Annotated in this window: 101 protein-coding genes and 1 tRNA gene (2 of these 102 cut by a window edge); 70 read left to right on the plus strand and 32 right to left on the minus strand. The window is 52.8% G+C overall.

Features of this window, described 5'->3' with window-relative positions; translation table 11 throughout:
- A protein-coding gene (locus NHM04_RS00215) for an outer membrane protein assembly factor BamE (protein ID WP_254265047.1) crosses the window boundary here: on the minus strand, positions 1-2 show a 2-nt sliver of it. Its footprint begins 406 nt before the window's first position; just 2 of its 408 coding nucleotides fall inside the window; the start codon is cut by the window's left edge — 2 of its three bases fall inside, at positions 1-2; its stop codon lies off the left edge, out of view.
- Between the two features lie 79 nt (positions 3-81).
- On the opposite strand from NHM04_RS00215, the gene fur reads away from it, so the two are divergent.
- Positions 82-489: a ferric iron uptake transcriptional regulator gene (fur, locus tag NHM04_RS00220; protein WP_254265048.1), complete on the plus strand. Its 408-nt coding sequence runs from the start codon at positions 82-84 to the stop codon at positions 487-489.
- Between the two features lie 32 nt (positions 490-521).
- Here the strand turns inward: fur and recN are convergent, their stop codons facing one another.
- Positions 522-2,195, minus strand: coding sequence for a DNA repair protein RecN (recN, locus tag NHM04_RS00225; protein WP_254265049.1), 1,674 nt, complete (start codon positions 2,193-2,195; stop codon positions 522-524).
- 151 nt (positions 2,196-2,346) lie between these two features.
- On the opposite strand from recN, the gene grpE reads away from it, so the two are divergent.
- The 6 genes from grpE to NHM04_RS00255 all read left to right on the plus strand — a co-directional run bounded on the left by grpE (position 2,347) and on the right by NHM04_RS00255 (position 10,158).
- Positions 2,347-2,901 carry a nucleotide exchange factor GrpE gene (grpE, locus tag NHM04_RS00230; protein WP_254265050.1) on the plus strand — a complete coding sequence of 185 codons (555 nt, stop codon included), beginning with the start codon at positions 2,347-2,349 and terminating at the stop codon, positions 2,899-2,901.
- Between the two features lie 190 nt (positions 2,902-3,091).
- Positions 3,092-5,014, plus strand: coding sequence for a molecular chaperone DnaK (dnaK, locus tag NHM04_RS00235; protein ID WP_254265051.1), 1,923 nt, complete (start codon positions 3,092-3,094; stop codon positions 5,012-5,014).
- 142 nt (positions 5,015-5,156) lie between these two features.
- Complete coding sequence (gene dnaJ / locus NHM04_RS00240) at positions 5,157-6,299, plus strand: molecular chaperone DnaJ (RefSeq protein WP_254265052.1); 1,143 nt, start codon at positions 5,157-5,159, stop codon at positions 6,297-6,299.
- A 352-nt stretch (positions 6,300-6,651) separates the two neighbouring features.
- Positions 6,652-7,713 carry a sugar phosphate isomerase/epimerase gene (locus NHM04_RS00245; RefSeq protein ID WP_254265053.1) on the plus strand — a complete coding sequence of 354 codons (1,062 nt, stop codon included), beginning with the start codon at positions 6,652-6,654 and terminating at the stop codon, positions 7,711-7,713.
- A complete protein-coding gene (locus tag NHM04_RS00250) occupies positions 7,713-8,858 on the plus strand; it encodes a Gfo/Idh/MocA family protein (protein ID WP_254265054.1) in 1,146 nt (381 codons plus the stop codon). Before NHM04_RS00245 ends, NHM04_RS00250 begins: the two co-directional genes overlap by 1 nt.
- Positions 8,859-8,925: 67 nt before the next feature.
- Positions 8,926-10,158: a sugar MFS transporter gene (locus NHM04_RS00255; RefSeq protein ID WP_254265055.1), complete on the plus strand. Its 1,233-nt coding sequence runs from the start codon at positions 8,926-8,928 to the stop codon at positions 10,156-10,158.
- Between the two features lie 242 nt (positions 10,159-10,400).
- On the opposite strand, the gene crp is transcribed toward NHM04_RS00255, so the two are convergent.
- Positions 10,401-11,036, minus strand: a complete 636-nt coding sequence (gene crp / locus NHM04_RS00260) for a cAMP-activated global transcriptional regulator CRP (protein ID WP_254265056.1) — start codon at positions 11,034-11,036, stop codon at positions 10,401-10,403.
- 242 nt (positions 11,037-11,278) lie between these two features.
- Here crp and NHM04_RS00265 point away from each other — a divergent pair, with 242 nt between their 5' ends.
- Both NHM04_RS00265 and NHM04_RS00270 read left to right on the plus strand, forming a co-directional pair.
- Positions 11,279-11,707, plus strand: coding sequence for an OsmC family protein (locus NHM04_RS00265; protein WP_254265057.1), 429 nt, complete (start codon positions 11,279-11,281; stop codon positions 11,705-11,707).
- 233 nt (positions 11,708-11,940) lie between these two features.
- The gene (locus NHM04_RS00270; protein ID WP_254265058.1) at positions 11,941-13,779 is read left to right on the plus strand and encodes a glycoside hydrolase family 9 protein; all 1,839 of its coding nucleotides are present in this window, start codon (positions 11,941-11,943) and stop codon (positions 13,777-13,779) included.
- A gap of 342 nt (positions 13,780-14,121) precedes the next feature.
- On the opposite strand, the gene NHM04_RS00275 is transcribed toward NHM04_RS00270, so the two are convergent.
- The 4 genes from NHM04_RS00275 to NHM04_RS00290 are packed head-to-tail and all read right to left on the minus strand — an operon-like array spanning position 14,122 to position 16,506.
- Positions 14,122-14,811 carry an MBL fold metallo-hydrolase gene (locus tag NHM04_RS00275; protein ID WP_254265059.1) on the minus strand — a complete coding sequence of 230 codons (690 nt, stop codon included), beginning with the start codon at positions 14,809-14,811 and terminating at the stop codon, positions 14,122-14,124.
- 10 nt (positions 14,812-14,821) lie between these two features.
- Complete coding sequence (locus tag NHM04_RS00280; protein WP_254265060.1) at positions 14,822-15,640, minus strand: sulfite exporter TauE/SafE family protein; 819 nt, start codon at positions 15,638-15,640, stop codon at positions 14,822-14,824.
- A gap of 1 nt (position 15,641) precedes the next feature.
- On the minus strand, positions 15,642-16,178 hold the full coding sequence (locus tag NHM04_RS00285; protein ID WP_254265061.1) for a rhodanese-like domain-containing protein: 537 nt from the start codon (positions 16,176-16,178) through the stop codon (positions 15,642-15,644).
- Positions 16,179-16,200: 22 nt separating this feature from the next.
- Positions 16,201-16,506, minus strand: coding sequence for a metalloregulator ArsR/SmtB family transcription factor (locus NHM04_RS00290; RefSeq protein ID WP_254265062.1), 306 nt, complete (start codon positions 16,504-16,506; stop codon positions 16,201-16,203).
- Between the two features lie 126 nt (positions 16,507-16,632).
- Here NHM04_RS00290 and waaC point away from each other — a divergent pair, with 126 nt between their 5' ends.
- The 18 genes from waaC to NHM04_RS00375 all read left to right on the plus strand — a co-directional run bounded on the left by waaC (position 16,633) and on the right by NHM04_RS00375 (position 33,847).
- On the plus strand, positions 16,633-17,706 hold the full coding sequence (gene waaC / locus NHM04_RS00295) for a lipopolysaccharide heptosyltransferase I (RefSeq protein ID WP_254265063.1): 1,074 nt from the start codon (positions 16,633-16,635) through the stop codon (positions 17,704-17,706).
- Positions 17,707-17,720: 14 nt separating this feature from the next.
- Positions 17,721-19,217, plus strand: a complete 1,497-nt coding sequence (gene gltX, locus NHM04_RS00300) for a glutamate--tRNA ligase (RefSeq protein WP_254265064.1) — start codon at positions 17,721-17,723, stop codon at positions 19,215-19,217.
- Positions 19,218-20,394: 1,177 nt separating this feature from the next.
- Positions 20,395-20,470: transfer RNA gene (locus NHM04_RS00305), tRNA-Ala, on the plus strand.
- A 179-nt stretch (positions 20,471-20,649) separates the two neighbouring features.
- Positions 20,650-21,882, plus strand: a complete 1,233-nt coding sequence (locus NHM04_RS00310) for an integrase arm-type DNA-binding domain-containing protein (protein WP_254265065.1) — start codon at positions 20,650-20,652, stop codon at positions 21,880-21,882.
- A gap of 22 nt (positions 21,883-21,904) precedes the next feature.
- The gene (locus NHM04_RS00315) at positions 21,905-22,192 is read left to right on the plus strand and encodes a hypothetical protein (RefSeq protein ID WP_254265066.1); all 288 of its coding nucleotides are present in this window, start codon (positions 21,905-21,907) and stop codon (positions 22,190-22,192) included.
- Between the two features lie 2 nt (positions 22,193-22,194).
- Positions 22,195-22,467 carry a hypothetical protein gene (locus NHM04_RS00320; RefSeq protein ID WP_254265067.1) on the plus strand — a complete coding sequence of 91 codons (273 nt, stop codon included), beginning with the start codon at positions 22,195-22,197 and terminating at the stop codon, positions 22,465-22,467.
- Between the two features lie 35 nt (positions 22,468-22,502).
- Positions 22,503-22,730, plus strand: a complete 228-nt coding sequence (locus tag NHM04_RS00325; protein ID WP_254265068.1) for a hypothetical protein — start codon at positions 22,503-22,505, stop codon at positions 22,728-22,730.
- A gap of 94 nt (positions 22,731-22,824) precedes the next feature.
- Entirely contained in the window at positions 22,825-23,910 is a 1,086-nt protein-coding gene (locus NHM04_RS00330; RefSeq protein WP_254265069.1) for a hypothetical protein, read from the plus strand.
- Positions 23,911-24,036: 126 nt separating this feature from the next.
- Positions 24,037-24,255 (plus strand): helix-turn-helix domain-containing protein, encoded by a 219-nt coding sequence (locus NHM04_RS00335; RefSeq protein ID WP_254265070.1) that lies wholly within the window; start codon positions 24,037-24,039, stop codon positions 24,253-24,255.
- 66 nt (positions 24,256-24,321) lie between these two features.
- Positions 24,322-24,582, plus strand: a complete 261-nt coding sequence (locus tag NHM04_RS00340) for a helix-turn-helix domain-containing protein (RefSeq protein WP_254265071.1) — start codon at positions 24,322-24,324, stop codon at positions 24,580-24,582.
- Complete coding sequence (locus tag NHM04_RS00345; RefSeq protein WP_254265072.1) at positions 24,582-24,749, plus strand: hypothetical protein; 168 nt, start codon at positions 24,582-24,584, stop codon at positions 24,747-24,749. The genes NHM04_RS00340 and NHM04_RS00345 overlap by 1 nt, the downstream gene beginning before the upstream one ends.
- 2 nt (positions 24,750-24,751) lie before the next feature.
- The gene (locus NHM04_RS00350; protein ID WP_254265073.1) at positions 24,752-24,988 is read left to right on the plus strand and encodes a hypothetical protein; all 237 of its coding nucleotides are present in this window, start codon (positions 24,752-24,754) and stop codon (positions 24,986-24,988) included.
- 1,489 nt (positions 24,989-26,477) lie between these two features.
- Positions 26,478-26,840 carry a DUF4156 domain-containing protein gene (locus NHM04_RS00355; RefSeq protein ID WP_254265074.1) on the plus strand — a complete coding sequence of 121 codons (363 nt, stop codon included), beginning with the start codon at positions 26,478-26,480 and terminating at the stop codon, positions 26,838-26,840.
- 1,065 nt (positions 26,841-27,905) lie between these two features.
- Positions 27,906-28,160, plus strand: coding sequence for a type II toxin-antitoxin system HigB family toxin (locus tag NHM04_RS17390; protein WP_371872561.1), 255 nt, complete (start codon positions 27,906-27,908; stop codon positions 28,158-28,160).
- 11 nt (positions 28,161-28,171) lie between these two features.
- Entirely contained in the window at positions 28,172-29,374 is a 1,203-nt protein-coding gene (locus NHM04_RS00360; RefSeq protein ID WP_254265075.1) for an ImmA/IrrE family metallo-endopeptidase, read from the plus strand.
- Positions 29,375-29,389: 15 nt separating this feature from the next.
- Positions 29,390-30,541 carry a beta family protein gene (locus NHM04_RS00365; protein WP_254265076.1) on the plus strand — a complete coding sequence of 384 codons (1,152 nt, stop codon included), beginning with the start codon at positions 29,390-29,392 and terminating at the stop codon, positions 30,539-30,541.
- Between the two features lie 130 nt (positions 30,542-30,671).
- Positions 30,672-31,631: an AEC family transporter gene (locus tag NHM04_RS00370; RefSeq protein WP_254265077.1), complete on the plus strand. Its 960-nt coding sequence runs from the start codon at positions 30,672-30,674 to the stop codon at positions 31,629-31,631.
- A gap of 866 nt (positions 31,632-32,497) precedes the next feature.
- Positions 32,498-33,847 carry a GntP family permease gene (locus NHM04_RS00375; RefSeq protein ID WP_254265078.1) on the plus strand — a complete coding sequence of 450 codons (1,350 nt, stop codon included), beginning with the start codon at positions 32,498-32,500 and terminating at the stop codon, positions 33,845-33,847.
- 529 nt (positions 33,848-34,376) lie between these two features.
- On the opposite strand, the gene NHM04_RS00380 is transcribed toward NHM04_RS00375, so the two are convergent.
- The 3 genes from NHM04_RS00380 to NHM04_RS00390 form a co-directional block, all read right to left on the minus strand.
- Positions 34,377-35,120: an SDR family NAD(P)-dependent oxidoreductase gene (locus tag NHM04_RS00380; protein WP_254265079.1), complete on the minus strand. Its 744-nt coding sequence runs from the start codon at positions 35,118-35,120 to the stop codon at positions 34,377-34,379.
- 28 nt (positions 35,121-35,148) lie between these two features.
- The gene (locus NHM04_RS00385; RefSeq protein WP_254265080.1) at positions 35,149-35,490 is read right to left on the minus strand and encodes a MarR family winged helix-turn-helix transcriptional regulator; all 342 of its coding nucleotides are present in this window, start codon (positions 35,488-35,490) and stop codon (positions 35,149-35,151) included.
- A gap of 511 nt (positions 35,491-36,001) precedes the next feature.
- Positions 36,002-37,729, minus strand: a complete 1,728-nt coding sequence (locus NHM04_RS00390) for a glycoside hydrolase family 43 protein (protein ID WP_254265081.1) — start codon at positions 37,727-37,729, stop codon at positions 36,002-36,004.
- A 194-nt stretch (positions 37,730-37,923) separates the two neighbouring features.
- Here NHM04_RS00390 and NHM04_RS00395 point away from each other — a divergent pair, with 194 nt between their 5' ends.
- The 3 genes from NHM04_RS00395 (at position 37,924) to NHM04_RS00405 (ending at position 40,986) form a co-directional block, all read left to right on the plus strand.
- Positions 37,924-39,516 (plus strand): glycoside hydrolase 43 family protein, encoded by a 1,593-nt coding sequence (locus tag NHM04_RS00395; protein ID WP_254265082.1) that lies wholly within the window; start codon positions 37,924-37,926, stop codon positions 39,514-39,516.
- A 218-nt stretch (positions 39,517-39,734) separates the two neighbouring features.
- A complete protein-coding gene (locus tag NHM04_RS00400) occupies positions 39,735-40,385 on the plus strand; it encodes a glutathione S-transferase (RefSeq protein WP_254265083.1) in 651 nt (216 codons plus the stop codon).
- Positions 40,386-40,539: 154 nt separating this feature from the next.
- Positions 40,540-40,986, plus strand: a complete 447-nt coding sequence (locus NHM04_RS00405) for a hypothetical protein (protein WP_254265084.1) — start codon at positions 40,540-40,542, stop codon at positions 40,984-40,986.
- 64 nt (positions 40,987-41,050) lie between these two features.
- Here the strand turns inward: NHM04_RS00405 and NHM04_RS00410 are convergent, their stop codons facing one another.
- Together NHM04_RS00410 and NHM04_RS00415 are read right to left on the minus strand one after the other, a co-directional pair.
- Complete coding sequence (locus NHM04_RS00410) at positions 41,051-41,422, minus strand: glutathione S-transferase N-terminal domain-containing protein (RefSeq protein ID WP_254265085.1); 372 nt, start codon at positions 41,420-41,422, stop codon at positions 41,051-41,053.
- Positions 41,423-41,464: 42 nt separating this feature from the next.
- The gene (locus tag NHM04_RS00415; protein ID WP_254265086.1) at positions 41,465-42,670 is read right to left on the minus strand and encodes an MFS transporter; all 1,206 of its coding nucleotides are present in this window, start codon (positions 42,668-42,670) and stop codon (positions 41,465-41,467) included.
- Positions 42,671-43,217: 547 nt separating this feature from the next.
- Between NHM04_RS00415 and NHM04_RS00420 the strand changes: the two genes are divergently transcribed.
- The 13 genes from NHM04_RS00420 to NHM04_RS00480 all read left to right on the plus strand — a co-directional run bounded on the left by NHM04_RS00420 (position 43,218) and on the right by NHM04_RS00480 (position 66,558).
- Complete coding sequence (locus NHM04_RS00420; protein WP_254265087.1) at positions 43,218-44,312, plus strand: mechanosensitive ion channel family protein; 1,095 nt, start codon at positions 43,218-43,220, stop codon at positions 44,310-44,312.
- Positions 44,313-44,485: 173 nt separating this feature from the next.
- Positions 44,486-46,216 (plus strand): diguanylate cyclase, encoded by a 1,731-nt coding sequence (locus NHM04_RS00425; protein WP_254265088.1) that lies wholly within the window; start codon positions 44,486-44,488, stop codon positions 46,214-46,216.
- 163 nt (positions 46,217-46,379) lie between these two features.
- The gene (locus NHM04_RS00430) at positions 46,380-48,332 is read left to right on the plus strand and encodes a SpoIIE family protein phosphatase (RefSeq protein WP_254265089.1); all 1,953 of its coding nucleotides are present in this window, start codon (positions 46,380-46,382) and stop codon (positions 48,330-48,332) included.
- Between the two features lie 14 nt (positions 48,333-48,346).
- Positions 48,347-48,739, plus strand: coding sequence for an ATP-binding protein (locus NHM04_RS00435; protein ID WP_254265090.1), 393 nt, complete (start codon positions 48,347-48,349; stop codon positions 48,737-48,739).
- Between the two features lie 14 nt (positions 48,740-48,753).
- Positions 48,754-49,116: an STAS domain-containing protein gene (locus tag NHM04_RS00440; RefSeq protein ID WP_254265091.1), complete on the plus strand. Its 363-nt coding sequence runs from the start codon at positions 48,754-48,756 to the stop codon at positions 49,114-49,116.
- Positions 49,117-50,080: 964 nt separating this feature from the next.
- On the plus strand, positions 50,081-53,263 hold the full coding sequence (locus NHM04_RS00445; protein ID WP_254265092.1) for a TonB-dependent receptor: 3,183 nt from the start codon (positions 50,081-50,083) through the stop codon (positions 53,261-53,263).
- 103 nt (positions 53,264-53,366) lie between these two features.
- Positions 53,367-54,896, plus strand: coding sequence for a tryptophan halogenase family protein (locus NHM04_RS00450; RefSeq protein ID WP_254265093.1), 1,530 nt, complete (start codon positions 53,367-53,369; stop codon positions 54,894-54,896).
- 12 nt (positions 54,897-54,908) lie between these two features.
- The gene (locus NHM04_RS00455) at positions 54,909-56,393 is read left to right on the plus strand and encodes a tryptophan halogenase family protein (protein WP_254265094.1); all 1,485 of its coding nucleotides are present in this window, start codon (positions 54,909-54,911) and stop codon (positions 56,391-56,393) included.
- Positions 56,394-56,799: 406 nt separating this feature from the next.
- Complete coding sequence (locus NHM04_RS00460; RefSeq protein WP_254265095.1) at positions 56,800-59,856, plus strand: TonB-dependent receptor; 3,057 nt, start codon at positions 56,800-56,802, stop codon at positions 59,854-59,856.
- A gap of 211 nt (positions 59,857-60,067) precedes the next feature.
- A complete protein-coding gene (locus NHM04_RS00465) occupies positions 60,068-60,796 on the plus strand; it encodes a SapC family protein (protein WP_254265096.1) in 729 nt (242 codons plus the stop codon).
- 85 nt (positions 60,797-60,881) lie between these two features.
- Positions 60,882-61,913 (plus strand): cupin-like domain-containing protein, encoded by a 1,032-nt coding sequence (locus NHM04_RS00470; protein ID WP_254265097.1) that lies wholly within the window; start codon positions 60,882-60,884, stop codon positions 61,911-61,913.
- 10 nt (positions 61,914-61,923) lie between these two features.
- A complete protein-coding gene (locus tag NHM04_RS00475) occupies positions 61,924-63,411 on the plus strand; it encodes a tryptophan halogenase family protein (protein WP_254265098.1) in 1,488 nt (495 codons plus the stop codon).
- 555 nt (positions 63,412-63,966) lie between these two features.
- Positions 63,967-66,558: an exo 1,3/1,4-beta-D-glucan glucohydrolase gene (locus NHM04_RS00480; protein WP_254265099.1), complete on the plus strand. Its 2,592-nt coding sequence runs from the start codon at positions 63,967-63,969 to the stop codon at positions 66,556-66,558.
- Positions 66,559-66,608: 50 nt separating this feature from the next.
- Here NHM04_RS00480 and NHM04_RS00485 read toward each other — a convergent pair whose 3' ends face one another.
- Genes NHM04_RS00485 through NHM04_RS00495 form a run of 3 tightly spaced genes read right to left on the minus strand, consistent with a single transcriptional unit; the run spans position 66,609 to position 69,776 of the window.
- Entirely contained in the window at positions 66,609-67,460 is an 852-nt protein-coding gene (locus NHM04_RS00485) for a polysaccharide lyase (protein WP_254265100.1), read from the minus strand.
- Positions 67,461-67,465: 5 nt separating this feature from the next.
- Positions 67,466-68,065: a lytic transglycosylase domain-containing protein gene (locus NHM04_RS00490; RefSeq protein WP_371872562.1), complete on the minus strand. Its 600-nt coding sequence runs from the start codon at positions 68,063-68,065 to the stop codon at positions 67,466-67,468.
- The gene (locus NHM04_RS00495; RefSeq protein ID WP_254265101.1) at positions 68,046-69,776 is read right to left on the minus strand and encodes a proline--tRNA ligase; all 1,731 of its coding nucleotides are present in this window, start codon (positions 69,774-69,776) and stop codon (positions 68,046-68,048) included. Before NHM04_RS00495 ends, NHM04_RS00490 begins: the two co-directional genes overlap by 20 nt.
- Positions 69,777-69,921: 145 nt before the next feature.
- On the opposite strand from NHM04_RS00495, the gene NHM04_RS00500 reads away from it, so the two are divergent.
- Positions 69,922-70,398, plus strand: coding sequence for an HIT domain-containing protein (locus NHM04_RS00500; protein WP_254265102.1), 477 nt, complete (start codon positions 69,922-69,924; stop codon positions 70,396-70,398).
- A gap of 55 nt (positions 70,399-70,453) precedes the next feature.
- Here NHM04_RS00500 and NHM04_RS00505 read toward each other — a convergent pair whose 3' ends face one another.
- The 10 genes from NHM04_RS00505 to cspD form a co-directional block, all read right to left on the minus strand.
- Positions 70,454-70,861: an HU family DNA-binding protein gene (locus tag NHM04_RS00505; RefSeq protein ID WP_254265103.1), complete on the minus strand. Its 408-nt coding sequence runs from the start codon at positions 70,859-70,861 to the stop codon at positions 70,454-70,456.
- A gap of 233 nt (positions 70,862-71,094) precedes the next feature.
- On the minus strand, positions 71,095-71,598 hold the full coding sequence (locus NHM04_RS00510; protein WP_254265104.1) for a hypothetical protein: 504 nt from the start codon (positions 71,596-71,598) through the stop codon (positions 71,095-71,097).
- A 20-nt stretch (positions 71,599-71,618) separates the two neighbouring features.
- Positions 71,619-72,056, minus strand: coding sequence for a GNAT family N-acetyltransferase (locus NHM04_RS00515; protein WP_254265105.1), 438 nt, complete (start codon positions 72,054-72,056; stop codon positions 71,619-71,621).
- Complete coding sequence (locus tag NHM04_RS00520) at positions 72,046-73,200, minus strand: cupin domain-containing protein (RefSeq protein ID WP_254265106.1); 1,155 nt, start codon at positions 73,198-73,200, stop codon at positions 72,046-72,048. The genes NHM04_RS00515 and NHM04_RS00520 overlap by 11 nt, the downstream gene beginning before the upstream one ends.
- 34 nt (positions 73,201-73,234) lie before the next feature.
- The gene (gene purB / locus NHM04_RS00525) at positions 73,235-74,599 is read right to left on the minus strand and encodes an adenylosuccinate lyase (protein ID WP_254265107.1); all 1,365 of its coding nucleotides are present in this window, start codon (positions 74,597-74,599) and stop codon (positions 73,235-73,237) included.
- Positions 74,600-74,687: 88 nt separating this feature from the next.
- Complete coding sequence (gene hflD / locus NHM04_RS00530; protein ID WP_254265108.1) at positions 74,688-75,323, minus strand: high frequency lysogenization protein HflD; 636 nt, start codon at positions 75,321-75,323, stop codon at positions 74,688-74,690.
- A gap of 18 nt (positions 75,324-75,341) precedes the next feature.
- On the minus strand, positions 75,342-76,436 hold the full coding sequence (mnmA, locus tag NHM04_RS00535) for a tRNA 2-thiouridine(34) synthase MnmA (protein WP_254265109.1): 1,095 nt from the start codon (positions 76,434-76,436) through the stop codon (positions 75,342-75,344).
- Positions 76,437-76,472: 36 nt separating this feature from the next.
- Positions 76,473-76,919 carry an NUDIX hydrolase gene (locus NHM04_RS00540; RefSeq protein WP_254265110.1) on the minus strand — a complete coding sequence of 149 codons (447 nt, stop codon included), beginning with the start codon at positions 76,917-76,919 and terminating at the stop codon, positions 76,473-76,475.
- On the minus strand, positions 76,916-77,512 hold the full coding sequence (locus NHM04_RS00545) for a pseudouridine synthase (RefSeq protein ID WP_254265111.1): 597 nt from the start codon (positions 77,510-77,512) through the stop codon (positions 76,916-76,918). Before NHM04_RS00545 ends, NHM04_RS00540 begins: the two co-directional genes overlap by 4 nt.
- 102 nt (positions 77,513-77,614) lie before the next feature.
- The gene (gene cspD, locus NHM04_RS00550) at positions 77,615-77,830 is read right to left on the minus strand and encodes a cold shock domain-containing protein CspD (protein ID WP_254265112.1); all 216 of its coding nucleotides are present in this window, start codon (positions 77,828-77,830) and stop codon (positions 77,615-77,617) included.
- Positions 77,831-78,075: 245 nt separating this feature from the next.
- On the opposite strand from cspD, the gene clpS reads away from it, so the two are divergent.
- Both clpS and clpA read left to right on the plus strand, forming a co-directional pair.
- Positions 78,076-78,465: an ATP-dependent Clp protease adapter ClpS gene (clpS, locus tag NHM04_RS00555; protein WP_254265113.1), complete on the plus strand. Its 390-nt coding sequence runs from the start codon at positions 78,076-78,078 to the stop codon at positions 78,463-78,465.
- Positions 78,466-78,522: 57 nt separating this feature from the next.
- Entirely contained in the window at positions 78,523-80,802 is a 2,280-nt protein-coding gene (gene clpA / locus NHM04_RS00560) for an ATP-dependent Clp protease ATP-binding subunit ClpA (RefSeq protein ID WP_254265114.1), read from the plus strand.
- Between the two features lie 79 nt (positions 80,803-80,881).
- Here the strand turns inward: clpA and NHM04_RS00565 are convergent, their stop codons facing one another.
- The 5 genes from NHM04_RS00565 to trxB all read right to left on the minus strand — a co-directional run bounded on the left by NHM04_RS00565 (position 80,882) and on the right by trxB (position 84,229).
- Complete coding sequence (locus NHM04_RS00565; protein WP_254265115.1) at positions 80,882-81,277, minus strand: globin; 396 nt, start codon at positions 81,275-81,277, stop codon at positions 80,882-80,884.
- Positions 81,278-81,408: 131 nt separating this feature from the next.
- Positions 81,409-81,627 carry a translation initiation factor IF-1 gene (infA, locus tag NHM04_RS00570; protein ID WP_020209243.1) on the minus strand — a complete coding sequence of 73 codons (219 nt, stop codon included), beginning with the start codon at positions 81,625-81,627 and terminating at the stop codon, positions 81,409-81,411.
- Between the two features lie 105 nt (positions 81,628-81,732).
- Entirely contained in the window at positions 81,733-82,440 is a 708-nt protein-coding gene (locus NHM04_RS00575; protein WP_254265116.1) for an arginyltransferase, read from the minus strand.
- A 48-nt stretch (positions 82,441-82,488) separates the two neighbouring features.
- Positions 82,489-83,202 (minus strand): leucyl/phenylalanyl-tRNA--protein transferase, encoded by a 714-nt coding sequence (gene aat / locus NHM04_RS00580; protein ID WP_254265117.1) that lies wholly within the window; start codon positions 83,200-83,202, stop codon positions 82,489-82,491.
- A 91-nt stretch (positions 83,203-83,293) separates the two neighbouring features.
- Positions 83,294-84,229 (minus strand): thioredoxin-disulfide reductase, encoded by a 936-nt coding sequence (gene trxB / locus NHM04_RS00585; protein WP_254265118.1) that lies wholly within the window; start codon positions 84,227-84,229, stop codon positions 83,294-83,296.
- A gap of 217 nt (positions 84,230-84,446) precedes the next feature.
- On the opposite strand from trxB, the gene NHM04_RS00590 reads away from it, so the two are divergent.
- From NHM04_RS00590 to NHM04_RS00635, 10 genes are all read left to right on the plus strand, one after another.
- Positions 84,447-86,798, plus strand: a complete 2,352-nt coding sequence (locus NHM04_RS00590) for a DNA translocase FtsK 4TM domain-containing protein (protein WP_305881954.1) — start codon at positions 84,447-84,449, stop codon at positions 86,796-86,798.
- 31 nt (positions 86,799-86,829) lie between these two features.
- On the plus strand, positions 86,830-87,444 hold the full coding sequence (gene lolA / locus NHM04_RS00595) for an outer membrane lipoprotein chaperone LolA (protein WP_254265119.1): 615 nt from the start codon (positions 86,830-86,832) through the stop codon (positions 87,442-87,444).
- A gap of 1 nt (position 87,445) precedes the next feature.
- Positions 87,446-88,789 carry a replication-associated recombination protein A gene (locus NHM04_RS00600; RefSeq protein ID WP_254265120.1) on the plus strand — a complete coding sequence of 448 codons (1,344 nt, stop codon included), beginning with the start codon at positions 87,446-87,448 and terminating at the stop codon, positions 88,787-88,789.
- Positions 88,790-88,791: 2 nt separating this feature from the next.
- A complete protein-coding gene (gene crcB, locus NHM04_RS00605) occupies positions 88,792-89,169 on the plus strand; it encodes a fluoride efflux transporter CrcB (RefSeq protein WP_254265121.1) in 378 nt (125 codons plus the stop codon).
- Positions 89,170-89,223: 54 nt separating this feature from the next.
- Positions 89,224-90,510 carry a serine--tRNA ligase gene (gene serS / locus NHM04_RS00610; protein WP_254265122.1) on the plus strand — a complete coding sequence of 429 codons (1,287 nt, stop codon included), beginning with the start codon at positions 89,224-89,226 and terminating at the stop codon, positions 90,508-90,510.
- A gap of 8 nt (positions 90,511-90,518) precedes the next feature.
- Entirely contained in the window at positions 90,519-91,904 is a 1,386-nt protein-coding gene (gene cysG / locus NHM04_RS00615; RefSeq protein WP_254265123.1) for a siroheme synthase CysG, read from the plus strand.
- A gap of 41 nt (positions 91,905-91,945) precedes the next feature.
- Complete coding sequence (locus tag NHM04_RS00620; RefSeq protein ID WP_254265124.1) at positions 91,946-92,182, plus strand: hypothetical protein; 237 nt, start codon at positions 91,946-91,948, stop codon at positions 92,180-92,182.
- Between the two features lie 58 nt (positions 92,183-92,240).
- Entirely contained in the window at positions 92,241-93,602 is a 1,362-nt protein-coding gene (gorA, locus tag NHM04_RS00625) for a glutathione-disulfide reductase (protein ID WP_254265125.1), read from the plus strand.
- Between the two features lie 61 nt (positions 93,603-93,663).
- Positions 93,664-94,110 (plus strand): excinuclease ATPase subunit, encoded by a 447-nt coding sequence (locus NHM04_RS00630; protein WP_254265126.1) that lies wholly within the window; start codon positions 93,664-93,666, stop codon positions 94,108-94,110.
- A gap of 450 nt (positions 94,111-94,560) precedes the next feature.
- The gene (locus NHM04_RS00635; RefSeq protein ID WP_254265127.1) at positions 94,561-95,757 is read left to right on the plus strand and encodes an alginate export family protein; all 1,197 of its coding nucleotides are present in this window, start codon (positions 94,561-94,563) and stop codon (positions 95,755-95,757) included.
- 127 nt (positions 95,758-95,884) lie between these two features.
- Here NHM04_RS00635 and NHM04_RS00640 read toward each other — a convergent pair whose 3' ends face one another.
- A complete protein-coding gene (locus NHM04_RS00640; RefSeq protein ID WP_254265128.1) occupies positions 95,885-97,159 on the minus strand; it encodes a citrate synthase in 1,275 nt (424 codons plus the stop codon).
- Positions 97,160-97,901: 742 nt separating this feature from the next.
- Between NHM04_RS00640 and sdhC the strand changes: the two genes are divergently transcribed.
- The 12 genes from sdhC (at position 97,902) to nspC (ending at position 113,802) form a co-directional block, all read left to right on the plus strand.
- Positions 97,902-98,276 carry a succinate dehydrogenase, cytochrome b556 subunit gene (gene sdhC, locus NHM04_RS00645; protein ID WP_254265129.1) on the plus strand — a complete coding sequence of 125 codons (375 nt, stop codon included), beginning with the start codon at positions 97,902-97,904 and terminating at the stop codon, positions 98,274-98,276.
- Positions 98,270-98,638: a succinate dehydrogenase, hydrophobic membrane anchor protein gene (gene sdhD, locus NHM04_RS00650; protein ID WP_254265130.1), complete on the plus strand. Its 369-nt coding sequence runs from the start codon at positions 98,270-98,272 to the stop codon at positions 98,636-98,638. The genes sdhC and sdhD overlap by 7 nt, the downstream gene beginning before the upstream one ends.
- 3 nt (positions 98,639-98,641) lie before the next feature.
- The gene (gene sdhA, locus NHM04_RS00655) at positions 98,642-100,414 is read left to right on the plus strand and encodes a succinate dehydrogenase flavoprotein subunit (protein ID WP_254265131.1); all 1,773 of its coding nucleotides are present in this window, start codon (positions 98,642-98,644) and stop codon (positions 100,412-100,414) included.
- 14 nt (positions 100,415-100,428) lie between these two features.
- Positions 100,429-101,133, plus strand: a complete 705-nt coding sequence (locus NHM04_RS00660; RefSeq protein WP_254265132.1) for a succinate dehydrogenase iron-sulfur subunit — start codon at positions 100,429-100,431, stop codon at positions 101,131-101,133.
- A 223-nt stretch (positions 101,134-101,356) separates the two neighbouring features.
- The gene (locus tag NHM04_RS00665; protein WP_254265133.1) at positions 101,357-104,188 is read left to right on the plus strand and encodes a 2-oxoglutarate dehydrogenase E1 component; all 2,832 of its coding nucleotides are present in this window, start codon (positions 101,357-101,359) and stop codon (positions 104,186-104,188) included.
- Positions 104,189-104,231: 43 nt separating this feature from the next.
- Positions 104,232-105,464 carry a 2-oxoglutarate dehydrogenase complex dihydrolipoyllysine-residue succinyltransferase gene (gene odhB / locus NHM04_RS00670; protein ID WP_254265134.1) on the plus strand — a complete coding sequence of 411 codons (1,233 nt, stop codon included), beginning with the start codon at positions 104,232-104,234 and terminating at the stop codon, positions 105,462-105,464.
- A gap of 96 nt (positions 105,465-105,560) precedes the next feature.
- Entirely contained in the window at positions 105,561-107,015 is a 1,455-nt protein-coding gene (gene lpdA / locus NHM04_RS00675; RefSeq protein ID WP_254265135.1) for a dihydrolipoyl dehydrogenase, read from the plus strand.
- A gap of 191 nt (positions 107,016-107,206) precedes the next feature.
- Positions 107,207-108,373 carry an ADP-forming succinate--CoA ligase subunit beta gene (gene sucC, locus NHM04_RS00680; RefSeq protein WP_254265136.1) on the plus strand — a complete coding sequence of 389 codons (1,167 nt, stop codon included), beginning with the start codon at positions 107,207-107,209 and terminating at the stop codon, positions 108,371-108,373.
- Positions 108,374-109,246, plus strand: a complete 873-nt coding sequence (gene sucD, locus NHM04_RS00685; protein WP_254265137.1) for a succinate--CoA ligase subunit alpha — start codon at positions 108,374-108,376, stop codon at positions 109,244-109,246.
- Positions 109,247-109,426: 180 nt separating this feature from the next.
- Positions 109,427-111,343: a biosynthetic arginine decarboxylase gene (speA, locus tag NHM04_RS00690; RefSeq protein ID WP_254265138.1), complete on the plus strand. Its 1,917-nt coding sequence runs from the start codon at positions 109,427-109,429 to the stop codon at positions 111,341-111,343.
- 20 nt (positions 111,344-111,363) lie between these two features.
- On the plus strand, positions 111,364-112,566 hold the full coding sequence (locus NHM04_RS00695) for a saccharopine dehydrogenase family protein (protein WP_254265139.1): 1,203 nt from the start codon (positions 111,364-111,366) through the stop codon (positions 112,564-112,566).
- A 66-nt stretch (positions 112,567-112,632) separates the two neighbouring features.
- The gene (gene nspC, locus NHM04_RS00700; protein ID WP_254265140.1) at positions 112,633-113,802 is read left to right on the plus strand and encodes a carboxynorspermidine decarboxylase; all 1,170 of its coding nucleotides are present in this window, start codon (positions 112,633-112,635) and stop codon (positions 113,800-113,802) included.
- Positions 113,803-113,847: 45 nt separating this feature from the next.
- Here the strand turns inward: nspC and NHM04_RS00705 are convergent, their stop codons facing one another.
- Positions 113,848-114,435, minus strand: a complete 588-nt coding sequence (locus NHM04_RS00705; RefSeq protein ID WP_254265141.1) for a uracil-DNA glycosylase family protein — start codon at positions 114,433-114,435, stop codon at positions 113,848-113,850.
- A gap of 44 nt (positions 114,436-114,479) precedes the next feature.
- Between NHM04_RS00705 and NHM04_RS00710 the strand changes: the two genes are divergently transcribed.
- A complete protein-coding gene (locus NHM04_RS00710) occupies positions 114,480-115,103 on the plus strand; it encodes a uridine kinase (protein WP_254265142.1) in 624 nt (207 codons plus the stop codon).
- A protein-coding gene (locus NHM04_RS00715) for a NupC/NupG family nucleoside CNT transporter (RefSeq protein ID WP_254265143.1) crosses the window boundary here: on the plus strand, positions 115,091-115,343 show its 5' end (the start). The gene runs 968 nt beyond the window's last position; only the first 253 of its 1,221 coding nucleotides appear in the window; the start codon lies at positions 115,091-115,093; its stop codon lies off the right edge, out of view. The genes NHM04_RS00710 and NHM04_RS00715 overlap by 13 nt, the downstream gene beginning before the upstream one ends.

Below are 115,343 nucleotides of genomic sequence, written 5' to 3' on the forward strand. Positions count from 1 at the left end.
ATTACAGGGGTTCCACTTGCTAAAATGAATGGGCGATAATACCTGATCACGTTAAACACTGAGAAGAGTTTGGACGAAAAAATGGCCGACGAAAACCAAGAATTACGCAAGGCGGGCCTCAAAGTCACCTTGCCACGGGTGAAGATTTTGCAAATGCTGGAATCTTCAGAAGACCACCACATGAGCGCAGAAGATGTCTACAAAGCGCTGATGGAAGCCGGTGACGACGTAGGCCTGGCAACAGTGTACCGGGTTTTAACCCAGTTTGAGACCGCGGGCCTGGTGGTTCGTCACAATTTCGACGGTGGACACTCAGTCTTTGAAATTGCTCGCGGTGAGCATCATGATCACATGGTCTGCTTGGATACGGGCAAAGTGATTGAGTTCCACAACGAAGAAATCGAACAGCTGCAGAAGAAAATCGCCGCAGAGCATGGTTACTCACTGGAAGACCACTCGCTGGTACTTTACGTTAAACCTAAGGCGTAAAGCCCCAGCCCCAGTGAAACGAGCCGGTCAGCTTAGCCGGCTCGCTCCAGCATCTGCTCGGCGTGGGCGCGAGATTCTGCCGTAAGCTCGGCCCCGCCCAGCATTCTCGCTAACTCCTCTACTTTTTCGCCGCCGGACAACTCCACCAGGCTGGTCAGCACTTTTTGCTTGCTGCTGGCTTTTGCCACTTTCAAATGCTGGTGCCCCTTGCTGGCGACCTGCGCCAAATGAGTGACGCACAGAATTTGGCCTCGCGCGGCCAATTGCCGCAGCAGTCGGCCCACTGTGTCAGCGGTGGCGCCACCAATGCCCACATCCACCTCGTCGAACACCAGACTCGGTATGGCACTGTGTTCTGCGGCCACTACTTGAATGGCCAGGCTGACCCGGGATAACTCCCCTCCAGAGGCGACCTTGGCTAACGGGGCTGCTGGTTGGCCCGGATTGGTGCTGATGAGCAGCTCTACGTCTTCAAGTCCGTGGGGGGCAGGGCGTTCGTGCCGGTCGGTGAGTTGCACGGTGAGTACAGCGTGCTCCATGGCCAACTGTTTTAAGTGGCTATTGACCTTTTTGGACAGGCTAAGTCCCGCCTTGGTTCGCGCTTGAGTTAATTTCTTGCCCAGTTGGCGGTAGGTCTGTTCCAGCTCATTGACTTCGCGCTCCAGCTGCTCCAGCTGCTCGTCGCCGCCGCCTAGTTGCGCCGCTTCATCCGCCAGTGCCTGGTGCACACCGATCAGCTCCGCCGGGGTCACCCGGTGCTTACGGGCTATCTCGTAAATCGCCGATAGGCGTTGATCTACCTGGCTTAAGCGTTCCGGGTCCAGATTAAAACCGTCGGAAAATTGCTCGGCACTGCGCAGCGCTTCGTCAATCTGAATTTGTGCTTCGGCCAACATTTGTTCGGCTTCCTGGAGCAGCTTTGGCTTATCGCCAAGGTTGCGCAGCAGTTGCAGGGCGCGATAAATACCCTGTTGCAGGCCCATTTCTTCGTCGCTGCCTAGTTCGCACAATTGGCTCGCGGCCTGTAAAAGGTTTTCTGCATCGGCCAGAGTGCGCTGTTCTTGTTCCAGGTTTTCCAGCTCGCCGTCTTGCAAATTCAGTTGATCCAACTCCTCTACTTGATAAGAGATCAGTTGGTAGCGCTCAGTCAATTCGTCGGCATTGGCGCGGCGCTCATCCAGCCACTCGCGCTTTGCTTTCCATGCCTGAAAGGCCTCTTTTACCTCTCGCGCCAGTGCCGTGTGGGCCGCATATTCATCCAGCAGACGGCGATGGTTGTCTTTGACCAGCAGCGATTGATGCTCGTGCTGACTGTGAATGTCCATCAGCATTTCGCCCAGGTTTTTTAGCTGTGCCAGAGTGGCAGGGTGGCCGTTAATATAGGCCTTGGAGCGACCCTCAGCGGTCAGGGTGCGCCTTAGCAAACACTCGTTGGGAGCTTCGTCCTGCTCGAGGTCTTGTTTTTCCAGCCACTGTTGAGCGCGCTTGATGGCGCTGAGGTCGAAGGTGGCGCTGATATCGGCGCGCTTGGCTCCGTGGCGCACCCGGCTGGCATCGGCGCGATCGCCCAGGGTTTGCCCCAGCGCTTCCAGCAATACGGATTTACCTGCGCCGGTTTCACCGGTAATGACGGTCATGCCGGATTTAAAGTCTAAGTCCAGCCGTTCAACCAGGGTAAAGTTCTGCACGCTTAAGTGGGTCAGCATAAATTGCTCCGTTTGGGGCTCTTTTCTGGTTATTTATACAGTATTTTTGTGGTTGGTACTAGAGATTCGCGCAAAGGGCTTGAAAAGCCGAAGGTGATCCCCAACTCCCGCATATCCCTGATAATTTCCCAATTTGTAAGAGGCAGTCAAGGTGACAGAGCAAGAACACAACGAGCAAGTTGAAAACGAAGCCGAACAGGCGCAGCAGACCGAGCAAGAGGAAGCCGTAGAGGTGGATATCTCAGCTGAGAGCTCACAGGTTGAAGAGTTAACCCTGGCCTTGGCGGGGGCAAAAGAGCAAACCTTGCGCGTCCAGGCTGAACTACAAAATGTGCGCCGCCGCGCTGAGGCCGATGTAGAGAAAGCTCACAAGTTTGGCCAGGAAAAGCTGGTGGGAGATTTACTGCCGGTTGTCGACAACCTGGAGCGGGCGCTGGCCAGCATTAACGCCGAAGACGATGCCAATAAGGCGATCATCGAAGGCATTGAGCTGACTCTGAAGTCGTTTATCGACATCTTGGTCAAGCACAAGGTGGAGCCGGTTAACCCCGTGGGCGAGCCCTTTAATCCCGAGCTGCATCAGGCCATGTCCATGATTGAAAACCCGGACGTAGAGCCCAATACCGTGATCGATGTGTTCCAAAAGGGCTACACCCTGCACGGCCGTCTGGTGCGCCCGGCAATGGTGGTGGTAGCTAAGGCTTAAGCACACACTTTGTAAGGTTTTTTGCCTGGGTCGACCTTGAAAAGCACAGCTCGGTTCCCATATAGGCAGTAACGACTGAACAGCCCGCTTACGGGCATGATTTGAACATTGGCTGAGCGCCCGATAGGTCGCGGTTTTAGTAGAGCTAAAGCCAGTCGCGTTCGGCAGCAACAATTAGGAGACTTATTTTATGGGTAAGATTATCGGCATTGACTTGGGTACCACCAACTCATGCGTATCCGTTCTTGAAGGCGATAAAGCCAAGGTTATCGAAAACTCTGAAGGCGATCGCACCACCCCGTCCATCGTTGCGTTTACCAACGATGACGAAATTCTGGTGGGCCAGAGCGCTAAGCGTCAGGCGGTGACCAACCCCAACAACACCCTGTACGCGGTTAAGCGTTTGATCGGCCGTAAGTTTAAAGACGATGTGGTGCAAAAAGACATCAAGATGGTGCCTTACTCCATCGTTGAAGCCGACAACGGCGATGCTTGGGTAGAGGTGAAGGGCGACAAGAAAGCGCCGCCGCAGATCTCTGCCGAAGTGCTGAAGAAAATGAAGAAAACCGCCGAGGACTATCTGGGCGAGAAAGTGACCGAAGCGGTTATTACCGTACCGGCTTACTTTAACGATTCCCAGCGTCAGGCCACCAAAGACGCCGGTAAAATCGCGGGCCTGGATGTTAAGCGTATTATTAACGAGCCCACCGCGGCAGCACTGGCCTATGGTATGGACCAGAAAAAAGGCGACCGCACCATTGCCGTGTACGACTTAGGTGGTGGTACTTTCGATATCTCGATTATCGAAATCGCCGATGTCGATGGCGAGCACCAGTTTGAAGTGCTGTCTACCAACGGTGACACCTTCCTGGGCGGTGAAGACTTTGACCTGCGTCTAATTGACTACCTGGCCGATGAGTTCAAAAAAGAGCAGGGCATTGACCTGCACAATGATCCACTGGCCCTGCAGCGCTTAAAAGAAGCCGCAGAAAAAGCCAAGATCGAGCTGTCATCGAGCCAGCAGACCGAAGTGAATCTGCCGTACATTACTGCAGACAATACCGGTCCTAAACACTTGGTGGTGAAGCTGTCGCGCGCCAAGCTGGAGTCTCTGGTAGAAGAGCTGGTAACTCGCTCGCTGGAGCCTGTGAAAATGGCGATTAAAGACGCCGGGGTATCCGTTAACGACATCAGCGACGTGATTTTGGTGGGCGGTCAAACCCGTATGCCGATGGTGCAAAAAGCAGTTGCTGATTTCTTCGGTAAAGATCCGCGCAAAGATGTAAACCCGGATGAAGCCGTGGCCATGGGCGCAGCCATTCAGGGCGCGGTGCTGGCCGGTGACGTCAAAGACGTATTGCTGCTGGATGTGACCCCATTGACCCTGGGTATTGAAACCATGGGCGGTGTCGCCACTCCGCTGATTGAGAAAAACACCACCATTCCGACCAAGAAGTCACAGGTGTTCTCAACGGCCGAAGACAACCAGACCGCCGTTACCATTCACGTGGTGCAGGGCGAGCGCAAGCAGGCGACGCAGAACAAGTCGCTGGGCCGTTTCGATTTGGCCGATATTCCGCCCGCTCCGCGCGGTATGCCACAGATTGAAGTGACCTTTGACATCGACGCCAACGGTATTTTGAATGTGAGCGCGAAAGATAAGGCCACCGGTAAAGAGCAGTCCATTGTGATTAAGGCTTCTTCCGGTTTGTCGGACGACGAAATCGAGCAAATGGTGAAAGACGCCGAGGCCAACGCCGAAGCGGATAAGAAGTTTGAAAAGCTGGTGACAGCGCGCAACTCTTTGGACGGTTTAATTGCAGCAACGCAAAAAACCCTCAAAGAAGCGGGCGACAAAGCCACCGACGAAGAAAAGTCGGCCATCGAAGCGGCAATTGCCGAAGCAGAAGAAGCGGTTAAAGGTGACGACGTAGACGCCATGGAAGCGGCGACCACCAAGTTGACCGAAGCGTCTGGCTCGCTGGCGCAAAAAATGTACGCCGAGCAACAGCAGCAGGCGGGCGGCGAACAGCAGGCCGACGCCCAGCAAGAAGCTGATGACGGCGTTGTTGATGCCGAGTTTGAAGAAGTTAAAGACGACGAGAAGAAGTAAACGTCCCTTTAGCGACTGATGGCCGGCGCTTGTCGGCCGCAAACTCTCAGCGAATGCGGGCGGGGACAACCTTAGCCCGCATTTGTTGTTAGGGCCTGTCAACAGGCCCTGAGGCTTCCAATTTTTGAGGAAACACAAACACATGGCAAAACGCGATTATTACGAAGTACTGGGGGTGTCCAAAGACGCCTCGGCGCAAGAGCTGAAAAAGGCCTACCGCCGGGTCGCCATGAAGCACCACCCGGACCGCAACCCGGGCGACAAAGAATCGGAAGACAAATTTAAAGAGGCGAGCGAAGCCTACGAGGTATTGTCTGACGAGCAAAAACGCGCCGCTTACGATCAATTCGGCCACGCAGGGGTTGATGGTCAAGGCGGAATGGGCGGCGGCGCCGGCGCCGGTGGCTTTGGTAATTTCAGCGATATTTTCGGCGATGTGTTTGGCGATATATTTGGCGGCGCTGCAGGCGGTGGCCGTGGTCGACGCGGCGGCCCCTCGCGCGGCTCTGATTTACGCTACACCCTGGACTTATCGCTGGAAGATGCCGTGCGCGGCTCACAGGTGCAAATTAAAGTGCCCACTTTGGTGGCCTGTAAAACTTGTGATGGCTCTGGCGCCAAGCCTGGAAGTAAGCCTGTCACTTGTGCCACCTGTGGCGGTATCGGCCAGGTAAGAATGCAGCAGGGGTTTTTCTCGGTACAGCAAACTTGCCCCAGCTGTCATGGTCGCGGTACCACCATTTCCGACCCCTGTGGCAGCTGTCACGGACAGGGCCGGGTGGAAGAGACCAAAACTCTGTCGGTAAAAGTGCCGCCGGGCGTTGATACCGGTGACCGCATCCGTTTGTCCGGTGAGGGCGAAGCGGGTACAGAAGGTGGCCCGGCCGGTGATTTGTATGTCCAAATCAACGTTAAAGAGCACGAAATTTTTACCCGCGATGGACGCGATTTGTACTGCGAAGTGCCCATTGATTTTGTCCAGGCGACATTGGGCGGTGAAATTGAAGTGCCCACGCTGGATGGTCGCGTTAAGCTCAAAGTGCCGGCTGAAACCCAAACCGGCAAGCTGTTCCGTTTGCGCGGTAAAGGCGTCACGCCGGTGCGAGGTGGGGCGGCTGGTGATTTAATGTGCCGGGTGGTGTTGGAAACGCCGGTTAACCTTACCAGCAAGCAGAAAGACCTGCTGCAGCAATTTGCCGACACTATGAAAGAGGGTAAAAACTCGCCTCGGCAAAAAAGCTGGTTTGACGGTATGAAAAATTTCTTTGGGGATATGAAGATTTAATTCGTCATCTGTGCATTGTAAAAATACAAGCCTCGAAGCCGGTTTTAGGTTTCGGGGCTTTGTTTTAATGGGCTGGATGTCTGACGCCTGAAGTCGGACGCGAGCTGCATCAGACGTCAGACCTCGGGCGTCCAGCGTTCTATGTAAAGAAGTGCCAACTTCTGCCAAGTCTGGGCTAAAGGGGGATGGGGTTTATTTGACTACTTGCTATACTCCCTGCGTTTTCGCAAGCTTGGCTTCGCCTTCTAAACGCGTTACAGTAATTGCATATAAAAATACGATTAAATATAAAACCTTTCATTAGCACGCCGTTTCCCTCTGCGGATTCGGCCGGACCCAATGGAGAATAACAATGAAGATGATCAAAGGCCCAGCGCTGTTTCTGGCGCAATTTGCCGGAGATGAGCCACCGTTCAATTCCCTGGAAAACATTGCCAAGTGGGCCGGTAGTCTCGGCTTTAAAGGCATTCAAATGCCCTCGTGGGACAAGCGTTTGTTCGATCTTGAACGCGCTGCCAACGATTTAGATTACTGCAAAGAAGTAACCGACACTCTCGCCAAGTACGGTCTGGAATTGACCGAGCTGTCTACCCATTTACAGGGGCAGTTGGTGGCAGTGCATCCGGTTTACGATGAAATGTTCGACATTTTTGCTCCCGACCATCTGCACGGCAAACCTGATGAGCGCCAGCAATGGGCGGTAGAGCAGATGTACCTGGCGGCGAAAGCCAGTAAAAACTTTGGTTTGACCGCGCATGCAACCTTCTCGGGCGCACTGCTATGGCCGTTTGTTTATCCCTGGCCGCAGCGTCCGCAGGGCCTGGTGGAAACCGGGTTTGCCGAGCTTGCCAAGCGCTGGAAGCCGATTCTGGATGCGTTTGACGAGGCCGGTGTGGATGTTTGCTATGAACTGCACCCGGGCGAAGACCTGCACGATGGCGTAACCTTTGAGCGCTTCTTGAAAGAGGTCGATAATCACCCGCGCGCCAATATCCTCTACGATCCTAGCCACTTTATTTTGCAGCAGCTCGACTATCTGGCGTTTATCGATCGCTATCACGAGCGCATTAAAATGTTCCATGTTAAAGACGCCGAATTTAACCCCACCGCCCAACAGGGTGTGTACGGTGGTTACGAGGGCTGGGTCGAGCGTGCCGGGCGTTTCCGCTCGCTGGGCGACGGCCAGGTGGACTTTAAAGGAATCTTCTCCAAGCTCACCCAGTACGACTACGATGGTTGGGCTGTGATCGAGTGGGAGTGCTGCATGAAGCACCCCGAGGCGGGCGCCGAAGAGGGCTCGCGCTTCGTATCCGAGCATATTATTCGCATTACTGAAAAAGCTTTTGACGACTTTGCCGGCGGCGAAGCAGATGAAGCCAGCAACCGCCGTATTCTCGGCTTGGGAGGCAAATAATGGCCGCACCGCGTATTCGTTTAGGTATGGTCGGCGGTGGCCGCGGCGCGTTTATCGGCGCCGTGCATCGCATTGCCTCGCGCATTGATGACAAGTACGAGCTGGTGGCGGGGGCCTTGTCTTCCAACCCGGAAAACGCCAAGGCCTCGGCCGAGGACTTATTGATTGCCCCGGATCGCGCCTACAGCTCCTATGAAGAAATGTTTAAGGCCGAAGCGGCCCGCGACGATGGCATCGAGGCCGTCGCCATTGTAACGCCCAACCACATGCACTTTCCGGTGGCAAAGGCGGCGCTTGAGGCGGGCATTAACGTCATCTGCGACAAGCCTGTGACTCGCACCTTGGAAGAGGCGCTGGAGCTGGAGCAGTTGGTTAAAAAATCCGACGCTTTTTTTGCGCTTACCCATAACTACAGCGGCTACCCGCTGGTTCGCTATGCCCGCGAAATGGTCGAGCGCGGCGACTTGGGTAACATCCGTATTGTTCAGGTGGAGTACCCGCAAGAGTGGCTGACCGAGCAGCAGGATTCAGACAACAAGCAGGCTTCCTGGCGCACCGACCCGGCGCGCTCCGGTGCGGCTGGCTGTCTGGGCGACATTGGCACCCACGCATTTCAGCTGGCGCGTTTTATCAGCGGCCAGAAAGTGACCTCGGTATGCGCTGACTTAACTGCATTTGTCCCTGGTCGCCCGGTGGACGATAACGTTCATGTGATGTTGCGTTTTGAAGGTGGGGCCAAGGGTATGCTGTGGTCCAGCCAGGTAGCCCCGGGTTGTGAAAACGGCTTGCGCATTCGCCTTTATGGGGACAAAGCCGGCCTTTCCTGGTCGCAGGAGAACCCTAACGAAATGTGGTTTACCCCGCTCGGCGCTCCGCAGCAGCGCATCACCCGTCGCGACGACTACTGGGACAGCGAATTTGCCGTGCGCGGTATTCGTATTCCCTTCGGTCATCCCGAGGGTTATCTGGAAGCATTTGCCACCATCTATAACGATGTGGCGGATGTTTTACAGGCTAAGCGCGAAGGCAAAACCGTTGATATCGAAAGCTGGATTCCCGGTATTGATACCGGTGTTGAAGGCTTGAAATTTATTACGGCGGTACTGGCGTCGTCCGAGGCCGACAGTCGCTGGACTGAACTGTAATAACCATTAGATGATACAGCCGGGCGTAACGCCCGGTTTTGATAACAATAACCATAGGGCTAAAACTATGACCGAAGTCCATCGTTCCAGAATATTTACCGCCAGCTGTGTGGCACTGATCGTAACAGCCATGACCTTCGCGATTCGCGCCGGTATCCTCACTCAGCTCGGGGAAGATTTTCAGCTCAACAATACCCAGCTAGGCTGGATTAACGGAGTTGCCTTTTTAGGCTTTCCTGTCGCCATGATGTTTGGCGGCCTGATTTATAACTTTTTAGGCCCCAAAAAATTGTTGGCAATTGCGTTTATTTGCCATGCCATAGGGTTGGTCATGACCATGACCGCCACCGGCTTCTGGACGCTGATCTTGTCCAGCTTCTTTATCGGCTTTGCCAACGGCTCTGTTGAGGCGGCTTGTAATCCGCTCATTGCCGAGCTTTACCACGACAAGAAAACGGTAATGCTGAACAAATTTCACGTCTGGTTTCCCGGTGGTATTGTGATTGGCTCACTCACCTCTTTGCTGATGGGCGATGTGCTGGGCCTGGGTTGGCAGTGGCAAATTGGTATTATGCTGCTTCCCACTGCAATTTACGGTTACCTGGTATTTGTCGAGGCTTTCCCCTCGCTGGATCATACCGAGACATCCACACTTAATAACGTCAAAGCACTGGCCTCGCCACTGTTCATTTTTATGATGATCTGCATGACGGTAACCGCTATTTCTGAATTCGGTCCGCAGCAGTGGGTTGAGAAAACTCTGGGCAGCTCAGGTGTGCACCCCATGGTGATTCTGGCCATGGTGACCGGGTTGATGGCGGTAGGGCGCTACTTTGCTGGTCCTGTAGTCGAAGCGCTGAACCCGGCGGGCGTGCTTTTGGCATCCTCTGTAGTTGCCACGATTGGTGTTTACACCATGAGCTTTGCCACCGGTCCAATGATTTATGTGGCTGCGATTTTGTTTGCCCTGGGGGTAATGTACTTCTGGCCCACCATGATTGGTTTTGTCAGTGAGTACCTGCCCAAAACCGGCGCATTGGGTATGTCGCTAATGGGTGGGGCCGGAATGTTCTCGGTGAGTATCTGGAATCCGATTATCGGTGGCTGGCTCGACTCGGCCAAGGCCGACGCTTTGGCGGCCGGAAAAGTGGGCGCCGAGGCGGATTTGGCCGCGGGTGTAGCGACCTTGGAAAGCATGGCACTGTTTCCCGCTGCACTGATTGTGGCTTTCACCTTCCTGTTTATTATTCGCAAAAAGCTGGTACGCGGTGAAATTAAAGCCGAACCTCTGGCGGATTAAGTTGATGTCTGTCTGATGTCGGAGGCCTGACGTCAGACGCTCAACAGACAATACAAAAAGGGCGAACCTGTCGGTTCGCCCTTTTTTGTTGCGAAGCTCAAAGTTTACCAATTTGTTGCTTTTCCAATTAATAAGCGCAACATTATTCTCCGTTCTCCAAGCATAAAAAAGCCCCGCTTAAAAAGCAGGGCTCTTATTCGCGTCCAACATCAGACCTCCGACATCAGACGGTTTTATCTACCTCATCGAGTCCCGTAAACCACCATGGTCTTGCCTTTTACATCCACCAAACCCTGTTCTTCCAGGGTTTTAAGTACCCGGCCTACCATCTCGCGGGAGCAGCCCACAATGCGGCCGATTTCCTGGCGGGTGATTTTAATTTGCATGCCGTCCGGGTGGGTCATGGCGTCCGGCTCTTTGCACAAGTCGAGCAGGGTACGAGCGACGCGACCGGTGACATCCAAAAACGCAAGATCTCCCACCTTGCGCGTGGTTTTTCGCAGGCGGCGGGCCATTTGCGTGCTCAGGGCGAACAGGAACTCCGGATGGTCAGCCGCTAGCTCCTGAAACTTGCTATAGCTGATTTCAGCAACTTCGCACTCTGATTTGGCGCGAATCCAGGCACTGCGCGAATCCTGAGTATCAAACAGCCCCATTTCGCCAAAAAAGTCGCCGTCGTTCAGGTAGGCGACAATCATTTCGCGGCCTTCATCGTCCTCAATCAGCACGGTGACTGAACCTTTTACGATGTAATACAGCGAATCGCTTTTATCCCCGGCGTAAATTAATGTGCTTTTCGCGGGGTAGCGGCGGCGATGGCAGTGATTTAAAAATTCATCGACGTTGTTGATGTGCGGTGTTAGCGAGACTGCGACCAAAGTGCGGCTCCTAGCAAATTGTACGTTCAGAATAAGGTGGCTCATTATGCCGCGATTTGTTCTAAGTGCCAAATCAAGGCATAACAAGTCTGCCATCTTTGTGACTTGGTTATTACAGTGAAAGAAAAACCAATGTTTTCAGTGGTTTATCGTGTGAAGATAAATGCGCCAATATCCTGCGGATGCGCTTTTATGGTAGTCTTTGCGCCGCTTTAACGCGGGTTAATTATTGAGAGGCAAACATGCAAGCAACAGTTAAATGGGTAGATGGTGCACAGTTCTTAGGTGAGTCTGGTAGTGGTCACAGTGTGGTGATGGATGGCCCAGAGGATCACGGTGGTCGCAACACCGGTGTACGCCCCATGGAAATGCTGCTGCTGGGGCTCGGGGGCTGCTCCAACTTCGATGTGGTCAGCATCTTGAAAAAAACCCGCCAGAACGTCAGCGACTGTAAGGTAGAAATAATGGCGGAGCGCGCCGACGCGGTGCCCGCTGTTTTCACCAAAATTCACCTGCATTTTATAGTAAGCGGCACTGAACTCAAGGAAAAGCAGGTAGCCCGCGCGGTCGAGTTATCGGCGACTAAATATTGCTCCGCATCCATTATGCTGGAAGGGGCTGGTGTGGAAATTAGCCATGACTACGAAATTGTCGAAACTCCAGTCGCCTAGAGTCCGGTAAAAATTACGCTGTGGAATCTTAAGTGAGGTTCCACAGGTCTTGCTGGCGCGATTGTAAGCCCACCTTCGCGTAGCGCGGTTTTTCTAAAGCTCGCTACGCAGGCGCAATCGCTCGCCCCATTAACCATTCTTTGCTCTCCCTGATACAGCTCTTCGCTCAATCGCGCTACACTCGCTGGCTGCACCATTAAGTCAATATAACTATATAAAGATAGGAAGAGCCCATGAAAACTCTCAGCTTAAAAGCCGCTGTGGCTTTTTGCAGTGCCTGTGTGTTAACCGCCTGCGGCAGTAGCGGTGGCACCTCCAACCCGCCCAGTAATCAGTCCAGTAGCCAGAGCAGTGAGGCCGTATCTTCAAGTTCCAGCTCCAGCGCGGTTAGCAGCGCCAGCAGCTCGGCGGTAACCAGTGCCGGGCGCATTAAGCTAAACCAGCTGGGCTACGCCCCCCAGGCCAGCAAAGTGGCCGTGGTGCCCGAGGTGGCCGCCAGCCAGTTCAGCGTGATAGATACCGCCGATAACAGCGTGGTTTACACCGGTGACTTAAGCGCCGCCGCGCGCTGGGCACCGGCCAATCAAACCGTGGCCCTGGCCGATTTTAGCGAGCTGCAAACCCCCGGGACCTACCGTTTGCAGGTCGAGGGCGCAGAGTTATCCGACCCCTTCGAAGTCGGCGGCTCGCCCTACGCCGAGCTTAACGCCGCGGCGATTAAAGCCTACTACTACAACCGCGCCAGTACCGAGCTTTTACCCGAGCACGCCGGCACCTGGGCCCGCGCCGCCGGCCACCCCGACACTAATGTGCTGGTGCACGAATCCGCCGCCAGCACCGAGCGCCCGGCGGGCACCGCTATTAGCGCCCCCAAAGGTTGGTATGACGCCGGCGATTTTGGCAAATACATTGTGAATTCGGGTATTTCTACCTACACCTTGCTGGCGGCCCTGGAGCATAACGGCGATTACTACGCCGACCAGGATCTGAATATCCCCGAAAGCGGCAATGCCATTCCCGACTTGTTAGACGAGGCCATGTGGAATCTGGAGTGGATGCTGGATATGCAAGACCCCAACGACGGCGGCGTGTATCACAAGCTGACCACCAAAGGCTTTGCCGGCGCGGTAATGCCCGCCGAGGGCACCGCCCAGCGCTATGTGGTGCAAAAGGGCACTGCCGCCGCGCTTAACTTCGCCGCGGTTATGGCAACCGCCAGTCGGGTTGTGGCCGACTACGAGGAGGTTTACTCGGGCTTGTCCGATGAAATGCTGGCGGCCGCGGAATCGGCTTGGCAATGGGCCCAGGCCAACCCCAATGTCGCCTATAACCAGCCCAGCGACATCAGCACCGGCGCCTATGGCGATGGCAGCTTTGGCGACGAATTTGCCTGGGCCGCGGCCGAGCTGTACATCACCACCGGCAATGACGATTACTACCAGGCACTGGATTTGCCCTCCCAGGGCATCGGCAACCCCGGGTGGTCGTACACCGCTGCCTTGGCGTGGATGTCGCTGGCCCACCACCGCAATCATTTAACCGACGCGGCGGATGTGTCGCTGATTGAATCGGGTATTAAAAACTTTGCCGACCAGCTGGCCGGTGAAAGCGAGGCATCGGCTTACGGGGTCGCTCTTTCCGAAGGCGATATGTACTGGGGTAGTAACGGCGGCGCTCTTAACAAAGCCATGATGCTACTACAAGGCTACCGCTTAAACGGCGATGCTCGCTATGTTCAAGCCGCACAAGCCTTGCTGGACTACGCCTTGGGTCGCAACCCCACGGACTACAGCTATGTAACTGGCTTTGGCGAGCGTCCGCCCATGCACATTCACCACCGTCAGTCCGAAGCCGACGGGATCGTTGATCCGGTACCCGGCTTTCTCGCCGGCGGACCCAACACCGACGCGCAAAACGACTGCGGCGCCGATCAGTATCCCGCCGGCAACGAAGCCAAAGCCCGCGCCTATTTGGACCACTGGTGCAGCTATTCCACCAACGAAGTTACCATTAATTGGAACGCGCCTTTGGTGTATGTGAGTGGGGCTTTGGATGAGTATTATGGGGAGTGATGAAAGTCTGACGTCGGAGGTCTGATGTCTGACGCGATGAAAATGCGGTACGCAGAACGCAGAACGCGGAACGCAAATAAAGGCGCGGAACGCTGAACGCGGAATGCGGAATGTAATAGCGTCGGACGTCTGAGGTCGGATGTCTGATGCTGTGGAAAAATGCAGTATGTGAAACGCTTAACGCGGAACGCAAAAGAAGGGGCAGGCCTAGTGGTTTGCCCCTTTTTATTGTGAGATTTATGGGTAAAAATTTAGACCTAGTCTGACAAAAAAACTTGAAAGCGCTTGAGCCAAAACCGCGATAATTTTGTTCCGCGTTCCGCGTCGGACATCCGACATTCCTTAAACCTCCCCACAAGCCTGATTCGCCGGCACGGCCACGTCCATCATTTTGGGGTTGGGTAAATCCAGCGAGTTCATTAAGTTCACATACTCTTCCACGTCTTTGACTTGAAGGCGCGGGTTGTGGGCGCTTTCTTCGCCAATGGTGCTGACCATCCAGCCTTTGTAATCGTGGCCGGGGTAAACCCAGGTGTCGGCGGGCAGCATTAGTAAATTGCTGAACAAGCTCTGGTACTGATCCCGCGCATTGCCGTTTTGAAAATCCGTGCGTCCGGTGCCGCGAATCAATAAAGTATCGCCGGTAAACACCGAGGTTTCGCCGTCGTGCTCCAACATAAACGTGTAAGAGTCGTCGGTATGGCCCGGGGTGTACAGTGTGGTAAGTGTCAGTCCGCCCACGTTTAAGGTATCGCCATCGCGGTAAGTGCCATTGGCGCAGTCGGCTTTGGACTGCTCGCCCACGCGCGTTTCGCAGCCGGTCAGCTCGCGCAGTTTTCCCAGCGCAGTAATATGGTCGGCGTGGGTGTGGGTGTCGATGGCCAGCACCAATGTTAAATCCAGCTCTTTTAACAAAGTGATGTAGCTGTCGGTATTGTCTATCACCGGATCAATCAACACCGCCTGGCCTTGGTCGGCGAGCAAGTAAGTGTAGGTACTGGATGTTTTGTCGAACAATTGTCTAAAAATCATCTGAATATCCTCACGAAAATAAACTTACAATAGAAATAGCCACCAGCGAGACGGCAAACACTTTTTGTTTAACCACATGGTTAATCTTGCCGCTGACCCATTGGCCCAGCATCATCCCCGCAATACCACCGGCGGCAATTTGCCCGAGCATGCTCACGTCTAACGCGCCGCCCATTTGCCAGTAGCTGATAAACCCGGCGCCACTGATAACCGCAATAATCACCAGCGAGGTCGCCACCGCCTGGGCCATACCAATGCGGCTTAAAAACAGCAGCAGGGGGACAATCAAAAAGCCGCCGCCCACGCCGAATAACCCAGACAGTAAACCCACTAACAATCCGCCCAGCGCCAGCCCGGCCATGCAGCGCGGGCGCAGTTGAAACTGGCCGCTGGGGCTTAAGCGGCAAAGCGGGCCTTCAAGGGTATAGTCGCCCGGATTGGCGCGGGTGACCTTGGTCTCCTCTGGCGAGCGCAGGGCACTGAGATACATACGCGCGGCGATCACTAACGCCAGCACATTAAACCCAATCAACAGCGCGGTTTCGGGTAAGCGCTGCACCAGCCATTGCCCCAGCGGGGCACTGATAACACCGCCGGCGCCCAGCACCAACGCGGGCACCCACAAAATGCGCCGGTTTCCCCGGTTGCGCAGGCTGCCGTATAAAGCGCTGGCAGCCACGGCCGCCAGGGCAATGCCCGCGGCCTGTTGCATGGGCAGTTGCAGCAGAATAATCAGCAGGGGCACGGCAAAGACCGAACCGCCCGCACCGGTCAGGCCCAGTACCAGCCCGATAACAACGCCAATTGCTGGGGTGATGAAAAGCTCCACATTATCCCCGCTGGTTCCAGCTCATGCGCGCCAGCAACAAGCCCATGGCACAAGTGTCGGTCACACCGGCAAACACCAGGCCCGCACCTACAAAGCCGGAAAGGGCGTAAAACATGGGGTTGAGCAGCGCGCCTAAAATAACCCCGACTAATACCAGACTGCCGGCGGTGATGCGCACCTGACGCTCCAGCGAAATCACATTGCTGTCGCCTTTTTGCAGCGGGGCGTTGTCGTGTTGGCTCAGGGCGTTTACCCCGCCGGTGACAATAATCAGCGGCTCTTCTACTTTCCCCGCCAGATTATTTGCCGCCATTTCAGCGCGTTTGCCGCTCTGGCACATCAAATAAATAGGCTTGCCTTGCTGGCCGCGGGCCGCCATTTCGGCTTTAACCCGCTCGGCGGTAATCTCCTGCACCGGAATAAAAATACTGCCGGGTACATGGGCGTTAGCGGTTTCGGCTGGGGTGCGTACATCCACCACGCAGCAGTCCGGGTGTTGGTTTAAAAACTCTTGCGTGGTAGCGGTTTTGTGGCTCATGGCTTTGCTCCCGTTTGATACGTTAAGGGCAATAAATACTCTGTAATACTTCAATAATCCGCACCGCGGCATCGCCGTTTAAGCGGTAGTAAATTTTCTGCGAATCGCGCCGGGTGCTGACCAACTCGGCCTCGCGCAGGGCTGCCAAGTGTTGCGATAGGGCCGACTGAGACAGGGGCACTTGGGTATTCAAATCGCTTACGCTCATCTCACCGTTAATCAGCGCGCACAGAATCATCAGGCGCTTTTCATTGGCGAGCATTTTCAAAAGGCCCGCTGCCTGAGTGGCGTTGGCCTGCAGTTGTTCGGGTGTCATGGATTGGTTCATGTTTATCCCTCCGTCTATCTAATAATATTAGATAGTTCTAAAATAGCAATATCTAAATTAGGATAATCTAATATAATGGCGGAAGTTTTTATCCCATCTCACGAGTCGGCAGCCAGTTAAGGTACAATGCGCGCAGTTTTCAGTGGTTGGACGGGTATGCGGGTATTAATCGTTAAATTGAGCTCAATGGGGGACTTGGTGCAGACCTTGCCCGCCGTGACCGATGCAGCCCGCGCCATTCCCGGTATTCGTTTTGACTGGGCGGTAGACGAGGCTTTTGCCGAAGTGCCCACCTGGCATCCATCGGTTGAGCGCACTATTGTCTCGGCCCACCGGCGCTGGAAGCGCAGCCTTAAAACCGCCTGGCGCTCGGGCGAGTTAAAAGCCTATTGGCACACCTTGCGCGAGCAAAAATACGACCTGGTACTGGATGCGCAAACCAGCTTTAAAAGCGCTACCGTAGCCCGTATGGCTCGCGGTTTACGCGCGGGGCCCGACGCCGATTCGGTACGCGAGAAGGGCGCCCACCTGTTTTACCAGCGCCGCTTTAACGTGGCCCAGGATATTCTGGCGGTAGACCGCTGGCGCGATTTGTTTGCCGCGGGGCTGGAATACGAGCGCCCGCAAACGGCCCCCGAGTTTGGCCTGGCCGAGCGCGAGTGGCCCGCGCAGAGCATTACGCACAACCCCTATATAGTGGCCGTAACCAACGCCAGCTGGCCCACTAAATGTTTACCGGCACAAAGCTGGCAGGCGCTGATCGATTTGGCCGCGGAAAAGGGGCTGGATGTGCTTTTACCCTGGGGTTCGCCCGCCGAGCGCGACGCGGCCGAGCAAATCGCTGCCGGGTGCCGCAACGCCAAGGTACTAGAGCGTATGACGCTGACCCAGTTGGCGGGGCTGCTGCATACAAGCCAGGGCGCCGTGTGTAACGATACCGGCCTGGCTCATATTTCCGCCGCACTGGGTAAACCCACGGTGACGGCTTACGGCCCGACCGATCCAAAATTAATTGGCGCCACCGGCCCGCGCTCTACTCATATAGTCGCCCCCGGCTATATTTGTAACGAGTGTGGCAAACGCCTGTGCCGCCACGAAGACGCCACCGCCACTAACGGCCAGCCGGGCCAGCGCCCGCGCACCCTAAACGCCATAACTGGCGAGCAGCTGTGGCACGCACTTAATCAACTTCAGAACTGACACAAGAGACATTTATGACCGTTCGCACCCGTATCGCCCCGTCGCCCACTGGCGACCCCCACGTAGGCACCGCTTACATTGCGCTGTTTAACCTGGCCTTTGCCCGCCAGCACGGCGGCCAGTTTTTGCTGCGCATTGAAGACACGGATCAAACCCGCAGCACCGCCGAATCCGAACAGGCCATTTTAGACAGCCTGCGCTGGTTGGGCCTGGAGTGGGACGAAGGGCCGGACGTGGGCGGCGAGCACGGCCCCTACCGCCAGAGCGAGCGGATGGATATTTACAAACAATACGCTGACCAGCTGATCGAAAAAGGCCACGCTTTTTATTGCTTTGCCGCCAGTGAAGAGCTGGACGAAATGCGCCGCGAACAGCAGGCGCGTGGTGAAACTCCCAAATACGATGGTCGCGGTTTAAAACTGACCGACGCCGAAGTACAGGCCAAGCTGGCCGCAGGCGAGCCCTATGTGGTGCGCATGAAAATCCCGGAAGAGGGCGTGTGCGTAGTGGACGACATGCTGCGTGGGAACATTGAAATCGACTGGTCGCAAGTGGATATGCAGGTGCTGCTTAAAGCCGACGGCATGCCCACCTACCACCTGGCGAACGTGGTGGACGACCATCTGATGGGCATCACCCACGTGATTCGCGGCGAGGAGTGGATTAACTCCGCCCCCAAACACTTAAAGCTGTACGAATACTTCGGTTGGCAGGCACCGGTGCTGTGCCACCTGCCACTGCTGCGCAACCCGGATAAATCCAAGCTCAGCAAGCGCAAAAACCCCACCAGTATTCTCTACTACAAAAAGGCCGGCTACTTGCCCGAAGCGGTGCTTAACTACTTAGGCCGCATGGGCTGGTCCATGCCCGACGAGCGCGAAAAATTCACCCTGGCCGAGATGCAGGAGCACTTTGACATCAATCGCGTGAGCCTGGGCGGCCCCATCTTCGATGTGGAAAAGCTCAGCTGGCTGAACGGCTTATGGATTCGCGAAAACCTGGACACGGAAGCACTGGCCGATCGCCTTGGCGAGTGGATGCTGAACCGCGACAACCTGCTTAAAGTGCTGCCCCACGCGCAACAGCGCATGGAAACCCTGGGCGATTTTATCCCCCTGGTGGCCTTTCTGGCCTCGGGCCAACTGCCTCTTACCGAGCAAAGCTTTGCCGACAACAAGCTGGAACTGGACGAGCAAAAGCAGTTGCTGCAATTTGCCCTGTGGCGCCTTGAGGCGCTGCGCAGCTGGGAGCGCGATGAAATCTTTAACGCCCTTAAAGAGCTGTCGGGCCAAATGGGCATTAAGCTTAAAGACTTTTTGGCGCCGATTTTTGTCGCTATTGCCGGCACCACGGCGTCTTTCTCGGTGATGGATTCTATGACGCTGCTGGGCCCGGATATGAGCCGCACGCGTTTGCGTCAGGCGATTAATGTGTTGGGGGAGCCTGGGAAGAAGCAGCTTAAGAAGCTTGAGAAAGCCTATCAGGCTTTGGGTGTTAATCCTGAGGATTAATGGTTTGTCGGCACAGGGATGTGCCTGATTATCCTTCTTTGGGGGCTGCGTTCTGGTTGGTTCCCAGTTGTCTTACTTTTTCTCTTAATTAGATGTTTTCGTAATTCTTGCCCTCTATCGCCGGGCGGGCGAGTCACTTTTCTTTGTTTGGGCAAAGAAAACTAACGAAAAGAAAGCCCACCCCGGCGTCTGGCCCTTCGGGTTCCCTCGCTCCGGCCAATTTTTGAGGGCCGTATCGACGCGCCGTCCCTGGCGCGGCGATACTTGCGCACGCGTCCATGCGTGCTTACCCACAAAAATAGGCCTCCGCTCGGCTCAGTCGCAGGGGCCCCGTGGGGTGCCGGGTTCGAGGTTGAGGGGTGGAAAGCATACAGAAATACGCATCTTCTGGTTTGTTGTTGGAAAATTCGTCACTTCGTGCAATCACTGGTCAGGCTGGCTAACTCGCTGAAATTTATTAACTAAAAGTGTTGACGGATTTTCGGTTCGAGCTTCTATGCGCACTTCTTTCGGGGCCTTAGCTCAGCTGGGAGAGCGCAACACTGGCAGTGTTGAGGTTAATGGTTCACAAAATGGCAGGATAGCCATTTTGCACAGCGGAGCTGCCCGTAGGGCGAGGGCCACGGAAGGCCCGAGTGCATCCCGCTAGGCGGGGGTTCTATCAGTGCCGAACGGCTATCGAAGTCCTGAGTGCTTCCGTTAAAGGCTTTTCTGGGTTTGCTTCGGCGCGTCTAAAGGCGCTCTTTGTCTACGGTTTAGCGTAATTCTTGCCCTCTGTCGCCGGACGGGCGAAGCACTTTTCTGCTTGTCCAGCAAAGTACTCAAAAGAGGACACCCCGGCGTCTGGCCCTTCGGGTTCTCTCGCTCCGACCGATTTTTGAGGGCCGTATCGACAGGCCTTCCGTGGCCTGGCGATACTTGCGCAAACGTCCTGTTTGCTTACCCACAAAAATAGCCCTGCGCTCGGCTCAGTCGCAGGGGCCCCGTGGGGTGCCAATTCCAAAGTTTGGACGTAGGTTTGGCGGTTGGCTAGAGGCCATAATGCCCGTTCTCCTTCCGCATTGTTGAAAAACTCAGCAAATTGCATAAGCACCGTTCAGTCTCGCTAACTCGCTAAATTTATTGACTAAAAGTGTTGACAGATTTCTGATTCGAGCCTAATATGCGCACCTCTTTCGGGGCCTTAGCTCAGCTGGGAGAGCGCAACACTGGCAGTGTTGAGGTCAGCGGTTCGATCCCGCTAGGCTCCACCAATTTTAGTACCTTTGAGTACTCGCACCATCCTAGAAGCCCCTAACCACGGGGCTTTTTTATTGCCCCCACTACACTCGCGTTCTAGACTGTACCCCTATATTCGTTTTCCATTGGGGGTATATACGGGGGTAACTGATACCCCCGCCCATTTGATACCCCCAAGCCTGAGGGTATCGCCATGCCGCTAACAGCCAGCCAAATCAAAAGCGCAGAACCACGCGAAAAAGACTACAAGCTGTACGACGAAAAGGGCTTATTGCTGCTAGTCAAAAAGACCGGCGCGAAGTATTGGCGGCTCAAGTACCGCATGGCAGGCAAGGAGAAGCTATTAGCCCTGGGGGTGTTCCCCGAGATAACCCTAGCCCATGCCCGCAAGCTGCGAGATGAAGCCCGCGTGGACATTAGCGCCGGTATCGACCCAAGCCAAAAGCGCCAGGCCACCCGCCAAGCAACCAAGAAGGCCAGTGCGGACGCTTTCGAGGTTATCGCGAGGGAGTGGCTACAGAATCGCGGCAAAAAGGCAGAGAGCAGCGACAAGCGCCTTGTGGCCATGCTGGAGCGCGATCTATTCCCACGGCTTGGGGCTATGCCCATCACCGATATAACCCCGCCCATACTGTTAGCCGTGTTGCGCAAAATCGAACAGCGCGGCGCGTTAGAGACAGCCCACAGAGCCAAAAGCTACACGGGCCAGATTATGCGCTATGCCGTGGCCACCGGTAGAGCAGAACGCGACATAAGCGCAGACCTGAAAGGCGCACTTGCCACCCCCAAGAAAGGCCACTTTGCTGCAGTAACCGCCCCCGATGATGTAGGCAAGCTGTACAGCGCCATACAGGGCTACCAAGGCACCCCCATAGTTCAGGCCGCACTCAAGTTATCGCCGCTGTTCTTTTGTCGCCAGGGAGAGCTACGCCACCTGCTATGGGAAGAGGTGAATTGGGAAAAACAGCAAATTGAGATACCCCCCGAAAAGACTAAAACCAAAGAGCCGCACATTATCCCGCTATGCCGCCAAGCGCTGGCCATACTGGAAGACCTGAGGGACTACCACAAGCGTGGTGATTACGTTTTCCCAAGTGCCAGAGGTGCCAGCCGCCCCCTAAGTGACAACGGTGTTAGAACGGCTCTGAGGTCGCTAGGCTACGACAACGAAACCATGACCCCGCACGGCTTTAGAGCAATGGCCAGAACGCTTTTAGATGAAGAGCTGGGTTATCGCATTGATTGGATAGAGCACCAGTTAGGCCACGCGGTGAAGGACGTACACGGCAGAGCCTATAACCGCACTAAGCACCTGGAGCAACGCCGCAAGATGATGCAACACTGGGCTGATTACCTGGACAGCCTAAGAGCCAGAGCAGAAGCCGGAAACGTGATTGCCGGTAACTTTGGAAGTCAGAACACCTAACCAACCACCGCGAGGCGTAAAGATGGAAACCCCAATAGCTACCGAAAGCCACAAGGCTATAAACATGCCGCTGTCCTGTAATTATTCGATCACCGGAGACCCTAGCGCAGAAGCCCTAGTTAATGACGCACACACCATGCTAATTAGCAGTATTGGTCAGTTGATAAGCATTAGCGAAGAGCTAGAGGGTAGCGATATTTCAAAGCGCTGGATTGAAGCCTTCCACGGCTCACTTCGCTTACTCGATATTGCCCAGGCTTGCACGGAAAAGGCATTAACCAAACTGCCAGTTACCGATAGCGAGGTGTAGCCATGAGCGAAAGTACAACACCTATCGAGGGAATGAATGAGCGCGAACTATCAGGCCACCTGTATGACATATCAAGCGCTGGCTACAGTATTCATCATCTTGGCTCTATTATCCGTGAGATGGCAGAGGACGCCGATGTAGACTTTAGGCGGTTACAAGGTTTAGCTATCGCAATTTCCGAGGCCGGTAGAAAAATAGCTTATGACCACCAGTTGGTATCAATGGCGGACTATTACGAAGAGCTTGCCCAAAAGGCAGGCCAGTACAGTCAGTAGTTTTCGCAAACCTAATCATCTATAGGCGGGCGTATATGAAAAGCGAAGAGCTAATTGCTAAAGTAAGTGCATTGCCAGAAAGTGAACTTGTTTTTATCGAGGCAGTGATGAACACGCTATTCAATGGCGAAAATCTAGCGGATAACTTGGGCCAGCTAAGAGAGTTTGCGCCAGGTACAGAGCAGGAGAAAGATGAGCGTATAGCGGTACTTGCAGACTTGCTTTACGAGAAGGCTGCCAGAGCCGCGATGCAAACCGCTTAACCAGTTACCCAAACCTAGCCCGACGGGGCGAAAGAGGCAGCACCCACTGCCTTTGGTTTGGGCTCTAATTTGGGGGCACTGTGGGGGGTGCAGGTTGGCTTTAACAAATAGGGATATAGCCGTTTTCATTGGGCTCACAAATTGGTTTTTCGGTACTACTGTGCTTCGCAACAATGTTCGTGAAGATGGAAAACCTATAGGAAAAACTTTTAAAGAGCTTAGGGCGCTACGTGACAAATATGACCCTTTCGACGAACACGAGCACCCTAACGAAAGTGACGAAGAAATAGAATCAAGACACAGTGAATTTTGGAAAATCCGTAAGTCCCTACATGCAACGATTTACGGCAGGCTCCACGACTATGATATTGATAAGCAGGTTTCAAGGCATTACAAGCTTTACAGGCTTTTAACTTGCGGAAAATTGCACTTTGTAAATCACATAGACAAAGCGCACCGTTCTAGCTTTATCTTGGTTAAAGAACATCTTCGAAAAAAGAATTTTTTGCTATTGGAAAATAGCGACTTTATTGGGATTGATTATCCTAGAAGCGAGCTTTTGAACCTGATCACTCTAAGAGCATTGGCTTGTGCCATGCTGGTTGATAGGTATATTGATGACCGCGATTTGCTAGACGCCGCTGTAAACAATCAAATACAGCTCATAGGCGTGAAATCCAGTATTACTGATAAAACTAGAAACCTTGCGAAAAAATTTCTTGACTCGCTTAGGGCTGATCTAGGAACGGATTACGTAATAGACACGTCTGAAATAGAGCGATTGATGGATAAGTCTATTGCCCATACGGACATTATCGACGCCCCCTATGATCCACTTAATGGCGAGCGGCTAGGTTTAGTCTATCCCGAAGCCTTCAGGGCAACAATGGCAACGAAAAGAGATTTGATGGTTAGAGAGATAATATTAAATCTAAATTTATTTTGCATCTTGAAAAGCAGCTCTACTGGAAGATTCCCGCCAGCCGTAATCGTAGAATTGTTAAACATTGTTGACCCAAAATACGTTGTTGAAATACCTCACCTCAATAAGATACAAGCAAGGTATGACGCGGCCCCCCTTAAAAAGCAGTTGGAGACATACAGAAAAGTCCATCCTGGTGAAGCCGGAGTGTTTTACTTACATGAAGTGTTATTAGGGAAAGCCAGAGGTAAGATTTAATGCTGAAATACTGAAAAAAGAATCTTATAAGATTAAAAACGCAAAATTACCGTTTTCAATATTTCCAGTTGGAAACAGTACTGATAGTAATTTGGAAGCTCCAGAAACAATCACTTGGAGCCTACAATGAATTGCAACGCACTATTGACCACACCAGAAGCCGCTGAATATTTGAGGCTTTCTTTTCGCACTCTCAACAATTCGCGCTATACCGGCTTATTGGCCGGAGTAAAGGCACCCCCTTACCGCAAGATGGGCAAAGCCGTTCGCTATGAACTTAGCGCCCTGGACACCTGGAAGGCTCAATTTTCAGAGCAGACCAGCACCAGCGAAAGCGCAGCCTAAGCCCAAACGAAAAAAGCCCCACGCGCAAACGTAGGGCCAAATATAGCGAATTGTTGAGGTGTCATTATGACCAATCCAGAGAAACTATCCAACAGTACCCACGCCCAAAGAACCCGCCTATTGGCAGCATTAGAAAGCGCACAGGGCTACGGTATTACCAGCTACGCCGCAAACCAAGAGCTAGGCATCTACCACCCGCCGGCCCGCATTAAAGAGCTACGCCAAACCGGCCATAACATCGCCACCTTGTGGGAAACCATAGAGACAGACATTAGCCGCCCCCGCCGTGTTGCCCGCTATGTGCTAATCAGCAAGGAGGCCAACTGATGGAACGCTACCTAGTGGAATTGACGACCCGACAAATCACCCCGTTTGTCGTGCTCGCAGATAGCGAAGCAGAAGCCCAAGAGAAGGCGCTACGCTGTGAAGTAGAGCCAGGCACCCCCAGCTATAGCGAACCCGAGATAAGCACCTGTAAGCCGTTGGGGGTGTGAGTATGGTTGTCACTAAAGCACTGGCTAAAAATTCAGCCTATAGCGGTAACCTGTATAACTGTATCGAATGGGCCAAAACCCACGCGAAGAAAACTGGCACCCCCGTTGCCATTGCCAGGGCGCGGCCTGAGTCGCGCCGGTATCAGGTAATTGCCGAAGTTACCGCTCAAGGTGTGCGAATGCTTAACGCCCCGCTAGAGGTGAACGCAAAGAGGGTAGAGCGGTTTTATGGCGAGTAAGTCACCTACACCCAAGCGCACAGGTTCGCATATTCGCAAGTATGAAACTTGGGTAGCTTCGCCAGCTTATCGCGATCTGAGCTGCCCCGCCCGTTGTTTGCTAGATGAATTTCAGCGGATTTACCGGAAGGGGCGCAACGGTCGCCTAGTCATATCGCAAAGGCAAGCCGCCGAATTATTGGGGGTGCATAAGAACACCGCGACAAAGGCATTTGATGAGCTTGTAGGGCATGGATTCTTAGCACTGTCTAAAGGGGAGCGTTGGCAGGAGAATAAGGCCAGGGAGTGGCGTTTAACTATCGAGGGAACAGACGGACACGCCCCAACCGATGATTGGGCCAACTGGAAGCCAGGAAAGCCCGTGGCGACATTGCCCAAGAAACAGCCTAACCGACCCAATTCAGGGTGTGCGGTTTTTCAATTTCCCGAGGCCTAAATTTGTACCACCCTGGGTATAAATTTGTACCACCTGCGGTACATATTTGTACCACCCGCACGATTTTGAGAGTTTGCGAAAAATCCAACCCTAATAAAATCAACAACTTAGTGGTGGTTAATTTTTGAGCAGTGGTACAAATTTAGGCCACCATATAATTTACCATATGACCAACTATAGACAGCCTACCAATATACAGCGCTAAAACAGCGGGCGGCCCAAACGGGCAAACACTTTAACCACCTGATGCACCCACAACCCAGGCAACCAAGAACAGGCAAAACAGCTTCGCGGATAGCTCACACACAAAGCCTACTGCACGTTCGCGAAACCATGTTTTGATAGCTGGCCAACCTTTGACGCTCATAAGATTATTCCGAAGTCAGTAGCAGGGTAGATGTTGAATAATGTTGACCTTGAAAACGGATATTTTCGGACATCGCATAGCAGGCCGACTTATTAACAAATCGTAAGGTGGAGGACACGCCCACGCGGTGCGCTGACTTCCCTGTGCGGTGCATCGCGACTTTAACAGGCGAAGGCGTGTACCCCTAGGCTAGCCCACACCCCCACCAATGCAAGCGCAGGACGTTACGGATTGTTAATAACCCGCCTAACCAGCAACGGCTATAAATCGCCCTGTGGCCTTCGACACCCCCAGCCAGTACAAAGCCCGCCCAACAATGAATGACAGTCAGAACGCAACACAGGCCGCTCTGTGCTGTTTGCATATACAGTTGCCAAGGCTTCCTTAAATCACAAGGGTTAAACACTAGGTCGGGTGTTGTGTTTTGCGACCCCCTAAAAAGAGCGGGCCCGCCTCAGAAAACCTCAGGACAGTTAAGCACCTAGCGACCTCTTAAAACCAGTGACGCCGGTAAGCGATAGTAAGCGCCTAAACCTGCCAAAACCTGACATTGGCCACAGTATATTTTGAGTCCTAAAAAGGTTAGCTCTATAGCTTTGGCCGATAACCAGCCTAATGCTCACCAAGAGAACAATGCTACCCTTGGTGGACGTGGGATTTTTACACTTAAAACATGGAGAACATAAATGCAAAACACTTCGATAATAGCTGGATGTTTAAAATTGGGGATTGCTGGAAGCGCGTTCCTTGTGCTGGTTGGCTGTGCAGCTAAACCGTTAAACCCAGAGGCAACAGGGGTTTTTATTAGCAATGAGAAGCCAAGCGAAGAGTGCGAATTTGTCAAAGAGATTTATGGCGGCCAAGGCAATTGGTGGACAGATGACATTACCAGTACCAAAGCGCTTACAGAAGGGTCGCGTAATGATCTACGCAATCAAGCTTATGCCGCTGGGGCTAATTACGTTCATGTTCAGCAAGTAGAACGTAACGAGTCATTTGCGGGTGGTGGCAAAATGGCCATGACTGGCCACGCCTATAAATGCCCCTAAGATCACCCTAAACAGTACAGCAAGATCACACCAAGATTACCCCAAGGTGTAGGGGCAAGATTACGGCAAGGTTGGGGCAGGCTGTCACACCAAAACCGGACAATATGCCCGATTGTTAGCTGTATCTATTAAGCGCCCCGCACAGATTAATAAATACTTGCTTGCCAGGTCACGGCGATTATTTGGGGGTATATATGGGGGTATCCTGATTTTTTGAATTGGGAAAAAATAATAAAAACAATGTATTGGGGGTGTTATTCGGTAGAGCTAGGCCCACCAAACAAACAAAAAACCCCCGTACTCGCGAGAGTGCGGGGGTTTTTTGTTTGTTCCGCTGAAAGCTCAGCGGGAGCGAGGTTTAGCTCCGGTTCACTAATTTGCCGGGAGCAAATTAGCACGACGGAGTCGCCCGGAGGGTGGCGCACAGGGAGGTGCGCCATGCATCCCGCGAATCGTCAAAGTCCCATATCCGCATTCGAAGTGCCCAATTGGACAGGGGGTTTTTTGTTTGTGGGTCTTGTGGGTGAGACCGCAGACGCCAGTGGTTGACGTGAAGGGATTCACTAATGTCGCGGGCGCATGGAGCGCAGGAGCGAATTTGCACGGCGAACGCCGCCCGCAGGGTGGGGCACATGTACGTGCCCCATGCATCCCGCTAGGCGTCGGTTCTATCAGTGCCTAACATCTATCGACGTCCGGTTTGTTCTTTTCTTGTTAGTCCTCATTTGCACCAATCTCTCTCAAGCCAGCTTTCTGTCGTAATTCCCGCCCTCTATCGCCGGGCGATGGCGAGTCCCTTTTTCCTATGCGGCAAAAAGGGACGAAAAAGCGCACCCGCGCACCTCAGTCCTCCGGGTTCCCTCACTTCGGCAGATTTGGTTGGTCGGAAAAAATCGCGCTCCTACGCGTTTTTCCTTAATCGCACGTCCATGCGCGATTAACCAGCCAAATCTACCTACGTTCGGCTGGCTGCGATGGGTAGCGAACAAAAAATTCCCAAATTGGGAGCTTGTGTGTTTTTTTGTTCTATGTATAATGTTCCCAAAATGGGAAAATTAAGAAGCCATGCGACTACTAGGAAAAGACAAATTACAGCTCCTCGTGCGCACTGATGAAACGGTGCGCACCTGGGTGTGCGCATGGGTTGCCGAACTCGCAACCGCGAATTGGAAACAAGCCGCAGACGTAAGCCACCAATTCCCGAACGCGCGACAGCCCGAACCGGGCCATTTCATTTTTCCTGTCTGCAACTGCAAAAAAGAGGTTTGTATACAAATTGCATTTCAACAAGGCATTGCCGTTATCACGGGCATACAGTGAAGATAGAATTTATGGAAGCTAAGGTAATTCGCACAGAAGAACAATATGCCGCGTACCTTGATGAGGTCCAAGCCCTCATTTCCGAAGGCCCAAAACTGAACTCCGCGAAAAGTGAGAGGCTGGAGTTGCTGACCGTTCTGCTTGAGGCATACGAGAACTCAAAATATCCAGTAGAGAGCCCGGACCCTATCGACGCCATTTTATTTCGCATGAATGAAAAGGGTCTGAAGCAGGCTGATCTTGTTCCCTATTTCGGTACAAGTAGCCGTGTCTCTGAGGTTCTGAACCGCAAGCGCCCCTTAACTGTTCAGATGATTCGAGCCTTGACGATTGGTTTGGGCATTTCAGCGGATACGCTCGTTGGTGCTTCACTTCCTGACTCGCCTACTAGCAAAGGTGTTGTTGACTGGTCCAAGTTTCCTATCAAAGAAATGACGCGTCGGGGTTGGATCGATAATATTGGAAAGATAGCCAAGGATAACCTTGAAGAAATAGTAAAAGGCTTCATATCTAAAGCAGGGCTTGAATTCGGCGCGGCTTCGTTCAGAAAAACATTTTACGGCGAGGCTGAAACACCCACATCCCGATACGCGCTCTACGCTTGGTTGGCCCGGGTTATTCAGAAAGCTAGAGATCGGAAGCCTAAAAATGGTTCATTCAACCCAGAGGAGTTATCGGCAGGCTACTTGAAAGAGCTTGCTCAGTTAAGTCGGTTCGATACGGGCCCCTTGTTGGCGGTTGAGCAACTAGAGAAGTCGGGCATCACTGTTGTTATTGAACCCGCACTAAAAGGCACGTTATTAGACGGAGCTGCGCTAAGAGACGCTGATGGGACGCCCATTATTGGCCTTACATTACGTTATGACCGGCTGGACAACTTTTGGTACACCCTCATTCATGAGGTCGCACATATTTGGAAACACGTGACGGACGAGGACGCCTTCCTTGATGATCTTGATGCGTCATCCGAAGATCGGCGCGAGGCTGAGGCTAACCGACTGGCTCGTGAAGCCTTTATTCCACGCGTCCAATGGCGTAGAAGTGATGCTTATACTTCGCCAAGTAAGGAATCAATTGAAAAGTTCGCTAAAGAGCTAAAGATTTCTCCAGCAATAATTGCTGGTAGACTCCGAAAGGAATCGGGAAATTATGGCCTGTTCTCCGACTTGGTGGGACAGAATCAAGTACGCAAGTTGTTTCCATCTCCCGAGTAGTGTGAGGCTTAATTTATGAACACCACCTATTTCCCAATTCTCAAAGCGCTGGGTGCGGAGTTTACCGCACTAGAAAACACCAAGCCCGGCAACGCGACAAATATTATTCCTCTGTTCGAGTTGCCCAAGGTCCCAGACCGCAAAAAATACCGGGAAAGCTCAACGCCTATCACTGAGTTCATTGATGATACTAGCGAAGAGATTGGGCGCTTATGGGCTGGGAAATATGCGATGTTCGATGCTTACCAGTGGGTCCCAACAGCGACGAACGAGCATGGTGAGCACGTCATCCCTTACACCTATCACGCGCTAGAATTTGTGGGCGTCCAGGTCGTGCCTGTTGTTGGTTATGATCGTTGGGGTGTTTTGGAATATCAGATGGCGCTTCGGAGTATCTCACGAACCCACAAGGGTAAGTTTTGTATTAGGCTCGATCATGCAGCCTTTGAAGATTCCGCAGAACCCGATTTTTTCCAAGAAAACTTGGATGAAATTATATCTGAGCTAGAACTCGATCCAGCGAACTGTCATGTGATTTTGGATTTTGAAGATGTAACGCCTTTCGGAGCGATTGATCTACTTGATAGGTTTGAAACCCTATTTAATTTGATTTCAGGGTATCGCTTCATGTCGTACTCGCTTGCTGGGTGCTCTTTGCCAAAGACGATTAATGAAGCCGTAAAAAAGCCAAATACCTGCGGCCCAGTACTGCGAAAGGAAATGTTACTTTGGCGAAGTGCGAGACAGCGGTTTCCTCGTATGCCGATATTCTTTGGCGACTATGGTGTTCGTGGCCCAAATACAAATGAGGGTGTGAGAAACAAGCATACAAATGGTAAGATTCGTTACACAATTGACAAAGAATATTATGTGGCACGAGGCCAGTCACTTAGTAAGCCCCCAAAAGGTGAGCAGATGTGGGAGCTCGCACAGAAGATTATAGATTCTGGACACTACCTTGGTGATCAGTTCAGTTGGGGTGATAGCGAGATACTTCGATGTAGTAAGAAGAAATTTAAGGGTATAGCATGGCAGTGGATTGCTATTGATACCAATCATCACCTTGCGTATGTGGTTGCTGAAATTTCTGAGTTTGAGCGCATTACAGCTGCGGGATCCCGGGAAGATGCGTCGATGTCAGATGCCATCTTGAAAGTGGAATTTTGAAAGCGGAATTTTCGAGTCGGTGCCAGCGAAATATCAATGGGGTCAGAGTGGTTTGATCCCTCTCCACCTTGACAAAACCCCGAAAAAAAGCGGAACCTAACAAACCTCTCATACTTTTCTACGAGCCTGCGTGAACGACAGTAATCTACTCTCCACCTTTATCTTTTCGGTATCGGTAAGCACACCTATTTTCCTAATGATTGCCCTGGGCGCGGTATTGCGTCGTGTGGGTCTGATCGACGAAGCGTTTATCAACACCGCTTCACGCTTGGTCTTTTCCGTCGGGTTGCCCGTGTTGTTGTTTTTCAGCAACGCTAGGGCGGATTTTGGTTCGGCTACCGATGGTCGCATTATGATCGCCGTGGTCACCGGTGCTCTGCTCGTTTTTATATTGAGCTTTACCACCGCCGGCTGGTTTGTGCGTGATAAAAAAGACCGAGGGGTTCTTACCCAGGCAGCTTTTCGCGGCAATCTGATTATTATTGGTCTGGCGTACTGCGCGAATGCCTATGGCGAGAAAGGTATCGCTATGGCGGCTTTGCCCTTGGCCGTTACTATCGTGCTGTACAACGTATTATCCGTAGTCGCTCTCAACCGAGACCTGGACGGCGAGCGTGGTTTTCGCGGTGTGTTTGCGGCTATTGCGCGCAATCCTTTGATTATCGGCATTGTCGCCGGGCTGATTTACGGTGCTTGGGGCCCGTCTATTGCTGAGCCCGTGCGGCGCGCGGGGGGCTATCTGGGAGATATGTCTTTGCCGCTGGCGCTGTTGTGCGTCGGCGGGACGCTTAGCATGAAGTCGTTGGGTCAAATGGGTGGCGGCGTACTGGCCGCTAGCTGCTGGAAGCTGTTGGTTTCGCCAGTCATAGCGGTGGCACTGGCGCTGTTATTGGGGCTTAAGGGCGATGCCGTGGGGGTGGTCTTTTTATTGGCGGCCGCACCCACCGCCACAGTAAGCTTTGTGATGGTGCGCGGCATGGGCGGAAATGCCGCCCTTGCGGCGACTATGATTGTGCAAACAACCCTGTTCGGCCTGGTGAGCCTTACCATCGGGCTGTGGCTTGTCGAGGCGTTTGCTCCAGCGCTTTGAAAGAGATTGGGGCCAAGTCTTGAACCGTGAATCCCGGAGACAGTACAGAACGATGAATGTTGACTCAGGAGATTTTCGAGATAAAGCATTAGCGAAGCTTACGATTGGCCACGATTGGGATACCTCGGAAAGTAACGCGCTGTTGAGTGTTCAGAATGTCCAGGGTGAGATAAGTACATTTCGTCTTATCGGTCTTAGGGAGTATTCAATAAACGAAGATTTCACCTGTAAGGCGATATCGCAGTGCAAGCTCATTAATGGTGAATCCGAAGTGTATTTATGCCTCGATCCATACAATGAGGTGGCCGGCATTAGAGGAGGAAGATAATTTTTTCTTTCTGTGTGGCTCTATCGAGCGTGCCGATGACCAATGTTAACAAGTCAATGAAGCAAAGGCTGTCCTTCGGCCAGTCGGGAGGCCCAAAGTTTCACTTTGGGCCTCCCTTATTGAAGGGTTAAATATATCGGGAGCTCAAGCGGAATAAAATGGAATGGCTTTTCTGGGGGATTGGGGTTCCCATCCTGTTTGTTGTAATGGTAATGCTTCATAGCATGGTTCTTGCGATGCATCCGCACAATCGACCAAAGCATACGGCATCAGAACCCAATCCCCGAAAAATCTTGTGGAGCAGTGGGATTTGAGAAAAACTGGCAGACGCTGAAATTGATGAATCCGACGTAGTGCAGGCTCTACAAAATGGCAGCCGATCTGTTCACAAACACGGATACCGGTACAAATACCAGCTCGAGAGCGGCATCGTTATTTTGGTGTACACTGATTCGGCAGGCGCTATAGAAGATGTAGTCTTCTAATCAAATAAAAATATGACAAAAAAACTCGATAAAAATCGGAGATAACAATAACCATGTCCGTCACCTATTTACTCTCTCTGACCGTCGCTAGCATTGGCTTGCTGCTGTTTTTGATTATGGTGCTGCGCCTGCAGGCGTTTGTTGCTCTATTACTGGTGAGCATGATGGTGGCGATTGCCGGTGGTGTGCCTTTACCCGAGGTAGCCAGTACCATTCAGGCGGGTATGGGAAGTACGCTTGGCTATATTGCCATTGTGATTGGCCTTGGGACCATGATTGGGGAGATTTTGCAGGTCTCCGGCGGGGCGCAACAGATTGCCAATACCTTAACCCGCAAGGCGGGTACCGAGCGGGCGCCCTGGGCTTTGATGACGCTGGGACTGATTGTCGCCATTCCGGTGTTTTTTGAGGTGGCGCTGATTCTGTTTATTCCGTTGGTGTACAGTCTGGCCAAACGTACCGGCAAGTCGTTATTGCTGTACGGTTTACCACTGGTGGCGGGTATTGCGGTGGCGCACTCGTTTATACCGCCCACACCCGGCCCGGTGGCGGTGGCCTCGCTGATTGGCGCAGACTTGGGGTGGGTGATACTTATTGGTCTAACGGCGGGCATACCCGCTGCGATTGTGGGCGGTATTGTGTTCGGGCGCTTTATCGGCGGGCGTATTCACGCCCCCTTGCCTGACTTTGCCCAGGCGCACCTAGAGTCACAGGCACAATCCCATCGGCCGCAGCCGGGCTTTGCGTTGGTGCTGAGTATTATCCTGGTGCCGCTCGCCATGATTTTGCTGAACACCGCCTCCAAGGTCTGGTTGGGCGAAGGTCATACCCTGGTGAATGTGATGGCGTTTGTGGGCCACCCCTTTACCGCTCTGCTAACGGCTGCTCTGCTGGCGTTTTATTTTCTGGGTACACGGCTTGGATTCAGCCGCGATGAAGTTCAGCGCGTAGCGACCCGCTCGATGGAGCCGGTGGGAATGATTATTCTGCTGACGGGTGCCGGTGGCGTGTTTGGTAAGGTGTTGATTACCGCCGGCGTGGGCGACGCGTTGGTAGAGGCCATGAGTGGCTCTAACCTGCCGGTGGTGCTCTTTGCTTTTTTGGTGGCCACAGTGGTGCGGGTGTCCCAGGGCTCGGCAACCGTTTCTATGGTAACCGCTGCCGGTTTGATTGCTCCGTTGGTCGACGCCGGCGGCTACTCCGAGCCGGTGGTGGCCTGTGTGGTCATCGCCATTGCCTGTGGGGCGACGGTGTTGTCCCACGTAAACGACTCCGGCTTTTGGCTGGTTAAGCAGTATATGGGCCTGACAGAGAAGCAGACGTTGGCGTCCTGGACGATACTGGAAACCATCTTGGGGCTGGTGGGGCTTGCGGTCGTATTGGTGCTTAGCGCTTTGCTATGATGGACAACGGAGCACGGTATAGTGAGATTAATGGGGGCAGAATTAATGGCGCAGAGCGGCTTGATTCTGAAAGCCACCAAAGCCGTTGTGATAAGACCCGAAAAGAAGACGACGGATATATTTTTACCTGTACAGGTTTCGGGTACAGATACTGTCTTAAATGACAAGTCTTTTCGCACCTTTCTTGTCGTTAAATGGAATGCCGCTCTTTAAGACTCCGTAGATTAACGGGATGAGCTGGCAAAAAAGGTGACAGATTTATTTTTAATGGGATAGCTTGTCGTAGGCAAGTTAGAAAAATAATCTGCCCTTATTTCGGTCAGAAAAATAAATCTTTCCCCATTTTGGACCCGTTTGGCGAGAAATGTATAAGTGGTTAAGTTTTTCAAAAACCAAATCAAGCAGATTTACAGAATTGGATGGCCTGCGTGGATGGTTTCGTTATTTGCAGAAGCCGCAACACCGGAAGCGTATTTTTGGATCAATATGCCCGCCCATGCGGCAGGCATATATGCTTCTGATGCCGAGTTTAGGACATATAGGCGCCGCCGCAGACCGGGTTATAAGTGCCGGTAATGTGGCCGCTGTGCTCGCTTGCAAGGTAGCGTACGGTATTGGCGACATCGCTGGGCGTGGCAATTTTCTGCGTAGGGGTGCTGGTGCGTATAAACTCCTTAAACTCCTGCGGCGCGTCTTTAGTCGCATCGGTTTCTACCAAGCCTGGGGCGACAATATTAGCGGTAATACCGAAAGGGCCAAGCTCTTGCGCCAGATATTTATTAAAGCTGTCCAGCGCACCTTTGGCGGCGCCGTGGGCAATAAAGTTGGGGGCGGGGCTTTCGGATAATGTGCTGGAAATAAACACCAGACGACCGAATTGCTTTTCTTTCATGGCGTTGGCCGCCAACTGAGCGCTTTGATAGGCCGCGTGCATCTCGTCGTTTAATTTTTGCGAAAACTCGTCCCAGCTTTGCTGTAAAAATGGCTTGGGGGTAAAACTCATGTTGGCGTTGGACACCAGGACATCGACGCCGCCATATTGCTCGCTAATCATGGCGAACATTCCTTGCAGTTGTTCATCGTCGCGCACATCCGCCTGTACGGCTACGGCTTGCCCGCCCTCGGCTTTGATTTCATTGGCCAGGTCATCCGCCACCTGGGCGCTGTTGACGTAGTTGATAAAGACCCGGTAGCCGTCTTGGGCCAGTGCTTTTGCGCAGGCGGCCCCAATGCCGCGTGCGCCGCCGGTAATTAACGCGTTACGTGTGTTCATACTAACTCCTAAGATTGAGTATCAGGTATCAGCGATTAAGTTGCCTGAGGTTGCCGATTACCTTGTCCAGTTGGGTTAAGCCTGTGGATAGCTCGGCGGGGGTGAGGCCTTGCTGGGCGTCGTTTAACACGCCGCTTGCTATGGCGTAACAGCGCTCCGCTATACCGACAGCCTGCTTACTTAAGCTAATGTGCTTTTGCCGCGCGTCCTTGTCGTCTTTTTTAATGACAATCCACCCGCGCTTTTCCAGCCCGCTAACGGATCGGCTGACGGTGGACTTTTCCAGATACAGCTGTTCACCAATCTGACCCTGAGTGAGAGCCTCGTTATGCAGCAGCAGGAGCACTACACCCCATTGTTCTGCTGTCATATCAATTCCGGCTTCACTAAACCGACGAGTTAACAGGTTGTTGAACAGTCGACCCGCTAAACCGGTTAGGTGTCCGAGTGATTGGCTGTGGCTGTATTGATGCATGGCAAGATCAAAGTTCAATAAAGGTTGTATATGCAACTATATGGCTTGACGTTATAGAAATCAAGGGCTGAGGGTGGGACGTAGCAGTAGAAGCATCATGCAGGGAATTGCCTTGGAATAATTCTAGACACAGGGACATCGGGGGGCGGTCTTTCGTGGCAACCGGATTATTATCGGTCTAGCGTACTGCGCGAATGCCTATGGAGAAAAGGGAGTCGCTATGGCGGCTCTGCCCTTAGCCGTCACTTTCTTGAGTCGGTGGGAACGGGTTAAGAACTCAGCCTGTGTATGGCTGGAGTTGCGAAGTAGTTGTATGCATGCCTTGTATATCAAAAAACTGAAGCCGCAAGTTCTGCATTGAAAACCCTTTGCCGCCAGAAAGACGGCAAAGGTATCGCGACTGCTTTTACTCAGTGCAGTAAGGCCCAATCAAAGTCCCCACAAACCCACCAGCTACATTCGTGCTGAGGTTGGTGGCATCCACGCCTTCCGCGAGGGTGTGTTTGGTGCCGTCTACCTCGTAGCTTGCCTGCATTTGTCCGGCGTTGAATGCCAGGGTCAGCTCTACGGGCGCTGAGCTTTCGAGCGGTTGGGCGCTGATCAATTCACCTTCGGTAGAGCCCTCGTGGCGGTACAGGGCAACCTGTTTTTGGCCATCGAGTTGAGTGACGCCCAAAAACATCAGGTGGGTATCACTTTGCACAGCGGCCAGGCCTGCCATGTCGCCTTCGGCGGTCGGGTCGAAGGTAACGGTGGTGGAGACGTCGGCAATATGGTGTTGCTGGCGGCGCCCGATAAAGGACGGAACCGCATCTAGGTTGCCCAGTCCACCGCGGCACGTCAGGTTGAGCGCGCCATTTTCCACTTGGTAAAAGTCTTCGCTCGGGTTGCGCAGGCCCATCCACGATAACGACAGGCTGTCGCCATCAAAGCTGTCGGTGTAGCCAAAGTTGCCGGCGGTGGGCAGTTCGGCGGGCGGCTGTTCGGGTAGGGCGGGTTTATCTATGGCAAACGGAATGCGCTCGCCCTGGGGCAGAATGTAGGGCCAGTCGTCTTTCCAGGTAACCGGCAGCAGAAAGGTCTCGCGGCCGATGTTGAACATGTCGTTGTCGTAGGGGCGAATGGCAAGGAAAGTGGCCCACCAGTCGCCGTTGGGCAGTTGCACAAACTTGGCGTGTCCGGCGGCGATGATCGAGTCTTCGCGTTCCCACTCTAAATCGCGTTGGGTGAGTATGGGGTTGTGGTCCGCGGGCGTGTAGGGGCCCCAAACGTTATCGGCGCGGAATATGGTTTGCGAGTGGTGGACGCTGGTGCCGCCTTCGGCGGCGGTAATGTAGTAGTAGCCATTGCGCTTGATAATGTGCGGCCCTTCAATCCAGACCGGTTCCTCGGTGATATCCACACCGCCGTTAATCAGCTGCTTGCGCTCGCCCACCATTTTCAGGTTCTGCCAGTCAAATTCCTGAATCCAGATGGCCCGGTGGCCGTCGTAGCGGGGCTCTTCATTGGGGGCGCCATTGTTGAGAATATAGGCTTTGCCATCGTCGGCCCAGTAAATGGATGGGTCAATGCCCTCAAAACCCAACCAGTGGGGGTCAGACCAGGGGCCGGTGGGACTATCGGCGGTCATTACAAAGTTGCCGTCGCAATCCACACAGGTGGAGGTCAGGTAATAGGTTCCCTGGTGATAGGAAAGGTCGGGCGCGAAAATGCCGCGAGAAACGTTCAAACCTGTAAAGTCGAACTGGTCCGGGCGGTCAATGGCATTGGCAATCTGCGTCCAGTTGACCAAGTCTTTCGAGTGGTAAATAGGCAGGCCCGGATAGTGAGTAAATGATGAGGTCACTACATAGTAGTCGTCGCCCACGCGTGCCACGGTGGGGTCGGGGGCATAGCCCGAGATAATCGGGTTGCGAAATTCGCCATCGCCCACGGTAACTTCTTCTTGCGATTCACCCTGATAAGTATATTGGCTGAACTTGGCTACTTTATCGGCCGAGGGGGCCTTGGCCACAGGTGCGGGGCTATTTTGAGTGGTGGCCTTCTCGCTGAGTTGAGCCGGGTCGGTGCTGTTATCACAGCCGGCTAAAGCGCCAACCAGCGCCAGGGTGCATAAGGCGGTCAGTCTTCTCATTAGGTTTGTCCTCATTATTGTCGTTTAAGTTGTTCTATGGGGGATGAAAATATATTATGTTTTTTTTCATATTGTATTATTAACTATAAGTCTTTTGGGGAAATCACTCAAAACCATGCCGAAGTTCTTTCGCCGCTCCCGTTGCACGGCCCGAACTTCAGCTCACAATAAAAACCGTAAAATGAAGGACAAATATGATGCTGCGACTAGGACTAGTGACAGCGCTTTGGGCGCTACTCGGATGCAGTAGCCAGGCCGACTCGCCCGCAAATTCAGAGGCACAAAATGGGGCTCGCAATCCGCTGATTTGGGCTGATGTGCCTGACCCGGCGGTAATCCGGGTGGATGATACCTACTACATGAGTAGCACCACCATGCACATGAATCCTGGGTTGCCGCTTATGAAGTCTTCGAATTTGGTGGATTGGAATCTTCTTGGTTACGTCTACGACAGCCTGGCCGCCGACAATGCCTCTACGTTGAGCGGGGGCGAGCAGGCCTACGGCCGAGGGTCTTGGGCGAGCAGTTTGCGTTACCACAATGGCCGTTTTTACGTGAGCACTTTTGCCAATCACACGAGTAAAACCTATATCTTTTCCAGCGATGATATCGAGAGCGGCGAATGGCAACGCGCGGAAATAGACCAGTTGTTTCACGACGCCTCGCTGGTGTTTGATCAGGGGCGGGCTTTTCTACTTTACGGCAACGATGATATTCATTTGGTTGAGTTGACCGCAGATGCCAGCGCGATCAAGCCCGGCGGTTTACGGACCACGGTGATCGAGAAAGCCTCGTCCATTGCCGGAGAAGAGTTTTGGGTACCGGCAGAAGGGGCCCAGGTGAGTAAGCGCAATGGCTACTACTACATCAACTTAATCAGCTGGCCTGCTAATGGCATGCGCACCCAGTTGGTGTATCGCGCTAAACAGCTAACAGGGCCTTACGAGGGCAGAGTGGTGTTGCAGGATCGTGGTATTGCCCAGGGGGGCTTGATCGATACTCCCGAGGGCGACTGGTACGCCTTTTTATTTCGCGATTTCGGCGCGGTGGGGCGCATTCCATACTTAGTGCCGGTGCGCTGGCAAAACGATTGGCCCGTATACGGAGTGGACGGCAAGGTGCCCGAGGCGCTGAGTATTACCTCGCAGCAGTCGGGGCTGGGTAATCTTGTGGCTTCAGATGATTTTGACTATCCGGAAATCAATTCTGAGGCCGGAGCACTCAAGCTCGCCTGGCAGTGGAATCATAACCCCGATTCCCGCGGTTGGTCGGTAACTGAGCGGCCCGGCTACTTGAGCTTAACCAACCAGCGCACCGATAAAGGATTGCTGGATACCCGTAACACTCTGACTCAGCGAATGTATGGTCCCGAAGCTCGGGCCACGGTTGCCCTCGATACCGCCAATTTACGGCCGGGCGATGTGGCGGGGCTTGCCGCCTTGCAAGCCCAATACGGTTTTGTCGGAGTTGAAAAAAGTGAAACAGGCACCTCTTTAATTATGGTGTTGGGTCAATCAGAAGACGACGAGGTGAGCGAAACGGTGGCCGCGCGAATCGCCTTGCCTCAGTCGCGAGTGTACCTGCAGATAAAGACCGATTTTAAAAGCCAGCGCGATACCGCCACATTTTGGTACAGCCTGGATGGCACGAACTGGAAGGCCATTGGCACAGAGTTGAAAATGAAATACACACTGCCGCATTTTATGGGTTACCGCTTTGCGCTGTTTAATTACGCCACCCAAACACCGGGTGGGCGTGCGGACTTTGATTTTTATCGATTGCAATAATGCAGCAGCGGCATCGGCAATTTACACAGTGCTCATTCGCTGCGTGAAGTTCACAACAGATCTCACAAACCCATCGGCGCTGAGGTCGGTGGTATCTGTGCCTTAGGCGAAGGTTTGCCGAGGTCTCTTATGGCGGCAGGCATTATGATGCGGTGGTGTGCTTGACACCGCCACGGCGATCCACGACCCTAGCGCCAAATTCTCCAAGCCTGGAACCCATGACCGAGCAGCTGCCCATTCTATATTCCTTTCGTCGCTGCCCGTACGCTATACGCGCCCGCCTAGGGCTGCTATTTGCCGGCCTGCAAGTCGAGCTGCGTGAGGTGGTGTTGAAGGATAAACCGCCGCAGATGCTCGCTATTAGCCCTAAGGCCACGGTGCCGGTATTGCAGTTGCCCAACGCCAGGGTGATTGATGAAAGCCTTGATATTTTACTCTGGGCTATACGGCAGAATGACCCAGACGGAGTACTTGATTCCGAGCATTATTCTCAAGCCAAGGATCTTCTTAACCAGAATGATACTGAGTTTAAGTACTGGCTGGATCGCTATAAGTATTTCGAGCGCTACCCGGCTATGACCCAAACCCAATATCGCCAACGCGGTGAAGCGTTTTTGCAAACGCTGGAGCAGCTGCTGGACAAAAACACCTACCTGCTAGGCGCTAGCCCCAGTACTGCCGATATCGGCATAATGCCCTTTGTACGTCAGTTTGCCCATGTGGATCGCGATGTATTTTACCGCCTGCCTTATCCGTGCGTGCAGCAGTGGCTAAAAGGATGGCTGGAGCATCCAGTCTTTGTTCAGTCCATGAAGAAATATCAGCCGTGGCAGGATGGAGATACCCCGGTTATTTTTCCTGCGCAATAGTGTCGCCGCCACATCTCTTAGCGAATCTGTTGTTAAAAAAGTACTTTTTTAATGGTAAGGGTAATTTGCAAGGGCCTTTGTCATAGTCAAGCGCTTTTTTTAACTCTAGGTTTTGTAGTATCTTGCTGTGATGTTTGCAGGGAGATAAGCCAAAATGCGTTCGCGATTTATTCGTACTGTTTCCACAATTCACCGTCCTATTGTCGATAGCGGTAAAGAGGTTGGTGCTCAATACTCTTTATGTTCTCGGGATTTGATCGCACTGTTGGTGAAAGACAGTGCAGGCTTTCGCGTGTGTTCGCTTGACGGAATCAATGGCCATGCGGTCTTTGATGGCGACTGGCAGGCATTTTGTGACAGCTTTGCGGGTGAATTTATTAATATTCAAATGGTCACCGAAGACGGTAAAAAAATAGAAGCCGCGGTACGAATAACGGACATTGTTCGGGTGGTGCTGATTGAAGACGATTCCTGCGCGACCTTGCATTTGCGAGGTGAATTAGCTTGTTCGGGTATGTACGGTATTTTACCGGGGCGGCCCAGCCAGGTTCGTATTACCCCCGAGTCATATTATTATATCCAGTCAGAGCTTGCCGATTGACCCCGCAATAGTGTTGTTTTTAGGGCCGCTGTAGTTCCAGGCGGCCCGAGTCTTACCAGCATTACTAGCCGAATCGAGTTTCCAGATAGTGAATAATATCGGCTGATTCGTACATCCAAGTGGTCGTGCCATTTTCATCAATGCGCAAACACGGCACTTTTACCCGGCCGCCGCCTTGGGTTAATTCGGTTCTGTAGCTACTGCCCTGCTGCGCATTGCGTTTTTCCATAGGCAGGTTTAAGCGGTGCAGAGCGCGGCGGGTTTTGATGCAAAACGGACAGGCAAAAAACTGGTACAGAGCAAAGTTTTGCAGCTCTTTTTCTACCTCAGCCTGAGCTTCAGGCGTGCGTTTCAGTTTACCCGGCAGGGTAATCCAACTGATAAACGCAATGATACTGCCCAGACCTTCTCGTAGTAGTTTCACCAATAATTTCATAGTAATCCTGTTTGTAAGTGTTTGACTTGCACGCGCCTTAATTCATTCGGATGAGTGGCTCGCCTGGCTTTCCAGTACATAGCGGCGGCGCCCGGCGCCCAGGCCCGCTGCAATGGCAACGGCGCCTATGGCTCCGAGAAAAACGCCGGTCACTTTCCAGCCGTGAAAAATGTCGTGCAGTATACCCGTTAACAGCGGGCCAAAGGCGGCCAGAGTGTAACCCACTCCTTGCGCCATTCCCGATAGCCGCGCAGCGATAATCGGGGTGCGCGCACGCAGGGCGAGCAGAGTAAGGCCCATGGCAAAGGTGCCACCCTGTCCCAGTCCCAAAATAACGGCCCACAGCCATAGGGTCTCCACCGGGGCATAAATACAGCCACCCAAGCCCAGCAGGGTGAGGCTCATAACCACCACTACCATAAAGCGCTCATCTCGCATCCGGCTGGCAAGCCAGGGGGCGGCAATTGCGGTAACTATCTGACTCAGAATTGAGGCGGACAATGCCAGCCCGGCCTCCACGGCGCTTAAGCCGCGATCTTGCAAAATGCTGGGAAGCCAGCCGAATACGGCGTAGGCCAGGGATGATTGCAGCCCCATATATAGGGTCACTTGCCAAGCGAGAGGGTCTTTAAGTAATGATGCTGTGGGCTGTTTGCGAGTTGCAGGCTTGTGCTGCTCGCCCAACTGACGCCACCAAGCCAGGGCGGCGATGGCGGCTGGCAGCAGCCAAAATGCCAGCGCGGGCGACCAGCTTTCGTTCATCGCAATGCGCAGAGGTTCGGTGGCCCCGGCCGCCAGTGCTGCCCCGAGGCACATTACCGCTGTATAAAGCCCGGTCATTAAGCTGGTGTGTTTAGGAAAGTCGCGCTTGACGATGCCAGGTAGCAAAACCCCCATAACGCCAATGCAGCCACCGGCAAACGCGGTGCCAGCGAAAAGTCCCACCGTACCGCTATAGGGTCGGATGGCGAGAGCCACCGCCAGCAAGATTACCGCGACCAGCACTGTGCGCTCCATGCCGATACGCCGCGCCGCCATGGGTGCGAGCGGTGCGCTCAAGCCCAAACAGGCAACTGGTACGGTGGTTAGCAGCCCCAAGCCTGCCGGTGATAACGCCAGCGCCTCGCCGATGGAGCGCAGTACTGGCGAAACGCTGGTGAGTGCCGGGCGCAGATTTAGCGCAACCAACAGTACGCCCAGCAAGGTGAGCAGACTGTGACGCACGAGGGTAGGTGAGGTGGTTGCCATAACAAAATGCCTGTGAGTGCAAGCGCGAGCAGTGACGGTGTTGGGCGCGCAGTATATCGGCCTTGTATAGCGGCACAATCAGTTTTGCGAATCTTTAGCGGTGCCGCCGTTTTATCCCGCGCAGCAGCGGCTGTCCAGGCAAACGCCACGGAATGGAAATTGCTGCGCTTGACTGGAGCCTCCGATTAAGTCCTCAGTGGCCTCTGGCTTACAGAGCTTTTCGAGATCAAGCGTCGAACTGAAAGCGGGCTGGCGGCCCGGTTAGGTGAGCCAACACAGAGATCGGACAGTTTGGTAAGCCCCAAAGGGCGTGGCCAAAACGTCCATCCGCTGTGTTGCCTACACGGATATAGGTTAGAACCGTGAGCAGGACGCGAAAGGCTTGCACTGCTTGCCAAGGACGATGGCCATTGCCTACGAAGCGCGCCAAGGGCAAGGGATTGCCCGAAAGGCAGGAGCATTTATCGGCAGGAGTGAACGTTTTGACTCGCTCAGAGGCCGCTGAGTACCTAATCGGAGGCTCCTTAGACCCAAGGGGATCAAAGTCATGACCAATATCGATTTTTCCGAGCTAGGCATTTCGCCTGCGGCGCTGGCGGTGTGCGTCTGTTTGCTGTCCACGGGGCTGATGCTGTTGCTTAAACGCCTCATTCTGGGGCGCTTGTCCAGTGTGATCCACCGAACTGGCTATGTTTTTGACTCGGTATTGATTCGCGCGCTAGGGCTGCCCCTGACGCTGGTCATTTTGGTGGTGAACATTCAGATCCTAAAGTTTTTGTTCACCTACTGGGGAGTGGATGCCCAGAGCTATTCTCAACCTATAGCACTGGGGTCAAAAATATTACTCATTCTCGCGCTGGTAGCGTTTATCGATCGGCTTTGTATGGGGATGATTGGCGGCTACGCCGATAGGTCGGAGGGGCTTCGCAACAGTAAAAGCATCATGCAGGGCATTGCCCGTGGGGCAATTCTCGGTGTGGGCGTATTGGTGCTTTTGGGCACCTTGGGGATAGCCATCACCCCCGTAATAGCGTCACTGGGCATTACGTCACTGGCCGTTGCGCTGGCGCTGCAGCCAACCCTAGAAAATTTCTTCTCTGGCGTTCAGCTGGTAATGGATAAACCAATTCGGGTGGGGGATTTTATCGAGTTGGATTCTGGAGAGCAGGGGTTTGTAGAGAAAATTGGCTGGCGCTCTACCTGGATTAAGATGCTGCCGAATAATGTTGTGATTATGCCTAACAGCGTGCTGTCTGAGTCGAAGATAATTAACTATTACTACCCGGAACCCGAGCTATCGGTGCCGGTAGAGGTGGGGGTGCACTATGACTCGGATTTAGAGCGGGTCGAGCAAATCACCCTTGACGTTGCACGGCAAGTATTAAAAGACCATGAGTGGGGCGTTACTGAATACAACACCTTCGTGGTATACCACACCTTTGATAGCTCAAGTATCAACTTCACTGTAATGCTGCGGGCCAAGGAGTATTTTAATCGGTTTTGGGTCAAGTCGGCGTTTATTAAAGCGCTACACAGGCGTTATCGGGAGGAGGGAATTGTCATTCCCTATCCAATTCGCGCGTTAAATACCGACCAGGAAGGCGCCAGGTTCGGGCATTCGTCAGAACCAGCGGCAGATTGATTGTTCGCCCCGAACTCTGCCAAAAGCCGCTTGTATGGCGCGTAAAATCGCGCAATACTCTGACAGAGCCCGGCTCGATAAGGCGTTGTTTTACTCAGGCTAGGGATTTTCAGCCACCGGTTGCCGATTTTGGATGATCACACGCGATGCGACACTGCTGCACTTATAAATACATGCTATGTCGGCTTTTTTTGCTGGTTTTCCTGGCGGCACTGAGCCAGGGTGGCATAGCCCAGCCAGTGTTATTGAGTGAGCTAAAAGGCCAGGATCTTTACAGCGTGTTTAACAAGCAGGCCTTGCAGTATGCTCCTGGCGCTGACTTGGACAACCCCGACGCTTACCAACCCAGTGAGCACAGTCAATTGAGTTACTGGGGCGGTGCCTATCGGATTCAGTTTGCGGCTATAAATGATTTGGGCACAGATGCCATAGTGCTCGAGCCGGGCGGCAGCATTGTCGAGCGTATTTTGTTGCGAGTCGAAGCCGACGATAGCGTCTCGGTTCAGCGCCAGGGCGAGAGATACGCCAACGCCTATCCTTTTAGTTATGGGTTTTATGTACATTGGCCTGCGGGAGAACAGCGCCGGTTAACAGTTATATTGCAAAGCGATTACCTATACGCGCCTATGCGCCTGTGGGTAAGTGAGCAGGAGAATTATCAGGCATTATCGCGGCTGGAGCTGGCGGTGCAGTGGCTGTGTTTAGGGGCGGGTCTTGCACTTAGCATCCACAACCTGATTATTTTCTTTGCCAGCCGCCGCGCGATGCATTTTTATTACGCCATGTTCGCTGCATCTTGGGTGTTTGGGTGGGCGCAGGTGTTACAGGTTCCCAAAGAGATATTTGCTTGGCAGTCGCCCAGCTTGCACTGGCCGGGGTTTTTACTGCTGCCTATTACCAGTGTGCTTTTTTACAGTGACTTTCTGGATTTAAAACATCACCTTCCCAGGCTTTATCGCGCTTCAATGGGCAATGGCATCGCCAGCGTATTATCCATACCTATCGCTATGGTGTGGCCTGGCAGTGGGGTCGTGTTTGCCAGTGTTTTTACCGCGATTATGATGGCTTTGGCTCTTGCGGCGGGTATTGTACGTCTGCGTTCGGGATTTAAGCCTGCGCGTTACTTCTTGCTGGCTTACATAATGTTGTTGGTGCCGAATCTAATTTCCAATCTGGTTAATTTAGGCGTTATCAGTCCACCGCCTTTTAATGTGTATTTGTTCGGCTTGGTGGGCACTGCATTGGATGCGCTGTTGTTGGCATTCGCTATGGCTTACACCTTGCAACTTATTAACCAGGAAAATATTCGTTTAAAGAACAACCTGGGCGGCATAGTTGCCGAGCGCACAGAGGCGTTAGAAAAAGCGCAGCACGAGTTGCAAAAGCGAAACGCCGAGCTTAAGTCCATGGCTTATACGGACCCTCTGACGCGACTGTTGAATCGTCGCTCTTTTGAACAGAGCCTGCAGCAAGAGGCTGAGCGCAGTGCACGCCAGCATACAGGGTTTAGTTTACTTATGATTGACCTGGATTTTTTCAAAAAAATTAATGATCAGTTTGGCCATAAAGTGGGCGATGACTGCCTGATAATGGTGGCAGATCTACTGAGAAATAACGTACGCGCTATAGATGTGGTTAGCCGTTTGGGCGGAGAGGAGTTTTGTGTGCTTATGCCGGCTACCGATGTTGCTGAGGCCAGGCATTTGGCGCATCGAATTGGCGAGAAGCTGGCAGCTACACCAATACCTGAGTGCGACGGTAAGCGTTTAACCTGCAGTATCGGCATAGCCTATTCAACCGACTTTCCGGCCGGGTCCGATTTGCTTGAAAAAGCAGACAGCGCTTTGTACCAGGCTAAAGCGGAAGGTCGCAATAAGGTGGTGGTTAGTGCTGGGGCCTGTTAAACCTCTTTAGATACTATGAATGTTTTGGCAAAAAATAACTGCCGCCGCATGCTCCGTCACAAAATTAACATTACGCTATCTCTGCAGCTCAGGCACGCTGTTTTTTAGTCAGAGGCTATGTCATAGTTTTAACACCGTCCGCAGTGACTGAGGATACAACTGAGTGAAAGGAAATCGAAAAGGCTTGTCAATTCGCGGCAAAATAGCTTTGGTAAGCTTAGTTGTTGTCACTGTGGTCTGGTTGCTATTGGCTGCTTTAAGCTATGTGGCTACAAGTTCCATGCTTAAGGTTGTGAGTAACAGCCTGTTTTCTTCCGCCGCCCGGGAAATAACCTCAGATGTAGAGTCAACTTATCAGCCTGTCACGCAGATGACTTTGTTGCTGGCCGATAGTCGCCTAGCCGCCGGCGAGAGTTTTCAGGAGCACTTGCAGAGCTTGCCTCTAGTAGTGGATTTATTGCGCGAGCATACGCAAGCGGTGGCCATAATGGTCGGCTTTGCCAATGGGGATTATTTTAGTGTGCGGCAGCTGCGCGCGCCGTCGGTTCGCGAGCGTATGCAGGCTCCAACAGCCGCCGCGTTTTCAGTGGATTTTATGTTGGGTGATAGGCGTCGGCCGCCACTGCGGCAATTTTACGATCAGAATTTAGGCCTCATTGGCGAGGTAAATATTGACGATACCGGCTTCGACCCCAGACAGAGGCCCTGGTATATAGAGTCTGTGGCCAGTGCCGCGCCAATAACCACGCCACCGTATTTTTTCTATTTTTTGCGCACTATGGGGGTGACCGTGGCGCAGCAGGCGCGGGGCTCTGCTGCGGTTGTCGCTACTGATATAGCGCTTACCGATGTGACTCGCTACCTCGCGCGCCAGCGGGTAACTCCGGGCACCGAGCTTTTACTGCATCAGGACGGTGAAGTTATCGCCGCCACGGTTGAGTTGCCCGACTCACGTTCAGCAGATACGCAACAATTATTGGCGAATATTAACGTGGCGCCGTTCAGCGGTTTACGCCTAGGTAAAAAAGCCGAGGGTTGGCTGGTTCATCGCCAGAGAATACCTCTGGGGGCGGGTGCGGATATGGAGCTGGTTATTGCCGTTCCTGAGGTCGAGCTGCTGGCTGATTTCAGGGCGCTTCGCGATCAGGTGCTGTTGGTTTCATTGGTTCTGTTAATTTTATTGGTGCCTTTGGTGTGGTGGCTGGCAAGTGGTATTACCCGGCCTATTCGCGAGCTTTATGCGGCAATCGCCGAGGCCGATGAAACTGGTACAAAACTCGAATTGCCGCCGGCGCGCAGCAATGATGAGGTGGGGGCCTTGAATACCGCTTTGCACCATTATATTGACGATCTAGCTCAGGCTACCGCGGCGCGGCAGAAGCTTGAAAGCGAACTGGATATTGCGCGAAGAATTCAAATGGATCTGGTGCCCGGCGGTGGCGAGTTAACGGTCAGCGTGGGGGGTGACAGCCTCTATGCCTGCTTGAAGCCTGCCCGCGCCGTCGGTGGCGATTTATACGAAATGCTAGCTCTGCAAGACGGCCGCTATTTTATAGCCGTAGGCGATGTCTCCGATAAAGGCATGCCGGCGGCGCTGTTTATGTCGCGGGCTGTAGCCTTGGCAAAAATGCTGGCGCCACGGGCAGCATCTCCAGCGGTGTTGTTATCCGAGCTAAATCACGAACTTGTAAAAGGTAATGACTCGTGCATGTTCATTACGCTTTTCTGTGGCTTTTACTCGCCTGCTACAGGCGAGCTGGTATTTGCCAGCGCGGGACACAATCCTCCTGTTATTATTCGCGGTGCTCAGGCGGAGTTTGTTAGCCTGGACTCAGGAGCTGCGATCGGCGTTTTTGATGGCGGCGACTATCATAATCAGAGCTTGGTGCTCGGCTCTGGCGAGCAGTTGTGTGTTTACACCGACGGCATCACCGAGGCGTTTAATGCCAATAAAGAAGAATTCTCGGAAGAGCGATTAATTAGCACGCTAATTGAAGAGGGGGCGGAAAGTTCGGTGCGTACGCGCGGAGAGCACATTTTAGCCGCCGTTCACGCTTTTGCCGCAGGCGCCGTCCAGTCCGACGACATCACGTTAATGATCTTGGGTAGGGACTAGTGCCACAGACTTTGTTGCAATATCGACTATACAGGCCCCGCGAGCTGGATGACCTCTCTGCTCGGCTCGCAGCGCTGGTAGAGGCTGGTGAGCTACCCGAGGCACTGGTTTCGGACATTATGGTTATTGTCGATGAGCTATTGAGTAACTTGCTTAAATACGGCGGCGGTAGCTTTTTGAATATCGAGTTGCAACGCGAAAACGAGACTATTGAGTTGCTGTGCCGCGATGATGGCAGCCCCTTTAACCCCCTGAAAAACGAACGCCCGAATCTTGATTTACCGATTGAGCAGCGCGAAATAGGCGGCCTGGGAATAGAGCTGATACTGACGTTGACCGCCCGGCAACACTATTGGCGGGAAAGAGAATACAATAGATTGTTACTAACTCTGCCTATACCGCAGTAAATTGGGTAAAAACTATGACTTTGCAAATAGATATTCTGGAACACTCAGAAACCTCGTTAAAACTTGCGTTAGCGGGATCTCTGGACAGTGAAACGGCGCCGCAGCTAGAACAAAGCCTGATCGAAACTGTAGGCCCGGATACCCACCTAGTGGCTTTTGACTTACAGCATTTAAACTACATTAGCTCTGCGGGGCTTCGGGTATTTTTTGCCACCGTGAAAAAACTAAAATCACGCGGCGGCAGAGTTGCGGTTTCACATATGCAACCCGGGGTGAAAAAGGTATTTGAAATAGTGAAAGCCCTGCCGGATTTGAGCGTGTTTGCCAGCATGGAAGAGCTGGACGAGTACTTGGCAGGCTTTCAAACAAGTCGCTAGCTTTTGCTGCGTTTAGCACTTTTACCTACAGTTATTTGTGAACTGATTTTACGATAAAAACCCCGCTTATTTTTTCGGGGTTTTGTTAATCTCTTTTGCCTTTCACTGACCAATTTCTACTCTTTTATTTCCCTCTCTTAATGGTCTTTTTGACTATTAAAAATGCACCCAAAACCACACAAATCGGCTGTTTTTTGGCCGATAAATTTACATTTTTGACACCGCTGTCAATAAGGTAATCGGTTACATGCTTGGTTGCAGACCGTTGTCGTGCAATTGAGTTCCCTAACCCCTAGAGTTTTCGCGGGGTGCAGCTCGTCGGTAGAGTTGCGGACTCTGAAATGGCTAATTCGAGTCTATTTGATAGCGATAACATTAATTTTTTTTAAAAAAGTTTTATGCGCCTAAAGTCATTCCTTAAGCCATGCTTACGGTGTGTTAGCGCAACCATACATAAAAGCTTCTTCCATAGTTGCGGTTGCTCGAGCAAGTTAAAGCTTTTTCCTTTTAAATTCCGAAAAAACAATAACTTATATTTTTTTTGTTTGTTTTATCAGCGCCTTTTTTGTGCTTTGCCCGAATTTGGTGCGGTTAATTTTGACCTTAGGTAAGGGATTTCTCTTCTCACAACGCAAAACGCGTTGTCGATATCCGTTATGGTTAACATGGATGGTGGTAACCGGTTACATTTTGGCAGCTTCAGTTTTGGCTATTGAATAGCGATTTCGCTTGCCGTAAATTCTTCGGCTAAGTCACCGCGGAGCACGCTACAAATGCCCAACCAAAACAGTCGCGGTGAAGAGGAAAACAATCGATAAAATTGCCGTAAAAACTGCAGTAAAAATTCGTTTTACAAAAATAAGTAAGCGAATGACTGACCGACATTTTTTGCAGCCCATAACAATAAAATGTTGGCAGGTTAAAGACGGATTAATCTTCCTGACGATAATAAAAGGAGAGCTCCATGTATAGAAAATCTAACTTCAAGAAAAAACTGATCGCATCGGCGGTCGCGTCCAGCGCATTGATGAGCCTGGGGCATATGGCCCAGGCTCAGGAACAGTTGGAAGAGGTCGTGGTTACTGGTATTCGTGCATCTTTGGATCGCGCCATGGATATCAAGCGAGATACCACGGGCGTGGTGGATGCGATCTCGGCCGAAGACATAGGTAAAATGCCCGATGCCAACCTTGCAGAATCGCTGCAGCGCATCGCTGGTGTGTCTATTACCCGTACTAATGGCGAAGGTGCGCGAGTTACCGTTCGCGGTATTGATCCGGCCATGAATATGGTAACCCTGAACGGTCGTAATATGCCTGCGGTGACGAATGACGGCGGTGCGGGCGATCGCTCCAGCCGCGCTTTTGACTTCGCCTCGCTGGCGGCTGAGAGCGTGAGTGGAGTTGAAATTTACAAAACCTCTCGCGCCGACTTTTCCGGCGGTGGTTTGGGCGCAACTATTAACTTAAATACCGTTCGTCCATTAGATGTGGGTGATATAAAAGCTTCAGCGGCGGTGAAGGCTGTACACGATACCACTATCAACCGCGGCGGTGACGGTCGCGAAGTGACCCCTGAACTTTCGGGTATTTTTTCTTGGGCCAATGATGAAAGCACTTTTGGTGTCGCCTTAAGCGCCGCCTATCAGGAGCGCGACAACGTACGTTCCAATGCTTTTGTGAACAATTGGCAATTGCGTGAAGTGGCCGCCGATGGTACCCATGGCGATACTCCGGAAGGTGCGGAAATTACCAATCCTTTGTCTCCGGGTGATATGTATGCAATTCCAACTGACTTGCGCTTTGCTCTGGAAGATAACCACCGCGAACGTACTAATGGTCAGTTGACCATGCAGTTTCGTCCGGTGGACACTCTGACTGCGACGGTTGATTACACGTACACTGAATATGATTTGGAGGCGACCCGTTCACAGCAATCGACCTGGTATAACGAAAGCGCTATTTCCGCGCTGCAGTTTGATCAGGGTGCCGAGATTGCTACGCCGGTTGTTTACTCTGAGACCTACGATGTGCAGGCGGGCAAAGATGTCTCTTTTGCGCAGCAGGATTATCAGGGAACCAGCAAAATGGAGTCTGCCGGTATCAATCTTGAGTGGGACGTGACCGAAAACTTCAGTTTGGTGCTGGATTATCATGACTCAACCGCGCGTAACAGTACCGATCAAACCGAGCTGGGTTTGAACGCTAATATTGTAACCTCTGAGTACTCTGACTGGCGCACTGATTTACCGGTTATGGGTATTACCTTCGATGATTCGCGTGAAGACAAAGGTAACAACAACGGTGTTCTCGATGGTGGTGATGTCAGCTCTGCTATGGGGGCTGCGCGCTGGGACCGCACCGAGACCAACATTCAGCAGCTGAAGATTGACGGTGATCTAGACCTGGGCGGTTTTGCGTTCTTTGAGGCCTTTGATATTTCCTTCGGTGTCGAAGATCGCAAAGATACCAATGAAACCATCGTGAATACCGGCGAGACCCCGCGCGTCACCATGGGTAACTGGGGCGGCGTTGATCCTGATGTGTTTGGCAGTGATTGGGCCACTTACTTTTCTCCGCGCGATTTCGGCGAAGGCTTCCCGAGCTTTGATGATGCTACTAGTGATCCGAAGTTTCTGGATTATGGTCTGGACGGCGATTTCAACTCTATTAAGCGTTCCATTGAAACCGCTTATGCCAACGCGCAAACCCGTATTCGCATTAACGGCGATGATCCCACCACGGTAGACGATCCATCAACTCCTGATGAAGTGGAAAACGTGGAAAGCTACTATTGGGTGACCGCGCTCGATGCCGACGGTGAGCACTGGAAAAACCGCGATACGCAGTTAACCCCGGATAACTTTAACAACTTCCCTAATGGCAAAGTTGAGCCCACTAATGTGATTGCTACCGATCGCACGATTGTGGAAGAGGTTCAGGCCGCTTACGTACAGTTCCATGGTGGTTTTGACTTGGGTGGATTAGAGTCAAACTTGGTGTTGGGTTTGCGGTACGAAGAAACTGACTTGACCTCCATGGCCGTGGTTACTGCACCGGTCAACCAGAGCTGGGATGGCGATAATGACTGGTCGCTCGTTTATGGTGGCGGTTTATCGACCACTGTGACTGAGTCCAACAGTTACGATAATTTCTTGCCTAATATCGATTTTGATATCACCTTGATGCAAGATTTGAAGCTGCGCGCCTCGTATAACGTCACTATTGCCCGACCTTCGTACAATAATCTCCGTGCCGTTGATACTGTTGATAACCAGTATCTTAAGCAGGCCGGTGGTGGTAACCCGATGCTGACACCGCTCGAGTCGCAAAATATCGATCTGTCGGTGGAGTGGTACTACGGTGATTCCAGCTATATGTCGGTTGCGGTGTTCCAGAAGGAGGTGTCTGACTTTATCGGTACCACTGTGGTGCAAGACGAAGTTTTCGGTCTGCGTGATCCTCGCATGGGCGAACGCTTTGAGCAGGCAATTGCCGATATCGAAGAGCGTCGTGCAAATGGTGAACTCGCTCGCGATGGCAACTTGTGGAACCCCAATAGCGAAGCTCATCAGCACGATATGATGCTGATTAACGAAGGCTTGGACCCTAACGATGAGTCCACGTCGATCTTGGCAAATAGCACTGACCCGATTCAAATGTGGGATAAGTCTATTCCGAGCAACTTCCAGGACGACACCATCACCGGTGCCGAGCTGTCGATACAGCACTTCTTCGGTGAAAGCGGGTTTGGTGTTCAGGCCAACTACACCTTAGTGGATTCTGACTTGACAGTTGACAATACGAGTCAAGTGGAACAGTTCGCGATGTTGGGTGTAAGCGATACCTCTAACCTGGCGCTGATTTACGATAAAGACCGCTTCCGTGCTCGGGTGACTTATAACTGGCGTGACAAGTACCTGACCAGCCTGGCTCAGGGTGGTAACAATGCCCCGGGTTATGTGGACGAGTACTCGCAAATCGACTTTAGCCTGGGTTACGACATCACTGACAACTTTACTGTGACAGCGGAAGGCTTGAACGTGACTGGCGAAGATTCTCGTCTGTATGGCCGTTCTGAACGCCAGATGTTTAGCTTGGAAGACTTGGGTGCACGTTATGCTCTAGGGGCGCGTTACACCTTCTAAGAAATTATTGCTTTATCTTCGTTGTAAGCCGCTGGAAACAGCGGCTTTTTTTATGGGAGAATGCCTTAGCTAACAATAATACTCGCCATCTAAGACGTAAAATATGACGAAAAAAATAGTAATTGTCGGCGGCGGAACAGCCGGTTGGTTGTGCGCCGGTATTTTAGCGGCTGAGTTCACCGCCGGGCTGGAAATTACTCTGGTTGAATCCCCCGATGTCAGTCCCCTGGGGGTTGGTGAGGGTACTTGGCCCACCATGCGCTCCACACTCAAACGCATGGGGATTCGCGAGACTGATTTTTTGCGCGAATGCTCTGCCTCCTTTAAGCAGGGTTCTAAATTTGTTGGCTGGCGTACCGGTGCGTCGGACGATTTCTACTATCATCCTTTTTCGTTGCCTACCGCGTTTAACGAGTTGGATTACCACACGCTTTGGCGCGACAGTGATGGACGCTCGTTTGATCAGGTGGCAGGAGTACAGAGTCGTATTTGTGAGCTGGGTTTAGCCCCTAAAACGATTACTGTGCCTGAGTATGCCGGCGCGCTGAACTATGGCTACCATTTGGATGCGGGTAAATTCAGTGCTCTGTTGCAGCGCCATTGCATAGGCACATTGCAAGTTAAGCATGTTCTGGATCATGTGGTAGCGGTAGAGCAGGGCGGTAACGGTGATATAGACGCTGTGGTGACGCAGCACCGTGGTAAATTGGAAGCCGACTTGTTTATCGATTGCAGTGGCGGGCGTAGCCTGCTGCTCGGTGAGCAACTTGGCGTCGGCTTTGTGGAGTGCGCGCGTTACTCGATAAACGATACCGCCCTGGCGGCACAACTCCCTTACGCTAACGATCAGGCGCCGATTGCCAGTGCAACTATCGGAACGGCGCAGCAGTGTGGTTGGATTTGGGATATTGGTCTATCCAGTCGGCGCGGTGTGGGCTATGTGTATTCGAGCGCTCATGCCGATGCTGACAGCGCTGAGGCATGTTTGCGCCGCTACGCCCAAGAGACAGCGCCGCATGTGCCCGAGCAGGACATCTCGGTGCGAAAATTTAACATTCGCCCCGGACACCGGGAAAAGTTCTGGCACAAAAACTGTGTCGCTGTGGGTATGTCTGCCGGTTTTATTGAACCCTTGGAGGCTTCGGCATTGGCACTGGTGGAGCTTTCCGCGGCGATGATTAGAGATGAGCTGCCGCAAAACCGTACCCAAATGGAAATAGTGGCGCGCAAGTTCAACCAGGTATTCACCTATCGCTGGCAGAGAATAGTGGAGTTTTTGAAGTTGCACTATGTGCTCTCGCAAAGGCGTGACAGCGATTACTGGTGCGATGTGGTACAAGCGCAAAGTATTCCGGGTGAGCTTGCTGAAAAGCTTGAGTTGTGGCGGAGCAGGCCTCCCTATGTGCGAGATTTTTTACAGGTTGAAGAGCTCTTTCCCGCTGCCAGCTACGCCTATGTGCTTTACGGCATGGGATTTTGCGGAGAAAACGCTCCAGTGCGCAGGTTTGATGGCGAAAGAGCGCGCCAGCTGATGCAGGAAGAGCAGAAAAAATTTCACAATTATCAAAAGGCCATGCCCAGTAATCGTAAGCTGCTGGATACGGTGGCGCAGTTTGGTTTGAGTAAAGTGTAAAGGGGGTGGGCGTTGAGCCAGCAGGCGATTAATAAAGTAGTAGTAGCCGGAGGTGGCACGGCCGGCTGGATGACCGCTTGCGCCTTGGCGTCGCAGCTGGGGCATTATTTGAATGTAGTGCTGGTTGAATCAGAGAACATTCCCACCGTGGGTGTAGGTGAGGCAACCATTCCCACCATGCAGACTTTTCATTTGTTATTGCAGTTGCCTGAACAGGAGTTTATGCGCGCAACCAATGCCACTTTTAAGCTGGGTATTGAGTTTGAAAATTGGGGCGCGATTGGCGAAAGCTATTTTCACTCTTTCGGTGAAACGGGGCGCGATTTTTGGGCTGGCCAGTTTCAGCATTTTTGGCTGCGCGAGCGTCTTAACGGCGGTCAGTTCTCCTACGCGGATTATTCCCCTGAAACCCAGGCCGCTCGCGCCGGTAAGTTTGCGATTACTAAAAACCCACGGTTGGGGTTTGCCTATCATCTGGATGCGGGACTTTACGCAAAGTATTTGCGCCGTGTGAGTGAGTCTCGCGGTGTCACGCGTATTGAGGGAAAAATTCAAACGGTTAAGCTGGAGCCGAATAGCGGTAATATTGAAGCTTTGCAAATGGCCGATGGGCAGTTGATAGATGGCGATTTATTTATCGATTGCACTGGTTTTCGCGGCCTTTTAATTGAGCAGACGCTCCATGCGGGTTATGAAGATTGGTCTCACCAGTTTTTATGCGATAGCGCGGTGGCCGTCCAAACTGAGTCTACGGGTGAGTTGCCTCCCTTTACCCGTTCAATCGCGCGCGAAAGCGGCTGGCAGTGGCGGATTCCGCTGCAGCACAGGGTTGGTAATGGTTTTGTTTTTGCCTCGGGTGCTATTGGTGATACCGAGGCCACCGACACGCTGTTGCAAAACGTTGTCGGTAAGCCCTTAAACGATCCGCGGGTTATTCGCTTTCGCCCCGGAAAACGGCGCAAAACCTGGGTGAAAAACTGCGTCGCTCTGGGCCTGGCCAGCGGATTTATAGAGCCTTTAGAATCTACCAGTATTCATTTGGTGTCCTCGGCGGTTATTCGCCTGATGCGTATGCTGCCTTTAACCGGCCTGTGCGCGCAGGATATTGAGACCTATAACCGCGCGACGGACAAAGAGCTGGCGGCGGTGCGTGATTTTGTGCTTTTGCATTACAAGCAAACCCGGCGCACTGACAGCGATTTTTGGCGTTACTGCCAGCAAATGCAGGTGCCGGATTCCTTGCAAGACCGGCTGGATATTTACCGAGATTCAGGAAGAATTTACTGGGATAGCGATGAGCTGTTTACAGTTAACTCCTGGAATCAGGTGATGCTGGGGCAGGGGGTTATGCCGCGTCATTACCATCCGGCGGCCGACATTATGCCGCAGGCAGATTTTGCCGCGCAGATGGCCAAGGTGCGTCAATCAGTGCAGCAGATGGTGGCTCAGCTGCCCACTCATCAGAATTTTTTACAATCCTACTGCGAGCCGCAATAGCATTTTTCCCGTCGCGCCCGATTTTTTTGGGCGCTTCCACGTTTAGCTTACCGCTTTTTACTCCTTTGGCGAGATCTGCCGCTCATTTGCGATCTTGCTAGAAATTCTTTTGTTTTCTTTTCAAAGCTTATCGCAAATTTATGCTTGCTATGTGTTTTGGGTTGGCGTAGACTCAGTCAAAAGGTCAAGTTGACCACAAGCATAAAGTCGACAAGACTAACTGTTTGGTCTTAGGGGAGCGCCTCTTACAGCCGATAAGAATATAAGCGCGGTGTGCGTTTCCTTCGACGATGGACATCTTGTTTTCAGCGCTAACTGAAAATGGGATTTGCCTGGGCGCAGCAAGCGTCAAGGTTGGCCCGGGTATAAAGCTAAAAATAATGCCAAGTCTAAGAAAGGAGAGCTCATGTATAACAGTAAATCCAACTTCAAACGCAAGTTGATTGCTTCGGCGGTCGCCTCTTGTGCTATGTCGGGCTTTGTTGCGCCGACATTTGCCCAGGGCACCGACATGCTTGAAGAGGTGGTGGTAACAGGCATACGCGCGTCACTGGATCGCGCTATGGATGTTAAACGCGATTCGGCCGGTGTGGTGGATGCCATTTCGGCGGAAGATATCGGTAAATTTCCCGACTCCAACCTCGCCGAATCCTTGCAGCGTATTACCGGTGTATCTATTGATCGTCGCAACGGTGAGGGCGCCGAGGTAACCATTCGTGGTTTCGGCAGCGACAATAATATGGTGCTGTTAAACGGTCGCCAAATGCCGGGCGGCACCGCCTTTGGTGGCGGTAGTGGTGCCGGTAACACCTTAGGTGGTGGCTCGCGGGCATTCGACTTCTCTAACCTTGCCTCTGAAAGTGTGGGCGGTGTTGACGTCTACAAGACCGGTCGCGCCAGCATCAGCTCGGGCGGTATTGGCGGTACCATCGATATTAACACCCGCCGTCCTCTGGATAACCCAGGTCTGAACGCCACCGTTGGCGCGAAGGCCGTATACGATAGCACTAATGTTCACGGCGAAGATGTGACTCCAGAACTGTCCGGTTTGGTTAGCTGGACCGACGACAGTGAAATGTTTGGTGTAGCTCTGAGCGCCAGCTATCAGGAGCGTGACTCCGCTTCTGCAGGTTTTGCCTCTAACGAGTGGAATATTCGCACTTGGGGTGAAGGCGATTTACTGTACTCAATGGCGCCAGATGGTGTGATTGAAAATGCACCCGAAGATGGGCAAATGTACACCCGCCCCAATGACATCCGCTACAGCTTTTCTGATCGCCATCGCGAGCGCACCAACGCTCAGTTGACTTTGCAGTTCCGCCCCATGGACGCTCTGACCATCACCGGTGACTACACCTACGCGGAAAACTACTTACAGGAAAACCGTCACGAGCAAACCTTCTGGTACAACAACGGCGGTAACGTTCAGCGCATTGAATTTGATGATGGTTTAGTGGCGGCGCCGGTTATTTATTCCGAAGGCCTGCTGAACTCTAAAGATATGGGCTTTGAGCAACAGTGGCGCGAGCAGACCAATACCCTGGAGTCTGCTGGTATTAATGTGGATTGGCAGATTACCGATTCCTTTAATCTGACTCTGGATGCCCACGACTCCACTATGGAAAGCTTGCCCACAGGCCCCGCAGGCGGAGCCGGTGAGATTGCCATTAGTGTTGCGGGCCCTGTAGGCGCCAGCCAAACCGTAGATTACAGCGGTGATTTGCCCTCGGCCAGTTACACCATTAACGATTCACGCGGCAATAACAATGGTGTGTTTGATGCTGGAGATTTAGGTACTCAGGTGGCGCGTATTTGGTATGCAGGCCAAACCACCGATGTTGATCAGATTCAGCTGGAAGGTACTTTTGATTTTGACGACGGCCGCATCAGCTTTGGTGTCGATAGCCGCTCGGTGTCCATGACCCAGCAAAACTCTAACCGCCAGATGACATTGGGTAACTGGGGCGTAAATAACCCGGGTGAAATTCCCGAGGGTTACATGGAAGAGTTTTGCCTGACCTGTCAATTTGACGATTACGACGTAGGTGAAATTGTTGGCTTCCGCTCCACTGATATTCCGGGGCTGGCAGAAACCATGATCAATCAGTACGCGAGCTCTACTGGCGACCCCAGCTATCAGTACATGATTGAGCCACTGTTTACCACCAACAACACCATCGAAGAAGATATCAATGCGTTGTACGTGGAATTCGAAACCTCGGGTAGCCTGGGGGATATGGGTACCAACCTGTTGGTGGGTTTACGCTACGAAGACACAGACGTGACTTCATCCAGCCAAATGCGTGTGCCGCAGTACTTTGAGTGGAACGGCAACAACGACTTCACCTTGCGGCAAACTGACGAAATTATGCCGGTGACTGTTGACGCCAGTTACGATCACTTGCTGCCTAGCGTCGATTTCAACATTAACTTTACCGATGATCTGGTGGGGCGCATCTCCTACAGTAAAACCATTGCTCGTGCCGGTTACGGCAACCTGGCGGCCTCGTCTGGCGGTTTTGGCATGGATGGTGGTTCAACCCTGCTGGGCGCTGTACCCCAGGCGGAGTCCAACAACCCCGAGCTGAAACCACTGGAGTCGGATAACGTCGATATATCTGTGGAGTGGTACTACGCCGACAGTAGTTACGCCTCTGTGGGTGTTTTCGATAAGCGTGTTAAAAACTTTGTGGGTATCGAAAAAGTTGAACAAGAGTTCTTTGGTATGCGCAACGTCACTAGCGGTGCACGTGCTCAGGCGGCATTGGCCGCACTGCAAGATCTGGGCGCAGCGGTGAACAATGATTCGCTCTATGCCATGACCGTTATTTTGAGCAATCCGCAAGACTTCCCCAATGGTGCTGCCGACTATCAGTATGATACCTCTACCGGCCTGACCGATCCGGATTTCTACGTGGATATTGAAAGTGGTTACAACATGATTCCGAACGACACGGATGATCCGACCACTTATCTCACCGACAAGCCGGTAAACCAAAACAACGCCAATATCTACGGTGCGGAATTTGCGCTGCAGCATTTCTTTGGTGAAACAGGTTTCGGTGTTCAGGCTAACTACACCCTGGTCCGTGGCGATCTGAAATTTGATAATGCCGCGCCGATTACTGAAACCCAGTTTGCATTGTTGGGCTTAAGTGATTCGGCCAACCTGGTGGCGATGTACGAGAACTACGGTTTTGACGTGCGCCTGGCATACAACTGGCGCGATGAGTTCTTGAATGAAACTGGCCGTGGCGGCTCCTCTAACCCCGTGTACGTAGAAGCTTACTCGCAGATTGATTTGAACGTCGGTTATGACATTACCGACAACTTCAACATCTTCTTTGAGGGTATTAACTTGAACGGTGAGAACGTACGTCACCACGCCCGTACCGAAAATATGCCTTGGTATCTGGAAGAGCTGGGTCCTCGCTACCAGCTTGGAGCTCGTTATACCTTTTGATTGATCTGGGTATAACTCCCGTTTGACAACCTCGTTGTCGAAATGCGGGTTTGGGCCGCTGCCTTGTCAGCGGCCTTTTTTATGCCTGTCTTTTGTGCCGTAACACCGCTTTAGTTCACCTGACGACTGTGGTTAAATGACCGCACAAGAGAGCCAAAAACCAATATGTCTGGTTTTTAACAATAACAATGTAACCAAGTGGATTTTTGCAATGGCTAATCACGCACTGCTCAATAATGTCAATCACCAAAATCTAAAAGTCGATACCCGCTACCGCGCCGAGTTCGGTGACAATCAAAGCGCTGTCATCACTTTTCCTACCGAGTTTGCCGATATTCAGCGTCACTATCCCATTTTGTTGCAAAAAAACAGCAACACTGGAGAATTTCAGGCGGTGGCTCTGTTGGGTTTTAACGATGAAAACCTGTTTTTGCAAAACGGCGAGTGGGCCGCCAGTTACGTACCCGGGGTTATCGCCCGAGGCCCTTTTTTAATTGGCTTTCAAGAGCAAGAGATTGATGGCGAAGTGCGTAAAGAGCCGGTGATACATGTAGATTTGGACGATCCTCGTGTCAACGAAACCGAAGGAGAGCCGGTTTTTCTCGAGCATGGCGGCAATTCGCCGTATCTCGAACGTGTGGTTACTATTTTGAAAGGTATTCACGATGGGCTCAGCTATGGCAAGGCTATGTATGCCGCGCTGGCAGAGTTAGAGCTGATCGAGCAGGTGAATTTAGAGATAAAAGTTCACGACGATGAGCAGTACAATTTTAACAATTTCTATACCATCAGCGATGAAAAGCTGGCTCAGCTAGACGGCGAGAATCTGGCAAAGTTAAATCGTGCAGGTTTTCTTGAGGGCGCCTTTTTGCTGAAAGCCTCGCTGACCAATATCAAAACGCTTATCGAGCTAAAGCGAAAGAAAATCGCCGCGGCCTAAGGCCAACCTACCTATTATCGATACCTGACGTGCTCATAACGGCTGCGTGCAAAGTGCTGGAGGGCGAGGGAGGTCTCACACGCCTATGATGGAGATAAATAAAAAAGTAAAAGTGGTGGCTGGCGTCACCCCTGATGCCATTAACTTTGATGAGTTAATGGCCGCGCAACAACCGGTTATTCTGCAGGGCTTAGTCCGCCAGTGGCCGATGGTACAGGCCGCGCTTAATTCTCATCAGAGCGCGATGGACTACCTCAAGTCTTTTTATAACGGTCGTACCGTGGGTTCCTACTGGGCGGGCCCCGAGATAAAGGGTCGCTACGGCTATAACGAGACGCTGACAGATCTAAACTTTGAACGCCGCCGGGTACCTTTAACTGAAATGTTAGAGAGTATTCAAACCCATTTATACGACGATGCACCGCCTTCTCGCTATGTGGGCTCTACTTCTATCGATGCGTGTTTGCCCGGGTTTCGCGCCGCCAATGATTTACCTTTTACGCACCCAATGTTTGAGCAAAACCCGCCGCTTGCGAGCATTTGGTTGGGCAATCCGTCAGTGGTCGCCGCTCATTACGACGCGCCCAACAATATCGCCTGCTGCGTGGCGGGCAAGCGTCGTTTTACGTTATTTCCCCCTGACCAGATCGCCAATTTATACCCGGGGCCGTTAGAGCCTACACCGGGTGGTCAGGCTATTAGCTTGGTGGACTTCGCTAATCCGGATTTAGAGCGCTTTCCCGGGTTCAGTCAAGCTCTTGAGGTGGCCCAGGTGGCAGATTTAGAGCCTGGTGATGCGCTTTTCTACCCCAGCATGTGGTGGCATCAGGTTGAGGGGCTGGATCGTTTTAACGTAATGATCAACTATTGGTGGAACACCTCGCCCGGTTATATGGGGACACCCATGAATGTGCTCAAGCACGCGTTGCTGAGTTTGCGCGATCGCCCCAAGCATGAGCGCGAGGCCTGGCGCAGCGTGTTTGATTACTATGTATTTGGTGAGGTGGAGCAAAGTCGGGCACATATCCCCGAACACGCCCGTGGTGAACTGGCGCCGCTGGACGATATACGGGCACGTCAGCTGCGCGCCTGGCTGATCAATCGCTTGAATCGCTGAGGTAAGCGCCGTGACTGCACCCGTACGTAAAGTGGTTATTGCCGGCGGTGGTACCGCAGGCTGGGTTACCGCTGCGGCGCTGTCGCGCCAGTTGGGCGATATGCTGGATATAACCCTGGTGGAATCGGATGCGATCGCCACAGTGGGCGTGGGAGAGGCCTCTATTCCCACGATGCCGACTTTTCACCGCTTGCTGCGTATTGATGAACAAGAATTTATGCGCGCCAGCAATGCCACCTTTAAGCTAGGTATCAGCTTTGAAAACTGGCGCTCTCTGGGGCACAAATATGTGCACTCGTTTGGCGAGACGGGCAAAGATACCTGGGTTGCGGACTTTCACCATTTTTGGCTGCGCGCCCGTGAGCTGGGTTTTGGCGGTGAGTTTGGGGACTATTGTCTGGAGCTGCAGGCGGCCCTGGAGAACAAGTTTGCCCTGCCTCAGGGGGCGACGAGCGGTTTGAACTATGCCTATCATCTGGACGCAGGGCTTTATGCGACCTTTTTACGCCGCATCAGCGAGAGCGCAGGGGTCTACCGAGTTGAAGGGAAAATTGATCGCGTAGTGCAAGATGCTGACAGCGGTTATATTAATTCTCTGCAACTTGAAGACGGTCGCGAGATAAGCGGCGATTTATTTATCGATTGCACAGGGTTTCGCGCCTTGTTAATTGAACAGACTTTGCAGTCCGGGTTTGAAGACTGGAGCCATTGGCTGCCCTGCAATAGGGCCCTGGCGGTGCAGAGCAAAAGTCACGCCTGCGTTCCCTACACCCGCTCTATTGCCCGCAGTGCCGGCTGGCAGTGGCAGATCCCGCTGCAAAACCGGGTAGGAAACGGCCTGGTGTATGCCGCTGATTATTTGACCGATGCAGAGGCCGAAGCTGAGCTAATGAACGGGCTAGAGGGCGATGCCTTAACCGCCCCGCGCTTAATTCGCTATCAAACCGGGCGGCGTAAACAGGCCTGGAGCAAAAACTGTATTGCGTTTGGTCTCTCGAGCGGGTTTGTCGAGCCATTGGAGTCCACCAGTATTCATCTGGTGATGATTGGCGTTACCCGTTTGCTGCAACTGTTTCCCTTCGACGGGATCAGCGACGCACTGATTGCGCGTTTTAATCAGCTCGCCGATGCCGAGCTGGAGGGTATCCGCGATTTTATTATCCTGCATTATCACGTCACCCAGCGTGATGACACGCCGTTTTGGCGCTATTGCCGCGATATGTCGCTACCCGATAGTCTCTCCCAGCGCATACAGCTGTTTCGCGACCATGCCCAGGCCTATCAGGGTGACAGTGAATTGTTCCGTGTCGACTCATGGGTGCAGGTGATGCTCGGGCAGGGGGTTGAGCCGGCGCACTATCACCCCATGGCTAAAGCCATGAAGCCCGAACAGTTACAGCAGTTTTTGCAGCAGTTGCGCGGCGCAATTGCGCAATCGGTGGGGGCTCTGCCTTCCCACGAGGCTTTTCTGAAGCAGTATTGCCCGGCTCAGGTTTAAGAGCTGGCGATCGTCTTTGCACGCTGCGGAAAATTCAATTGACAGGCAATAAAGGTGGGGCGTGAAAAGGGGCGGCGTCGCTGCTCGTTTTTTGCCTCGGCGCCCAAGGCCACTTACATAAGACGACTCCGCCTTAGTTGAACAAATCCCAGTCTAGTAGCGGCGTATAATCGCCCGCTGATTTATCGGAATAACTCTCTCCACTCGGATTACAGACCCGCCTACTTTTTACCAGACACTCACCCTTTGATGGGGCGTGTAATGGTAAAAGATTTTGTCGCCTAGGTTTATCGTTAACATGGTTAAGTGCCATTAAGTTACGCAAAGCTGCCAAGCAGCCCGTTTGGCTATTGCTATAATTGACCGGTTAGAGCCACACCAATGTGCTTGTAAGCAGAGTCTTACCGGCCGAATAAACGCGGCGAAGTGTGTCCACTTTTGTTTTACGCAAGAGGTGGGGCGCTTGGCGCTTTTACACCTGTTAACTTACGCCGCGACTGTGTTTAAACCGTACCTGCTATACCCGTTATAGTGACAACAATTATAGGAGCCGTTATGGCAATAAAGTCTCTTGCGCGCCTCGCTGTTACAGGCGCTGTTCTGGCAGCCTTATCTGCTTGCCAGTCTACCGAATCGCAATCTTCTGATGAGCCCCAGGCCAAGAGCCAGCGCGATGCCAGTATCTGGCCGCAAATCCAGAGCGAAGTGCGCAAAGATCCGGCAATTGAGTCCCGCATCGAAGAAATTTTGTCCCAGATGACGCTGGAAGAGAAAGTGGGACAGATGATTCAGCCGGAAATTCGTCATTTAACCGCTGAAGACGTACGCAAGTATCACATCGGTTCGGTTTTGAACGGTGGCGGCTCCTATCCGAATGCGGACAAATATGCCTCCGTGGAGGATTGGTTGGACTTGGCGGATGCCTATTACGAAGCCTCGATAGATAAAACCGGCGGTCGTTTGGGGATTCCCATTATGTGGGGTACCGATGCCGTACACGGTGTGGGTAATGTCGTGGGTGCTACTTTGTTTCCTCACAATATTGCGTTGGGTGCGGCTGATAATCCAGAGCTGTTAGAGCAAATTGGCTGGGCTACGGCGCGCGAGTTATCGGTTACCGGTATTGATTGGGATTTCTCGCCCACGGTCGCGGTAGCGCGTAATGAACGCTGGGGACGTACTTACGAATCCTGGTCTGAAGGGCCGGACATTGTCGGTGCCTATGCCGGCGAAATGGTTCGCGGACTACAGGGCGAGCCTGACAGCGACGAGTTTTTAGGTAAAGGCCGTATTGTCGCCACGGCAAAGCACTTTATCGGCGATGGCGGCACCAAAGATGGCATTGATCGCGGTGACACCACCGGTGATGAAAAGCACTTGCGTGATATTCACGGCGCTGGTTACTTCACCTCGATTGAAGCCGGTGTTCAAGTGGTTATGGCTTCTTTCACCCGCTGGGACGGCATTCGCATGCACGGTCATAAGTATCTGCTGACAGATGTCTTAAAAGATCGTATGGGTTTCGATGGCCTGGTGGTGGGCGATTGGAGCGGTCACAGCTTTGTAAAAGGTTGCTCGGCTACCAATTGCCCGGCTTCGGTTAACGCCGGGTTGGACATTTTTATGGCGCCGGACCCGGACTGGAAAGAACTGTACGCCAATACCATTCAAAACGTAAAAGACGGCGATATTCCTATGAGCCGTATCGACGATGCGGTTAGCCGTATTTTGCGGGTAAAACTGCGCGCCGGCTTGTTTGAAGCGCCCAAACCTTCGGCCCGTCCGCTGGCTGGTAAAGCAGAGTTGCTGGGCGCCGCCGAGCACCGCGCGATTGCGCGCCAAGCGGTTCGCGAGTCTCTGGTTATGCTGAAAAATTCAGATAACCTGCTGCCTTTATCCCGTAACCTGAACGTGCTGGTGGCCGGAGATGGCGCCGATGATATTGGCAAGCAAGCGGGCGGTTGGTCTGTGACCTGGCAGGGCACTGGTAATACCAACGACGATTTCCCAGGTGCCACATCTATTTACGACGGTATCAAGCAAGCGGTTGAAGCCGGTGGCGGCAGTGTGCAGCTGAGCGAAGATGGCTCTTATAAATCCAAGCCGGATGTCGCACTGGTTGTGTATGGAGAAGACCCATACGCCGAGATGCAGGGCGATATTTCCAACCTGGCCTATAAGCGGGGCTCGACCAAAGATTTGCAGTTGTTGCAATCACTGCGCGAGCAGAACATTCCGGTAGTATCGCTGTTTATTACCGGCCGCCCGCTGTGGATGAACCGTGAGCTAAACGCTTCCGATGCCTTTGTCGTGGTGTGGCAGCCGGGTACCGAGGGCAACGGGGTAGCCGATGTTATTTTCCGCGATAACGCCGGTAACATTAACTATGAAATGGGTGGCAAGCTGTCTTTCTCGTGGCCTAAAACCCCTAGCCAGGTGCCCTTGAATGTCGGTGATGCAGAGTATGATCCGCTGTTCCCCTACGGCTTTGGCTTAACCTATAGCGACACAGATACCTTGGGCGACAATTTATCGGAAGAAGGGCTCAAAGAAGCGGAAACTTCCGATGTGCTGACGCTGTTTAACCGTCGTCCTATTGATCCGTGGGGCATTGAAATTGTCGGTGCGCAAAACGACCGTGAAGTAATGAACAGCAAATCGGTATCCACCTCTACCGTCTCGGTAACGGCCGTGGATCGCAACGAACAGGAAGACGCCCGCCGCGTCGTGTGGAATGGTAAGGGCGAAGGCCTAGTGGCTCTGTTTGTCGAAGAACGTCAGGATTGGAGTGGTTATATTGAAGACAATGCCGCCCTAATCTTTGATATCAAGTTGGATAAAGCGCCCACAGACACGACTTACCTGCGCTTTGGTTGCGGCTCATACTGCGCTGCCGATATGGAGGTGACGCAAGGCTTTAAGGAGCATTTGGCGGGTACAGGCTGGCAAACAGTGACTATTGATCTGAGCTGTTTTCCCGATGCCGGAGCTAATTTTGGCCTGAGCCAGCCGCAGGAAGAGTACATCACCCAGGTGTTGCGTCCTTTCAGCTTTGTTACCAGTGGCGAGATGGATCTGACGTTTGCTAATGTGCGAGTAGAAAAACACAAGGCTACTAGCGCGATGGTAACCTGTCAGGGCGAGTAACATTACCTTGCAGTGAAATTAAAAAACCGCCTTCGGGCGGTTTTTTATGCTCAGGGCGAAGTTAAAACGCGAAGATTATTCAGTAACAAAAAAGAATCGCGCTGCGGCGCCCAGTCGGGCGTATTGCCACCGTGGAAGGTGGAGAGATAAACGCCGCCCACCCGGCCTGCCGGTGTATCTTGTAGGCGGTAGCTGATGTTATTGAGGCTGAGAACTTCCTCATTGTCGAACCAGACCTGCAGCTCGCCGTTTTCTTCACCCACATTGTTAACTTTTACCCGTTGCTGTAGGCAGTGCCAGCGCCCCGGCACAAATGATTTTCCCAGTTCGATATCCTGTCCCCACTGTTGACCGCCATATTGCCCGTTAGGTGACGGTGGTAGGTAGGCATAGACCACTGCACGGCCGTTTGTGCGCCACATAAACCGCAGCGTCCAACCGTTGCTGCCATCTGGCTGATTGCCACCCGAGCGAGCCCAGGAGTCGCTCGCGCCCATAAGGCCGGGTAACTTACCGCCTTTGCCAAAATCAAAACCCGCTTTGAATTTAAGGCAATATTTAAGGGTTAAGCTTTCGTAGGAGCTCGCCAACGAGTCGGTGCCGGCAAACACTATAGGAAGTTGTACACCGCCTTGTTGCGGGCCGACTGCTCCCTCTGGGTAACGTATCAGTAGCGAGTAGCTGTCTCCAGGTGCTTCGGGAGTTTTAATGACTTCGGTGGTATCAACACGAGATTGCCAAGGCGTGTTCCATTGCTGCGGCCAATCCGGTTCGTCAAAACGGTAGTTCATTAGTACTGACGATTCTGTGGCAGCACCCTGGTTGGCGCTAAGCGCTAGGCTGAGCAACAGCAGAGTCAGTGGTTTAGGTGTTATTTTTTTGTCCCGGTTTTGGCTAACCATAAGCATCAGCGCCAGTTGTCCCAAGCGTCCATTACTTTTGCCGAGTAGCGATAGCTGCCGTAGCTACCATTGTAGCGCGCTAAGGCTTCGGCCAAATGGCCGTCGGCCACCTCAAGGTAGTGTTTGAGAATAATACAGCCGTAGCGCAGATTGGTGTTTAGGTCGATTAAGTTATCATCGGGGCGGCCGATTTCATTTTTCCAAAAGGGCATAACTTGCATAATCCCCTGGGCGCCCACGGGGGAAATGGCAAAGCGATCAAAATGGCTTTCGATTTCAATCACTGCCAGCACCAGTTCGGGTTTTACCCCGGCCGCTGTGGCCTCGCGATGTACCGCGCGCAATAGGCTAAGCCGTTGGTCTGGATTTTTAACGTACTTTTCCAGGCGCCCGTCCATCAGCATCAGCCAGGCCTGGGCGTCAAAACGGTCGGTAAAACTGTCGGCCTGCTCGATATGGTTCTTCAGCAGTTTGCGCAGCTCTGAGTCTATGGCTTCGACTGGCGCGACGATCTGATTGGCCTGACTCCAGGCAGGAAGGGGTAGGGCGCTGCCAAGCAGCGCCCAGATAAGGAACAATGCCGGTTTAAAGGCCGAGCTTTTCACGCAGTAGCGCTTGCAGCTCATCCACGCTGACATCTTGTTTCTCGCTGTCGCGACGACCTTTGTATTCCACCGTGCCAGCCTCCAGGCCGCGCTCGCCGATGACGATTCGGTGGGGAATACCCATGAGGTCTGTATTCGCCAATAGCACGCCCAAGCGGGCGTTTTTCTCGTCCATAAACAGTACATCCACACCGGCTTCGCTTAATTGCTGATACAGGCTTTCACACAGTTCAGCCACGCGCTCAGATTTATGCATGTTAATGGGCACAATGGCTACCTGGAAAGGCGCAATGCTGTCGGGCCAGATAATACCGTTTTCGTCGTAGTTTTGCTCAATAGCAGAGGCGACTACGCGGGTCACGCCGATACCGTAGCAACCCATGATCATAGTCTGCTCTTTGCCGTTTTCGTCCAGCACCTTGGCGACCATGGCTTCGGAGTATTTATTGCCCAGCTGGAAAATATGACCCACTTCAATGCCGCGTTTGATTTCGAGGTTGCCCTTACCGCAGGGGCTGGGGTCGCCGGCGACGATATTGCGAATATCCGCCGCTTCGGCAAGGGGCAGATCACGCACCCAGTTGACGCCTGTGAGGTGGTAGCCATCTTTGTTGGCGCCACAGGCAAAATCCGCCAGTGCGAGCGCGCTGTGATCGGCAATGGTGCGAATGGAAAGGTTAACCGGACCAATGGAGCCAGGGCCCACGCCAAGCTCGGCGCGAATCCGCTCTTCGGGCGCAAAGGTCAGCGGCGAAGCGACGCCAGCGAGCTTTTCCGCCTTAATATCGTTGAGCTCATGGTCACCACGCACCACCAGTGCAACCAGCGGTGCCTGCGCTTTTTCTTCGTCTGTCTCACCCAGAACGACTAGGGTTTTTAGCGTCTGGGCAGCGTTCAAGCTTAAAAACTTGGCGACCTCTTCAATGCTGTGTTTACCGGGCGTGGCCACCTCTTGCATTTCGGCGCCGGGTGCCGGGCGTTCAGTGGCGGGGGGCAAGGCTTCGGCTTTTTCGATGTTGGCGGCGTAGTCAGAGCCATCGCTAAAGGCGATAGCGTCTTCGCCGCTTTCGGCCAGAACGTGAAACTCGTGTGAAAAGGCGCCGCCAATAGAACCGGTATCCGCCAGCACCGGACGGTAGGCGAGGCCGATACGATCGAAGATGTTGCAATAAGTTTGATGCATCACCTCGTAGGTTTGCTGCAAACACTCGTGAGAGCTGTGGAAAGAGTAGGCGTCTTTCATAATAAATTCGCGTGAGCGCATAACGCCAAAACGGGGGCGAATCTCATCGCGGAATTTGGTTTGAATTTGATAAAAGTTAGCGGGCAGTTGTTTGTAACTGGACAGTTCATTGCGCGCCAGGTCGGTAATCACCTCTTCATGGGTGGGGCCCAGGCAAAAGTCGCGCTCGTGGCGATCGTGAATGCGCAGCAGCTCGGGGCCATACTGCTCCCAGCGGCCGGAGTCTTGCCATAGTTCGGCCGGCTGCACCACGGGCATCAGAACTTCCTGCGCGCCGGATTTGTCCATTTCCTCGCGCACAATGCGCTCGACCTTGCGCAAAACGCGCAGGCCCAGCGGGAGCCAGGTGTACAGGCCCGAGGCCAATTTGCGGATCATGCCCGCACGTAGCATCAGCTGGTGGCTGATTACTTCGGCATCGGCGGGCGTTTCTTTTAGGGTGGCAATTAAAAAACGGCTGGAGCGCATAGTCGGATTCTTGCTTACTATAATCAATAGGTGGTGTATTCTGGAGTCTAATACTACCCGGAGCGGGCGTTAGACCGGCCACCGGTATTCTACGCAGCTTCAACGCCCGGGTACAGATCTCAACGACCGTTTACGGGAGCCTGTTATGTTTTCACTGGATCAGAAACTGCGCGATGACACCTTTGTGGTAGGGCGCTTTAGCCTGTCGCTGCTATTGCTGTCGCGAGATGCCAACTACCCCTGGTGCATACTGGTGCCGGAGCGGGAGAATACCTACGAGCTCTACCATTTATCTGACGAGGATCAGCAACAGCTGATTCGCGAGTCGAGCCGCCTCGCCGAGGTCATGGACAGTGTGTTTGACGCCGATAAGATGAATATTGCCACACTGGGCAACCAGGTAGCGCAATTGCATTTGCATCATATTGCCCGCTATAAAGATGACCCCGCCTGGCCGGGACCTGTGTGGGGCAAATTAACACCCAAAGAGTATGAACCTGAGATTTTGCGCTCGCGCATCGAAAAACTGGCCAATGCGTTAGCGGGGGAGGGGTTTTCGGTGCTCAGCGAAGGGGCAGATATACGCTCGGTCACGGCGCCCGCACCTAAAATCGATTGTTAAAGTCAGAGCCGATAGAAAAAACCCCGCATTTGCGGGGTTTTTATTGGGGCGTGTGTTACAGCGCCATTTCTTTCAGTTTCTTCAGCGGCCGAAGTTTTACAGTAGTGGTCGCTGGTTTGGCTTTAAAGACGGTTTCTTCACCGGTGAAGGGGTTGATACCTTTGCGAGCCTTGGTGGCTGGCTTTTTCACGGTTTGGATTTTCAGCAGGCCGGGCAGTACAAACTCGCCGCAGGCGCGTTTTTTAATGTGGCCTTCGATCACATCAGACAGCTCGTCCAGCACCGCTTGAACCTGCTTCTTACTCAGCTCGGTATTTTCAGCAATCTGGTTCAAGATTTGCGTTTTGTTGTAGCGCTCGCGCACTGCAGTAATTTTTTTAGCCGGTGCGGCTTTAGGAGCCGCTTTCTTGGCGGCAGCTTTTTTGGCAGGCGCTTTCTTTGCGGTAGCTTTTCTGGCAGCCATAATTCTTTCCTTTTAATGGTGTGAATGGTGTAAACAGGCTTTAGTACCTATTCGCTTGGTATCAAGCCGGCTAACTTGCTTGCAAGGTGGCGCCGGTGGCGAATAAGCCTATATATAAAGGATATAAAAGTACTCAGCAAGAAAAAAGTGGTTTAAACAGGGAAAATAGCTCAATTTTTACATTCAATCGCTGTGGCTGCGCGCTATTAGTGCGAGGTGTGCAAGTTTGGGATCTAAATATTCAAGATACGCAAGTTCGGGTCCGGTTCTCCATGTTCCCAAGCCCGGTCGAAGTCTTCCATGAGGTTTTTAATTTCGGCAAACGCGCGATAATTGGCAAAGCCCGAGTGCTGAAGGTCGTCGTTTTTGTACAGCAGGTACTGAGTGTCGACAATTAAAAATCCCATTTGCACATTGGTAGGCTCGATGGTCAGTTTACGTAGCTGTACTTTGCTTGGCAGGCGCTGATGCAGTTTGGCCAGCAAGTGACCCCGGTCGACCAGATCGCTGGTATCGCGAACCAGAATACGCACTTGCGCATCGCGCGATTGGCGACAAAAGCGAGACACAAGGCGCGAAGTGTCCTCGCGGTGATAGATATAGGGGTCAAGCTGGTGGCTCAGAATTGACAGCTTGCGGCGTCCGAGGCCGATAATCTTGTGAGTGTGATCGATAAACTCCTGCAGTGATTCTAACCTTTGCAGGTGTTGTTGGTTAAGATCGTCTGATGAGTGCATGCAAGCTCCTGTGGCCAGGGTTAGCGATACTGGTACAGCATGGCCTGATGGGGGATGCCCGCGTCCATAAAGACCTCGCTACAGACACTAAAGCCGAATTGTTGATAAAACTCTATGGCGTTAATTTGTGCGTATAAAAACAACGGTAGGGACGGCTCCGCCCAGCGTAAAATATAGTCTATCAGTGCTGTACCCAAGCGGCGGTTGCGGCACTGCTTAGCTACAGCCACTCGCCCCAGGTGGAGTGCCTCGCGCTGCTGCCAGGTATCGCGCACAACCCGGGCACAGCCTACCAGCTGATTGTCAATAAACACCCCAAAATGCCAGGCGCTAGGGTCTAGGCCATCCCATTCATCCGCAAGCGGCACCTGCTGCTCGCGAATAAATACCTCGCAACGCAATTTCGCCAAACTCGGGTGATGGCGGCACCAGCGTAACTCGCGGCACTCAGGCTTCATAGGCTTCGAGCCAGCCATGGTTTAGTAATTCAATTAGTAAGCCACGCTTTTGCTGATCGCCCGCCGCATCCAATGCTTGTAGCTCAAAGTCAGTCTGGTTACACAGTATTTCGGCAAGTGTGAGCGGGCAGCTGAATTCTTCTCCGTTAACAAACAGATAGCAATTTTCGTCATCTTTGAGGTAGCTGAATCTGGCCTCTGGTGCCTGCTTGAGATGTATGTTTTGTTGCAAAAATGCGGAAAAATCCTGCTCGCTTATTTGCGTAGCTGGGCATTCTTGCTCGGGGTACTTTGCTTCACTCATATAGCGGCCAAACCAGCGCGCAAGGCGTTGGTCGGTCAGTTGAGCGTGGAGAATACTGCGCAGCTGCTGCACCGTTGTGGCGGAAATTTCCCCTGGGTGGTTGAAGTTATCGTGCAGGTTGTCGCGATAGCGCTGGTCGTTTGACAGCTCGCTTGCTACCTCTTGACTGAATTCACAGAGAATGTCGGCAATGCTGGGAGCTCGAAAACCGATTGAGTAAGTGATGCACTCGTTATCCAGGGCGGTGCCCCAGTGTGCTACCCCAGGTGGGATATATACGATATCTCCAGGCTTGGCGATAAACGTGTGCACAGGTTTAAATTCTTTCAGTATCTTGAGCGGGGTTCCCTCTAAGGTTTCGCTAGCGTTGTCGCAGTGCTGTCCAATTTGCCACTCGCGGGTTCCGGCGCCCTGCAGTAAAAATACATCATAGTAGTCAAAATGAGGCCCGACACTTCCGCCTGTGGGAGCATAGCTGACCATTACGTCATCCAAGCGCCAGCTGGGAAGAAAGCGAAATTGCTGCAGTAGGCGTTGTACCTCTGGAACCAGCTGGTCAACAGCCTGCACCAGCAGTGTCCATTCAGATTCCGGCAAATTGAGAAAGCGCTCTTCATCGAAAGGGCCGTTTTCCAGCTGCCAGGGGGCGTCGGCCGAATGCGTGATTAAACGCGACTCTACGTCTTCTTCGAGGGCGAGGCCCGCAAGTTCCTCTGGGGTAAGTGGTGAAGCAAAATCTGTAATAGCGTCGGGTAAAAAAACGGCCTGGCGCTGCCAATAGTCGCGTAAAAAGTCTTTGACGCTAACAGGGCCCAGCTGAGTGAGAGGAGAGCTATTCATAGGCAAAAGAAAGGGGAGCTTGGCTCCCCTCGAATTAAATGTCGCGAGCTTGAGCTTCGGCGTTGCCAATATAGTTCGCGGGCGTCAATTCGCGAATGGTTTGCTTGGCATGCTCTGGAATGTCTAAAGTCTCGACAAACTCAGCCAACACTTCGCGGGTAATAGCCTGTCCGCGGGTCAGTGCTTTAAGTTTTTCATAGGGCTCAGCAACTGCGTAGCGGCGCATAATGGTTTGAATTGGCTCGGCCAGTACTTCCCAGGCGTTATCCAAATCTTCGGCGAGGCGGGCGCGATTAATTTCCAGCTTGCCAATACCTTTTAAGGTGGAGGCGTAGGCGATTAAGCTGTAACCAAAACCCACACCCATATTGCGTAACACGGTAGAGTCGGTTAAATCGCGCTGCCAGCGGGAGATGGGAAGCTTTTGCGCCAAGTGTGAAAATACGGCGTTGCCGATACCGAGGTTGCCCTCAGAGTTTTCAAAATCGATTGGGTTTACCTTGTGTGGCATGGTGGATGAGCCCACTTCACCAGCGATGGTTTTTTGCTTGAAATAGCCCAGCGAAATATAGCCCCAGATATCTCGATCAAAGTCGATGACTATGGTGTTAAAGCGAGCGATGGCATCGAACAGCTCGGCGATATAATCGTGTGGCTCAATTTGCGTGGTGTAGGGGTTCCAGCTCAAACCTAAGCTGGTGACGAAAGCCTCTGCATTGGCCTGCCAGTCTACGTCGGGATACGCCGATAAATGCGCGTTGTAATTACCTACAGCGCCGTTAATTTTGCCCAGTAGCTCAACCGCTTCAATTTGTGCCAGTTGACGGCGCAGGCGGGCGACTACGTTAGCCAGCTCTTTACCGACAGTGGTGGGGCTGGCAGTTTGCCCGTGGGTGCGCGACAGCATGGGGTCGGCGGCATAATCGTGGGCCAGTTTGGCTATACCATCGCTGATGGCGCGCGCTTCTTGCAGCAGTACATCGCGACCGCGTTTGAGCATCAGCCCGTGTGACAGATTGTTAATGTCTTCGCTGGTGCAGGCAAAGTGCACAAATTCCAGCACCGCCTCCAGCTCGCTGTTGCCGGCAAACTTTTTCTTTAAAAAGTACTCAACCGCTTTAACATCGTGGTTGGTGGTGCGTTCGATGTCTTTAACCGCCTGGGCGTCGGCCTCACTAAACTCGCTGACAATGGCATCCAACTGCTTGTGGGTGGCCTCGCTAAAGGTGGCAACTTCGCTGACGCCTTCTAGGCGGCTTAGCTGTTGCAGCCAGCGCACTTCCACTTCTACCCGGCAGTGAATCAGGCCGAATTCGCTAAAAATAGTGCGCAGTGCAGAGGTTTTACTGCCGTATCGGCCGTCAACGGGGGATACAGCGCTCAGGGGAGATAATTCCATGGGCGGTCTCGCAGGGTTTATGGGTTGCAAGGTGAAAATTAATGGGGCGCTATGATACCCCAAAACGGACCTGGTTTCAGGTGGATTATCAGAGGCGAACTTGCCGCAGTAGGCTCTCTGTTTCCGCGAGTAATCTTTTCCGCTGCATTATGATTTGCAATCGCGACCCGCCCACCTGGCGCCAGAGAGTGGCCGAGCGTATCGCGGCTAATAGCAGGGCCCGAACTTGGTTAGCTACCCGCTGCTGCTGTAGAAAGTTAGGGTCGCCGGCCACCTGGATGCGAAAGCGAAACTGGCTCAGCGTGGCGCTATAAATGTCGGCGATATTGGCGATCACATTCTCGTGAGTAACGTCAAAATGCTCTGCCTGCTGCGCAGCTTGCTCGAGGCGACTGGCAATCACTCCGAGCATATCGCGACGTTTGCTCAAGCGGCCTTGTAAATGCAAGATGCCGGCGCTGTAGCGCACGGTATGGTTTTGCAGCTGGCGGCTGGAGATAAGTAAGTCGCGCAGCGCTTCCAGCCCCAGGCGCAGGTCGTCCACCGAGCCGCCATAAACACTTAGGGTGTCGGCCGGGTTGAGTTGGAACAAGCTGTTGATGCTGCAGCGGTAGGCATCTGTGGGGGTAAATCCGGTGCGAGCGAGCTGATCTACCAGCGTTGTCGCCTGCATAATACCCGCTGCGGCGAGCGTGATGTCGCGCCAGTTTTTCTTGCGTGTCAAATTGAATCGTCCTGCGTCTTAGCGGTTGTCGCTGAATTCGATAACGGCGCCACCCATACAGACATCTCCCTGGTAGAAAACCACGGATTGTCCCGGAGTTACGGCGCGTTGCGGTGTATCAAACCAAACCTTGAGTTTATCGCCCTCAATTTCAACCCGGCAGGCTTGATCGGGTTGGCGGTAGCGGGTTTTGGCGGTGACATTTAAAGACGTCGCTGGCGGCGCGCCATTAATCCAGTGCGCATCGGTTGCCTGCAAGTAGTTGGTGTACAGCAACGGGTTCTCGGTGCCCTGGGCGGCGAGCAGAACATTGCGCTCCAGATCTTTACCCACCACAAACCAGGGCTCGTCACTGGCATCTTTAACACCGCCAATACCTAGTCCCTGGCGCTGACCGATGGTGTGATACATCAAGCCGCTGTGCTGGCCAATGACGCGCCCCTCCTGGTCTTCAATATTGCCGGGCTGGGCGGGCAAATATTGCTGCAGGAAATCTTTAAAGCGGCGCTCACCGATAAAGCAGATGCCAGTGCTGTCTTTTTTATTGTGGGTGATCAGATCGTGCTGCTGGGCTATGGCGCGCACCTCTGGCTTTTCCAACTCACCCACCGGGAACAGTGTTTTGCTGAATTCCGCCTCGGACACGGCGTGCAGAAAATAGCTTTGATCTTTGTTGTTATCCAGGCCGCGTAGCAGGTAGGTGTGGCCGCCGCGGTCCTGACGGCGCACATAATGACCGGTGGCGATTAAATCTGCACCCAGCATCTCGGCATACTCTAAAAACACCTTAAACTTGATTTCGCGGTTACAGAGAATATCCGGGTTAGGCGTGCGACCGGCTTGGTATTCAGCCAGAAAGTGTTCGAAGACATTATCCCAGTACTCGGCGGCAAAGTTGGCCGTGTGCAGTTTAATGCCCAATTTATCGCAAACTTTTTGCGCGTCGGCCAAATCTTCTTTGGCGGTGCAGTATTCAGTGCCGTCGTCTTCCTCCCAATTTTTCATAAACAGGCCTTCCACACGGTAGCCCTGCTGCATCAGCAAGAGTGCGGAAACGGACGAATCGACGCCGCCGGACATGCCGACGATAACGGTTTGCGGTGTTTGAGTCATAATACTGCTGTGCTGGGTGGTTACCGGGCGGGCATTTTACCCGTGCTGGCCCACGACCTCCAGTGGGTAGCGACGCCCGGCCAAATACTGATCGACAATATTCAGCACCATGGGGCTGCGAAGCTCCGCCTTGCGTTTGGCCAGCTCATCGCGAGAGAGCCATACCGGAGCGATAATTCCGGCATCCAGTTCGGCATTGGGCTCTTGTTGTAAGGCAGTGCCAATAAATGTGGTTCTGACGTATGTAACGCCGTTGGCGGGGGCGGTGTATAAATCGATACCAGCAACACCCGTCAGTTCAATATGCCAGCCGGTTTCTTCCAAAGTTTCCCGGATAGCGGCCTGTTGCAGCGTTTCGCCGGCTTCTAAATGCCCCGCTGGCTGGTTGATTCTCTCTTTTCCATCAATCAGTTCGCGCACCAGCAAAAAGCGGCCTTTGCGCTCGATAATGCAGGCGACGGTAACATGGGGAGTAAAGTTCATAATGGGCGGCGTTTGTGACGTGGGCGTGATTTTGCCTTCGGCGGTTGGGGTAGGTGGACTTGGGTTTCGACAAATTCACCAGGCTGAAGCTGGTTTAGCTGCCATTGTCCGATTGCGCTGCGCACCAGTCGCAATGTGGGTAAACCCACGGCGGCGGTCATGCGTCGTACCTGGCGGTTGCGTCCTTCGCTGATGGTGATGCTGAGCCAGGCGGTTGGGATGTTTTTCCGTTCGCGTACCGGGTTGTCCCGGGTCCAGAGTTGCGGCGGCTGCATACTCGAAACTTTGGCGGGGCGGGTTGGGCCGTCGTTTAACTCAACGCCTGTGCGCAATTGATCCAAAGCCTGCTTGCATGGCGTACCTTCTACCTGAACCCAATAGGTTTTAGGCAGTTTATTGCGTGGGTTGGTCACCCTCTGTGCGAGGGCGCCGTCAGCGGTCAGAAGCAGTAGGCCTTCAGAGTCTCTGTCCAGTCGCCCAGCGGCATAGATGCCCGGCTGTTTGATGTGATCAGCCAGGGTGGGGCGGCCCTGAGAGTCGGTAAATTGACACAATACCCCGTAGGGCTTGTTGAAAAGCACAAGTTTGGCCATAGATTAAGGAGAGCCCAAGCGACAATGGCCCGACAGTTTAGCCTAGTGCCCGGCATTTGTTGAGGGTCGTCGGGCTGACTTGTATCGTGGTTTGCTACTGCATTAGTGTGGTCGCTCGGGTAGGCTAATGTTCACGGCGTGGAAGCCTTTATCGCCGCGAGAGACTTCGAAAGTGACTGCCTGACCAGCTTTGAGCGTTTTATAACCGTCCATATCAATAGCTGAATAGTGGGCGAAAAGGTCTTCGTTGCCTTCGTCGGGGAGGATGAATCCGTAGCCTTTGGCATTGTTAAACCATTTGACGGTACCTGTAGGCATAGCGTAATTCCTTCTAATTACAGGCGCGTAATGGGGACTGCGCGCTTCGTTATTATTAGTTATCCGCCAAAGCGGAGTGGGCTGTGGCAAGCCCGAGGTCGGTCTGATGAAATTTTGACCAGTTGGGTCTTTTTAGCCGACCCGCATGGGCTTGTCAAGTGTAAGCGTAACCCTGACGTTTAAGCATGGGTTACAATGAGAGGAAATTAACCTCCTTCCGTAAGTGCCAGATTCTTGTGATGTATATGGGAAAGTTTGAAAACTATCGACTAACATTAAATCAAATTCGTGGTCAGAAAGACGATGATGACTACGACTTTGACGAGGGCGTTGCGGTACAGGAATCGCCGCCGCAACTTAAGCGTCCCTCTATGTATAAAGTTGTTATGCATAACGACGATTACACGCCGATGGAGTTTGTGGTTCACATACTTGAAGCGTTTTTTGGCATGGATCGTGAAAAGGCTACACATATCATGCTGACCGTACACACCCAGGGTAAAGCGGTGTGCGGTATATACACCCGGGACGTCGCCGAAACCAAGGCGGCCCAGGTAAACCAGTTCGCGAAGGACAATGAGCATCCACTGTTGTGCGAAATTGAAGTAGTGGACGGGGATGAAGACAGCGATTAAGTGGTAACACTGTCAGAGAGCTGACAGTGGGTTTTGCTCCCTAGAGAGGTACCCTAGATGTTAAGTAAAGATCTTGAAGTCACCCTGAACATGGCATTTAAAGGCGCTCGCAGCAAACGGCATGAGTTTATGACCGTCGAGCACCTACTATTGGCGTTGATTGATAACGAATCGGCCGCCATGGTGTTGCGTGCCTGTGGTGCAGATCTGGTGGTTCTGCGACGGGAGCTGATTGAGTTTGTGGATTCCACCACACCACTGTTACCCGAAAATGACGATGAGCGCGAAACTCAGCCAACTTTAGGTTTTCAGCGGGTGCTTCAGCGCGCGGTTTTTCATGTGCAGTCTTCGGGCAAGCAAGAAGTAACGGGCGCCAACGTTCTGGTCGCTATATTCAGTGAACAGGAAAGCCAGGCGGTTTATTACCTGAAGCAACAGAGCATAGCGCGTATTGATATCGTCAATTACATCACCCACGGGATTCAAAAAGTCGCCGGGCACGAGCATGGCTCGGAAGACGGCTCCCATGAACAGGCCGACGACGAGACCCTGGGGGTGGAGCAACCCTCGCAGAGCCCGCTGGAAAATTTTGCCAGTAACCTGAATGAGCTTGCTGCCAGTGGCAAGATCGATCCGCTGATCGGCCGCAGTTTTGAGCTGGAACGGGTGTCTCAGGTGCTGTCGCGCCGGCGCAAAAATAACCCGTTGCTGGTGGGTGAATCCGGCGTGGGTAAAACCGCGATTGCCGAGGGCTTGGCCAAGCGCATCGTTGATGGCGAGGTGCCCGAGGCGCTGGCCTCCAGTGTGGTTTACTCCCTTGATATGGGCGCGCTGTTAGCTGGCACCAAATACCGTGGTGATTTTGAAAAGCGGTTTAAAGGCTTACTGCAAGAGCTAAAAAAGCAGCCGCACTCTATTTTGTTTATCGACGAGATTCACACCATTATCGGTGCGGGTGCCGCCTCCGGTGGCGTGATGGACGCCTCTAATTTGCTAAAGCCGCTACTCAGCTCCGGCCAGTTGCGCTGCATGGGCTCTACTACCTATCAGGAGTATCGCGGCATTTTTGAGAAAGACCGCGCCCTGTCGCGCCGCTTTCAGAAGGTGGACGTGGTAGAGCCAAGCGTCGATGAAACCTATCAGATTCTCAAAGGCTTGAAAAAGCATTTTGAGGAGCACCATGGCTTGCGCTATACCGAGCCCGCATTAAAGGCGGCGGCCGAGCTATCCGAGCGTTACATTAATGACCGCTTTCTACCCGACAAAGCCATTGATGTGATTGACGAGGCGGGTGCTTATCAGCAGTTGCAGCCGCCCAGCAAGCGCAAAAAGACTGTTAGTGTGTCGGATGTGGAAGCAGTGGTGGCGAAGATTGCCCGGATACCGCCCAAGAGCGTTTCATCCAATGACCTGGAACAGCTGCGCAAGTTGGATGACAATCTGAAAATGACCGTGTTTGGTCAGGATGAGGCCATTGATACACTCTCTACCGCGATTAAGCTCGCACGCGCCGGGCTACGCAGTGGCGATAAGCCTATCGGCTCATTTCTATTTGCCGGTCCAACAGGTGTGGGTAAAACCGAGGTTAGCCGACAATTGGCCAAATGCTTGGGAGTCGAGCTGATCCGGTTTGACATGTCTGAGTATATGGAGCGGCATACTGTTTCGCGGTTAATTGGTGCGCCTCCGGGCTATGTGGGTTTCGACCAGGGCGGTCTTCTTACCGATGCTGTCACCAAAAGCCCTCACAGTGTGGTTTTATTGGACGAAATCGAAAAAGCGCACCCCGATGTTTTCAACCTGCTGTTACAGGTGATGGATCACGGTACTTTGACCGACAACAACGGTCGCAAGGCCGACTTCCGCAATGTCATTTTGATCATGACAACGAATGCCGGTGCTGAAGATGTGAGCCGCGCCTCTATAGGCTTCACCAAGCAGGATCACTCCACTGACGGTATAGAGGCGATTAAGAAGATGTTTACGCCTGAGTTTCGCAACCGTCTTGATGCCACGGTTCAGTTTGGTGCTCTACCACTTTCTGTGGTGGAAACCGTGGTGGACAAGTTTCTTACCGAGTTGCAAGCGCAGCTGGATGAGAAAAAAGTCAATCTGGAGGTCAGTAGCGCTGCGCGTAAATGGCTTGCGGAGCAGGGCTATGATGAAAAAATGGGTGCTCGCCCCATGGCTCGTCTTATACAGGAAAAGGTTAAGAAGCCTTTGGCTGAAGCGGTGCTGTTTGGTGAGCTTTCCGGCGGCGGCACAGTGTCTGTCGATGTGGGCGAAGACGGCCAGCTGGCACTGGAGTTTGAGGTTAAAGAGCCCGCCCCAGCTTGATGATCCTGTTTAGGTCCTTTGTCGGCGTAAAACTTAAAAGCCCCCCGTAGGCGGGGCTTTTTTGTGGGTGCCAGTTGATTCAATAAGCACCTTTAATCAGGTCAATGCCGGGCGCTAAAGCGCGCCGCCAGGCGGTATCAATTCTCTCGTTATACACCGGGTCGTGTTTGCGTAGAGTCTCAAGCAGCGCTTCCAGCCAAGTGTTATAGAGGTGCGGGCGTATGTTGTATCCATCGCGATTGTGACTTTTGCCCAGTGCTTTGAGTTTGGTACCAGGAAGGCCGCGGGAAAACAGAATCAGCTGCATAATCCCGTTGCGCAGTAAATGCCGTTGGGCGGGCATGTCGGTATCGACGAACATCTGCCGGACCTCGTCGGACTTTCCCATAAAGTTGTCGTAAAAATCGCTAAAAAATGTATCGCGGTTACAGCAGCGGCCATAACTTTGAAACACTAAATCCTGATCGCTTTGCACTCAATCGCCTCAATCGGTGACTTTGGAGGCGCAACATATCACCGAGTGTTTGGGTCGGTTTTGATTTGGGTCAAAAAGGGAAGGGGGATAAACAAAAGCCCCATAAAGGGGGCTTTTGTTGAAATAAGGTATTAACGGGCGCGGTAGGTGATACGGCCTTTGGTCAGGTCGTAGGGGGTCATCTCTACCTTTACTTTGTCGCCGGTCAGAATGCGGATGTAGTTTTTACGCATTTTGCCCGAGATATGTGCAGTCACTACGTGGCCGTTTTCCAGTTTTACGCGGAAAGTGGTGTTTGGCAGAGTGTCTACAACCTCGCCTTCAAATTCGATTACATCGTCTTTCGCCATTCGGCAGAATCCTCAATTTGTCTTTGCAGTTGCGCGAAAAGGCGGCAATTGTGCCTGAAAAGCACGCAATAGCCAAGTCCGAAGGGCGATTTTCACTATCTGAGTTTAATTCAAATTAACCCAGTGCTTATTGATCAGCAGTTGTAGCGGCCGGTACTGGGTTTTATACGCCATTTTCTGGCAGTTGCGAATCCAGTAACCCAGGTATACGTATTCCAGGCCCATGTCTTGGGCCTTACTGATTTGCGCCAAAATAGCGTAGGCGCCCAAGCTGCGTTTGGCCTCGGTGCTGTCAAAAAATGTGTAAACCGCCGACAGGCCGTCTTTTAGCTCATCGCAGACGGCGACCCCCAATAGGCACCCCTGATACCGATACTCAATGTATCGAGTGGTGCCCCATTCGGCGCTGAGAAACGCCTCGTACTGTTCCCGGGTGGGCGGGTACATGTCACCATCGGCATGGCGGGTGTTGATGTAGTGCTCATAGAGCCGGTAATGCTCATCCGTCTGAATGCTGTTTACCAGCTGCAGTTGCAGATCGGAGTTTTTCTTGATGCAGCGCTTTTGGCTGCGATTGGGTTTGAAACGGCGCACGGGGATGCGGCAGGACACACAGGCTTGGCAAGCCGCGCAATGGGGGCGGTATAAATGACCTCCGCTGCGACGGAATCCCAGTTGAGAAAGCTGCGAATATAAATCCTGATCCACTTCGGCCGCAGGATCGATAAAAACCGTGGTCGCTTCTTCGCCTTTAAGATAGCTACATGGATGAGGGGCAGTAGCAAAGAGTTTCAGGCTGGATAAGTCGCTCATACTGTCTGTCTCCTTAACCCGAGTTTACTCTAGAGCATTTGCCTGTGCTTAGAAAGGGTAATCTAGTCCATATAATTCACATGGCCAGGGTGAGGCAGTGCTGTGCCCAATCAAGTTGTTCAACCGTTGAGCAAATTCCTCGCGGGGTATTTCGTAGGCGCCGAGGCTAAACAGGTGGTCACTGGCAACCTGGCAGTCGATGAGTTCAAACCCCCAGTCGTTTAGGTAATAACACAGACTGGCAAAAGCGATTTTCGATGCATTGTCCCGCCGTGCAAACATGGACTCGCCAAAAAACACCCGTCCCAGCGCCAAACCGTATAGCCCGCCCACCAAGTCGTCGCCTTGCCACATCTCGACACTGTGGGTGATGCCTAACTCGTGTAAATCGCAATAAGCTTTGTGCATTTGCGGTGTGATCCAGGTACCACCCGCGCCTCGGCGCGGCGCCGCGCAGGCCTGCATTACTGTGCTAAAGGCGGTATCGAACCGCAATTCAAAAGGGGCTTTGCGCAGCTGCTTGCGTAGCGAGCGCGATAAGTGAACCTCGCTCGGGTGCAATACTGTGCGCGGGTTTGGGCTCCACCAGAGAATGGGTTGGTCTTGCTCATACCAGGGAAATATGCCCTGTGCATAAGCGTTGACAATGCGCTGTGGTTTAAGATCGCCGCCAGCGGCGAGCAGACCGTCAGGGTCATCAAGTGCTGTGTCCAGCGGCGGAAATAGGGCGGGGTCGTCGTTGAGCCACGGCAATTGAATCATAAGGTGTCTCTGGCAGGCATTGTGCGCATACAAACAAAAACGGCGAAGGTGTTAACCCCCGCCGCTATTGTACGCAAAAGTTTCGCGACTATCAGTCGTCGAGAAACTTCTCTGCATCCAGAGCGGCCATACAGCCGGCGCCGGCGGAGGTGATCGCCTGGCGGTAGATGTGGTCAGATACATCGCCCGCTGCATAAACACCTTCAACACTGGTGGCAGTGGCATTACCTTCAAGACCGCTGTTGATTTTGATGTAACCGTCTTTCATGTCAAGCTGGCCGGCAAAGATGTCGGTATTGGGTTTATGACCGATGGCAATAAACACGCCCGATACGTCGATCTCAGTGGTGTCGCCCGCCTCAAGGTTGTTCAGACGCAGGCCGGTTACGCCGCTGTCGTCGCCCAGCACTTCATCCAGAGTGTGATTCCAGAGAATTTTAATGTTCTCTTTGGCAAACAACTTATCTTGCAGGATTTTTTCTGAACGCAGTGAATCGCGACGGTGAATCAGCGTCACTTCGCTGGCGATATTGGACAGGTACAATGCCTCTTCCACAGCGGTATTACCGCCGCCCACTACGGCTACCTTTTGGTCGCGATAGAAGAAGCCGTCACAGGTAGCGCAAGCGCTAACGCCTTTACCCATAAATGCTTCTTCCGAAGGCAGGCCCAGATACTGAGCCGAGGCCCCGGTGGCAATAATCAGCGCGTCGCAGGTGTAAGTTTCGGTACCCTTGAGGGTGAATGGGCGCTTTGACAGATCTGCTTCGTTGATATGGTCAAAAATAATTTCGGTATCAAAGCGCTCTGCGTGCTGCTGCATTTGCACCATTAAATCTGGGCCTTGCAGGTCGGAAACGCCGCCGGGCCAGTTTTCAACTTCTGTGGTGGTGGTCAGCTGGCCGCCCTGCTGCATGCCGGTAATAACCACTGGCTTGAGGTTGGCACGGGCGGCGTAAATAGCGGCCGTGTAGCCAGCGGGGCCAGAGCCCAGAACAATCAGGCGGTGGTGTTTAGCTTCGCTCATTTGAATAGAATCCTTTTAGAAAAATCTGCGGGGGTAATAAATTGGCGTCAATCATAAGTGAATCAATTAGTATGGGCAAAATTGTAGTCTTCAATACCTGGTATTGGTATTTTTAATCAGCCTGTAAGATGATATAGCTGCCGACTGCTGCACTGCGAAGCGGGGCGGGCTTGCTTTACAATAGCGCCCCGCACGCCGCGACGATCAAAGATAGTGAATGGGGTTAGAACGTTTGAGCAAAAAAAGTACAAAAGCTGCAGCGAGAGAGCAAGGCGAATCTACCATGATTATGCGTTATTTACGTGAAGGGGCCCTCATTGGTCTGGTGGCCGCCTGTGGATTACTGCTGCTGACGCTGCTGACCTATGATGCGGGCGATCCCGGTTGGTCGCGCACCGGGGAAAACCTGCGTGTGCAAAATGCGGGGGGGCCGGCCGGCGCCTGGCTGGCCGATGTGTTTTTCTCTCTGTTTGGATACTTGTCATTTTTATTCCCCTTGATGCTCGGTTACCGCGCCTGGTTGATTATTCGCGATCGCGCGCATCCGCCGGAGTTTGACCCAGTGCTGCTGGGGCTGCGTACTGTCGGTCTGGTGTTGGTGATGGTGGCGGGCACTGGCCTTGCTGTCCTGCATGTGGGGGGGCGTGAATCAACACTTCCGTTTTCTGACGGCGGCTATCTGGGGTTGTCGGTGGCCGAAGCCGTAGCTGGCGCCTTCAGCCATACCGGGGGCACTTTACTGCTATTGGCGATGTTTTTCTTTGGTTTAACGATATTTACCGACCTTTCATGGCTGGGCTTGATGGATGATATCGGGCGCAAAGTGCTGCAGGGCTGGCGCTTGGCCGGAGAAAAATTGGCACACTGGCGCAGCGCTAGAAACGAAAAGCGCAGCGCGGATAAGCAACAGCGCGAGCGCCGCGAAGTGATTGAAACCCGCAAGAAAACTGAGGCTAAGCGGGTGCCGCCCACGATCAGCGAGCCGGTAAAAAAGCCTGCGCCCAGCAAACGCGCGGTGCAGGAAAAACAAGTGCCGCTGTTTGGTAAGGACGATACCCCGGTCGGGGATTTGCCACCCATCAGTCTGTTGGACCCGGCCGATAAGCACAGTGACAAAGCCTTTTCCAAAGAGTCGCTGGAGGCCATGTCAAAGCTGTTGGAGTTAAAACTCAAGGATTTTGGTATCGATATTGAAGTCGTGTCCGTGCAGCCTGGCCCAGTGGTTACCCGGTTTGAGATTCAACCTGCCCCGGGGGTTAAAGCCAGCCGTATTACCAACCTCGCCAAAGACCTGGCGCGTTCCCTGGCCGTGATCAGTGTGCGGGTTGTGGAGGTAATACCTGGGCGTTCGGTGATGGGGATTGAGATACCCAACGAGCACCGCGAAATGGTGCGCTTGAGCGAAGTCTTGTCGTCAGAGCCCTACGAAAAAGCCAAATCGCGTTTGACCATGGCCCTTGGGCACAATATTGCCGGTGAGCCGGTTATTGCCGACTTAGCGCGTATGCCGCATTTGCTGGTGGCCGGTACTACGGGTTCTGGTAAATCGGTGGGGGTGAATGTGATGCTGCTGTCGCTGCTGTACAAATCCTCCCCTAAAGATGTGCGCTTGATTCTGGTGGACCCGAAAATGTTGGAATTGTCGGTCTACGAGGGTATTCCGCATTTGCTGACGCCGGTTATTACCGATATGAACGATGCCGCCAACGGTTTGCGCTGGTGTGTAGGGGAAATGGAGCGTCGCTATAAACTGATGGCGGCCATGGGGGTGCGTAACCTGGCGGGCTTTAATCGCAAAATAGAGGAGGCGGAAAAAGCCGGCACACCGATCCCGGACCCACTGTTTAAACCCGATGAGCACTATGAGCCGGGTAGCGCCGAGGCGACTCCGCCAAACCTGGAAACCCTGCCCGCCATTGTGGTGGTTATCGACGAATTCGCCGACATGATGATGATTGTCGGTAAAAAAGTGGAACAATTGATTGCCCGAATTGCTCAAAAAGCCCGGGCCGCTGGGATTCACCTGATTTTGGCGACCCAGCGTCCATCGGTGGATGTGATTACCGGCTTGATTAAAGCCAATGTGCCCACCCGGATGGCGTTTCAGGTGTCCTCCAAGATCGACTCGCGCACTATTCTCGATCAGGGCGGGGCAGAGCAATTACTGGGTCATGGTGACATGCTCTATCTGCCTCCTGGCACCAGCGTGCCGGAGCGTGTGCACGGCGCGTTTGTAGACGATCACGAAGTGCACAATGTGGTGGCCGATTGGAAAAAACGCGGTGAACCCGATTACTTGGAAGGTGTGATTGACGATAGTACCAACAATATTCCGGTTCCCGGTTTGTCCGGCGGGGAAGACGGCGGTAATGACGAAGGCGATGCTCTTTACGACGAAGCAGTCGCGTTTGTGATCGACTCGCGTAAAGCGTCCATTTCGTCGGTTCAGCGTAAATTGCGTATTGGTTACAACCGCGCTGCGCGTTTGATTGAAACCATGGAGGCCGCCGGTGTCGTATCTGAAGCGGGCCACAATGGTAATCGCGAGGTGCTGGCGCCCAAATCTTAAAGAGATGGGCGCCGAACGAAAAGGTTTGAGTATGAAATTAATAGTTGCTTGTTTAACTGGTCTTATATTGTGCAGCACACCATGGGCTCTGGCGCAACAACAGGCGGCGGTGGAGCTTACTGAAAAGCTGCATAAGTTAGTGAGTCTTAAAGGTGAGTTTACCCAAGTTTTGCAAGATGAATCCGGCAGTGAGCTGGAGCGCAGCCAAGGCGAATTCGTGCTGCAAAAGCCCGGACGTTTTTACTGGCAAACCCATGACCCGTTTCCGCAGACGCTAGTGTCCAACGGCGAAACTATCTGGTTGTACGACCCGGATTTAATGCAGGTGACGGTGCGCCAGGTGAGCGACGATTTACAGCGTACACCGGCGCTTTTGCTGAGTGAGTCGGCCGCTAAGGTGGCGCAGGCTTATAAGGTAAGTGAACCTGTCAATAATCAATTTGTGCTGGAGCCCCGTGAAGAAGACGCCCTGTTTGAATCCCTGACACTGGTTTTTGCCGCAGATCAGGTGGCGCAAATTCAACTGCTGGACGGCTTGGGGCAAACTACGGTGTTCACTTTCGAGAGCGCGCAGCAGAATCAGCCCGTGGATGAATCTTTGTTCGAATTCGCGATACCCGAGGGTGTCGACGTACTGATTGATTAATATGGGCGATTTGTTTGCCACCGAGCCCGTGCACCAACCGCTGGCTGCGCGTATGCGACCTCGAAGTCTGGACGATTACATCGGCCAGCAGCATATTTTGGCGGCGGGTAAGCCGCTGCGTGAAGCGGTAGAAAAAGGCCAGCTACACTCAATGATTTTATGGGGCCCGCCCGGGGTGGGTAAAACCTCGCTGGCCCGCCTGTTTGCCGAGCGCGCCGACGCGCGATTCGAAACCCTCTCGGCGGTACTGTCCGGTGTGAAAGAGATTCGCGCCGCGGTGCAAGTGGCGCAGCAAGAGCGGCAAATGCGTGGCCGCGCCACAATTTTATTTGTCGATGAAGTGCACCGCTTTAACAAATCTCAGCAGGACGCTTTTTTACCCTTTGTGGAAGACGGCACCTTTATCTTTATTGGCGCCACTACCGAAAACCCATCCTTTGAATTAAATAACGCTCTCTTATCTCGCTGCCGAGTGTACGTCTTGCGCTCGCTTGAGCGTGAACTGATCGAGCGTGTAATTCGCCAAGCGTTAAACGATGCCGAGCGCGGATTGGGTGGTGAAAATATTGCCATCGCCGATGCTGCGCTCACCATATTGGCCAATGCGGCCGATGGCGATGCGCGCAAATCCCTCAATTTGCTCGAATTGGCCGCTGACCTTGCGCCTGAGCGCGATGGCGCCCGGCTTATCAGTGAAGAGGTGTTGGCCGAGGTGCTGGGCGGCGATGTGCGCCGCTTTGATAAGGGGGGCGATCTGTTTTACGAGCAGATCTCCGCCATGCATAAAGCCGTGCGCGGCACTTCGCCCGATGGCGCACTTTATTGGCTTGCGCGCATGCTCGATGGTGGTTGTGATCCGCTTTATATCGCCCGCAGGGTAGTGCGTATGGCCAGTGAAGATATCGGCAATGCCGACCCGCGCGGCCTGTCGCTGGCGCTCGCCGCCTGGGATACCCAGGAGCGATTAGGCAGCCCAGAGGGCGAGCTGGCTATAGCCCAGGCAATTACCTATCTCGCCTGCGCCCCCAAAAGTAACGCTGTGTATAATGGCTTTAATCAGGCTATGGCCGATGTAAAATCCGACCCGGCATTAGATGTGCCTATGCATCTTCGCAATGCGCCTACAAGCATGATGAAGTCGATGGATTTTGGCGCTGAGTATCGCTACGCCCACGATGAGCCCGGTGCCTATGCCGCCGGTGAAAACTATTTGCCCGAGCCCATTGCCGAGCGGCGCTACTATCATCCTACCGATCGTGGGCTAGAGGGGAAAATAGGCGAAAAACTCAGACATCTACGGGCTTTGGATGCGGCCAGCTCGACAAAACGCTATCAGAGGGATTGACCATGCAATGGTTGTTCGTTGCCGCAGGTGGCGCCTTGGGTGCCATGGCGAGATTTTTTATTACCACCCAACTCTACCCGCTAGCGGGAAATCGTTTTCCGCTGGGCACCTTGGTGGTTAATCTGCTCGGGTGTTTTCTGGTAGCTCTGCTGTATGTGGTGATTGTAGAGAAGGCCATGCTTGCGCCTTATTGGCGCCATCTGCTGGTTACTGGGTTTCTCGGTGCCCTGACGACCTTTTCCACTTTTTCCTTGGATGCGCTACTGCTTTGGCAAAATGGCCTGCACTCGGTGGCGTTGATCTACGTGCTGGCCAATGTAGTCGGATGCCTTCTGGTGGTAACTGCCTCGTGGTATTTGGCCCACTTTATGTTATCTTAACCGCCCAAAAATTCGGGCTCTCGCCCAGCCATTAACTGTTAAAAAGTCATTTCTATGCTAGATCCGAAACTGATTCGCGGCAATCTTGAAGAGGTTGCTACAGGACTCGCCAAGCGGGGTTTTCAACTCGATGTGGAGCTGTTGCGCTCGCTCGAAGAAGAGCGCAAAGCCGTACAAATCAAGACCGAAAACCTGCAGTCCGAGCGCAACAGTCGCTCTAAGAATATTGGCAAGGCCAAGGCCGCCGGTGAAGATATTGCACCTCTGTTGAAAGAGGTTGAGCAGTTAAAGCAGGATTTGGCTACAGCCGAGACTGAGCTGCATCAGATACAGCACAAACTGGACGATTATCTGTCGGGCGTGCCCAACATTCCCGTCGCTGAGGTGCCCGAGGGCGCCGATGAAGACGACAACGTAGTGCTGCGCCGCTGGGGTACGCCGCGTGACTTTGATTTTGAGGTCAAAGACCATGTGGACTTAGGCGCTCAGCTGCAGGGCTTGGATTTCGATACCGCCAGCAAGATTACCGGTGCGCGCTTTGCCGTGATGCGCGGCAACATCGCCCGCATGCACCGGGCATTGATTCAATTTATGCTGGATACGCACCTGGGCGAACATGGTTACGAAGAGGTTAATGTTCCTTATATCGTCAATGCCGACTCTCTCTATGGTACGGGTCAGCTGCCTAAGTTTGCCGAAGACTTATTTAAAATCGCCGATGATGAGCGCGATTTTTTCCTGATCCCGACCGCTGAAGTGCCCGTGACCAATTTGTTGCGCGATGTGTTGTTGGATAAAGAGGTAAAACTGCCGCTTAAATTTGTCGCGCACACGCCTTGCTTTCGCTCTGAGGCGGGCAGTCATGGTCGTGATACCCGGGGCATGATTCGTCAGCATCAGTTTGAAAAAGTCGAGCTGGTGCAGTTTGTTCGTCCTGAGCAGTCAGAGGCCGCGCTTGAGTCTCTGACTGCCAACGCCGAGGCCATTTTGCAGAAACTGGGCCTACCATATCGCACAGTGATCCTGTGCGGTGGCGATATCGGCTTTTCCGCTGCCAAGACTTACGATATTGAAGTCTGGGTGCCATCACAGAATAAGTATCGTGAGATTTCTTCTTGCTCAAATTTCGGCGACTTCCAGGCGCGTCGCCTGAAGGCCCGCTATCGCGATCCCGAAACGGGCAAACCAGCGTTGCTGCACACGCTTAACGGATCTGGCCTAGCCATTGGTCGCACCTTGTTGGCGGTGTTGGAAAACTACCAGCAGGCTGACGGCAGTGTGCTGGTGCCTGAGGTGTTGCAACCCTATATGGGTGGTACGACTCGAATTGGCGGAGTGTAAAGGTCGCTATGGATTACTTCCCCTTCTTTATGCGTTTGCGCGGTCAGCGAGTATTGCTGGTCGGAGGAGGGGATATAGCCACCCGTAAGGCTCGCTTGCTGTTAAAGGCCGGCGCCACTTTAAATGTGGTTACCTTGGCAATAGATAATGAGTTGGAAGAGCTAGTCCAAAATTCGGGTGGCAGCGTGCAGCTGCGCGAATACCAGCCCTGCGATTTGGATAACGTCGTTTTGGCGGTGGCGGCCACCGACACCGCGAGCGTAAATGAGCAGATATCCGCCGATGCTCGGGCCCGTCATTTACCCGTCAATGTAGTGGATAGTCCCGAGCTGTGCACAGTGATTACCCCCGCTATAGTAGACCGATCACCCCTGGTAATTGCGATTTCCAGCGGGGGGGAGGCGCCGGTACTGGCGCGCATGGTACGCGCCAAGCTGGAGCGCTTGTTGCCCGCCAGCTATGGCCGCCTGGCGGGTTTAGCCAGCCGCTTTCGCGAAGCGGTGAAAGCTAAATTCACCACCGGTGATCAGCGCCGTCGCTTTTGGGAGCGAATACTCGAAGGGCCGGTAGCCGAGCGCGTATACGCCGGCCAAGACGCGCAGGCGGATCGTCTGCTAGAGGCTGAGTTGGAAAGCGCGCGCGATGAAGTCGGCGGAGAAGTCTACTTAGTCGGGGGTGGCCCCGGCGATCCGGAACTCTTGACACTCAAAGCGCTGCGCTTAATGCAGCAGGCCGAAGTTGTGCTCTACGACCGCTTGGTCTCTAATGAAGTGTTAGAGCTGGTGCGTCGTGACGCCGACCGCATTTATGTAGGAAAAAAGCGCAGCGATCACAGTATGGAGCAGCCCGCGATCAATCAGTTGCTGCTGGATCTGGCGCAACAGGGTAAGCGCGTGTTGCGCCTCAAAGGTGGTGACCCGTTTATTTTTGGTCGTGGCGGCGAAGAGATTGAACTGCTGGCAGAGAACCGCATTCCGTTTCAGGTAGTACCCGGTATTACTGCCGCATCCGGTTGCGCGGCTTACGCTGGTATTCCTTTAACGCATCGCGATTGCGCCCAGTCGGTGCGCTTTATCACCGGGCACTTAAAGAACGACAACCCCAACCTTAGCTGGCCCGAATTGGCGCTACCAGGGCAAACGCTGGTGTTTTATATGGGCCTTTTGGGGTTAGAGCAAATTGCCCACGAGTTAGTAGAGCACGGTCGCGCTCCGCACACGCCTGTTGCGTTAGTGGAAAAAGGTACAACCAGTGCGCAAACCGTGGTGGTTGGAGAGCTCTCTAATATTAATACCAAGGTCAAAGAGCGCGACATCAAAGGGCCCACGCTGATTATCGTGGGTGAGGTTGTAGCTTTGCGTTCCAGGTTAGACTGGTTTTCGGCCAAGGCTTAACTTTTCGCTAAAGCCAGGGCGTTTAAAGCCGAAAACCTATTATGGTGTATCTCGGTCCTATCACACGCTTAACCCCCGCCCCTAAGCCCAAGCCCGCTACAGGCTATGAGCCCGATCGCGATTTGGTGATTACAAAGCGTCTGCCGGATGCCCCCCCTAAGTTTGTAGAAAGGCGCAAGGGTGATCGCCGCAAAAACGACCGCTCCTCACGCTTTGATTCACGCTCTGGTGGCGACCGTCGTCGCAATAACCGCCCAAATATCGATATTGAAGTGTAACTTCCCAGCAGGCTTTGGGTCTGTAGAATGATGACTAAAATAAGCTTAGGGGAAGCTCATGTCCGAATATGATTTGATGGTAATTGGTGGCGGTTCTGGCGGCGTGCGCGCCAGTCGTGTAGCCGCAGGCCTGGGCGCCAAGGTGGCGCTGGTTGAAGAGCGGGCTCTGGGGGGCACTTGCGTTAATGTCGGGTGCGTGCCCAAAAAGCTGTTTGTCTACGCCTCACAATTTCGCGAACAATTCTCCCATGCTGTGGGCTACGGTTGGACGCTGGCCAGTCCCGAGTTTGACTGGCCGACCCTGCGGGACAACAAGAATCGTGAAATCGCTCGCCTAAACGGTATTTATGACAAAATTCTGAGCTCCGCCGGTGTAGAACTTTTGCAAGGGCACGGCAAAATTCTCTCTCCCAATTGTGTGCAGGTGGGAGATCGCGAGTACTTTGCCAAGAAAATTCTTATTGCGGTAGGTGGCTGGCCGTTTATCCCTGACTTCCCCGGGCGCGAATACGCAATCAGCTCCAACGAAGTTTTCTTCCTCGAACATTTGCCGAGAGCCATGGTTATTGTTGGTGGTGGCTATATTGCCTGTGAGTTTGCCAGTATTTTTAACGGCCTGGGCGTGGAAACTCATTTGGTATACCGCCGAGACTTATTATTACGCGGCTTTGATCTGGATATTCGCGAGCTGATGGCCCAGCAAATGAAAGACAAGGGTGTGCATCTACATTTTAATGCCGATGTCACTGGTATAGAGCACAATGACGGCTTGCAAGTGCAGCTGGATACTGGTGCTACCTTGAGTGTGGATGAGGTTATGTATGCCACGGGGCGCAGGCCACTGCTGCAAGGGCTGGGGCTTGAGAATACCCGCGTGGTGGTAAATGACAGGGGCGCCATTGAAGTGGATGAAACCTTGCAGACGGCAGAGCCGTCAATTTACGCGCTGGGCGATGCAGTAGGTCGCAAGGAGCTGACCCCTGTGGCTCTGGCCGAAGGCATGGCTTTGGCTCGGCGCCTGTTTGCACCCCAGGACTATAGCGAAGATCAGTTGCGGATCGACTACGATTTGATACCTACGGCGGTGTTTACTCAGCCCAATATTGCCACCGTAGGGCTGTCCGAAGAGCAGGCGCGCGAACAGGGCTTTGAGGTCCGAGTTTATGCCGCCAAGTTCAAACCCATGCCTTTGAGTCTTACTGACAGCGACGAAAAGGTCTTGGTAAAACTGGTCGTCAATAAGGCCGACGACAGAGTGTTGGGGGCACACATGCTGGGGTTAGATGCCGGGGAGATTATTCAAGGGCTTGCAGTGGCCATCACCGCAGGTGCGACAAAGGCGGACTTTGATCGAACCCTAGGTATTCATCCCACTGTTGCCGAGGAGTTTGTCACCCTGCGCGAATCTGTCAGGGAGTAAGCAACTGAGCACGACACAGGCGATTGACTGGAACATATTAACTCAAAGAAAGGATAGAACAATGCAATTGAATCGAAAACGCAACTTTGCAGCGCTAATCGCGCTGGCTCTGTCTCTGAGCTGTGCTCATGTTCAGGCTCGCGATGACGCCCTAATGATGCCGGTAGAGGATGTGTTGACCGAGTTTAAAGATCGCCTGGATCCGCAGGTGTCTTTTTATTTCGGCAAACAAGCCTACCCAGAGCCCGCTGCGAAAATGGGCGAGTATGTTACCAACAAAAAGACCAATGCTTTTAATAAATCAGATGAAGAAGCGTGTAAGTGGGTAATGTTGTCGGCTTTGTTGCAAATGCAAGAGCGCGCCCTGGCTGAAGGTGGTAATGCTGTGGTGGACATTCGCAGTTACTACAAAAAGAACGAGGTAAGCAGTGAAACTGAATACGAGTGCCACGCTGGTAATCTGATGGCGGGCGTCGCCCTGATTGGCAGGGTGGTCAAAATAGACTGAGTTATTAAGCGCCCGGTTCGGGCGTTTTTTTTATCTTAAAAAAGCCATGCCTTGTAATGGCGCGGGCTAGAAATAATGCACCACTTGCTTTGCTTAAAAGTAGGGCAAAATCTGTGCTTTACTTTAAGGCGAAAAATCCTAAGGCATCGCAACTTGGTGCGTGAATTTATGCCGTGTGATTTGCGCATCAAATTAGTCTGAGCTGTTCTGCGGTTTCTTCTTGTTGTTTTAACTCCCTGTTTTTATTAAATGTTTTATTTATTTTGGCGGCGTGTGTATACGCTGGCATATCGCTTGCTCAAGGGCATTTGACTCGAGTGGACGGACAGAAAGTGTAATTTGCATTGCACACAAAAAGCCCACAATGGTTGCCAATCCAAGAGACGTCCAAAATAGGGCGCGATGGGAAGAATGACAAAAAATCATTTTTGCAGAGCTAGGAGAAAAGCAATGAACAAGCATTTTGCCAAATTAGCCGGTGTAGTCAGTGTTGCCGCCTGCGTGGGGGCGCAGGCTCAAGAGGCGCAGAGCCTGCAAGAGGCACTGACCGATGGGGATGCGCAAGTCAGTCTGCGTTTACGCTACGAAACCGTTGAATGGGAAGGTTTAGAAGACTCTGATGCGCTGACCTTAAAGACCCGCTTAAGTTACACCACGGCGGATTTTAACGGTTTAGGTGTAACCCTGGAGATGGACGACGTTCAATCGGTGACCGATGTGGACTATCGCACCGCTCCCAATGATCCGAACAATCCCGGCACGGCGGTGATTGCCGATCCGGAAGGCACTGAGGTCAACCAGGCATTCGTTTCTTACAAAGGGCTCGGCGCTTCAGAATTTCGCTATGGTCGCCAGCGCATCACCCTGGATAACCAGCGTTTTATCGGTGCAGTCGGTTGGCGCCAAAACGATCAGACCTTTGACTCTTTCTCCTTTAGCAATACAGCTTTGGAGGGAGCAAAGTTTTTCTACGCCTATGTTTACAACGCTAACCGCATATTTGGCGACGACAACCCTCAGGGTAACCACAAGCACGAATCACATTTGTTGAATTTCAATTATGCGTTTGGCGACGCGGGTAAGTTATCCGCTTACGCCTATTTGCTTGACAACAAATCCGCTGCGGCCTTGTCCAGTGACTCTTACGGGCTGCGCTGGGCTGGCAAAGTGGGTGAGGCGTTCAGCTACAATCTCGAATATGCCAACCAGCAAGATGCCGGTGATAATCCGGTTTCTTATCAGGCGGATTATATTCTTGCGGATGCGGGTTATAAGCTCGGCGGCGTTACTCTCGGCGGTGGTTACGAGTTGCTGGGGTCGGATGAGGGCAAAGCGGGTTTTACCACCTCGCTGGCCACTTTGCACAAGTTTCAGGGGTGGACGGATCGTTTCTTAAGCACACCCGCTGACGGCATTGAGGATTTCTACATCAGTGCTTCTGGTAGTGTGGCTGGAATAAAATTGATGGCGGTATATCACGATCTGGCATCGGATTATCAGAGTACTGATTACGGCCAGGAGATTGATATTTCTGCGGCGACAAGCTTTGGCCCGGTGGGCGTGCTGCTCAAGTACGCAGATTACCAAGCGGATGATTTTGGCTCGGATACGCAAAAAATCTGGCTGCAATTAAGCAGTACATTCTAACTGCAATTGTGAGTTAGCCTAGTAAGGCCCAGCGTGCGCAAACACGCTGGGCTTTTTTGTATTCTACGTTCTACCGACAATAAAAAAGGCCCCGTAGGGCCTTTGTCGACTAGCGCCTTGTGAGCACTTACGCCGGATAGTCGCGCTGCGTGTAGCCGGTGTACAGCTGACGCGGGCGACCAATTTTGTAGGGCTTGCTGACCATTTCGTCCCAGTGGGCATACCAGCCCACAGCGCGGCCGGTGGCGAAAATCACGGTGAACATTTCGGTGGGAATGCCCAGTGCTTTCATGATGATGCCCGAGTAGAAATCTACGTTGGGGTAGAGTTTTTTCTGAATGAAGTACTCATCTTCCAGAGCGATTTTTTCCAGCTTTTTGGCGATCGCCAGCAGCGGATCGTTTTCCAACCCTAGCTCAGACAATACTTCATCGGCGGCTTGCTTCATTACCTTGGCGCGCGGGTCAAAGTTTTTATAAACCCGGTGACCAAAACCCATCAAGCGGAACGGATCGGCTTTGTCTTTGGCTTTGGCAACGTAAGTATCGATGTTATCGACACTGCCAATCTCTTCCAGCATGTTCAATACGGCTTCGTTGGCGCCGCCGTGAGCAGGGCCCCACAGAGTGGAAATGCCCGCGGCAATAGCAGCAAACGGGTTGGTGCCAGAGGAGCCGGACAGGCGCACGGTTGAAGTCGAGGCGTTTTGCTCGTGGTCGGCGTGCAGCAGGAAAATGCGATCCATGGCCTTGGCCAGTACTGGGCTGACTTTATCGTCGGCAGACTTGCCGAAAGTCATGTTCAGGTAGTTGGCGGCGTAATCCAATGCGGCATTGGGTGCAATAAAATCTTCGCCCTTCAGGTGTTTGTAGGTCATCGCGGCCAGAGTAGGCATTTGACCGATTAGGCGGTAGGCGGTTTGTTCGCGATCTTCTTCTTTAGTGATGTCGATCTCGTCGTTGTAAACCGCCGCCAGAGCAGCTACTGCGCTACACATAACGGCCATCGGGTGGGCGTCTTTGGCAAAGCTTTGAATCAGATTGGCAACGGAGGGATCGACGGAGGAGTTATCTTTAACGGCTTGAACGAAGGCTTGCTTTTGCTCGGTGCTGGGCAGTTCGCCTTTTAGCAGCAGATAGCAGGTTTCCAGGTAGTCGGAATGCTCAGCCAGCTGGTCGATGGGGTAGCCGCGGTGCAGCAGCACGCCCTTGCCACCATCAATAAAGGTGATTTGAGATTCGCACGAGGCGGTGGACATAAAGCCCGGGTCGTAAGTAAAAAAACCGTTTTTGGTCAGGCTGGTGACATCAATAACGTTTGGGCCAACGGCGCTTTCATAAATCGGCAGCTCTACCGATGTGTCCTGGCCGTCGACCGTTAAACGCGCTTTTTTGTCAGTCATTACGGACTCCTGTAGTTACTTGTCGAGTTTGGCCGACATTAATGGCCGAACTTCTCATTCAGTGAGACACAACCGTACGGCACGCAATACCCAGGCGCCAGGGCAGGTCAGCACACTTTATTAAAAAGGTTGGGGGGCGAGCTGGCAGCGCTGGAACGCTGTGTACTTCACTCACCACGGTGTTGCTGTGGCTCTTTAGAGCTCTTAATGTTGGCCGATTGCGGAATGATATCGCAATCTCTAGCGGCTCTCGTCCTGTGTAACAGGCAACACTTTCCTCGACCCGGCGAGTCACCCCACCTTGCCGTCAGGAGGCGGCATTATAGATGAGATTGATGAGCTAGGCATAGCTTTGCGGCTTTATCGGTATTTTTTTACGTAAATTAATGCAGAAACTCTGATGGTTTTTTAAGCGTTAGGTCCGTCTTGGTGCGGGCTTGTGGTTCAGGATGGGGCGCGGGTGTCAAAATGCCCTGTTTGGGCGCGGATGGTTGACCAATTCTGGTTGAGAAGTTGAGGCGAAGTGCTTGGAAAATCAGCAAAAAATCCATTTTGCAGACCTTTTTTTTATTTGTGTTTCGCGGGGCAAATCCCTATAATACGCCGCGACTTGCAGGATGTGACTGGGGGATTATTCTGTTGCACCCATTTGGCGCACATTGCCTTGCATTCTCCCTATGGGTGACCCCAGACGCTGATTTTTAAAACCGGCCCTAAGCGGGCACAAAGGTGATTAGCTACCGTGAACAAAAAAAGACCTGTCAATCTCGAGATCTCAACGATCAAGCTTCCGATAACCGCCCTTGTTTCTATTACCCATCGCGCATCAGGCGTTTTCCTGTTTGCCGGAGTGGCGGTACTGCTGTGGGTGTTGGATTCCAGTCTCAGCTCTGAGGAAGGCTTTGCCGCTGTGCAGGATGCTCTGGCGAGCCCTGTATGTAAATTCATTATTTGGGCCGTGCTTGCCGGTCTTGCCTACCATTTGGCTATGGGTGTGCGCCACCTGTTTATGGATTGTGGTATGGGTGAGACCCTTGAGGGAGGGCGCCTCGGTGCCAAGCTGGCGCTGTTTGCGGCTGTTGTACTGATCGTTTTGGCAGGAGTGTGGGTATGGTAACGGCAATTACAAACTTGGGCCGCAGCGGCCTTTACGATTGGCTTATTCAGCGCCTCAGTGCTGTGGCCATGACCGCTTACGTAGTGTTTCTGGTGGTGTATTTGGTGATAAACCCCGATCTGGATTTTGCTCAATGGCGCTCGCTGTTTGATCAGCTTTGGATGCGCGTTTTTAGTCTGATCACCTTGCTGTCTATTGTGGCGCATGCCTGGATCGGCCTGTGGGCTGTTTTGACCGATTACATTACTCCTATGACGCTGGGTGGCAAGGCCACCGTGGTTCGCGTATTTGCTCAGGTTGTTCTGGGTGTCGTGGCGCTGACCTATACCGTCTGGGGCATCGAAATTCTTTGGGGGCTTTGATTCATGGCTAACATGCGTACGATTTCATTTGACGGTATCGTCATCGGTGGTGGTGGCGCTGGCATGCGCGCAGCGCTGCAGCTGGCGCAATCTGGTTACAAGACAGCCGTTATTACCAAAGTTTTCCCTACTCGCTCGCATACGGTGTCTGCTCAGGGCGGTATTACCTGTGCGATTGCCAGCTCCGATCCGCAGGACGACTGGCGCTGGCACATGTATGACACTGTTAAAGGGTCTGATTATATCGGCGATCAGGATGCCATTGAGTATATGTGCTCGGTGGGGCCTGAGTCGGTCTTTGAGCTTGAGCACATGGGGCTGCCGTTCTCCCGCACCGACGAGGGGCGGATCTATCAGCGCCCGTTCGGTGGTCAGTCGAAGGATTTCGGCCGTGGCGGTCAGGCCGCTCGCACCTGTGCGGCGGCGGATCGCACGGGTCACGCGTTGTTGCATACTCTGTATCAACAGAACGTAAAGAACAACACCGTATTTTTGAACGAGTGGTTTGCCGTCGATCTGGTTAAAAACCAAGACGGTGCTGTTGTCGGTGTTATTGCCATCAATATTGAAGATGGTGAAGTGGTTTTTGTTAAATCCAAGGCCACTGTCTTTGCTACCGGCGGTGCAGGTCGCATCTATGCCTCTACCACTAATGCCCACATCAATACCGGTGATGGTATCGGCATGGCGCTGCGCGCCGGTTTCCCGGTGCAGGATATCGAAATGTGGCAGTTCCACCCAACTGGCATTCATGGTGCCGGTACACTGGTAACTGAGGGTTGCCGGGGTGAGGGTGGTTATCTGATTAACAAAGATGGCGAGCGCTTTATGGAGCGCTATGCGCCAAACGCGAAGGATTTGGCGGGTCGCGATGTGGTAGCTCGCTCGATGGTGCTGGAGATTCTTGAAGGCCGTGGTTGCGGCGAAAATGGCGACCATGTGTACCTCAAGCTTGATCACTTGGGTGAAGAAACTCTGAATGCGAAGTTGCCGGGTATTTTGGAGTTGTCGCGCACCTTTGCGCACGCTGACCCGGTAAAAGAGCCGATTCCCGTAGTGCCAACCTGTCATTACATGATGGGTGGTATTCCCACCAATGTCAGTGGTCAGGCGCTGACTCAGGATGCCGACGGCAATGATAAGGTGATACCCGGTTTCTACGCCTGTGGTGAAGCCGCCTGTGTTTCTGTTCACGGTGCTAACCGTCTGGGTGGTAACTCGCTGTTGGATCTGGTGGTGTTTGGTCGCTCAGCGGGCCAGTACATCGAGAAAAGCTTGCGTGAGGGAATTGAGCTTAGCGAGCCGCGCGACTCGGACATTGAAGCGGCCATGGCGCGCCTTGATCGTCTTAATACGTCCAAGGGTGGCGAGTCTACAGCCGCCTTGCGCACCGAGCTGCAGAACGTGATGCAAAACCACTTCGGCGTGTTCCGCAAGGGCGAGTTCATGCAGGAGGGGATTAAAAAGCTGGCCGATTTGCGCGAGCGTATCGCCAATGTCAGCCTTGAAGACAAAAGCAATGCTTTTAACACATCTCGCATTGAGGCTCTGGAGTTGCAGAACCTGCTGGAGGTGGCTGAGGCAACCGCCATTGCTGCTGAGGAGCGCAAAGAATCTCGCGGTGCTCACGCTCGCGAAGACTTCCAGGAGCGCGATGACGACAACTGGCTGTGTCACTCCATGTTTTTCCCCGCCGACAAGCGTGTGGGTAAGCGTGCCGTAAACTTTGCGCCCAAATCGATGGACGCATTTGAGCCGAAAATTCGTACTTATTAATGGGGTGGTGAGATATGTTGAAAGTAGAGATTTACCGCTATAACCCGGAAACTGACTCCGCGCCCTACATGAAGACTTACGAAATCGATACTAAGGGCAAGGATCTGATGGTGCTGGATGTGCTTGAGCAGCTTAAAGCTCAGGACACCACGCTGTCCTACCGTCGTTCGTGTCGTGAAGGTGTATGCGGCTCCGATGGCATGAATATTAACGGCAAAAACGGCTTGGCCTGTATCACGCCGCTGTCTGAGTGCGTTAAAAAAGGTAAGTTGATATTGCGTCCGCTGCCGGGATTGCCGGTTATTCGCGATCTGGTTGTGGATATGTCTCAGTTTTATGCGCAATACAAGAAAATTGAGCCCTATCTGCAAACCGATACTCCGGCTCCGGCTATCGAGCGCTTACAATCACCGGAAGAACGGGCTAAACTCGACGGCCTGTATGAGTGTATACTTTGTGCCTGTTGCTCAACCAGCTGCCCTTCGTTCTGGTGGAATCCAGACAAATTTATTGGCCCAGCTGGCTTGCTGCAGGCTTACCGTTTCTTGGTAGACAGCCGCGACGAGGCAACTGAACATCGCCTGACCAACCTGGATGACCCCTTCAGCGTATTTCGTTGCCACGGCATCCAGAATTGTGTATCGGTGTGCCCCAAGGGGTTGAACCCAACCCGGGCCATTGGTCACATACGGTCCATGTTGCTGCGCAGTGCGACCTAACAGGACGAATTGTGCATGAATGAGTAACGCTAATGCGCTGTCAGAGGGAAAACCCGCTGCGGCGCATTTGCGTATGTATCGTGCTCTGAACCGGTACGCTAAGCGGCGCCTTCGGCCACAAGCTGGATGCGTTTTTGGAAGCTAACTGCCAATGTTGGCAGGGGAGCCCAGGTTATCGCCCGGGTGGCCCAATAGGGTAAATCCCTAACAAAAGGTGGGTGGAATGCAAGACAGCCTTATGGAGCAGCTATGGAGTACGTCCCATATCTCTGGTGGGAACGCTTCATATGTGGAAGACCTCTACGATATTTATTTACATGATCCCAATGGCGTGCCGGAAGAGTGGCGCGACTACTTCGACCAGTTGCCCCGTGTAAATGGGGTTGTATCCCAAGACACACCGCACTCGGTGATTCGCGAGCAGTTTGCTCAGCTTGCCAAAAGTCGCTCCAGTGCCGCCTCGCCGAATGTGGCGACCTCTATTTCTCTCGAGCACGAGCGCAAACAAGTTAAAGTTCTGCAGCTGATCAGCTCATACCGGTTTCGTGGCCACCAAAAAGCTAAGCTCGATCCGCTCGGTATTATGGAGCGTGAGCATGTGCCCGATCTGGATTTGGCCTATCACGGCCTGACCTCTGCCGATCTGGATACCGTATTTCAAACCGGCAATATGTTTATTGGCCGCGAAGAAGCCCCCCTCAAAGATATAGTCGCCGCACTGGAGCAAACTTATTGCGGTCATGTGGGGCCTGAAATCATGCACATCACCAACCTTGCTGAAAAGCAATGGCTGCAGCAGCGGTTGGAAAGCGTGCGCTCTAACCCGACTTTTACCCCCGAGCAGCGCCTTGCTGTGCTGGAGCGCTTGACCGCCGCCGAAGGCCTGGAGCGTCACCTGGACAGCAAATATCCGGGCACCAAACGTTTCGGTCTCGAGGGTGGAGAGAGTTTTATCCCGCTGGTGGATGCGCTGGTTAAGCGCGCCGGCAGCTACGGCGCCAAAGAAATTGTTCTCGGTATGGCGCACCGAGGTCGTTTGAATACATTGGTCAATGTGTTCGGCAAAAGCCCTGCAGAACTGTTTGGCGAATTCGAAGGTAAGCGCTTGGTCGATACCTCGGGCGATGTGAAATACCATCAGGGTTTCTCTTCTAACGTCATGACCCCGGGCGGTGAGATTCATATGGCGATGGCGTTTAACCCGTCGCACCTTGAGATTGTATCCCCGGTAGTGGTGGGCTCTGTGCGCGCCCGTCAGGATCGCCGCGACGACTCCGTAGGCGATAAGGTTGTACCCATTGTGGTACACGGCGATGCCGCCTTTGCCGGCCAGGGTGTGGTGATGGAGACTTTCCAAATGTCTCAGACCCGCGCCTACAAAACCGGCGGCACCTTGCATTTGGTGATTAACAACCAGGTGGGCTTTACCACGAGCTTCCGCGAAGATGCGCGCTCCACCGAATACTGCACCGACGTGGCAAAAATGATCGAGGCGCCTATCTTCCATGTCAACGGCGACGATCCGGACGCCGTATTGTTTGTCGCGCAGTTGGCGATGGATTATCGCAACGAGTTCAAAAAAGACGTGGTTATCGATCTTGTCTGTTATCGCCGCCGTGGTCACAACGAGGCGGATGATCCCTCGGCAACCCAGCCGATGATGTACCAGGTAATTCGCAAGCAAAAAACCACTCGCACTTTGTATTCCGACAAATTGGTTGAGGCGGGCGTGCTGAGCGCCGAAGACTCCGCCAAGATGATGGACGATTACCGCGCTTCATTGGATCGCGGTGAAAGCGTTGCCAATGGTCTGGTGTCCGAGCCCGATAAGTCGCTATTTGTGGATTGGTCGCCCTACATCGGTCACGACTGGCAGACCCCTGCTGAAACCGGCTTTGATTTAAAAGCTCTGCAGGCGGTTGCGCACAAAATGTGCGATGTGCCAGACGGCATCGTACTGCAGCGTCAGGTATCAAAAATTTACGACGATCGCCGCAAAATGGCCGGTGGGGCACTGCCTATTAACTGGGGTTTCGCCGAAACCCTGGCTTACGCTACTTTGCTTGAGCAAGGTTTTCAGGTGCGCATGACCGGCCAGGACGTCGGGCGCGGTACTTTCTCACACCGCCATGCGGTATTGCACAGTCAGAAAGACGGCAAGCGCTATACTCCACTGGCCAAAATGAGCGAGAACCAGCCGGCCTTCGATTTATACGACTCTTACCTGTCGGAAGAGGCGGTACTGGCATTTGAGTATGGTTACGCGACTACGACCCCTAACGCCCTGATTATCTGGGAAGCTCAGTTTGGCGACTTCGCCAACGGCGCCCAGGTAGTGATTGACCAGTTCATCACCAGTGGTGAGCACAAGTGGGGCCGTTTGTGTGGCTTGACGATGCTGTTACCTCACGGCTATGAAGGGCAGGGGCCGGAGCACTCATCCGCTCGCCTCGAACGCTTTATGCAGCTGTGCGCCGAGCACAACATCCAAGTGGTGATTCCCACCACCCCTGCTCAGGTATTCCATATGCTGCGTCGTCAGGCGATTCGTCCCATGCGTCGGCCGCTGGTGGTGATGAGTCCGAAGTGGATTTTGCGTCACCCACTGGCAACGTCGAGTTTGGAAGATCTGGCCAATGGCACCTTCCAGAACGTGATTGGCGAGCAGGAGCTTGACCCGGCGAAATGCAAGCGGGTAGTTCTGTGTTCGGGCAAGGTCTACTACCATTTGCTCGAGGAGCGCAACAAGCGCGAGCAAGATGATGTTGCATTGATTCGTCTGGAGCAGTTGTATCCCTTCCCGGAAGAAGAGCTAAAAGCGGCGCTCGCGCCTTACGCCCACGTTAAAGACGTGATGTGGTGTCAGGAGGAGCCGATGAACCAGGGCGCCTGGTACGCGAGCCAGCATCATATGCGTCGTGTGGTGTATGAATTAAACCCCAATCTGTATCTGGGCTATGTGGGGCGCGACCCCTCGGCAGCGCCTGCAGCCGGCTATGCCTCGGTGCATCTAGAAGAGCAAAAGCGTTTTATCAATGAAGCGCTGAGTGTATAAGCACGCAACTGAATTGAAAGCTGTATTAAGCTAAGGATACGTAATGAGCACTGATATCAAAGCCCCAACTTTTCCCGAGTCTGTGCAGGACGGCACCGTGGCCACCTGGCACAAGCAACCTGGCGAAGCTTGCTCGCGCGACGAGCTAATTGTCGATATTGAAACCGATAAGGTTGTGCTAGAAGTGGTAGCTCCCGCCGACGGCGTTTTGTCCGAAGTCATAAAAGGCGAAGGCGACACCGTGTTGTCCAACGAGGTGATTGCCAAGTTTGACGAAGGCGCTAGCGGTTCTGCCCCTGCCGGCGGCGACAAGCCCGCCGAGACAGACAAAAAAGAAGAAAAGAGCGAGGCACCTGCGGCCAGCTCTGGTGCAGACGACAAAATTCTGAGCCCTGCGGCGCGTAAACTGGCCGATGAGAACAACATCGACCCAGCCGCGGTTGCCGGTACTGGTAAAGACGGCCGTGTGACCAAAGAAGATGTCATGAATCACATCGAAAGCGGCGCCAAAAAGCCCGAGCCGGCCGCCGCCCAGCCCGCCCAAGCAGCCGCGGCACCTATGCCTGCCGGCGAGCGCGTGGAAAAGCGTGTACCCATGACGCGCCTACGCAAGCGCATCGCCGAGCGTCTGCTGGAAGCTACCAGCTCTACTGCCATGTTAACGACATTTAACGAGGTTAATATGGCTCCGGTGATGGAGCTGCGTAAGCAGTACAAAGACAAGTTCGAGAAAATTCATAATGGTACCCGCCTGGGCTTTATGGGCTTTTTCGTGAAGGCCGCTACCGAGGCTCTGAAGCGTTTTCCTGCGGTTAATGCCTCGCTGGATGGAGACGATATTGTCTATCACGGCTATCAGGATATCGGTGTGGCTGTGTCTACCGAAAAAGGGCTGGTTGTGCCCGTGTTGCGCAATAGCGAGAACATGAGCATTGCTGAGGTGGAGTCAACCATTCGCGATTTCGGTGGCCGTGCCCGCGATGGCAAGCTGTCCATCGATGAGATGACTGGCGGCACCTTTACCATTACCAATGGCGGCGTGTTTGGCTCGCTGTTGTCCACGCCCATTCTGAATTTGCCGCAAACCGCTATCCTGGGTATGCACAAAATTCAGGAGCGTCCAATGGCGGTGAACGGCAAGGTAGAAATTCTGCCTATGATGTATCTGGCGCTGTCCTACGATCACCGCATGATCGATGGCAAAGAGGCGGTACAGTTCCTGGTGGCAATCAAAGAGCTGTTAGAAGATCCTGCGCGCATCCTGCTGGAAATCTAAACCGGATGCATTCACCGGGTGGCTTACCGGCCGCCCGGACATTTGATGAGCCGGAACACCAAAGCCGGCATTGCGATAACAATTGGGAATGAGACTATGTCTGACAAATACGATGTGATTGTGGTTGGTTCGGGCCCCGCCGGATACGTGGGGGCCATTCGCTGCGCTCAACTGGGCCTGAAAACCGCCTGTATTGAAAAGTGGAAAGACAAAGACGGTAAAGGCATCAACGGCGGTACTTGTCTGAACACAGGTTGTATTCCATCCAAAGCGCTGCTTGATAGCTCGCAAAAATTTCATTATGCCGAGGAAGGTTTTGCCAACCACGGCATCAGCACCGGTAAGCTGGCCATTGACGTGCCCGCCATGATTAAGCGTAAAGAGGCGGTGGTTAAACAAATGTCTGGCGGCGTTGCCGGCCTGTTTCAGTCCAACAAAGTTAAAAGCCTTTACGGTACCGGCAAGCTGTTGGCCGGCAAGAAAGTTGAGTTCACCGATAATAACGGCAAAACTAGCATATTAGAGGCTGACAATGTGATCCTGGCCTCTGGTTCTATCCCGGTTAATATCGGTGTCGCCCCCGTCGACAACGACGTTATTGTTGATTCTACTGGCGCGTTGGAATTCCAGGAAGTGCCAAAGCGCTTGGGGGTTATTGGCGCTGGTGTTATTGGTCTTGAGCTGGGTAGTGTATGGAAGCGTGTGGGCGCAGAAGTAGTACTGCTGGAAGCCATGGACAACTTCCTGTCGATTATGGATCAGCAGATCGCCAAAGAAGCGCAGAAAATCTTCACCAAGCAAGGCCTGGATATTCGCCTGAGCTGTCGTGTTACCGGGACCGAAGTGAAAGGCCGCGGTAAGAAGAAAGAAGTTGAAGTGACCTACACCGACAAAGATGGCAACGAGCAAAAAGAAGTGTTCGATAAGCTCATCGTTTGTGTGGGGCGCAAGCCATACACCGAAGGCCTGCTCGCCGAGGACAGCGGTGTAAATCTCGACGAGCGCGGCTTTATTTACGTTAATGATCTTTGCTCTACCGACGCCCCAGGCGTATGGGCGGTAGGTGATGTGGTGCGCGGGCCCATGCTGGCCCATAAAGGCTCGGAAGAGGGCGTTATGGTTGCCGAGCGTATCGCCGGTCAGAAGCCTCTGGTCAATTACGATATCATTCCCAACGTGATCTATACTCACCCCGAAGTGGCCTCTGTGGGTAAAACCGAAGAGCAGCTCAAAGCCGAAGGTGAAGATTACGAAGTGGGTACATTCCCCTTTATGGCGGTAGGCCGAGCGGTAGCTTCGGATGAAGCAGAGGGTATGGTTAAAATTATTGCACATGCTAAAACCGATCGTATTCTCGGTGCCCACATTGTCGGGCCGTCAGCGTCAGATCTGGTGCAGCAAGTGGCAATTGCCATGGAGTTTGGCTCTAGCGCAGAGGATATCGGCATGACTGTATTCGGTCACCCGACCTTCTCTGAGGCGGTCAAAGAAGCGGCTCTGGCCGTGGGTGGTCATGCTATTCACATGCCTAACCGCAAGCGCAAGAAATAACTATTCCAACAATATATGAAGCACGAAGAGCCGGCCTAAAGGCCGGTTTCTTCAATGGTTGTCCGGATTTGAGCCACAGTGCCGGACAGCTGGGAAGAAAGCAGCGGCGGGTTAAAACAGTGCGCCATGACATTGCCAGAGCGCAGCGCCTGCCTTTATTTTCAGTCACGTGAACAAAACGGAAAATCATCATGAATCTGCATGAGTACCAAGGCAAACAATTGTTTGCGCAATACGGTCTGCCCGTCTCCAAGGGCGTTGCAGCCCAAACTGCTGCCGAGGCGGTAGCTGCTGCCGATACGCTCGGCGTTGAAGAGTTTGTGGTTAAAGCACAAGTTCACGCCGGTGGCCGTGGTAAGGCCGGCGGTGTAAAACTGGTTAAAAGTAAAAGCGAAATCGAAGCATTCGCTAAACAGTGGCTGGGCAAAAACCTGGTAACTTACCAGACAGATGAAAATGGTCAGCCAGTTAGCCGTATTCTGGTAGAAACCTGCTCTGATATTGATAAAGAGCTGTACCTGGGCGCGGTTGTCGACCGTTCTAGCCGTCGCATCGTTTTTATGGCTTCAACTGAAGGCGGTGTTGAGATCGAGAAAGTTGCCGAAGAAACACCGGAAAAGATTCTCAAAGCGACCATTGATCCGCTGGTGGGTCCACAGCCTTACCAGGCGCGCGATCTGGCTTTTAAGCTGGGTCTTGAAGGCAAGCAAATCAAACAGTTTGTGCAGATCTTTATGGGTCTGGGCAAAATGTTCAAAGAGAAAGATTTGGCCTTGGTTGAAATCAACCCGCTGATTATTACTCCCGCCGGTGATCTGCACTGTCTGGATGCCAAAGTGGGTATCGACAGTAATGCCCTGTACCGTCACGCTGATCTGCGCGAAATGCACGATCCCTCGCAGGAAGATGAGCGTGAAGCACACGCCGCTCAGTGGGAGCTGAACTACGTAGCACTGGACGGCAACATTGGTTGCATGGTGAATGGTGCGGGCCTGGCTATGGGCACCATGGATATCGTAAAACTGCACGGCGGCCAGCCTGCCAACTTCCTTGACGTAGGTGGCGGTGCGACCAAAGAGCGTGTGGTTGAAGCGTTTAAAATCATCCTCTCTGACGACAATGTTAAAGCTGTTTTGATTAACATTTTTGGCGGTATTGTACGCTGCGACTTGATCGCTGAGGGCGTAATTGGTGCCGTTGAAGAAGTGGGCGTTAAGGTGCCTGTGGTAGTGCGTCTTGAAGGTAACAATGCCGAGCTGGGCGCTAAAGTTTTGGCGGACAGTGGTCTGAATATTATTGCTGCGACCAGTCTGACTGACGCTGCCGAGCAAGTGGTTAAAGCAGCGGAGGGTAAATAAATGAGCGTTTTGATCAATAAAGACACCAAAGTTATCTGTCAGGGTTTTACCGGTTCACAAGGTACCTTCCACTCTGAGCAAGCCATTGCTTATGGCACTAAAATGGTTGGTGGTGTGACGCCGGGCAAAGGTGGTCAAACTCACTTGGGCCTGCCGGTTTTTAACACCGTTGCTGAAGCGGTAGAAGAAACTGGCGCCGAAGCGTCTGTTATCTACGTACCTGCGCCTTTCTGTAAGGATTCAATTTTAGAAGCGGCGAATGCCGGCATTAAGTTGATTGTATGTATCACCGAAGGTGTACCTACAATGGACATGCTCGATTGCAAAGTAAAATGCGATGAGCTGGGTGTACGCCTGATTGGCCCTAACTGCCCGGGTGTGATTACTCCCGGCGAGTGCAAAATCGGCATTATGCCTGGCCACATTCACAAGGCCGGTAAAGTGGGTATTGTGTCTCGCTCTGGTACTCTGACTTACGAAGCCGTTAAACAAACTACCGATTACGGTTTTGGCCAGTCTACCTGTGTAGGTATTGGTGGTGACCCGATTCCCGGCTCTAACTTTATCGACATTCTGCAGTTGTTCCAAGACGACCCGCAAACCGAAGCCATCGTAATGATCGGTGAAATCGGCGGTAGCGCGGAAGAAGAAGCTGCGGCCTTTATCAAAGAAAATGTCACCAAGCCTGTTGTATCTTATATTGCAGGTGTTACGGCGCCTCCGGGTAAGCGTATGGGTCATGCCGGTGCGATTATTTCTGGTGGTAAAGGGACTGCAGATGAAAAGTTTGCCGCTTTGGAAGACGCCGGTGTAAAAACTGTGCGCAGCCTCGCAGGTATTGGCGATGCCCTGAAAGAGCTAACCGGCTGGTAAGTTCGGTTACTGAGAGGGGCGGCCATTGGCCGCCCTTTTTGTTTCTGCAGGGGGAATTCGCAATCTGGTAACACTTGTAAAAACGCTTTTCTTTTACAAAAAAATGTGGGACATTGCGCGGTTTTACGCATTGGTAGTTAAGCGCGTATCTAGGTGGCAATAGGCCCAGGGAGTAAGCGATTGAACGATACTGAAACTCAGACATGGTCCGCTAAGCAGTCTGCCGAGCTCTATGGTATTGAAGAGTGGGGCGGTGGATACTTTGGTATTAACAGCGACGGCAATGTCGAAGTTCGCGCGCCGGGTAATGGCGGCAAAACAGCGGTAGCACTTACCGATATTATCGATGGCTTGCAGCAGCGCGGGTTGGATATGCCTGTATTGCTGCGTATCGAAAACCTGGTCGATAGCCGCATCAGTATCCTCAACGAGTCTTTTGCCGAGGCCATTAAAGTTACCGGCTTTAAAGGGCAGTATCGCGGCGCCTTTCCTATTAAAGTGAATCAACAAAGCCATATCGTGGAAGAGATTGCCCGCTTTGGTGAGCGCTACAACCACGGCCTGGAGGCAGGCAGCAAAGCCGAGCTAATGATTGCCATGTCGGTGCTGCAAAACCGTGAGAGCCTGATTGTTTGCAACGGCTACAAAGACGCCGAGTTTATCGACTTGGGGCTGCAGGCGCGTAAATTAGGCTTTAAATGTATTTTTGTTCTCGAAACCATGGCTGAAGTGCGTCTGGTCATCGAGCGCTCGCGCGAGTTAAATGTCGATCCGATTATCGGTGTGCGCCTCAAGCTATCCACTAAAGTTGAAGGGCACTGGGCCGAGGACAGTGGTGACCGCAGTCTGTTTGGCTTAACCACTAATCAGCTGGTGGATATTATCGATGAGCTTCGTGAGGCAGAGTTACTGCACTGCCTGGAGCTTTTGCATTTTCACCTTGGCTCACAAATTCCGAATATTCGCAGTATTCGCGCCGGAGTTTTGGAAGCTTGCCGCTATTACATTGAAATGGTGGGCGAGGGCGCGCCACTGAAATATATGGACTTGGGTGGCGGTCTGGCGATTGACTATGACGGCACCAGCAGTGTGAGCGGGCACAGCCGTAACTATACCGTACAAGAGTACTGTGTAGACGTCGTCGAGGCCATAGCACAACAGCTTGATGCCCATAATTTGCCACACCCGACCATCGTCACCGAATCGGGGCGTGCTACTGTGGCTCATACCTCGGTCTTGCTTTTCAATATTTTGGATGTTGGCCATTTTGAGCCAGGCCCTATTCCTGCCGAACTGCCCGAAAACCCGCACGAACAGTTGTCTAACCTGTGGCACACCTTAAAAATGATTGAGGTCAATCGTCTGCAGGAGAATTACAACGATGTGATTTATTATCGCGACCAGGTACGGGATTGCTTTTTCCGTGGTGAGATTAATTTGCGTGATCGTGCCCTGGCGGAAAATTTGTGCCTGGCGGGATTACAGCAAATTGTGGCTCTGCTGCCTGAGATGAAGCGTATTCCACCTGAGTTAGAGGCTTTGCCTGAGCAGCTGGCCGACATTTACTACGGTAATTTCAGTGTCTTTCAGTCTCTGCCTGACTCTTGGGCTATCAATCAGGTGTTCCCGGTGATGCCAATCCATCGCCTGAATGAAGAGCCGACGCGTAAAGCGACCATTGCCGACTTAACCTGTGATTGTGATGGCAAGCTGGATAGCTTTGCAGGCCCAGAGGGCGAAACCAATACGTTGTCTTTACACCCGATCAAACACGGCGAAGAGTACCATTTGGGCGTGTTTTTGGTGGGGGCCTATCAGGAAACCTTGGGCGATCTGCACAATTTGTTTGGCGACACTAATGTTGCCAGCGTGCGCATCAACCACGACGGATCTTTGGATTTTGTGCACGAGCTGCACGGCGATAGCATCGCCGATGTGCTCAGCTATGTGGAGTATGATCCACAGTCCATGTTTCGCCAGTTCCGCATGGCGGCGGAGCAGGCCGTGCGCGACGGTCGTATCAGCGTGTCTGAACGCCAGAGTATGCTAACGGCATATTCAGAGAGTTTACGCGGTTACACTTATTTTGAACGCTAGTAGGCCAAAGGAGAGACGGTATGGCTAAAGTAATGATCATTGGCGCCGGTGGTGTGGGCGGTGTAGTCGCCCATAAATGTGCCCAGCTGCCGGAAGTTTTTACCGAAATAGTGCTGGCAAGTCGCACAGAGTCAAAATGTAAGGCTATTGCCGAGCAGTTGCCGCGACCGGTAAAAACGGCCCAAGTGGACGCGGATAATGTGGCCGAAACAGCGGCGTTACTGAAGCAAGAAAAACCGGACTTGGTGATTAACGTCGCTTTGCCCTATCAGGATTTGGCCATTATGGACGCCTGCCTGGAGGCGGGCGTGGATTATCTGGATACCGCCAATTACGAGCCGCCGGAAGAGGCGAAGTTCGAATACAAATGGCAATGGGCTTATCAGGATAAGTTTAAGAGTGCTGAACGCATGGCCCTGCTGGGGTCAGGTTTTGATCCGGGTGTGACTAATGTCTACACCGCTTATTTGAAAAAGCACTATTTGGATGAAATTCACTACCTGGATATTATCGATTGCAATGCCGGCGATCATGGTCAGCCTTTTGCGACCAATTTTAATCCGGAAATCAATATCCGCGAAGTAACCGCGAACGGTCGCTTTTGGCAGGACGGTGACTGGCGGGAGACTGGACCCTTAGAGGAAAACCGTTCGTTTGATTTTCCCGCCGGTATTGGTCCCAAGCAGATTTACTTGATGTACCACGAAGAGCTGGAGTCTATTACCAAGCATCTTCCGGAAATCAAGCGCGCGCGCTTTTGGATGACTTTTTCCGATAATTACTTAAAGCACCTGGAAGTGCTGGGGAATATCGGTATGACATCCATTGAGCCTGTGCAGTTTGAAGGCAAAGAGATTATTCCGCTGCAGTTTCTTAAGGCATTGCTTCCAGACCCTGCCAGCCTTGGACCTCTAACCAAAGGTAAAACCTGTATCGGCTGCGTGGCGCGTGGTGTTAAAGACGGCGTTGAAAAAACTTATTACATTTATAATATCTGCGACCACGAAGAGTGCTACGCCGAGGTGAAGTCCCAGGCAATTTCATACACCACCGGTGTGCCGGCTATGATCGGCGCGAAAATGATGCTGGAGAAAAAGTGGTCTGGCGCCGGTGTGTGGAATATGGAGCAATTGGATCCAGATCCATTTATGGAAGACTTGAACAAATATGGTCTGCCATGGCAGGTTGTGGAGATTGATCAGCCCACGGGCATGGAAGATTGATCGCTCACTAGGTTAAGCCCGTCACCGACGGGCTTTTTTCTATCCGCTATACATAAGAGATTCTGCATGCAGAAACGTCAGTACTTTAACCAATTCGACCCGACTCGAGTTCCGTCGCCGTGCTTTGTGATTGATAAGGCGGCAGTGGAAGATAATTTAAAAATTCTAAATCGGGTTGGGCAAGAAAGCGGTGCGAAAGTGCTGGCGGCTTTAAAAGCGTTTAGCTGTTGGTCGCTGGGGGATCTGTTTAACCAGTATTTGTGGGGTAGTTGTGCCAGTGGTGTGAACGAGGCGCGTCTTGCTCGCGAATATTACGGTGGCGAAGTGCACACCTATTCGGCGGCCTACAAAGAAAGCGACTTGCAGCAAATTTTAAAGATTTCAGATCATGTGCTGTTTAACTCGGTATCGCAGTGGGGGCGTTTCGAGGCCCTATGCCGAAAGGCTAAAGACGCACGGCCGGGTTTGGAATTTGGCTTGCGAATCAACCCTGAGCATTCAGAAGGGGATGTCGCCATTTACGACCCCTGTGCACCTAAATCCCGTATGGGCATACCGCGCAGTGAATTCCCCGCTGTTCTGCCCGAGCTGATTACCGGTTTACACTTTCACACCTTGTGTGAACACGATTTTCCGCCGTTGGCGCGAACCGTTAAAGCGGTGGAGGAAAAGTTTGCGGAATATTTGCCGCAGTTGAAATGGGTTAACTTCGGTGGCGGCCACCATGTCAGCCGTGAAGATTATCAAGTGGATGAGTTGATTGCCTTGATCAAGGACTTCTCGGCCAAATACGATGTACAAGTGTATATTGAGCCTGGCGAAGCCACCGCCATTCGCAGCGGAGTATTGGTGGCGGAAGTACTGGATACTTTTACCAGCACTGTGCCGCAGGCTATTTTAGATACCTCGGCGACTTGTCACATGCCAGATACCCTGGAGATGCCTTATCGTGCCGATATTCTCGGTGCCGGTATGCCCGATGAGAAGCCTTTTACATATCGGCTGGGGGGTATGACTTGTCTGGCCGGTGACGTTATCGGTGATTATAGCTTTGATGCGCCTTTGCAGGTCGGACAACGGCTGATGTTTGATGATATGGCGCACTACACCATGGTAAAAACGACGACCTTCAATGGCATCAACTTGCCGTCGATCGCGTTGTGGGATTCTCGTACCGACAGCTTGGAAGTGGTACGCGAATTTGGCTACGAAGAGTTTAAAAGCCGCTTGTCTTAATTTGGCGCAGTGAAGTGGGCCAAAGAGAAAATACTGAATAACAGGCTATTTCACTGCCAAAATGTCTGCTACCCGCTTTCGCAAAGCGGGTAATATCTCTTTTTCAAACCACGGATTCTTCGCTAACCAGCGATTGTTACGACCGCTGGGGTGAGGTAATGGTAGTATTTCTGGCCAGACCTCAGCCCAACGACCTACACGTTCGGTTAGAGTTTTACCCATGTTCGGTAAATGCCAGGCCTGGGCGTATTGCCCAATAACAAGGGTTAATTCGGTGTTGCTTAGCCTTTCTAGTAACGCATTGCGCCACAAAGGCGCGCACTCTGGTCGTGGCGCTAAATCACCACTTGCGCCAGTGCCCGGGTAGCAAAACCCCATTGGCACCAAAGCAAAGTAATCCGGGTTGTAAAAGGTTTCCCGGTTGACGCCCAGCCATTGGCGCAGTCGGTCGCCGCTTGGATCATTAAACGCAGTGGCCGATTCATGGGCGCGAATGCCGGGTGCCTGCGCGGCGATTAAAATACGTGACCTTGGGCTCGCTTGTAGCACCGGACGGGCTGGCAAGGGCAGGTGGGCCTGACAGTTTTTGCACTGCTGAATATCTTGCCAGAGCATGTCGAAATCTATTGCCATAATCCTGTCATAATAATCTTTGCTTTATGCAGTACACTGGTCGGATGACATTCTGGTTACTGACAATTGCCGGTGTATCCGCCAGCGGTAAAACAACATTGATGGATTACCTCGCGCGCGGGGTACATAAGCGCTTTGGCTATTACCCTACCTGCGTATCGATGGACGGTTACTATCGCGATTTTTCCGCTCTGGCGCCTCACGAGCTGCAGCAGGTAAACTACGATCACCCCGATAGCTTTGATGTTACAGCGCTTATTCGAGACTTGCGTTACTTGAAGGCCGGTAAGCCGATTTACCCCAGAAGCTATGACTATGTTCAGCACAAACCGGTAGAGGCCGTTACTTTGACTGAAACCAAACCTGTGCTTGTGCTGGAGGGCATTTTGCCTCTTCACTTTACTGAGATCCTATCGCTTAGCGATTTAACCGTCTACATTGATACCCCTATAAATGACTGTTATGCGCGTCGTTTGCGGCGAGATACGCTAGAGCGGGGGCGCAGCGAAGAGTCGATCCGCTACCAATTTGAAACTCATGTCATGCCTATGTACAACGCGTATATTCAGCCGCAAAAAGAGCGGGCCGACAGGGTGCTCGCCGATGGCGGGCAGTGCCCGATATTACTTCAAGATATTGTTGAAAAGGTTGCAGCATGTCGGGACTGATTGCTCTGCTGGGTATGCTGGTATTGTTGGGAGTTGCTGCCTGCCTGAGTGAAAACCTGCGTGCCGTCAAGTGGCGCACGGTTGGCGTCGCGTTTTGTTTGCAGCTCGGTCTGGGCGCGTTAGTGCTTTATTCCTCTTGGGGGCGCGCAGCGCTCGGATACATGGCAGAGGCTATATACAGCGTAATAGAGTTCGGGCAAGCGGGGATAGCGTTTATGTTTGGCGATTTAGCCAGTGATA

This window comes from Gilvimarinus sp. DA14, assembly GCF_024204685.1.
Taxonomy (GTDB): Bacteria; Pseudomonadota; Gammaproteobacteria; order Pseudomonadales; family Cellvibrionaceae; genus Gilvimarinus.

Bases quoted from the DNA above. Each gene is read 5' to 3' on its own strand.
- fur (WP_254265048.1), top strand. From the start codon at position 82: ATGGCCGACGAAAACCAAGAATTACGCAAGGCGGGCCTCAAAGTCACC.
- recN (WP_254265049.1), bottom strand. From the start codon at position 2,195: ATGCTGACCCACTTAAGCGTGCAGAACTTTACCCTGGTTGAACGGCTG.
- dnaK (WP_254265051.1), top strand. From the start codon at position 3,092: ATGGGTAAGATTATCGGCATTGACTTGGGTACCACCAACTCATGCGTA.
- dnaJ (WP_254265052.1), top strand. From the start codon at position 5,157: ATGGCAAAACGCGATTATTACGAAGTACTGGGGGTGTCCAAAGACGCC.
- NHM04_RS00245 (WP_254265053.1), top strand. From the start codon at position 6,652: ATGAAGATGATCAAAGGCCCAGCGCTGTTTCTGGCGCAATTTGCCGGA.
- NHM04_RS00250 (WP_254265054.1), top strand. From the start codon at position 7,713: ATGGCCGCACCGCGTATTCGTTTAGGTATGGTCGGCGGTGGCCGCGGC.
- NHM04_RS00255 (WP_254265055.1), top strand. From the start codon at position 8,926: ATGACCGAAGTCCATCGTTCCAGAATATTTACCGCCAGCTGTGTGGCA.
- NHM04_RS00265 (WP_254265057.1), top strand. From the start codon at position 11,279: ATGCAAGCAACAGTTAAATGGGTAGATGGTGCACAGTTCTTAGGTGAG.
- NHM04_RS00270 (WP_254265058.1), top strand. From the start codon at position 11,941: ATGAAAACTCTCAGCTTAAAAGCCGCTGTGGCTTTTTGCAGTGCCTGT.
- NHM04_RS00275 (WP_254265059.1), bottom strand. From the start codon at position 14,811: ATGATTTTTAGACAATTGTTCGACAAAACATCCAGTACCTACACTTAC.
- NHM04_RS00285 (WP_254265061.1), bottom strand. From the start codon at position 16,178: ATGAGCCACAAAACCGCTACCACGCAAGAGTTTTTAAACCAACACCCG.
- NHM04_RS00290 (WP_254265062.1), bottom strand. From the start codon at position 16,506: ATGAACCAATCCATGACACCCGAACAACTGCAGGCCAACGCCACTCAG.
- waaC (WP_254265063.1), top strand. From the start codon at position 16,633: ATGCGCGCAGTTTTCAGTGGTTGGACGGGTATGCGGGTATTAATCGTT.
- gltX (WP_254265064.1), top strand. From the start codon at position 17,721: ATGACCGTTCGCACCCGTATCGCCCCGTCGCCCACTGGCGACCCCCAC.
- NHM04_RS00310 (WP_254265065.1), top strand. From the start codon at position 20,650: ATGCCGCTAACAGCCAGCCAAATCAAAAGCGCAGAACCACGCGAAAAA.
- NHM04_RS00315 (WP_254265066.1), top strand. From the start codon at position 21,905: ATGGAAACCCCAATAGCTACCGAAAGCCACAAGGCTATAAACATGCCG.
- NHM04_RS00320 (WP_254265067.1), top strand. From the start codon at position 22,195: ATGAGCGAAAGTACAACACCTATCGAGGGAATGAATGAGCGCGAACTA.
- NHM04_RS00325 (WP_254265068.1), top strand. From the start codon at position 22,503: ATGAAAAGCGAAGAGCTAATTGCTAAAGTAAGTGCATTGCCAGAAAGT.
- NHM04_RS00335 (WP_254265070.1), top strand. From the start codon at position 24,037: ATGAATTGCAACGCACTATTGACCACACCAGAAGCCGCTGAATATTTG.
- NHM04_RS00340 (WP_254265071.1), top strand. From the start codon at position 24,322: ATGACCAATCCAGAGAAACTATCCAACAGTACCCACGCCCAAAGAACC.
- NHM04_RS00345 (WP_254265072.1), top strand. From the start codon at position 24,582: ATGGAACGCTACCTAGTGGAATTGACGACCCGACAAATCACCCCGTTT.
- NHM04_RS00350 (WP_254265073.1), top strand. From the start codon at position 24,752: ATGGTTGTCACTAAAGCACTGGCTAAAAATTCAGCCTATAGCGGTAAC.
- NHM04_RS00355 (WP_254265074.1), top strand. From the start codon at position 26,478: ATGCAAAACACTTCGATAATAGCTGGATGTTTAAAATTGGGGATTGCT.
- NHM04_RS17390 (WP_371872561.1), top strand. From the start codon at position 27,906: ATGCGACTACTAGGAAAAGACAAATTACAGCTCCTCGTGCGCACTGAT.
- NHM04_RS00360 (WP_254265075.1), top strand. From the start codon at position 28,172: ATGGAAGCTAAGGTAATTCGCACAGAAGAACAATATGCCGCGTACCTT.
- NHM04_RS00365 (WP_254265076.1), top strand. From the start codon at position 29,390: ATGAACACCACCTATTTCCCAATTCTCAAAGCGCTGGGTGCGGAGTTT.
- NHM04_RS00375 (WP_254265078.1), top strand. From the start codon at position 32,498: ATGTCCGTCACCTATTTACTCTCTCTGACCGTCGCTAGCATTGGCTTG.
- NHM04_RS00380 (WP_254265079.1), bottom strand. From the start codon at position 35,120: ATGAACACACGTAACGCGTTAATTACCGGCGGCGCACGCGGCATTGGG.
- NHM04_RS00385 (WP_254265080.1), bottom strand. From the start codon at position 35,490: ATGACAGCAGAACAATGGGGTGTAGTGCTCCTGCTGCTGCATAACGAG.
- NHM04_RS00390 (WP_254265081.1), bottom strand. From the start codon at position 37,729: ATGAGAAGACTGACCGCCTTATGCACCCTGGCGCTGGTTGGCGCTTTA.
- NHM04_RS00395 (WP_254265082.1), top strand. From the start codon at position 37,924: ATGATGCTGCGACTAGGACTAGTGACAGCGCTTTGGGCGCTACTCGGA.
- NHM04_RS00400 (WP_254265083.1), top strand. From the start codon at position 39,735: ATGACCGAGCAGCTGCCCATTCTATATTCCTTTCGTCGCTGCCCGTAC.
- NHM04_RS00405 (WP_254265084.1), top strand. From the start codon at position 40,540: ATGCGTTCGCGATTTATTCGTACTGTTTCCACAATTCACCGTCCTATT.
- NHM04_RS00410 (WP_254265085.1), bottom strand. From the start codon at position 41,422: ATGAAATTATTGGTGAAACTACTACGAGAAGGTCTGGGCAGTATCATT.
- NHM04_RS00415 (WP_254265086.1), bottom strand. From the start codon at position 42,670: ATGGCAACCACCTCACCTACCCTCGTGCGTCACAGTCTGCTCACCTTG.
- NHM04_RS00420 (WP_254265087.1), top strand. From the start codon at position 43,218: ATGACCAATATCGATTTTTCCGAGCTAGGCATTTCGCCTGCGGCGCTG.
- NHM04_RS00425 (WP_254265088.1), top strand. From the start codon at position 44,486: ATGCTATGTCGGCTTTTTTTGCTGGTTTTCCTGGCGGCACTGAGCCAG.
- NHM04_RS00440 (WP_254265091.1), top strand. From the start codon at position 48,754: ATGACTTTGCAAATAGATATTCTGGAACACTCAGAAACCTCGTTAAAA.
- NHM04_RS00445 (WP_254265092.1), top strand. From the start codon at position 50,081: ATGTATAGAAAATCTAACTTCAAGAAAAAACTGATCGCATCGGCGGTC.
- NHM04_RS00450 (WP_254265093.1), top strand. From the start codon at position 53,367: ATGACGAAAAAAATAGTAATTGTCGGCGGCGGAACAGCCGGTTGGTTG.
- NHM04_RS00460 (WP_254265095.1), top strand. From the start codon at position 56,800: ATGTATAACAGTAAATCCAACTTCAAACGCAAGTTGATTGCTTCGGCG.
- NHM04_RS00465 (WP_254265096.1), top strand. From the start codon at position 60,068: ATGGCTAATCACGCACTGCTCAATAATGTCAATCACCAAAATCTAAAA.
- NHM04_RS00470 (WP_254265097.1), top strand. From the start codon at position 60,882: ATGATGGAGATAAATAAAAAAGTAAAAGTGGTGGCTGGCGTCACCCCT.
- NHM04_RS00480 (WP_254265099.1), top strand. From the start codon at position 63,967: ATGGCAATAAAGTCTCTTGCGCGCCTCGCTGTTACAGGCGCTGTTCTG.
- NHM04_RS00485 (WP_254265100.1), bottom strand. From the start codon at position 67,460: ATGGTTAGCCAAAACCGGGACAAAAAAATAACACCTAAACCACTGACT.
- NHM04_RS00495 (WP_254265101.1), bottom strand. From the start codon at position 69,776: ATGCGCTCCAGCCGTTTTTTAATTGCCACCCTAAAAGAAACGCCCGCC.
- NHM04_RS00500 (WP_254265102.1), top strand. From the start codon at position 69,922: ATGTTTTCACTGGATCAGAAACTGCGCGATGACACCTTTGTGGTAGGG.
- NHM04_RS00505 (WP_254265103.1), bottom strand. From the start codon at position 70,861: ATGGCTGCCAGAAAAGCTACCGCAAAGAAAGCGCCTGCCAAAAAAGCT.
- NHM04_RS00510 (WP_254265104.1), bottom strand. From the start codon at position 71,598: ATGCACTCATCAGACGATCTTAACCAACAACACCTGCAAAGGTTAGAA.
- NHM04_RS00515 (WP_254265105.1), bottom strand. From the start codon at position 72,056: ATGAAGCCTGAGTGCCGCGAGTTACGCTGGTGCCGCCATCACCCGAGT.
- NHM04_RS00520 (WP_254265106.1), bottom strand. From the start codon at position 73,200: ATGAATAGCTCTCCTCTCACTCAGCTGGGCCCTGTTAGCGTCAAAGAC.
- purB (WP_254265107.1), bottom strand. From the start codon at position 74,599: ATGGAATTATCTCCCCTGAGCGCTGTATCCCCCGTTGACGGCCGATAC.
- mnmA (WP_254265109.1), bottom strand. From the start codon at position 76,436: ATGACTCAAACACCGCAAACCGTTATCGTCGGCATGTCCGGCGGCGTC.
- NHM04_RS00540 (WP_254265110.1), bottom strand. From the start codon at position 76,919: ATGAACTTTACTCCCCATGTTACCGTCGCCTGCATTATCGAGCGCAAA.
- NHM04_RS00545 (WP_254265111.1), bottom strand. From the start codon at position 77,512: ATGGCCAAACTTGTGCTTTTCAACAAGCCCTACGGGGTATTGTGTCAA.
- cspD (WP_254265112.1), bottom strand. From the start codon at position 77,830: ATGCCTACAGGTACCGTCAAATGGTTTAACAATGCCAAAGGCTACGGA.
- clpS (WP_254265113.1), top strand. From the start codon at position 78,076: ATGGGAAAGTTTGAAAACTATCGACTAACATTAAATCAAATTCGTGGT.
- clpA (WP_254265114.1), top strand. From the start codon at position 78,523: ATGTTAAGTAAAGATCTTGAAGTCACCCTGAACATGGCATTTAAAGGC.
- infA (WP_020209243.1), bottom strand. From the start codon at position 81,627: ATGGCGAAAGACGATGTAATCGAATTTGAAGGCGAGGTTGTAGACACT.
- NHM04_RS00575 (WP_254265116.1), bottom strand. From the start codon at position 82,440: ATGAGCGACTTATCCAGCCTGAAACTCTTTGCTACTGCCCCTCATCCA.
- aat (WP_254265117.1), bottom strand. From the start codon at position 83,202: ATGATTCAATTGCCGTGGCTCAACGACGACCCCGCCCTATTTCCGCCG.
- trxB (WP_254265118.1), bottom strand. From the start codon at position 84,229: ATGAGCGAAGCTAAACACCACCGCCTGATTGTTCTGGGCTCTGGCCCC.
- NHM04_RS00590 (WP_305881954.1), top strand. From the start codon at position 84,447: ATGGGGTTAGAACGTTTGAGCAAAAAAAGTACAAAAGCTGCAGCGAGA.
- lolA (WP_254265119.1), top strand. From the start codon at position 86,830: ATGAAATTAATAGTTGCTTGTTTAACTGGTCTTATATTGTGCAGCACA.
- NHM04_RS00600 (WP_254265120.1), top strand. From the start codon at position 87,446: ATGGGCGATTTGTTTGCCACCGAGCCCGTGCACCAACCGCTGGCTGCG.
- crcB (WP_254265121.1), top strand. From the start codon at position 88,792: ATGCAATGGTTGTTCGTTGCCGCAGGTGGCGCCTTGGGTGCCATGGCG.
- serS (WP_254265122.1), top strand. From the start codon at position 89,224: ATGCTAGATCCGAAACTGATTCGCGGCAATCTTGAAGAGGTTGCTACA.
- cysG (WP_254265123.1), top strand. From the start codon at position 90,519: ATGGATTACTTCCCCTTCTTTATGCGTTTGCGCGGTCAGCGAGTATTG.
- NHM04_RS00620 (WP_254265124.1), top strand. From the start codon at position 91,946: ATGGTGTATCTCGGTCCTATCACACGCTTAACCCCCGCCCCTAAGCCC.
- gorA (WP_254265125.1), top strand. From the start codon at position 92,241: ATGTCCGAATATGATTTGATGGTAATTGGTGGCGGTTCTGGCGGCGTG.
- NHM04_RS00630 (WP_254265126.1), top strand. From the start codon at position 93,664: ATGCAATTGAATCGAAAACGCAACTTTGCAGCGCTAATCGCGCTGGCT.
- NHM04_RS00635 (WP_254265127.1), top strand. From the start codon at position 94,561: ATGAACAAGCATTTTGCCAAATTAGCCGGTGTAGTCAGTGTTGCCGCC.
- NHM04_RS00640 (WP_254265128.1), bottom strand. From the start codon at position 97,159: ATGACTGACAAAAAAGCGCGTTTAACGGTCGACGGCCAGGACACATCG.
- sdhD (WP_254265130.1), top strand. From the start codon at position 98,270: ATGGTAACGGCAATTACAAACTTGGGCCGCAGCGGCCTTTACGATTGG.
- sdhA (WP_254265131.1), top strand. From the start codon at position 98,642: ATGGCTAACATGCGTACGATTTCATTTGACGGTATCGTCATCGGTGGT.
- NHM04_RS00660 (WP_254265132.1), top strand. From the start codon at position 100,429: ATGTTGAAAGTAGAGATTTACCGCTATAACCCGGAAACTGACTCCGCG.
- NHM04_RS00665 (WP_254265133.1), top strand. From the start codon at position 101,357: ATGCAAGACAGCCTTATGGAGCAGCTATGGAGTACGTCCCATATCTCT.
- odhB (WP_254265134.1), top strand. From the start codon at position 104,232: ATGAGCACTGATATCAAAGCCCCAACTTTTCCCGAGTCTGTGCAGGAC.
- lpdA (WP_254265135.1), top strand. From the start codon at position 105,561: ATGTCTGACAAATACGATGTGATTGTGGTTGGTTCGGGCCCCGCCGGA.
- sucC (WP_254265136.1), top strand. From the start codon at position 107,207: ATGAATCTGCATGAGTACCAAGGCAAACAATTGTTTGCGCAATACGGT.
- sucD (WP_254265137.1), top strand. From the start codon at position 108,374: ATGAGCGTTTTGATCAATAAAGACACCAAAGTTATCTGTCAGGGTTTT.
- NHM04_RS00695 (WP_254265139.1), top strand. From the start codon at position 111,364: ATGGCTAAAGTAATGATCATTGGCGCCGGTGGTGTGGGCGGTGTAGTC.
- nspC (WP_254265140.1), top strand. From the start codon at position 112,633: ATGCAGAAACGTCAGTACTTTAACCAATTCGACCCGACTCGAGTTCCG.
- NHM04_RS00705 (WP_254265141.1), bottom strand. From the start codon at position 114,435: ATGGCAATAGATTTCGACATGCTCTGGCAAGATATTCAGCAGTGCAAA.
- NHM04_RS00710 (WP_254265142.1), top strand. From the start codon at position 114,480: ATGACATTCTGGTTACTGACAATTGCCGGTGTATCCGCCAGCGGTAAA.